Origin of the sequence: Paenibacillus lutimineralis, assembly GCF_003991425.1 — a bacterium.
In the GTDB taxonomy this organism is placed as follows: Bacteria; Bacillota; Bacilli; order Paenibacillales; family Paenibacillaceae; genus Fontibacillus; species Fontibacillus lutimineralis.
In genome coordinates, this window is record NZ_CP034346.1 from 3402376 (window position 1) to 3517718 (window position 115343).

General features: G+C 44.6%; 107 protein-coding genes and 3 pseudogenes (2 of these 110 only partly in view). 27 read left to right on the forward strand and 83 right to left on the reverse strand.

The window, feature by feature from the left end; translation table 11 throughout:
* Window positions 1–227: pseudogene (locus EI981_RS14915) on the reverse strand (erythromycin esterase family protein) (its annotated part extends 1080 nt beyond the left edge of the window); the annotation flags it as partial.
* Window positions 228–544: 317 nt separating this feature from the next.
* Between EI981_RS14915 and EI981_RS14920 the strand changes: the two are divergent.
* The gene (locus EI981_RS14920) at window positions 545–1435 is read left to right on the forward strand and encodes a M15 family metallopeptidase (RefSeq protein ID WP_227011440.1); all 891 of its coding nucleotides are present in this window, start codon (window positions 545–547) and stop codon (window positions 1433–1435) included.
* 242 nt (window positions 1436–1677) lie between these two features.
* Here EI981_RS14920 and EI981_RS14925 read toward each other — a convergent pair whose 3' ends face one another.
* The 3 genes from EI981_RS14925 to EI981_RS14935 all read right to left on the reverse strand — a co-directional run bounded on the left by EI981_RS14925 (window position 1678) and on the right by EI981_RS14935 (window position 3454).
* Entirely contained in the window at window positions 1678–1986 is a 309-nt protein-coding gene (locus EI981_RS14925) for a hypothetical protein (protein WP_126999415.1), read from the reverse strand.
* 83 nt (window positions 1987–2069) lie between these two features.
* Window positions 2070–3266, reverse strand: a complete 1197-nt coding sequence (locus EI981_RS14930) for a DUF4832 domain-containing protein (protein WP_126999417.1) — start codon at window positions 3264–3266, stop codon at window positions 2070–2072.
* Entirely contained in the window at window positions 3263–3454 is a 192-nt protein-coding gene (locus EI981_RS14935) for a hypothetical protein (RefSeq protein WP_126999419.1), read from the reverse strand. Before EI981_RS14935 ends, EI981_RS14930 begins: the two co-directional genes overlap by 4 nt.
* A gap of 270 nt (window positions 3455–3724) precedes the next feature.
* Between EI981_RS14935 and EI981_RS14940 the strand changes: the two genes are divergently transcribed.
* Window positions 3725–4537, forward strand: coding sequence for a class I SAM-dependent methyltransferase (locus EI981_RS14940; protein WP_126999421.1), 813 nt, complete (start codon window positions 3725–3727; stop codon window positions 4535–4537).
* Between the two features lie 179 nt (window positions 4538–4716).
* Here EI981_RS14940 and EI981_RS14945 read toward each other — a convergent pair whose 3' ends face one another.
* Complete coding sequence (locus EI981_RS14945; RefSeq protein ID WP_126999423.1) at window positions 4717–5571, reverse strand: helix-turn-helix domain-containing protein; 855 nt, start codon at window positions 5569–5571, stop codon at window positions 4717–4719.
* A gap of 107 nt (window positions 5572–5678) precedes the next feature.
* Between EI981_RS14945 and EI981_RS14950 the strand changes: the two genes are divergently transcribed.
* Together EI981_RS14950 and EI981_RS14955 are read left to right on the forward strand one after the other, a co-directional pair.
* The gene (locus tag EI981_RS14950; RefSeq protein WP_126999425.1) at window positions 5679–6842 is read left to right on the forward strand and encodes an epoxide hydrolase family protein; all 1164 of its coding nucleotides are present in this window, start codon (window positions 5679–5681) and stop codon (window positions 6840–6842) included.
* Window positions 6843–6976: 134 nt separating this feature from the next.
* Window positions 6977–7603, forward strand: coding sequence for a hypothetical protein (locus EI981_RS14955; RefSeq protein ID WP_126999427.1), 627 nt, complete (start codon window positions 6977–6979; stop codon window positions 7601–7603).
* A 21-nt stretch (window positions 7604–7624) separates the two neighbouring features.
* Here EI981_RS14955 and EI981_RS14960 read toward each other — a convergent pair whose 3' ends face one another.
* Together EI981_RS14960 and EI981_RS14965 are read right to left on the reverse strand one after the other, a co-directional pair.
* Complete coding sequence (locus EI981_RS14960; protein ID WP_126999429.1) at window positions 7625–8590, reverse strand: arsenic resistance protein; 966 nt, start codon at window positions 8588–8590, stop codon at window positions 7625–7627.
* A gap of 74 nt (window positions 8591–8664) precedes the next feature.
* Window positions 8665–8832: pseudogene (locus EI981_RS14965) on the reverse strand (RCC1-like domain-containing protein); the annotation flags it as partial.
* A gap of 213 nt (window positions 8833–9045) precedes the next feature.
* Here EI981_RS14965 and EI981_RS14970 point away from each other — a divergent pair.
* The gene (locus EI981_RS14970; RefSeq protein WP_193556494.1) at window positions 9046–9579 is read left to right on the forward strand and encodes a CueP family metal-binding protein; all 534 of its coding nucleotides are present in this window, start codon (window positions 9046–9048) and stop codon (window positions 9577–9579) included.
* Between the two features lie 145 nt (window positions 9580–9724).
* On the opposite strand, the gene EI981_RS14975 is transcribed toward EI981_RS14970, so the two are convergent.
* The 6 genes from EI981_RS14975 to EI981_RS15000 form a co-directional block, all read right to left on the reverse strand.
* On the reverse strand, window positions 9725–10933 hold the full coding sequence (locus EI981_RS14975; RefSeq protein ID WP_227011908.1) for a GDSL-type esterase/lipase family protein: 1209 nt from the start codon (window positions 10931–10933) through the stop codon (window positions 9725–9727).
* A 117-nt stretch (window positions 10934–11050) separates the two neighbouring features.
* Window positions 11051–11920, reverse strand: a complete 870-nt coding sequence (locus tag EI981_RS14980; RefSeq protein WP_126999437.1) for a pentapeptide repeat-containing protein — start codon at window positions 11918–11920, stop codon at window positions 11051–11053.
* A gap of 14 nt (window positions 11921–11934) precedes the next feature.
* Window positions 11935–12264, reverse strand: coding sequence for a PadR family transcriptional regulator (locus EI981_RS14985; protein ID WP_126999439.1), 330 nt, complete (start codon window positions 12262–12264; stop codon window positions 11935–11937).
* Window positions 12265–12456: 192 nt separating this feature from the next.
* The gene (locus tag EI981_RS14990; protein WP_127004698.1) at window positions 12457–13491 is read right to left on the reverse strand and encodes an NADH:flavin oxidoreductase/NADH oxidase; all 1035 of its coding nucleotides are present in this window, start codon (window positions 13489–13491) and stop codon (window positions 12457–12459) included.
* A 104-nt stretch (window positions 13492–13595) separates the two neighbouring features.
* Window positions 13596–14468 carry a LysR family transcriptional regulator gene (locus EI981_RS14995; protein WP_126999441.1) on the reverse strand — a complete coding sequence of 291 codons (873 nt, stop codon included), beginning with the start codon at window positions 14466–14468 and terminating at the stop codon, window positions 13596–13598.
* A 141-nt stretch (window positions 14469–14609) separates the two neighbouring features.
* Window positions 14610–15395: a YheC/YheD family protein gene (locus EI981_RS15000; RefSeq protein ID WP_227011441.1), complete on the reverse strand. Its 786-nt coding sequence runs from the start codon at window positions 15393–15395 to the stop codon at window positions 14610–14612.
* Window positions 15396–15582: 187 nt separating this feature from the next.
* On the opposite strand from EI981_RS15000, the gene EI981_RS15005 reads away from it, so the two are divergent.
* Entirely contained in the window at window positions 15583–16707 is a 1125-nt protein-coding gene (locus EI981_RS15005; RefSeq protein WP_227011442.1) for a glycosyltransferase family 4 protein, read from the forward strand.
* Between the two features lie 221 nt (window positions 16708–16928).
* On the opposite strand, the gene EI981_RS15010 is transcribed toward EI981_RS15005, so the two are convergent.
* The 11 genes and pseudogenes from EI981_RS15010 to EI981_RS15060 form a co-directional block, all read right to left on the reverse strand.
* Entirely contained in the window at window positions 16929–17690 is a 762-nt protein-coding gene (locus tag EI981_RS15010) for a DUF2935 domain-containing protein (RefSeq protein ID WP_237172667.1), read from the reverse strand.
* Between the two features lie 179 nt (window positions 17691–17869).
* On the reverse strand, window positions 17870–18751 hold the full coding sequence (locus EI981_RS15015) for a cation diffusion facilitator family transporter (protein WP_472793374.1): 882 nt from the start codon (window positions 18749–18751) through the stop codon (window positions 17870–17872).
* Window positions 18752–19053: 302 nt separating this feature from the next.
* Window positions 19054–19680: a nitroreductase family protein gene (locus EI981_RS15020; protein WP_126999445.1), complete on the reverse strand. Its 627-nt coding sequence runs from the start codon at window positions 19678–19680 to the stop codon at window positions 19054–19056.
* 45 nt (window positions 19681–19725) lie between these two features.
* Window positions 19726–20160: a MarR family winged helix-turn-helix transcriptional regulator gene (locus EI981_RS15025; RefSeq protein WP_126999447.1), complete on the reverse strand. Its 435-nt coding sequence runs from the start codon at window positions 20158–20160 to the stop codon at window positions 19726–19728.
* 139 nt (window positions 20161–20299) lie between these two features.
* The gene (locus tag EI981_RS15030) at window positions 20300–21778 is read right to left on the reverse strand and encodes an Lsa family ABC-F type ribosomal protection protein (RefSeq protein WP_126999449.1); all 1479 of its coding nucleotides are present in this window, start codon (window positions 21776–21778) and stop codon (window positions 20300–20302) included.
* A gap of 412 nt (window positions 21779–22190) precedes the next feature.
* Window positions 22191–23246 (reverse strand): Cfr family 23S rRNA (adenine(2503)-C(8))-methyltransferase, encoded by a 1056-nt coding sequence (locus tag EI981_RS15035; RefSeq protein WP_126999451.1) that lies wholly within the window; start codon window positions 23244–23246, stop codon window positions 22191–22193.
* A 565-nt stretch (window positions 23247–23811) separates the two neighbouring features.
* Window positions 23812–24561: a YwiC-like family protein gene (locus tag EI981_RS15040; protein ID WP_126999453.1), complete on the reverse strand. Its 750-nt coding sequence runs from the start codon at window positions 24559–24561 to the stop codon at window positions 23812–23814.
* Window positions 24558–25241, reverse strand: coding sequence for a molybdate ABC transporter permease subunit (modB, locus tag EI981_RS15045; protein WP_193556372.1), 684 nt, complete (start codon window positions 25239–25241; stop codon window positions 24558–24560). Before modB ends, EI981_RS15040 begins: the two co-directional genes overlap by 4 nt.
* Window positions 25238–26059 carry a molybdate ABC transporter substrate-binding protein gene (modA, locus tag EI981_RS15050; protein ID WP_227011444.1) on the reverse strand — a complete coding sequence of 274 codons (822 nt, stop codon included), beginning with the start codon at window positions 26057–26059 and terminating at the stop codon, window positions 25238–25240. Before modA ends, modB begins: the two co-directional genes overlap by 4 nt.
* 140 nt (window positions 26060–26199) lie before the next feature.
* Window positions 26200–26461: pseudogene (locus EI981_RS15055) on the reverse strand (radical SAM protein); the annotation flags it as partial.
* A gap of 99 nt (window positions 26462–26560) precedes the next feature.
* Entirely contained in the window at window positions 26561–26752 is a 192-nt protein-coding gene (locus EI981_RS15060) for a MoaD/ThiS family protein (protein WP_126999455.1), read from the reverse strand.
* Window positions 26753–27147: 395 nt separating this feature from the next.
* Between EI981_RS15060 and EI981_RS15065 the strand changes: the two genes are divergently transcribed.
* The 5 genes from EI981_RS15065 to EI981_RS15085 all read left to right on the forward strand — a co-directional run bounded on the left by EI981_RS15065 (window position 27148) and on the right by EI981_RS15085 (window position 32827).
* Window positions 27148–28854, forward strand: a complete 1707-nt coding sequence (locus tag EI981_RS15065) for a peptide ABC transporter substrate-binding protein (RefSeq protein ID WP_126999457.1) — start codon at window positions 27148–27150, stop codon at window positions 28852–28854.
* Window positions 28855–28976: 122 nt separating this feature from the next.
* On the forward strand, window positions 28977–29915 hold the full coding sequence (locus tag EI981_RS15070; protein ID WP_126999459.1) for an ABC transporter permease: 939 nt from the start codon (window positions 28977–28979) through the stop codon (window positions 29913–29915).
* Entirely contained in the window at window positions 29912–30859 is a 948-nt protein-coding gene (locus tag EI981_RS15075) for an ABC transporter permease (protein WP_126999461.1), read from the forward strand. Before EI981_RS15070 ends, EI981_RS15075 begins: the two co-directional genes overlap by 4 nt.
* A 19-nt stretch (window positions 30860–30878) precedes the next feature.
* Window positions 30879–31871, forward strand: a complete 993-nt coding sequence (locus EI981_RS15080) for an ABC transporter ATP-binding protein (protein WP_126999463.1) — start codon at window positions 30879–30881, stop codon at window positions 31869–31871.
* Window positions 31868–32827: an ABC transporter ATP-binding protein gene (locus EI981_RS15085; protein WP_126999465.1), complete on the forward strand. Its 960-nt coding sequence runs from the start codon at window positions 31868–31870 to the stop codon at window positions 32825–32827. Before EI981_RS15080 ends, EI981_RS15085 begins: the two co-directional genes overlap by 4 nt.
* Before the next feature lie 296 nt (window positions 32828–33123).
* Here EI981_RS15085 and EI981_RS15090 read toward each other — a convergent pair whose 3' ends face one another.
* The 9 genes from EI981_RS15090 to EI981_RS15135 all read right to left on the reverse strand — a co-directional run bounded on the left by EI981_RS15090 (window position 33124) and on the right by EI981_RS15135 (window position 44209).
* The gene (locus EI981_RS15090) at window positions 33124–33777 is read right to left on the reverse strand and encodes a glycosyltransferase (RefSeq protein WP_193556373.1); all 654 of its coding nucleotides are present in this window, start codon (window positions 33775–33777) and stop codon (window positions 33124–33126) included.
* 354 nt (window positions 33778–34131) lie between these two features.
* Entirely contained in the window at window positions 34132–34548 is a 417-nt protein-coding gene (locus tag EI981_RS15100; protein ID WP_193556374.1) for a hypothetical protein, read from the reverse strand.
* A 163-nt stretch (window positions 34549–34711) separates the two neighbouring features.
* Window positions 34712–35005, reverse strand: a complete 294-nt coding sequence (locus EI981_RS29675; protein ID WP_227011445.1) for a MerR family transcriptional regulator — start codon at window positions 35003–35005, stop codon at window positions 34712–34714.
* A 137-nt stretch (window positions 35006–35142) separates the two neighbouring features.
* A complete protein-coding gene (locus EI981_RS15110; protein WP_126999469.1) occupies window positions 35143–36693 on the reverse strand; it encodes a carbohydrate-binding protein in 1551 nt (516 codons plus the stop codon).
* A 235-nt stretch (window positions 36694–36928) separates the two neighbouring features.
* Complete coding sequence (locus tag EI981_RS15115) at window positions 36929–37585, reverse strand: DUF1266 domain-containing protein (protein WP_126999471.1); 657 nt, start codon at window positions 37583–37585, stop codon at window positions 36929–36931.
* A complete protein-coding gene (locus EI981_RS15120) occupies window positions 37578–40211 on the reverse strand; it encodes a tetratricopeptide repeat protein (RefSeq protein ID WP_126999473.1) in 2634 nt (877 codons plus the stop codon). Before EI981_RS15120 ends, EI981_RS15115 begins: the two co-directional genes overlap by 8 nt.
* Window positions 40211–41914 carry a molecular chaperone HscC gene (locus EI981_RS15125; protein ID WP_126999475.1) on the reverse strand — a complete coding sequence of 568 codons (1704 nt, stop codon included), beginning with the start codon at window positions 41912–41914 and terminating at the stop codon, window positions 40211–40213. Before EI981_RS15125 ends, EI981_RS15120 begins: the two co-directional genes overlap by 1 nt.
* 241 nt (window positions 41915–42155) lie before the next feature.
* A complete protein-coding gene (locus EI981_RS15130; RefSeq protein ID WP_126999477.1) occupies window positions 42156–42773 on the reverse strand; it encodes a sugar O-acetyltransferase in 618 nt (205 codons plus the stop codon).
* An 86-nt stretch (window positions 42774–42859) separates the two neighbouring features.
* Window positions 42860–44209 carry an aminotransferase-like domain-containing protein gene (locus EI981_RS15135; RefSeq protein WP_127004714.1) on the reverse strand — a complete coding sequence of 450 codons (1350 nt, stop codon included), beginning with the start codon at window positions 44207–44209 and terminating at the stop codon, window positions 42860–42862.
* Between the two features lie 142 nt (window positions 44210–44351).
* Between EI981_RS15135 and EI981_RS15140 the strand changes: the two genes are divergently transcribed.
* Window positions 44352–45308 (forward strand): DMT family transporter, encoded by a 957-nt coding sequence (locus EI981_RS15140; protein ID WP_126999479.1) that lies wholly within the window; start codon window positions 44352–44354, stop codon window positions 45306–45308.
* A 135-nt stretch (window positions 45309–45443) separates the two neighbouring features.
* The gene (locus tag EI981_RS15145; protein ID WP_126999481.1) at window positions 45444–45710 is read left to right on the forward strand and encodes a hypothetical protein; all 267 of its coding nucleotides are present in this window, start codon (window positions 45444–45446) and stop codon (window positions 45708–45710) included.
* Between the two features lie 75 nt (window positions 45711–45785).
* On the opposite strand, the gene EI981_RS15150 is transcribed toward EI981_RS15145, so the two are convergent.
* Window positions 45786–46109, reverse strand: a complete 324-nt coding sequence (locus EI981_RS15150) for an iron-sulfur cluster biosynthesis family protein (RefSeq protein ID WP_126999483.1) — start codon at window positions 46107–46109, stop codon at window positions 45786–45788.
* A gap of 200 nt (window positions 46110–46309) precedes the next feature.
* On the opposite strand from EI981_RS15150, the gene EI981_RS15155 reads away from it, so the two are divergent.
* Window positions 46310–46636 (forward strand): AMP-dependent synthetase and ligase, encoded by a 327-nt coding sequence (locus tag EI981_RS15155; RefSeq protein ID WP_126999485.1) that lies wholly within the window; start codon window positions 46310–46312, stop codon window positions 46634–46636.
* Window positions 46637–46745: 109 nt separating this feature from the next.
* Here EI981_RS15155 and EI981_RS15160 read toward each other — a convergent pair whose 3' ends face one another.
* Together EI981_RS15160 and EI981_RS15165 are read right to left on the reverse strand one after the other, a co-directional pair.
* The gene (locus tag EI981_RS15160; protein ID WP_126999487.1) at window positions 46746–47687 is read right to left on the reverse strand and encodes a ring-cleaving dioxygenase; all 942 of its coding nucleotides are present in this window, start codon (window positions 47685–47687) and stop codon (window positions 46746–46748) included.
* 52 nt (window positions 47688–47739) lie between these two features.
* A complete protein-coding gene (locus EI981_RS15165) occupies window positions 47740–48183 on the reverse strand; it encodes a MarR family winged helix-turn-helix transcriptional regulator (protein ID WP_126999489.1) in 444 nt (147 codons plus the stop codon).
* Window positions 48184–48424: 241 nt separating this feature from the next.
* Here EI981_RS15165 and EI981_RS15170 point away from each other — a divergent pair, with 241 nt between their 5' ends.
* From EI981_RS15170 to EI981_RS15180, 3 genes are all read left to right on the forward strand, one after another.
* Window positions 48425–49774 (forward strand): ABC transporter substrate-binding protein, encoded by a 1350-nt coding sequence (locus EI981_RS15170; RefSeq protein WP_126999491.1) that lies wholly within the window; start codon window positions 48425–48427, stop codon window positions 49772–49774.
* 125 nt (window positions 49775–49899) lie between these two features.
* Complete coding sequence (locus tag EI981_RS15175) at window positions 49900–50757, forward strand: carbohydrate ABC transporter permease (RefSeq protein ID WP_126999493.1); 858 nt, start codon at window positions 49900–49902, stop codon at window positions 50755–50757.
* Between the two features lie 21 nt (window positions 50758–50778).
* Window positions 50779–51651, forward strand: a complete 873-nt coding sequence (locus EI981_RS15180) for a carbohydrate ABC transporter permease (protein WP_126999495.1) — start codon at window positions 50779–50781, stop codon at window positions 51649–51651.
* A 152-nt stretch (window positions 51652–51803) separates the two neighbouring features.
* Here the strand turns inward: EI981_RS15180 and EI981_RS15185 are convergent, their stop codons facing one another.
* Window positions 51804–52985, reverse strand: a complete 1182-nt coding sequence (locus EI981_RS15185; protein WP_126999497.1) for an aminotransferase-like domain-containing protein — start codon at window positions 52983–52985, stop codon at window positions 51804–51806.
* 56 nt (window positions 52986–53041) lie between these two features.
* A complete protein-coding gene (locus tag EI981_RS15190) occupies window positions 53042–53587 on the reverse strand; it encodes a GNAT family N-acetyltransferase (RefSeq protein WP_227011447.1) in 546 nt (181 codons plus the stop codon).
* Window positions 53588–53831: 244 nt separating this feature from the next.
* Here EI981_RS15190 and fabV point away from each other — a divergent pair, with 244 nt between their 5' ends.
* Complete coding sequence (fabV, locus tag EI981_RS15195; RefSeq protein WP_126999499.1) at window positions 53832–55016, forward strand: enoyl-ACP reductase FabV; 1185 nt, start codon at window positions 53832–53834, stop codon at window positions 55014–55016.
* A gap of 46 nt (window positions 55017–55062) precedes the next feature.
* Here fabV and EI981_RS15200 read toward each other — a convergent pair whose 3' ends face one another.
* The 3 genes from EI981_RS15200 to EI981_RS15210 all read right to left on the reverse strand — a co-directional run bounded on the left by EI981_RS15200 (window position 55063) and on the right by EI981_RS15210 (window position 58495).
* Window positions 55063–56229: an AI-2E family transporter gene (locus tag EI981_RS15200; RefSeq protein WP_126999501.1), complete on the reverse strand. Its 1167-nt coding sequence runs from the start codon at window positions 56227–56229 to the stop codon at window positions 55063–55065.
* 191 nt (window positions 56230–56420) lie between these two features.
* The gene (locus EI981_RS15205) at window positions 56421–58037 is read right to left on the reverse strand and encodes an MDR family MFS transporter (protein ID WP_126999503.1); all 1617 of its coding nucleotides are present in this window, start codon (window positions 58035–58037) and stop codon (window positions 56421–56423) included.
* A 26-nt stretch (window positions 58038–58063) separates the two neighbouring features.
* Window positions 58064–58495 carry a MarR family winged helix-turn-helix transcriptional regulator gene (locus EI981_RS15210; RefSeq protein ID WP_126999505.1) on the reverse strand — a complete coding sequence of 144 codons (432 nt, stop codon included), beginning with the start codon at window positions 58493–58495 and terminating at the stop codon, window positions 58064–58066.
* Between the two features lie 437 nt (window positions 58496–58932).
* Here EI981_RS15210 and EI981_RS15215 point away from each other — a divergent pair, with 437 nt between their 5' ends.
* The gene (locus EI981_RS15215; protein ID WP_126999507.1) at window positions 58933–59874 is read left to right on the forward strand and encodes a tyrosine-type recombinase/integrase; all 942 of its coding nucleotides are present in this window, start codon (window positions 58933–58935) and stop codon (window positions 59872–59874) included.
* A 12-nt stretch (window positions 59875–59886) separates the two neighbouring features.
* Here EI981_RS15215 and EI981_RS15220 read toward each other — a convergent pair whose 3' ends face one another.
* Window positions 59887–60441 carry a helix-turn-helix domain-containing protein gene (locus EI981_RS15220; RefSeq protein WP_126999509.1) on the reverse strand — a complete coding sequence of 185 codons (555 nt, stop codon included), beginning with the start codon at window positions 60439–60441 and terminating at the stop codon, window positions 59887–59889.
* Between the two features lie 126 nt (window positions 60442–60567).
* Between EI981_RS15220 and EI981_RS15225 the strand changes: the two genes are divergently transcribed.
* Window positions 60568–61047, forward strand: coding sequence for a YbaK/EbsC family protein (locus EI981_RS15225; RefSeq protein WP_126999511.1), 480 nt, complete (start codon window positions 60568–60570; stop codon window positions 61045–61047).
* A 235-nt stretch (window positions 61048–61282) separates the two neighbouring features.
* Here the strand turns inward: EI981_RS15225 and EI981_RS15230 are convergent, their stop codons facing one another.
* The 13 genes from EI981_RS15230 to EI981_RS15290 form a co-directional block, all read right to left on the reverse strand.
* Window positions 61283–62290, reverse strand: a complete 1008-nt coding sequence (locus tag EI981_RS15230; protein WP_126999513.1) for a phosphotransferase family protein — start codon at window positions 62288–62290, stop codon at window positions 61283–61285.
* A 140-nt stretch (window positions 62291–62430) separates the two neighbouring features.
* On the reverse strand, window positions 62431–62862 hold the full coding sequence (locus EI981_RS15235; protein WP_126999515.1) for a CBS domain-containing protein: 432 nt from the start codon (window positions 62860–62862) through the stop codon (window positions 62431–62433).
* A gap of 52 nt (window positions 62863–62914) precedes the next feature.
* Window positions 62915–64363 carry a sensor histidine kinase gene (locus EI981_RS15240; RefSeq protein ID WP_126999518.1) on the reverse strand — a complete coding sequence of 483 codons (1449 nt, stop codon included), beginning with the start codon at window positions 64361–64363 and terminating at the stop codon, window positions 62915–62917.
* A gap of 3 nt (window positions 64364–64366) precedes the next feature.
* Window positions 64367–65074: a response regulator transcription factor gene (locus EI981_RS15245; protein ID WP_126999520.1), complete on the reverse strand. Its 708-nt coding sequence runs from the start codon at window positions 65072–65074 to the stop codon at window positions 64367–64369.
* Window positions 65075–65212: 138 nt separating this feature from the next.
* The gene (locus EI981_RS15250; RefSeq protein WP_126999522.1) at window positions 65213–67408 is read right to left on the reverse strand and encodes a M1 family metallopeptidase; all 2196 of its coding nucleotides are present in this window, start codon (window positions 67406–67408) and stop codon (window positions 65213–65215) included.
* Window positions 67409–67536: 128 nt separating this feature from the next.
* Window positions 67537–67908 carry a YxeA family protein gene (locus tag EI981_RS15255; RefSeq protein ID WP_126999524.1) on the reverse strand — a complete coding sequence of 124 codons (372 nt, stop codon included), beginning with the start codon at window positions 67906–67908 and terminating at the stop codon, window positions 67537–67539.
* Between the two features lie 33 nt (window positions 67909–67941).
* Window positions 67942–69873, reverse strand: coding sequence for an ABC transporter permease (locus EI981_RS15260; protein WP_126999526.1), 1932 nt, complete (start codon window positions 69871–69873; stop codon window positions 67942–67944).
* On the reverse strand, window positions 69860–70627 hold the full coding sequence (locus EI981_RS15265; RefSeq protein ID WP_126999528.1) for an ABC transporter ATP-binding protein: 768 nt from the start codon (window positions 70625–70627) through the stop codon (window positions 69860–69862). Before EI981_RS15265 ends, EI981_RS15260 begins: the two co-directional genes overlap by 14 nt.
* A 351-nt stretch (window positions 70628–70978) precedes the next feature.
* Window positions 70979–72316 (reverse strand): magnesium transporter, encoded by a 1338-nt coding sequence (gene mgtE, locus EI981_RS15270; RefSeq protein WP_126999530.1) that lies wholly within the window; start codon window positions 72314–72316, stop codon window positions 70979–70981.
* A gap of 19 nt (window positions 72317–72335) precedes the next feature.
* Window positions 72336–73703, reverse strand: a complete 1368-nt coding sequence (mgtE, locus tag EI981_RS15275; RefSeq protein WP_162616186.1) for a magnesium transporter — start codon at window positions 73701–73703, stop codon at window positions 72336–72338.
* Window positions 73704–73920: 217 nt separating this feature from the next.
* Window positions 73921–75036, reverse strand: a complete 1116-nt coding sequence (gene ftsW, locus EI981_RS15280) for a putative lipid II flippase FtsW (protein ID WP_126999534.1) — start codon at window positions 75034–75036, stop codon at window positions 73921–73923.
* A gap of 31 nt (window positions 75037–75067) precedes the next feature.
* A complete protein-coding gene (locus EI981_RS15285; protein ID WP_126999536.1) occupies window positions 75068–75601 on the reverse strand; it encodes an FG-GAP repeat domain-containing protein in 534 nt (177 codons plus the stop codon).
* 129 nt (window positions 75602–75730) lie between these two features.
* Window positions 75731–76549, reverse strand: coding sequence for a helix-turn-helix domain-containing protein (locus EI981_RS15290; RefSeq protein WP_126999539.1), 819 nt, complete (start codon window positions 76547–76549; stop codon window positions 75731–75733).
* Between the two features lie 165 nt (window positions 76550–76714).
* On the opposite strand from EI981_RS15290, the gene EI981_RS15295 reads away from it, so the two are divergent.
* On the forward strand, window positions 76715–77167 hold the full coding sequence (locus EI981_RS15295) for an SRPBCC domain-containing protein (protein ID WP_126999541.1): 453 nt from the start codon (window positions 76715–76717) through the stop codon (window positions 77165–77167).
* 99 nt (window positions 77168–77266) lie between these two features.
* Here EI981_RS15295 and EI981_RS15300 read toward each other — a convergent pair whose 3' ends face one another.
* From EI981_RS15300 to EI981_RS15340, 9 genes are all read right to left on the reverse strand, one after another.
* The gene (locus tag EI981_RS15300) at window positions 77267–78259 is read right to left on the reverse strand and encodes an LCP family protein (protein WP_162616187.1); all 993 of its coding nucleotides are present in this window, start codon (window positions 78257–78259) and stop codon (window positions 77267–77269) included.
* A 73-nt stretch (window positions 78260–78332) separates the two neighbouring features.
* The gene (locus tag EI981_RS15305) at window positions 78333–78938 is read right to left on the reverse strand and encodes an undecaprenyl-diphosphatase (RefSeq protein ID WP_126999545.1); all 606 of its coding nucleotides are present in this window, start codon (window positions 78936–78938) and stop codon (window positions 78333–78335) included.
* Window positions 78939–78994: 56 nt separating this feature from the next.
* A complete protein-coding gene (locus EI981_RS15310; protein WP_126999547.1) occupies window positions 78995–80119 on the reverse strand; it encodes an FtsW/RodA/SpoVE family cell cycle protein in 1125 nt (374 codons plus the stop codon).
* Window positions 80120–80300: 181 nt separating this feature from the next.
* Window positions 80301–80840 (reverse strand): hypothetical protein, encoded by a 540-nt coding sequence (locus EI981_RS15315; RefSeq protein WP_227011448.1) that lies wholly within the window; start codon window positions 80838–80840, stop codon window positions 80301–80303.
* An 83-nt stretch (window positions 80841–80923) separates the two neighbouring features.
* A complete protein-coding gene (locus EI981_RS15320; RefSeq protein ID WP_126999549.1) occupies window positions 80924–82351 on the reverse strand; it encodes a sensor histidine kinase in 1428 nt (475 codons plus the stop codon).
* 5 nt (window positions 82352–82356) lie between these two features.
* Window positions 82357–83061 (reverse strand): response regulator transcription factor, encoded by a 705-nt coding sequence (locus EI981_RS15325; protein WP_126999551.1) that lies wholly within the window; start codon window positions 83059–83061, stop codon window positions 82357–82359.
* 137 nt (window positions 83062–83198) lie between these two features.
* A complete protein-coding gene (locus tag EI981_RS15330) occupies window positions 83199–83798 on the reverse strand; it encodes an acyl-CoA-like ligand-binding transcription factor (RefSeq protein ID WP_126999553.1) in 600 nt (199 codons plus the stop codon).
* A 122-nt stretch (window positions 83799–83920) separates the two neighbouring features.
* Window positions 83921–84661 (reverse strand): ABC transporter permease subunit, encoded by a 741-nt coding sequence (locus EI981_RS15335; RefSeq protein ID WP_227011909.1) that lies wholly within the window; start codon window positions 84659–84661, stop codon window positions 83921–83923.
* A 5-nt stretch (window positions 84662–84666) separates the two neighbouring features.
* Entirely contained in the window at window positions 84667–85593 is a 927-nt protein-coding gene (locus EI981_RS15340) for an ABC transporter ATP-binding protein (protein WP_126999557.1), read from the reverse strand.
* A gap of 338 nt (window positions 85594–85931) precedes the next feature.
* Here EI981_RS15340 and EI981_RS15345 point away from each other — a divergent pair, with 338 nt between their 5' ends.
* A complete protein-coding gene (locus EI981_RS15345; protein WP_126999559.1) occupies window positions 85932–86492 on the forward strand; it encodes an RNA polymerase sigma factor in 561 nt (186 codons plus the stop codon).
* On the opposite strand, the gene EI981_RS15350 is transcribed toward EI981_RS15345, so the two are convergent.
* The 9 genes from EI981_RS15350 to EI981_RS15390 form a co-directional block, all read right to left on the reverse strand.
* Window positions 86486–88381, reverse strand: a complete 1896-nt coding sequence (locus EI981_RS15350; protein WP_126999561.1) for an ABC transporter permease — start codon at window positions 88379–88381, stop codon at window positions 86486–86488. The genes EI981_RS15345 and EI981_RS15350 overlap by 7 nt on opposite strands.
* 1 nt (window position 88382) lies before the next feature.
* Window positions 88383–89633: a hypothetical protein gene (locus tag EI981_RS15355; RefSeq protein ID WP_126999563.1), complete on the reverse strand. Its 1251-nt coding sequence runs from the start codon at window positions 89631–89633 to the stop codon at window positions 88383–88385.
* 18 nt (window positions 89634–89651) lie between these two features.
* On the reverse strand, window positions 89652–90512 hold the full coding sequence (locus tag EI981_RS15360; RefSeq protein ID WP_126999565.1) for an ABC transporter ATP-binding protein: 861 nt from the start codon (window positions 90510–90512) through the stop codon (window positions 89652–89654).
* Between the two features lie 4 nt (window positions 90513–90516).
* Complete coding sequence (locus EI981_RS15365) at window positions 90517–91683, reverse strand: TolB-like translocation protein (protein WP_126999567.1); 1167 nt, start codon at window positions 91681–91683, stop codon at window positions 90517–90519.
* A 14-nt stretch (window positions 91684–91697) separates the two neighbouring features.
* Window positions 91698–92744, reverse strand: a complete 1047-nt coding sequence (locus EI981_RS15370; protein WP_126999569.1) for a hypothetical protein — start codon at window positions 92742–92744, stop codon at window positions 91698–91700.
* 241 nt (window positions 92745–92985) lie between these two features.
* Entirely contained in the window at window positions 92986–93363 is a 378-nt protein-coding gene (locus EI981_RS15375; protein WP_126999571.1) for a hypothetical protein, read from the reverse strand.
* A 274-nt stretch (window positions 93364–93637) separates the two neighbouring features.
* Entirely contained in the window at window positions 93638–94414 is a 777-nt protein-coding gene (locus EI981_RS15380; RefSeq protein WP_126999573.1) for an HAD family hydrolase, read from the reverse strand.
* Complete coding sequence (locus tag EI981_RS15385) at window positions 94411–94893, reverse strand: GNAT family N-acetyltransferase (RefSeq protein WP_126999575.1); 483 nt, start codon at window positions 94891–94893, stop codon at window positions 94411–94413. The genes EI981_RS15380 and EI981_RS15385 overlap by 4 nt, the downstream gene beginning before the upstream one ends.
* A gap of 111 nt (window positions 94894–95004) precedes the next feature.
* Window positions 95005–96033, reverse strand: a complete 1029-nt coding sequence (locus EI981_RS15390; RefSeq protein ID WP_126999577.1) for a UDP-N-acetylmuramate dehydrogenase — start codon at window positions 96031–96033, stop codon at window positions 95005–95007.
* Between the two features lie 246 nt (window positions 96034–96279).
* On the opposite strand from EI981_RS15390, the gene EI981_RS15395 reads away from it, so the two are divergent.
* Entirely contained in the window at window positions 96280–97188 is a 909-nt protein-coding gene (locus EI981_RS15395; RefSeq protein WP_126999579.1) for a cation diffusion facilitator family transporter, read from the forward strand.
* A 40-nt stretch (window positions 97189–97228) separates the two neighbouring features.
* Here the strand turns inward: EI981_RS15395 and fabF are convergent, their stop codons facing one another.
* The gene (gene fabF, locus EI981_RS15400) at window positions 97229–98464 is read right to left on the reverse strand and encodes a beta-ketoacyl-ACP synthase II (RefSeq protein WP_126999581.1); all 1236 of its coding nucleotides are present in this window, start codon (window positions 98462–98464) and stop codon (window positions 97229–97231) included.
* Between the two features lie 153 nt (window positions 98465–98617).
* Between fabF and EI981_RS15405 the strand changes: the two genes are divergently transcribed.
* Window positions 98618–99457 carry a helix-turn-helix transcriptional regulator gene (locus EI981_RS15405; RefSeq protein WP_127004720.1) on the forward strand — a complete coding sequence of 280 codons (840 nt, stop codon included), beginning with the start codon at window positions 98618–98620 and terminating at the stop codon, window positions 99455–99457.
* A gap of 79 nt (window positions 99458–99536) precedes the next feature.
* Here the strand turns inward: EI981_RS15405 and EI981_RS15410 are convergent, their stop codons facing one another.
* The 3 genes from EI981_RS15410 to rsgA all read right to left on the reverse strand — a co-directional run bounded on the left by EI981_RS15410 (window position 99537) and on the right by rsgA (window position 101940).
* Complete coding sequence (locus EI981_RS15410) at window positions 99537–100274, reverse strand: tyrosine-protein phosphatase (protein ID WP_162616189.1); 738 nt, start codon at window positions 100272–100274, stop codon at window positions 99537–99539.
* Window positions 100275–100453: 179 nt separating this feature from the next.
* A complete protein-coding gene (locus EI981_RS15415) occupies window positions 100454–100726 on the reverse strand; it encodes a hypothetical protein (protein WP_126999585.1) in 273 nt (90 codons plus the stop codon).
* A gap of 107 nt (window positions 100727–100833) precedes the next feature.
* Entirely contained in the window at window positions 100834–101940 is a 1107-nt protein-coding gene (rsgA, locus tag EI981_RS15420; protein WP_193556375.1) for a ribosome small subunit-dependent GTPase A, read from the reverse strand.
* 617 nt (window positions 101941–102557) lie between these two features.
* Between rsgA and cls the strand changes: the two genes are divergently transcribed.
* The gene (gene cls / locus EI981_RS15425) at window positions 102558–104015 is read left to right on the forward strand and encodes a cardiolipin synthase (protein WP_126999587.1); all 1458 of its coding nucleotides are present in this window, start codon (window positions 102558–102560) and stop codon (window positions 104013–104015) included.
* A gap of 117 nt (window positions 104016–104132) precedes the next feature.
* On the opposite strand, the gene EI981_RS15430 is transcribed toward cls, so the two are convergent.
* A complete protein-coding gene (locus EI981_RS15430) occupies window positions 104133–104837 on the reverse strand; it encodes a DsbA family oxidoreductase (RefSeq protein ID WP_126999589.1) in 705 nt (234 codons plus the stop codon).
* A gap of 235 nt (window positions 104838–105072) precedes the next feature.
* Here EI981_RS15430 and EI981_RS15435 point away from each other — a divergent pair, with 235 nt between their 5' ends.
* Together EI981_RS15435 and EI981_RS15440 are read left to right on the forward strand one after the other, a co-directional pair.
* Window positions 105073–109305: a 2-hydroxyacyl-CoA dehydratase gene (locus EI981_RS15435; protein ID WP_126999591.1), complete on the forward strand. Its 4233-nt coding sequence runs from the start codon at window positions 105073–105075 to the stop codon at window positions 109303–109305.
* Window positions 109302–109889, forward strand: coding sequence for a TetR/AcrR family transcriptional regulator (locus EI981_RS15440; RefSeq protein ID WP_126999593.1), 588 nt, complete (start codon window positions 109302–109304; stop codon window positions 109887–109889). The genes EI981_RS15435 and EI981_RS15440 overlap by 4 nt, the downstream gene beginning before the upstream one ends.
* A 116-nt stretch (window positions 109890–110005) precedes the next feature.
* On the opposite strand, the gene EI981_RS15445 is transcribed toward EI981_RS15440, so the two are convergent.
* The 5 genes from EI981_RS15445 to EI981_RS15465 form a co-directional block, all read right to left on the reverse strand.
* Window positions 110006–111199, reverse strand: coding sequence for a response regulator (locus EI981_RS15445; RefSeq protein ID WP_126999595.1), 1194 nt, complete (start codon window positions 111197–111199; stop codon window positions 110006–110008).
* Window positions 111196–113028, reverse strand: coding sequence for a sensor histidine kinase (locus tag EI981_RS15450; RefSeq protein WP_126999597.1), 1833 nt, complete (start codon window positions 113026–113028; stop codon window positions 111196–111198). Before EI981_RS15450 ends, EI981_RS15445 begins: the two co-directional genes overlap by 4 nt.
* Window positions 113029–113040: 12 nt before the next feature.
* The gene (locus EI981_RS15455; protein WP_126999599.1) at window positions 113041–113922 is read right to left on the reverse strand and encodes a carbohydrate ABC transporter permease; all 882 of its coding nucleotides are present in this window, start codon (window positions 113920–113922) and stop codon (window positions 113041–113043) included.
* Between the two features lie 20 nt (window positions 113923–113942).
* Window positions 113943–114836 carry a carbohydrate ABC transporter permease gene (locus tag EI981_RS15460; RefSeq protein ID WP_126999601.1) on the reverse strand — a complete coding sequence of 298 codons (894 nt, stop codon included), beginning with the start codon at window positions 114834–114836 and terminating at the stop codon, window positions 113943–113945.
* 97 nt (window positions 114837–114933) lie between these two features.
* Window positions 114934–115343, reverse strand: partial view of an extracellular solute-binding protein gene (locus EI981_RS15465; RefSeq protein WP_126999603.1) — the end only. Its footprint extends 961 nt past the window's final position; only the last 410 of its 1371 coding nucleotides appear in the window; its start codon lies beyond the right edge, outside the window; the stop codon is at window positions 114934–114936.

Below are 115343 nucleotides of genomic sequence, written 5' to 3' on the forward strand. Positions count from 1 at the left end.
ATAATTGGCGTTCCCAATCATTTCTTGAGCGGCATCATATCATCGAACGGCTGCATCGGATCAATCGTGTTCAGCGCCTTTGCCTGTGATTGAATAGACTCGACGACACTCATTTCGACAGGTTGAGCAGCTACAGTAGGTTCCACTTGTATATCCTCCTTCTTCTCTCCACATCCTGCAATAAGTATTGATGCTCCAATCATCATAGACACCCCTACACACATCATTTTCAGTTTCATTTAATTCCACCTTTTCTCGTGTTAGAATTTTTCTCTCTGACACGTTTTCTATTTTATTTTTCGAATCTCTCATATTTCTAACTTGATTCTTACTAAATCATTAAGTTATTTCTGTATGTACGTACCCTAGTAATATCGATGAATGACCAGAGTATGACGTCCACCGATAGTTTACATTTTGGATACAAGTCGGTAGCATTACGGATACATCTCGAGAAAACTCGGAAACATCCATCCTTTATACTTCTGTTATGACCAGCGAGGGATCCAGTTCCCCGACTTTCTTTAGAAGGAGATTGAACATATTGAAAAAAGCAATACTGATCTTTGCCGTTGCGGCATGCCTTCTGAGCGCCTGCGACAAACCTACGAATACGGCTGCCATGAATCAAAACGTACAGAAGGAAAAACAAAATGTACTGAAGGAAGAGGAGAACGTACAGAAGGAAAAGGAGAACAGTGTGGGCAGCAGCGAAGCACCCGTTCAGAACAGCGGGGAAATCACCGCCTCTGCTTCGAGTAAAGGCAAAAAAAGCGACTCGAGTACCACGGACAACGGGACAAGTCTTTCAGGGAAAGGTGGAACCGACGATATTCAAACCATCGCCAATCCCGCCTCCATAGACGTGCTCGTAAACAAGCAGCATAAGTTGCCAGAGAACTATGCGCCAGATGATCTGGTATACCCGAACGTACGCTTTACATTTAAAGAGAAGATCAAAAAGCGCATGATGCGGGAAGAGGCTGCGCAGGCCCTCGAGAAATTGTTCAAGGCTGCAGACAAGGACGGCTTGCCGCTCGCAGGAGTATCCGCTTACCGTTCCCACAAGAGACAAAAAACGTTGTTTGAAGCATATGTCAAAAAGGACGGCGAAGAAAAGGCACGTACTTATAGTGCTTATCCGGGCACCAGCGAGCATGAAACCGGACTCGCCATCGACGTGACCAAATCGGACGGCAGTTGCGCCGCAACAGGCTGTTTCGCCGGCACACCGGAAGCGGAATGGCTTGCGGAGCATGCACATGAATTCGGCTTTATCATTCGATACCCGGAAGGAAAAGAAAACATTACAGGCTACACTTACGAGCCTTGGCATCTTCGTTACGTGGGTCAGTCTGAGGCAGATAACATGTTCAAAAATGATCTTACATTCGAGGAATATGCAGACCAGGCACTTGTGGCAACCGGTTCATGATACTGACTGCACTTTAAGCCAAAAAACACCATCATCTCCTGTATAAGAGAGATCATGGTGTTTAAAATAATATATGTTCTTGTCCTCCGGCTACACGCTAGAGTTTATAATATTTTCTTCTTCCACCTGGTCCCTGCTCGTCCCTAGGACGATATAAGCGCGTGAAAAAGGCAATCCCATGTCATGACCGAAGACTACAGGATTGCCTTTATTCTATTCAACATTACTTTCGCTTTGCGTCATTACCCTTCTACGATATCTGCATGAAGATCAGATGCAATTTCCATCATGAGAGGCACGACATCTTGATGTGAAACGGCAACATACAAATCTCCCATATAGTGTCTGAATGGAATAAAGGCTTCTCCATGTTTCCACATAAAGAAATCTCCCGGAATAGACATGGTGCTCTCCTCCCCTTTTACAGTCAGCACCGTCTGATAAGTAAAATCAGCTTTGGATGAAAAATAAACTTGGCATTCTTCCAATGTAATCTCTTTATCGCTAGAGTTTGGTTGCATAGATCTCGTAATTTGAAAACGTTGATTCATAAAATCCTCCAATAATATATGACCTTGTATCCCTCATAACCTTAATCGTTATGCTGGCCTCTGTCAACGGAGGTTTATAGTAGCTATTCGATTACATCAGGCGATTCAAGTTCAAGCTGCACTTCCACATTGCCAAGTACATACCACCCGTCCGGTTGTCTTCCGGTATTGGCCAGTTGTATGGCAGGCTGATGAGTATGCCCATGTAAAATGGCAATCTCAAGCTGGTAATTCCCCAATGGCATATCTGCCGGAATCCATACGGCGCTGTCGAAAAGGCTGTCTCCGGGGAGCCAATCGCAGATATTGGCATCCGTGATGAAAACTTGGGTGGATTGGTCGCCTTTAAGTCTCAGAGCCAAAGGGAATTTCTTGTAGCACGGAGCGACACCTAAATTCTCCCACCAAGAAGCAAACGCAAGCTTACCACCCGGTTTTACCGTCTCAGGGAACGAAAATTTGCGTAATGCCAAGCGATAACCCATTTTATTAAGCCAACGGTTCACGTTCGGCTCCCATTCCTTGGGGATTGGTGAAGACTTTGCGTTAAAGGACGAAATATGCCATTTCAACGATTGATCAATAATATAATCGATATCCCATCCCTTGTCTTTCCAATGTTGGACCACCCAGCATACCTCCAGCGAAACGGGAGCCTTCTTCCACGCTTCCTGCATCCCTGAGCGTATAAGTTGCTGCGGATAATAATCGTTCATATGCGACCAGTCATCAGAAAAGTCCCACGCTTTGCCACACACATCTCCTAGACAATCAACACGCCAGCCCACATCGGCTTGGGACAAACCATAGCTGTTCGTCTTCTTATCGGTCAGTAGCATCACTAGTGGTGTTTCTTTGAAGGAATCCGTATACGCATCCACCAGCGCCTCTCTAGTTGTACGGGTTAATAAATTTGAACCGATACCTTCACCCCAGGAGCCTACAATGGACAGATCGACACTTTCCATATCCGGGTGACCGTCGTATCTTCTTCCCAAAGCGCGGATAAAACCTCCGAAATATTCGGCATAAGTAGGGTCTTCCGCATCCACCATCCAACCGGGACCATCAAACTTTTCGGGCGGTTTCCCTAGTAATTCTCGGTACCAGGCGGGAACGTCTTCTTCATCGTTTGCACCATATGGGGCAATTCGAAGCATTAGCGTTTGTTTGCGCACACGGGCCGTCTCGAGCGCTTTGTCAATGAGCTCCCAATTGTAGTTGCCTTTTTCCTGCTCTATGTATTTCCAGTAGATTCTGAAATAAGCGATTGAAGTCATTGGATGATTTTCATTCTCCAGGTTTCCATCGAAGTCTTGATATACATAGGAAACCCCTCTGTCCAACCTTTCCCTTCGTTCAACTTATCTCCATTGAAACGTTGAAAAGTCATAAATCCGATTCCGGGGTTAATTAGAACATCGTCGATAACTTTCGGTCTTGTGACAATGACTTTGCAAGTACTCATTTTATCCACTCCTTCTGGGGTCGTTAGCTTAATCATAAATGAACCCCGCTGTAGCTCAATATCAATATTTTGATTTTACTTTAGTTCTTTTTACTCCTTTCGATTGGAGGATTTATGGAATATTTTACGTGGATTTGTAAATAGGAAAATGGTACATTATTACGGAGTCAATAGCACATGTGTTCGTGTTTGATATGTGTTATTCGGTTAACGAGCAAGTTGGGAGATACGTCTAGGCTCATATTATTTATTTTCGAGGAGAGTGTCTGCATGGACAAGGATTCTGTTAATAGACCAAACATTATTGGCGGTAGCGAGGTTGGCGTCGCCATCTCGGTCGACATGGACAAGAATGTTGTTCACCAAACAAACAGCTTATTTTGGGACACAAAAGGAAGTGACATCTTAGGAGCAACCTCGCTTCCGCTCTATGGAGCATTTGTCTCAGAAGAAAGCTGTCAATTATTTGGTGATGTCTCAGGGAAAAAGATGCTGGAGATCGGCTGTGGTAGTGGTCAATCCTTGCAATATCTGGGGGAACGCAATGCATCTGAACTATGGGGTACGGATATATCAGAGAACCAAATCGAAAAGACAAGGCAGCATTTGACCGCGTGCGGTCTTTCCGCGCAATTGATCTGTTCTCCTATGGAAGATAAATGTGGCATACCAGAGGATTATTTTGATTTTGTTTATTCGGTTTATGCCATAGGCTGGACCACAGACCTGGAGGGTACTTTTTGCCGGATTGCTTCTTACCTTAAAAAAGACGGCGTATTTATTTTCAGTTGGTCTCACCCTATACACAAATGTGTTGCTGCAGAAGATAATATGCTTGTTTTTAAAAAAAGTTATTTCGATGAATCTTGGTATTCAGTATCTCTTGGCGAAAGTACGCTAACCTTATCGGACCGTAAACTATCAACTTATATAAATGCGCTATCAAAAGCGGGATTTGTTATTGAGCAAATGCTTGAGCAATCTGATGTTGAAATATTACAATCATGCGACGATAACAACGATTTTGCAAACAAAGCAAAGATGCTTCCTGTAACTTTTGTAATCAAAGCAAGAAAACTATAGTCGGCGCTGAACGTAATAAACCAAGGATCTAAGCAAGAACAGTTTGCCTAGATCCTTGGTTTTGTTGTTGAGAGCGATAATGAAGAGTTGATATATTCATTCAAAGCGTATCATCGCCATTTTACCATGAGCATCTTCGTTGGATAGCGCTCCTCCACATATAGATCAGTTCCCATCTTCTATTGGACAGTAGAAAATTTACGACTGATGTTCCTATACTTTGTAGGTGAGATGCCCTTTTTAGCCGTAAATTGCTTGATAAAGTAAGTATCATACTCAAATCCAGTAGCGCGTGCAATTTCATCAAGCTTCATACCTGTATGAGTTAAAAGTTCACAAGCCACTTTCAAACGATGTGAAAGCAAGTAGCCCATTGCCGTATTTCCGCATCTGTCCTGAAACAATTTATTAAGAGTCACACGGTTTAAATGAGCGCAATTCGTCAGATCTTCCAAAGAAATCTTATTGGAATAGTTCGTGTGTATATATTCTAATACCGAATCTACAGGTGATTGTTCACTATTTCGATTTAAATCCTCCAGCAAGCCTAAAATTTGAATGAGGTATTTTTTTACTCTGCACACCCAGCGTGCATCACTTTGCGCCTGCACTTCCATACCTAGAATAAAGAACCATTCAAATAAAAGCGGATATGCTATCTCAGTGATATGGGGTGCTGCTGTATATGGATCATCTCTTTGAAATAGCGAAAGACCGGTTTGTATTCTCGGAACCGTTGAAAAGTAGCCCTGCATTTCGGAAAGAGTTATGGTGTTAAGAAATTCGGAATGAAAACGAAAGGATTGTGCGGCAATGTTGTGTTTCTCCATTACTTTTATATCATCATCTTCGGCCAAACAAAGGACACCGGGAGCGGAGATGGATATCGGTCGTTCGTTTAATGTCCCACTCATACTTCCTGAGGTAATGAGGATCAGAGTAAGACGTTCAGGATAAGGAAGAATGCTAAGATTCTCCACTGCGGCAAATTCAATATATACGGTTCGGTTTTTGTATCGATCTATTTGTGGCATAGCAATCACCTATCAAATATTATAGTTAGATACTTCATTTATGCCAGTGTACCACACAGGTGAGAGGGATATAATAGCGATGCAACAACAAAAGGAGGAAAACCAAGATGGCTATTGAACGTTTTCATATTCATGTCTCAGACGAGATCCTGGATGATCTAAAATACAGACTGCATCATATTCGTTGGCCGGATCAAGTGGAAAATGCAGGCTGGGAACATGGTACAGAATTAAGTTATTTAAAGTCGCTCGTCTCGTACTGGAAGGACCATTATGATTGGCGTGCCCAAGAATCCAAATTGAACCTCTTATCCCAGTTTTTCTGCAATATTGACGGCATAGATGTGCACTTCGTACATGAGCGTGGTAAAGGGCCCAACCCCTTGCCCATTATTCTTACCCACGGATGGCCCGACAGTTACCTTCGTTACCAGAAGATCATCCCTCTTCTTACCGATCCTACCAGCTACGGCGGTAATCCTGAGGACTCTTTTGATGTGATTGTCCCTTCCCTACCCGGATTTGGGTTCTCTGGCCGCCCCAAACATTCTGGCGTCAACAATTTTCGCGTCTCGGAAATGTGGGCAAAGCTCATGACAAAAGAATTAGGCTACAAAAAATTTGCCGCTGCAGGTGGGGATATTGGCTCCGGTGTTACAAGATATCTGGCAGCAAACCATCCAGAACTATTATTCGGAATCCACCTTACCGATGTCGGCATAATAAGAAATCTCATAGCTTCATCAGATCAGGTAAAGCTTTCGGAAGAAGAATTGCGATACAAGAAAAATGCTTCGGAATGGATTGCTCAGGAAGGAGGCTACATGTCCCTTCAATCGACACGCCCTCAAACTCTTGCTTATGGACTTTCCGATTCACCGGCAGGTTTGGCTGGATGGATCATTGAGAAATACCGTGCATGGAGCGATTGTAATGGTAATCTCCAGCATAAATTCAGTGAGGATGAGCTAATCACTTATATTATGATTTATTGGGTTACGAACACGAGTGGATCGTCAGCAAGGATGTATTACGAAAATTCTCATTCTTTACCCCCATTAGGTTATATAGAGGTACCGACAGGCATCGCATTATTCCCGGCAGACATCTTGTTGCCGCCTAAAGAATGGGTTACGCGTAACCTTAATGTTACTCGATGGACTTCGTTACCCCGCGGTGGACATTTTACCGCTCTGGAAGAACCCGAGCTTTTGGCTGAGGACATTCGTGCCTTCTACAAGCCGTTTAGAGCGAAAATCAATACTAAATGACTTCGATAAACAACAAACAACGGTAGCCGACCATGTGGTCGGTGCCGTTGCTATTTTCCACTAGAGTATCGCTTCCTCCTTCAATTCTTGTATAATGATTTTATAATAAAATATGGAAAAAGGAGGTGCTTTTATTGAGAATGAATAATGTGTTTCTCACCAAAACATTTTGGGAGCGATACTTTTGGAAGCTTCAGGACGATTTCTCCTACGAATTTTTTGAAGATAACCCTCTTCGCTTTCAATTGACAGCACGTGATGCTTTGCTTCTTGACCCAGGAGAAGATCTAGTCTATATTTCGCTCGGTTATCAATATAAAGATGAAGAAGGGATAGAAATCGCTTGGGATGACGAAGCCTATTTCCATCCATTTGTGATGAGGTTTAATGAATTTCTAGCGATTGTAGATCAAATAGCTGCGGTGCATCATATTGAAGCTTGGATTCCTGCACTGCTGCTAAGAAGATTTATTGGGATTGAAAGCTTTGCGGAGTATCATAAGGTTTCAGCTTGGGAACTTGATATGCGAAAAACATCGGGGCTGTTCACCGAAGATGAATTAGATGAATGGCTGGAAGAAAGCAAACCGTTGGATGAAGCTTATTGGCATGAACTAAACAAAGAGTGGAAGTTTAAAGAGCCTTATGGATGGGTCTTTGAGGGTGAAGATGCCAATTCCTTACGAAACTCGGCTAACTCTTCTTTCCCATTTCAGAAATGGAACCGCATGTTGGCTGAACTCGGCTGCGCCAGTTTCTAATGACCTTTTATTAATATTTACTTATACGTCTCGGTAGATAATATTAGGCACGATATAAATATATAAAAGCTCTGCGATCAGTTCAATAATTGTTTGAGTTACTACCACAGACGCTGCTATTGTGGCCATCTCCCTTGGTAAGGTAAGGGCCAAAGGAAGTACAACAAGCGAATTGCGAGTTCCTCCACTAAAAATAAGTGCCCTACCATCTGACGGACCTAGGCTAAAAACAGATGAGATAATTCGTGAAATTAATGGTGAGACTATATGGAATAATATATAGATCGGTATCACAGCAATAATTACATTGAATTCCTTCACAACTCTATTCATTTGAGAGCCGATCACCATGAAAAGCACAAGTGCCATAAGTGGGACAGGTAGCCATGCTGTGAAGTTCAGTATATTAACACCGCTAGCGTTTTTCCTTGCTAGAAATTGGATAGCCAATGCAAAAAACAAAGGGACAATAATTAAGTAAACAAAAGCTTCAACGAATGGACCAATTCTTACAATTTCAGATGCCTCAGCACCAATAAACAGCCAAAGGTAAAAAGGCAGCATAATCATTTGGACTACAAAAAGAACTGGAGTAGACGCTAGAATTAACTTTTCATTCCCTTTGCCCAATTGAGTAAAAACAATGACATAATCTATACATGGAGTTAGAAGTACCAAGAAAACCCCGATCAGGACTGGGCTAGGCTGAGGAAAAAGCTTAGTTAATGCGAATACAAGCAAAGGAACTAAGATAAAATTCACAAGCAGTAAAGCTCCTATAAAGCGTCTATTAGAAAGTGCTTCCCTTAATTTCAAAAAAGGAATTTGACAAAACATACTGAATAAGAGAACCGCAATTATAAATGAAACCAAGGGTTCCAGGAAGCTACCTATTCGCGGACTTAACAATCCCACGGTTCCTCCAACAATTAATGCCACTGCATATACGCCGATTTGGTTCTTTTCTAAACTTTCCCTTGAAAACACTCTATATACTCTCCCCTTTTTATTCGGATTACACCGAAAATTTTAAAAACTGTGAACTAATTGCTGGGTAGTTGGATACCATACCAGCCACCTACATCGCATTGGCCAAATTCATTACTTCCTACAGCCACCACCGTGCCGTCCGATTTAAGACCGATGGTATGACGACGCCCCGCTGCTATGGTATCTTTAGGCCACCGTTTTACCATTAACGCCGCTTCTTTCGGTGAAAAGTAATCCATATCTTACCCCCTGAAAACTTAAACGTACATATAAGTATCTACTATTTCCATACGAGATTCCATATCCACATCCAATTTCTCAATTGGCAATCAGAAAAAGTTCAGCAGATTGTAGAAGTCTGAGTCATTTACTTCATGCCATTTATGGTGTATATACAAATTATGGCATCTATACAAATGATGAAAACTATGAAAGATGAGGTAAATAGTTCAATGAGAAAACAATGGTTCTTTATTTGTGCTGCTTCAATTATCGCCTTAAGTGGATGTGGAAGCCAACAGTCAGAAAACAAAGGGATTATAAAAAGTGAATCAGTGAATATAAAACAATTAGTTAGTAATTATAGTACCGGTAATATAGAAGACCCATCCGCCTCAATTAATTCAACACAACTAATCGTTACTAAGCAGGATAATAGTCAGTTGACTTATGCATTGCCGAAAGACGAGTTCTTTGTTTCAATTGCACCATACATTGAACAAACACATCCTTGTGCCACCCATAGCTTGACTCGTTGCCGAGGTGAACTGATGAATGAAGAGTTTGAGGTATACATCGAAGATCGCGAAGGAAACATGATACGCGATGAAAAATTAACGTCAAATTCCCATGGTTTTATTGATTTATGGCTTCCGAGAGATAATGAATTTAGTATCTCCATTACCCAAAATGGGAAAACCGTGAAATCCAATTTTTCAACTTTTGAAAGTGACGATACATGCATCACGACCATGCAATTGGCATAAAAAAGGCCAACCTCTTCATCCCCCATTCTCTTTTCAACATCTAAATCCTTGTCTTCTCGCTAATTCATATGCATTTCCTTTGATCAAATTAAACGACCGTTCCCCTGTGAGTTTTGGGAAACGGTCGTAGTTTTAAGTACGCTCTCTACTTTACAAGCTCCTTCAAGTAGTCCAGGAAAGGCGGATAGAAATCCGGCTTGAAGTGCACGCCGTCGGCTGCGTAATGGATTTTGTTGGTGGCGAAGATGGGTGACAAGTCCACAAAATCCACTTTGACTTCATCGGTCAATTGTTCAAGCGCTTGGTTGAAGTCCGTAATGTCCGCATATCGTGGCTCTTGCTTGAGGGCTTCCTCAGCGACTGGCGGGATCGAAAGGATGTGGAGCTTGGCCTTTGGCAGTTTGTTCCGAATACTGTCGATTAGCTGGCGATAACGCTCGACGAATTCCTGCTTGTCTGACAACCGAATATCATTACTGCCGAGCAGAATGAACACATGCTCAGGCACCAGACTGGCAAGTTTCTCGACGTTTGGGAGGGTGAAATCGAGCGTTGCGCCTCTCGGGGCAATGACATTTGCTTGATCCAGTTTGTTCAGATAGGACAAGGCCCCAAGGAGGGAATCTCCCAGAAAAACACTGTCACTGAACGCTGCTTTGTAGGCTTCGTTCGGATCGGTGACCGCCGGACCACGTGACTGGTTGGCCATATCCGTCCACTCCTTCAAATAGTCCAGCAGGATTGGGTAGAACGCGTTCGTGAAATGAGAGCCGTCTTCATCGTATTGAATCTTGTGCTGCCGGAAAATAGGAGCAAGGTCTATGTATTCTACTCCCTTCTCCTTCGCCATCTTCTGCAGGACTTCGTTGAATGTCTCAATCTGCGGATTCATGAGCGCACTAACCGGCGATGCTTCTTCTATCGGTGTAATCGATAGTACATAGACGCGTGCCGCCGGCAGCAGTTCCTTTATACAATCGACCAGCATGGTGTATTCCTGTTCGAACGTATTCTTCGCTTCCTCCAGCGGTTCCCCCAGATCATTCTGCCCCATGGACAGGAACACATGCGACGGCCCACGGCTCACGATCTCTTCGACGTTGTCCAGTGTAGTTTGGACCGTTGCACCCAATCCCCCCATAACGTTCGCTTCAGGCAGCAAGTCATCGTTCGTCAGTCCTCCGATAATAGAGTCGCCTACGAACAAGCTGCTGCCGAACAATTCTTGAACGGTGCCCACAGGTACCTGCGTCGCCGCGAGCTGAGTATTACCTTTGTCGTCGGCTGCACCACAGGCGACTAGGGTCGATAGTATCACCGTTGACAGAACAATACTCACCCATCGTTTTACCATTTTCACACGCAATAGCTCCTTCTTACAAGATACCCATATCATAGAATAGAGAAATCAATATCAGGTGCAGACGAGATCAATATTGGGTGATAATGTAACAAGCTCATTTCCCCCTCCTTATATGACCGTGACTTTGGACAAATCGACGACCCATAAGCCTTTGAGCGCAGCATAGGTCAGCTTATCCATCGTCGCACCGTCAAAGCAAACGGTTTTGAAAGTAAGATAAGACTTATTTGTCATGGAGAAAGGTAGACGGAATGACACGTTCTTGAGTGTCGCTCCTCGAAACGAAACGTCGTTCAGTGCAGACTTGTCAAACTTGACGCCGATGAAGGTCTGCCCGTCAAAACGAATCCCTCGTAAATCGGAAGATTTGAAATCAACGCCACTAAATATACAATTCTCAAAAGTTGCTTCCCTTAGGTCCGTCTTGGTCAGCTTGACATCGGTCAGCCTTACATCATTGAACTTCGCGCCTTTCAGGCTCGAGGTGATCATGTTGGTGCGTACAAGGACGGATTTGCGGAAGCTCGCATCCGTAAGGTCAGTAATGGAGAAGTTGCAGTCTGTCAGATTTGCATCGTCAAAATTGGCTTTTTGTGCATTGCTGGTTGCGAACGAAGTACCGGTCAAGTCGGCACCGGCAAAGTTGGCTCCGTGCAAATCGGTCACTTTGAATTCGCCTTTGTGTAAAACAGCGCCCGTGAAGTCGCTCTCTTGCAAACTGATCGCTCGGAGGTTAATCTGCACCTGCCGTTCCAGCGAACGGGACAGATTTGCAACCTCCAGTACGGTTTCCTCAATGTCGCCGATGCTATCAAGAGTCATCTCAAAAGCGGTTTCATCATCCTTACCCTCGGCTTTAAGTTCACTGAACCGCTCCTGCAAATCGGAGAGCAAGTCAGACTTTAGTTCTTCCACGCTTTTTAATCCATCGTAGGGTGCAAAAACACCGTTTAAATAGTTATTCAATTTCTCATACATCACAGCAAACCTCCCTATAATAAGTTTTCAAGCACGCGCTTTGCATACTCCCAATTGCTTTTGTTGCGGGCGTAAGTCGCCTTGCCCTTCTCGGTAATCCTAAAATATTTACGACGTCCGCCCTGAGATTCATCTCCCCAATACCACTCGATATCACCGTCAGCCTCAAGTCGCCGCACGCTGGAGTACATCGTGGCTTCCTTTAATTCATACTCGCCGTCAGAGCGCTGGGCAATCAGCTTGACAATCTCATAGCCGTAGCGGTCAGCTTCGGATAGGAGTCGTAAAATCATCGTGTCGGTATGGCCGCGTAGCAGGTCTGATGTGATTTTGTTATCGCTCATATAAATAACCTCCATATTTTCACTTTACGACAAAGTACTATGACAGTCAAGGTAGTATATTGGTTAAAGTACTTTGTTGGATTCTATTCTGCATGATCACCTAGGTTGGTGGGGATAAGGACTTTGCCGCTAAAACACAAAAAAAGCCGCAATTATGCGGCTTTAATAATATCTCAACTGCAAATTTACAAGTTACTTTTTCAAGCTAAACCCAGCACCATATACCCCTGGAATTTCCGTCTCTTTTCCTAGTGCTGTAGCGGCCTCAAGAGCCCAGTAAGGATTTCTAAGCATTCCACGGCCTACGGCAACAAGATCAGCTTCTTCGTTCCCGATTACGGAATTAGCCAATACCGGTTCGTCCAACCGACCAACGGCAATTACGGGCACTTTCAATGCCTGTTTAATATCTCTTGCCAATGGTACCTGATACGCTGCATGTGTACCGGGTTTTCCATGTGCAAGAATTGGCCCTTCACCCCCCGAACTTACATGGATTAGGTCTACACCCGCATCCTTGTATTCTTTGGAGAAGGCAATACTCTCGTCAATACCATAACCGCCATCGACATACTCTCTTGCAGATATCCGAACAATAAGTGGCATCTGCGCTGGCATTACTCCTTTTACAGCTCGAATGACTTGCTTCCCAAACAGTGCCAAATCTCTTCCGTACTCGTCCGTACGTTTATTCGTAAAAGCAGACTGGAATTGGTGGATCAGATAGCCATGTGCCGCGTGAAGTTCAATTGTATCCACACCAGCCTTGATTGCCCGCTCCGCAGCTAAGCGGAACTTCTCTACCATTTCCTTTGTTTCTTCTGTTGTCAAAGCATGTGGCATCTTGGAATTTTCGTCGTATGGAATCGCGGATGGTGCTACAGGTATATCGGCATCTTCTGCTTTACGACCCGCATGGGCAATCTGAATCCCCACTTTGGCGCCGTATTGATGACAAGCATCAATAATGCGCTTCAAAGGTGCAATCTGATCGTCCGACCACAGACCAAGGTCGAAATCCGTAGTGCGACCATTTGGCTCAACATCTGTCATTTCTATAATGATCAAGCCAGCACCGCCGATTGCACGGCTGACATAGTGGTTATAATGCCAATCGTTGACGATTCCATCCTTACTGCTGACGGCGTATTGGCACATTGGTGGCATAACAACGCGGTTTTTCAATTCCAAGCTTTTTAGGGTATATGGTGTAAATAAATGCTTCATTATCTCAACGCTCCTTATATTTAGCATGTTGCTGCAATTCGTATTATATGCTTATCACTATCCATCAATCAAATTATGAAATGTGAGTTTATACATAAAAAAATTTATACTAATTTGATCGTTTTCATAAATTCGGTTATTTCTAGTGAGTGCTTATTTTTTGACTTGTATCCAATCAGCAGTTCATTATGTATTAACATGTCTGGAAAGACAATTTCCCACCGTTGCTCATTTTGTTTGAAATGTTCAAGAATATAGGTTGGTAATAAACTAAGTCCAGCTCCCTCCTCAATCGCACATAAGATTAAGTGTAAGCTTGGGATAATATGGACTGGATTAATGAGGGGCCGCTTTTTGAAATGTTCCCTCCAATACCTACGAATAATCGGAAGTTCAAGACCATAGCTAATCCACCGCTGCTCAGATAACCATTGTTCCCTTTCCTTTAATTTGACGGTATTCGGAACCTCTGTCCCTGCCGGGGCGACAACAACAAAGCTTTCGTCGATAAAGCGAACATATTCAATGCCCGGAGAAAGAAACTTTTTCGAAGTTAAAATGAGATCCACTCGATCTTCCTTCAGTAGCTCCAACAATTCATCTGCTGTTCCTAAATGAGAGATTATACTTAAGTCTGGCCGCGATAGTTGCTTCAGGATTCTTTCGATAAACATCGCAGGAGATGCTCCGACTCTCATTACTTTTAGTGTTGGAGGCAACGGAGATTTCAACTCCATCGTAGCTTCCTCCAAAGACTCGATAAGCGGAGCAAGTTGTGAATATAACTGCTTACCTCTCTCGGTCGGGGTTAACCTACGCTTGGCTCGCGAAAACAATTGCTCTCCTACTTCAGCCTCGAGGGAAGCAAGATGTTGACTCATTGCAGGCTGGGTCATAATGCGGGATTTTGCAGCTTCAGAAACGGAATTATGTTTATAAATGGCGATAAAACTTCTGTACCATTCAAAATCAACCATATGGGGTTCCTCACTTTCAGGCTTTCTCACTTATTAGTATACGTTAATTGTCTGCCTCTATTGCTGTTCAAAGTTCAGATAAAATTGTCGCAGCGGAAAAAGGCAGCCAATCTCAAGAGTCGGCTGCGTTTCAATGTTTTTTTATTGAGTCACCGTTCCCCTTACATGCTTAAATGCAGCCCTTTTATATCTCATAACTTTCCTGTACATAGATTTATCTGACAATTTGTTAAAAATATAAGGATCCGGATTGGTGTTAACTTCAATAATCCAAGGGATCCAGGAATGATCGAATCCAATGTCAAGCCCGATTTGTCGTATTCCGGGATATTTTTTATGAAGATGTCTTGCCGTAGCTACGCCCAATTTATCTAATTTGTGCATGACATTTTTCATTTTACTTTCTGAGAGATGCGCACTGAGCAGACTTTTAACATCCATAAGCTTACCACCACTATGATAATTAGTCACAATCCTTTTAGGAGGGGCAACTCTTCCTATTAGGGCAGTCGTTTCCCAAACTCCTTTGGGACTCAACTGAACCATAACCCTTATATCAAAACGCCTTTTTTTATATTTCACCAAATGAATACCTTTTTGTATCAGGTAGCTTTTCTTTTTGGTTTCACGTACAAGGGATTGGTAGAATGTTTCGTAATCCCGGAAGCCCTTTTCTCTGGTACCGAGCTGATATGCATACTCCGCTCCCCCCCTTTTCTCTACGCGAATAACTCCCTTCCCATGAGTTCCAATCTCCGGTTTAACGTAAACCATACCGTATAATTTAAGCATCGTTGTGAGTGTAGATTTTGAGAATTTCCGGGTATCCGGAATATGAGAGCGAGCATCACCATTCCCAAGGAGCACCTTAGTTTTAATCCACTTACTCAATACATACTTGCGACGCTTCTTAAGTACCATCGCCATGTTTGTTCTCCCTTCACTCATCTGCTTTTTTAACAAGAGAAAATCAGAATATACTATGCATCTTCTAATGAATGAAGACAGGCCATTTCATCAATTATCGAAAAATAGGTACTCCTCTAAGACGTCAGACTATGCAAAGCTCATTGTATTTGAATACATCATAGGGAAACGCGGGAGGTCTAGCGAAATGCCGGCCAAATTGTCCGGCCAGATCGGAGGAATGAGATTGAAATTATTAATTGTGGCACCTGAACAATTCCCTGTTCCTGGGACGGGTTCTGTAGAGATTTGCATTCTAGCCATCGCAATAAAACTCGCCAAGCATCATCAGATAACAGTAGTAAGTAGAGCAATAGGAAGTTTGGCTTCTCATAGTAAAGTTAATGGAGTAAACATAGTCAGAGTAGCTTCAGGAAGCTCCAAGGTGTATTTGGCTTCAGTGTTACGTTATCTACGGAATAAATCTTATGATGTGATTCAAGTGGATAATCGCCCCCATTATATGGCTGCCATTAAGAAAGCTCATCCGAGAACCAAAGTAGCTCTTTTTCTGCATTCACTTACATTCGTTCCTAGAACCCAACATGTAAAAAATAGTTTGAACCATGCTAATGTTATTATTGCTAATAGCGAATCATTAAAGAGCAAACTAACCGACCGCTTCCCTGCTCAGAAACATAAAATCCATACAGTTGAGCTTGGGGTTGAAGCCGATAGGTTCCACCCGCCAGGTGAATCAGAGCGTAATACTCTTCGGGCTAAATATGGTCTTGGTAAAACATTTACTGTCCTGTTCGTAGGGCGAGTAATACCGCGTAAGGGAGTGCCTGTATTGCTGAAGGCAGTCCATCTTGCTAATCAACAGGTTCCTGTTCATTTAGTTATTGCAGGCAAGGGAAGGGATTCATATATGAAGAGACTTCGAGGGTACGCATCAAAACTTGGTATTTCTGTATCCTGGATTGGGAAAAAGAAACATTCGGAAATCCATAGAGTTTTTCAAGCATCTGATTGTTTTGTATGTCCCTCTCAGAAACATGAGGCCTTTGGGCTAGTGAATGTAGAGGCAATGGCTACCGGTTTACCGGTTATTGCGTCACGTATCGGTGGAATCCCCGAGATTGTAAACCACGACAACAATGGTTATCTAATAGATAACTATCACGATCCTGCAAAATTTGCAGAATATATAGTTCGATTAGGAAAGAACAAAGAGCTTGTTCGTACATTGGGCAATAATGCAAGAACCAATGTACTTAGTCGGTTTACATGGCGCCAAACATCATCAAGACTTGAAGCCATATATTTATAAATATTTAGGACACTTAGAAGTTTGTTAATCGTTTCTATGTTCAATCTATAATAGTTCAAAAAAATAGCGGAAAACTAAGATATTAATCGAAATCTTAGTTTTCCGTTTTTGTTCAACTCTAACCTAAAGAAAAGCTCCTGTTTATTTACAGGAGCTTTATATCTTACAGTAGTTTTTCAATAACAATGAATTTACCATCTCATTAAGCAGGTGGAAAATAGCTAAAAAAGTATTTCCTTCTTGTTTACTTTGACTCCCGATAAAGATTTTTCAAACATATCCAGAATAAACAGAAAACGTTCTGCTTCCCGGAATACATGATCGGCCAATAAGGGATGAATGATGCTTTTGATTCGGCATTCTGCAATTAAATCGCGAGCTGTTTTCTTGAAATCCCGAAGGGATTTAACGGAGACTCGATTTTCATCAACAAATTGACTTAATAAAGGAACGGTTTGGGATTGAGGACGCATAGAGCTCAGGTCTATTGCTTGATACAAGAGTGTATCAAATTCCTGACTAAACTCTCTTGCTTGTTCTACAAGCTTCCGTTCTGATGGATCAAGCAGGTGCCCAATAAATTTCGCGTGGTCTGCCATGATTTTAAGAAAGAAAACATTCTCATCAATGATTGCATCGTGTACAGGTTCGAGTCTCCCGTTATTTAGTTCTTCTAAACGATTTCTAAAGTAGTTGGCCTCTCTGCTTATGTGATCAACGAGTAAGGGGAAATTATTTTGACCTGGGAGTTTACATTGAAGAATAAGACCTAACACTTTCCTTTTGAATGCCCAAATATGTGTTGCGGCACTATGTACTTCTGTATTGAATTCCCTAATCGTTTGTGGATCGGTATCGTTTGAAAATGCGTGGGCTCTTTTTTCTATATCATCAAACACAGCTTGATAATGATTTGCTTCATTAATTAATTGTGTATCCTCACACCTAAAGCCTAATCGAAGGAAAAAAGAATGTTCTTTCATTATCCGTGACCAAAACCGAATTTCGTCTAAAGATCGGACCACAAACGGATCAGACAAATTGACTCCCTCCATTTTGTTCGAATTAAGACCAACAATTCCGGCCCAAAAATCTACCCTAAGAAAATATATGGCGCTGGCTTGTTCCAATATGCAAAAGATTGCATTTCTTTACCTATTTTTTATGGTGACAGTAGATTTGTCAGCCGCTCGTGATCCGGTTCAACGTGAATCAATACCTGAGCACGTTCAAATACGGCCTTAATGGCTTGTTCAATTTCGTCACATAGTTGATGCGCAGTAAAAACATCCATCGTGGATGGAGTCACAAGGTGGAAGTCAACATATTCTTCTGGACCGGATCGTCGGGTGCGAAAATCATGAATTTCAATATATTCCTCTTTGAACAATTCAATAACTCGCAGAATTTCGCTCTCCTCTTCTTCTGTCAATCGTGCGTCTAGCAGAGGAGGAAATGATTCTTTCATAAGTTTATAGGCTTCTCTCATGATATAAAGGGCCAAAACGATTCCAATAATAGGGTCTAATATCGTCCATCCGGTAAGGGTGACCAATAATAAACTGACCGCAACACCCAAAGATGTGAAAACATCGGTAAGCAGATGTAGGGCATTAGATTTCATTGCAACAGAATGAAATTCGTCCGCCGCCTTTTTAACCTTCCTTGAGACAATAAAATTAATCCCTGCTCCGACAAACATCACGATGATCCCCAGAAAGGGAAGTTTGATGTTAGTTGGATTCAATAACTTATGGACACACTCAAAAATAATCCAGATTCCGGCAACAAAGATAAGTAAGGTTTCAATCGTTCCTGAAATATTCTCGACTTTGCCGTGGCCATATGGATGGTTTTTGTCCGCAGAACGATTAGACAGTCGGACCGAGAAGAAGGCAATCAACGAAGCGATTAAATCTAAAGCTGAGTGGATTGCTTCCGAAATAACAGCTACAGATCCCGTTACTATTCCTATAACAAGTTTTAGCGAAACGACAAATGTGTTGCTGAGTACAGATAAGAAGGCACTCTTTGAATTATTCAACCACATCACAACCTTTTATATGGGTGTAAAATTAAACATTAGCAGACGAATATCGTGTGGGTCTACAGAAACCTTTTTGCAATATTACAATGAAGTAGACCCTAATTTAAAGTGTTTCCACTCGGCAAAAACAGATATTACTTTGCTCGCAAATTCCGTGTTTCTCAACTTTTGGGCATTAGATCAGGCCAGATATACTGGAAAACATGTTCTGAAAAGACTAAAATAAGCACATGAAAAAGCTCCTGTTTTTTTACAGGAGCTTTTATCTTCTCGAATAAATTGCATCAGTAACCTTTGTTTTAAATAAAACGTGTTATTTGAGTTAATGGAAGACGTGATGACCCATATGCAGAAGCAGAAGCTTCACCAATTGCAATTAGTAAAATAGGTATTTCATTCTGAGGAAGGTTGAATTTTTCCGCAAACTTAACTTTGTCAAAACCACCCATCGGTACCGTGTCATACCCCATATCTTTTGCTAACAGCATAATTTGCATCGATACTAGCCCTGCATCGAAGTGTACGATGTTTTTTAAAATAGCTTCTGGTAAATTGCCGTATAAAGAGCGGGAATTTTTGATCATAAAATCAGCTACTTCTCGAGTCATGAAACCTTGTTCAAAATTGGCATCATATATTTGTTCTGCATTTTCATACATACTAAGATCACCAAGCACAGCAATAATTGCTGATGAAGTCTCCACTTGTTCCTGATTATTGGCTATCGCACGTAATTCTTTTTTAACTTGTTGATCCTGAATCACAAGGAAGCGCCAAGGTTGCATATTACTTGAAGAGGGGGCAGTAATCGCTTGTTGAAGTAGGTATTGTATCTTTTCTTCTGGGATAACGACTCCTTCTTTATATTTACGAACTGATTTACGGTCATGCATTATTTGTTCCATTGTTGTTTGTGTGGTTGGCATCAAAGATACCCCTTTCTAGTTGAATTCAAGATGGATCATTTCCTCTTAACTTTTCAGTTTTTCTGCTTCGCTTTCAAACTTCTTGACTAAGATTTGAAGTTGCTTCAACTCGTGTTCTGTAAAGCTACCAAACATTTCATTCATACAACATTTCTTATCTAACTCGCAGTTGTCTAAAATATCCTTCCCTGCCTCTGTAATTTGCACAATCACTTCTCGATTATTTTGCTCATTTCGATGACGAGTGACATAGCTTTCTTCCTCAAGTATTTTTAAATGTCTCGTAATAGCAGCTTGATCTATCTTCAACTCATGTCGTAACTTCATTTGAGAAAGCTGGCCTTTTTCTAATAATTTGTACAGTATTTCATATCTGGTTAAGCTAATGCCTGTTCGCTTTTCAAAATATTGGGTTACATGTCTATCAATATTTTTGATCATGAGAAAAATTTGTTTCATTTCCTGCAGAGACATCTGCATGCATTTTCCACCTCCACATATGACGAATCAATCATTGACTCGTCAATTATAATGCAAGTAAATTTATTTATCAAGAATTAGCTCAAACTATATCAAAACCCAAAAAAGCTCCTGTGTTTTACAGGAGCTTTTTACTTAACTACATAGATATCGTTTTTGTTGCAATTGTTTGTTGGAACGCCTGATCATGCTCTACAAACACCATTGTTGGATTAAATGTTTGAATAAGCTCCTCAATTTGCATGCGCGAATAGATATCAATAAAATTTAATGGTTCATCCCAAATATATAGATGAGCCTTTTCACATAAACTTTTGGCTATAAGCAGCTTTTTCTTCTGTCCACCAGAATAATGAGATATATCTTTCTCGAATTGAATCCGATCAAAATCCATCTTGCGTAAGATAGATTTAAATAATGGTTCATTAATCTCATGTTCTTCAATGAAGTCTGATAATAATCCCTTCAAATGAGAAGTATCCTGTTGAACATAGGAAATAATAAGTCCAGAACCTACATTCATTGAACCTGTATGTTGGATCGGATCTCCTAAGATTAGTTTCAGGATACTACTTTTTCCGCTTCCATTTTTACCATCAAGTACAATTCTGTCACCGGGTTCAACCTTAAAGCTAATTGGCTTATTGACGATTTGATCATCGTACTTAACAGACAAGTTAGACAAAACAATCAATTCTTTCGACTGGGATTCCAGCGGTTCTAACCTTAAAGACTCGGTTTTTTCCACATTTTTAAGCAGTTTTGATTTTTCTTCAATCGCTTTTTGTTGCCTTGACTCAATGTTCTTTGCTCTCTTCATCATTTTTGCTGCTTTATGTCCAACAAACCCCTTGTCCAACTTAGAACCCGAATTCGTAGTCCCATTCTTTGAAGCTTCCACTTGATTAGACCAACCTGCAGAACGCTTTGAGGAGTCTTTTAATCTCCCTATATCTTTTTGTAGACGTTCATTCGTTGCCTCTTCATGTTCCTGCTGTCTATCAAAGTTTAACTTCCATGAAGAATAGTTACCACTTTGAACTTCAATATTCGCTCTATTGATAGACAGGATGTGGTCAACGCATCCATCTAAAAAGATTCTGTCGTGTGAAATTAAAATAAACCCTTTTTTCTTCTTTAAATAATTGGAGACAATCCTACGTGCATCCGTGTCTAAATGATTGGTTGGTTCATCGATTAATAGAAATTGCCCTTCATTCAAGAATAATGCGGCAAGCAATACCTTGGTTTGTTCTCCATTTGATAATGTTATAAATGGCCGGTACATGACCTCGGCATCAACATCTAGATAGGATATTTCACGAAGAAATTCCCAATCTTCTGCTTGGGGGCAAATTTCTTCAAGGATTTCATAGGTATACTTATTTTTATCGGAAACGGGATAAGGGAAATAATTAAATTCCACCGAAGATGTGATTTTCCCACTGTACTCATAGTTCCCTAATAACAGATTAAAGAATGTTGTCTTACCTCGCCCATTTCTACCGATAAATCCAAGTTTCCAATCCGTATCGATCTGAAAGTTTACGTCTTCAAAAATATTGTCAAAGCTGCTTGGATAAGAAAAAGTTAAATCTTGCACTTGTATCATTGACATGTTAATTCCTCCGTATAAGTTTGATAGATATTAGCGACTTATACGGAGCATTACATGTGTAACGATGCTATCTGAGTTACTCATTTCTTTCTCCCCTTTATTTTACAGATATATAATAACATTCTTGCCATGAGAGAATAAAAAAATCCCCCCAATTTGTAATTGGAAGGATTAGTCTTTCACTTAACGTCAAATAAGTTCGTTGTTACCACCAGAATCATGGTATTTAAGTGTTAACTGATTTATAAAAATGATAGACTAACCCTATATTTTGTAGTTTGAAGTTATTCATTTCAAAAATAAAAATATAGATTAGTTAATCATTGTTCATCCATCAGTCCTCTCATCATTGTATTTTCATATTAACAATTTTTTTAGTAGAATACAACATCAACATCAATCTAACCTCAAATTACGGGTTGTTGCTCTTTTGATAATTCCCATACAATTGACCGCAGGCAGCATCTATATCGATTCCAAATTGACTTCTGATGGTCGCATTGATACCTGATGATTTTAATTTTTTGTAAAAGTTAGCAACATGGCTTTCATCTACTTCACCGAAACTTAAAGGAGAACTAACAGTTGGGTTATATCTGATTAAATTCACATGGTATAAGCGTCCCTCTTTATATCGACCTTTTAATAGTCTTACAACTTCTTCAGCATGGTCCATAGAATCATTCACACCAGGTAACATAATATAAGCAATATATACTTTTCTGGATGTTACTCGTATATGCTCATCTAATGTGTCCAATACATCTAATAATGGATACCGATCATTAATTGGCATTAGCTTACTTCGTTGCTCATTAAATGGTGAATGTAATGAAAACGTCAAATTGACTTGCGGATAATTCAGCGTCATTTTTTTAATACTCGGAATAATCCCAATCGTTGAAATAGATAACCTACGTTGGCTTAAAGCAAACAGCGTAGGATCAGTAAGTACATCTAAGGCATCAAAAACTTGTACATTGGATAACGCTTCCCCCATTCCCATAAATGAAATACTGTCAATGGAATGGCCTTGTAAATAAAAATGGAGGATCTGATCGGTTATTTCATCTGACGACAAATTTCTTTTTAAACCAATGTCACCTGTTGCACAAAATTTACACCCAAAATTACATCCGCACTGCGAAGAAATACAAAATGATTCCCAACCAGCTTTGTATTTCATATTTACCGTTTCTATTTTTTCATTTCCTGGAATTTCAAATAGAACCTTAGTGACTTGCTCTGAATGTTGTTCCTTTAAAGGGGCAATATCTAAAATAGACTCTCCAAATTCTTTAACTAAATGCTCTCTTAGCGATTTTGGGAGTACACTCATTTCGTTGAATTTATCGATTCTTTCCTTAAAAATGGCATTCAATATTTGTTTCATTCTAAAATTAGGGTAATTATGTTCCTTTAGAAATTCTTTAATTCTTCTATACTTATTACTTTGATTTAATTGCATTTGTCCTCATCCTTCCATAAGACTCTCTAGTTTTTAGGAGTATATAGAAAGGAGTTGTCTATCCCATGGTTAAAAATAAACACAAAAAAAGCACAGATAAGATTATCGGTGCTTAAGCTTAAATGGAAAATATGGACAAATAAACAAGAACTCTAAGTTATTGCTTTATCATTTATTTGCCATAGAGGTTAAGCGCCGATAACTGTTTTGTATGGTTGAATAGCTTGAAAAAGGATAGACTACTCCCTTTGTATGCTAATTCATTACCAATTTTTGCGTCTTTACCATACAGAATTCTAAAAACAGTTACCATTGCTTGCACCTCCTTTTGCCAAAATTTATTATTGAGTAATCTATCATAAAAGCGAATATATGTAAAGCTATATTCGAGAATACATTATCCTACTTCATTCCCGGTCTTACCGTTATATCTATGTGAGTGCGGTATACTACCGTCTACTGTTCCAGTATGCCTATGATCTCACCATATTTGTAACTTCCCCATCTACAACCAGGACCCGCTTCCAAACAAATTAGTCTACTTTAACGACTGCGATATGCTCAACTAAAATACGATCCATGAAATAACGATAAACTGCACAGAGCCGATAATTTCAATGATGCCTGCCCTCATCGGTTTGACTTGCTTTCCTGCAAAGAGGAGCGTTCGAATAAGCGGAATGATGAAAGGCAGGGTCATCCAGGGATAACCGCACGCCCATGGAATGAAGAGCAAGAGTATGTGGTAAATACGTGCGGCTGCCTCCCATCTTTTATTACCGCGCTCGCGGAAGATCGTCTTTACAAAGAAGGCTGTCCCCATAAAATATAGAAAATTAAACAGAACGACAAACAGCATCGTTAGATCCCAATCGCCATCTCCGTACAGATAGGCCGCAGCGCCTCCGATGGAGAAGATCAGAATGGCACAGAGATCGTTCACGAGCGCTCGTTCTGCCCTCTGCTTCACGTGCCATATATTTACGATTAATAACAAGACGAATGGAATGCCAAAATAGAATAGCGCCGGCGTTTGGAAGAGCGGATACACGAGAGCTGCCAGTGCGATGGCTCCATAAATGGCGGACCACTTCAACAGATGATCGCGCTGCTTCCTTCGTTTCAAAGCTTGCAGTGTGGGATACGATGCCAAATATAAGAACAACCAGGCGATGAACAATAATATATGATCCCACTTAGCCGTCCCAGCCATCATCCCGAATAGAAACGGCGCGCTAACCATTGCCCAGCCACCATGCTCATGTGGAATCACGATGCCCTTATTAGCAGCCTTCAATTGTACCACCAACCTCATGATGATGATGTTTCCTGCCGTCCAGTTAAGAGCAGCAATAGAAATGAAATAATTACCATAGAAATCGTCCATAACCATGCCATCGTCATATTGCCGGAATCGACGGCTACGAATATAGCTGTAGGGACGGTTTGTGTCTTCCCAGGGATGTTGCCCGCGATCATCAGTGTCGCGCCGAATTCGCCCAAACTGCGAGCGAAGCTCAGAATATAGGCGGTGATCACCGATGGAAATGCAAGCGGCAGCGTAATATAGCGAAAAACCTGCCATTCATTCGCGCCGATCGAACGTGCGGCATCCGTTAATTGATGGTCAATGGTACGAAAGCCAGTCTTCATTGTCTGATAGACGAGCGGAAACGATACGACAACCGAAGCAATTACCGCAGCACCCCACGAGAAAATAATCGGCGCGGAGAACAGCCATTCCGCGAACTGCCCGATCCAGCTTCGTCGTCCAAGCAGGATGAGGAGCAGGAAGCCGACGACCGTTGGCGGTAGCACAAGGGGTAACAAAAATGCGGTCTCGAGCAAAATCTTCCCCTTCACCTTACTTCTTGACATCCTCCATGCCAAAGCAACTCCCAGGATCGTACTGAAAATACTTGCGATCAGCGCAACCTGGAGAGATAACCGAATAGGCGTCCATAGCTGCGCCCAGTCGATTTGCAGCATACTCATTTCGAGTTCGGTACGGAGAATCCGTATTTCATGAAGACGTCCATCGCTTCTTTCGACTGCAGATAATTGTACAATTGCTCAGCTTCTTTGGCATGGGTTGTCGATTGGACGATTCCGATCGGATACGTAATCGGCGTATAAAATGTAGGATCGACGGTGTAGGCAATTTTCACTTGATCTGTTGATAATGCATCGGTTTTATACACGAACCCCGCGTCTGCATTTCCTGTCTCAACATATTGCAGTACTTGGCGGACATCTTTTGCTTGAACCAATTTGGACTGTATATCGTCCCAAACTCCTGCGTTCGTAAGAGCCTCTTGCGCGTATCTCCCTGCGGGAACCGACTCCGGTATCCCGATAGCGATTTTCTGGATATCCGTATTCAGGAGATCTTTCGCTTCTTGAACGGTTATCGATGGTTCGGTAGCGGTAATTACAATAAGTTCATTAGCGAGCAAATCCTTCTGTTGATCCGGCGTAATAAGCTTCTTATCAACGAGTGCATTCATATTTTTAGAAGCTGCAGAGAGGAACAGATCAACAGGTGCCCCTTGCTCAATCTGCTGCTGCAACGCGCCAGAAGCGCCGAAGTTGAAATGAAGCTTCACACCGCTCGTCTTCGCCTCATAATTTTCCTGAATTTCTTGCAACGCATCAGTTAAGCTGGCTGCAGCGGAGACCGTCAGTTCAACAGTGTCTCCTTTCGAGCCTGAGTTCTTACTGGTTTGCTGAGTACCGCATGCCGAGATGAGAAGGGCCGTGATCAATAGCAAGGTGAGCAATCCCCATCTTCTTTTTACTAAAACATGTCTCAAACAAATCTCTCCTATCCACCAATTTGTGACATTCTACGCGCAGTAGGCATGTGCGAAATCGCTAAATCCTCGTTCAACCCTCTCATAAGCACCACATTCAATTTGATAGGGCTTAAACCCTGTCTTCATGCTAGCATCGACATGCCGTTCGTCGTCAGTGAGATATCCTCGATCTCGGGGATCCCCGCAATCATTGCTACAAGCTGTTCAATGTTCTTCCGAACCAAAGGTTCGCCGCCCGTTAACCGGATTTTCCGAATTCCCATGTCTGCAACGACACGTACGACTTCGGTGAATTTCTTCGAACGTCAGGATCCTCTCCGAGGGCTCGAATTCTATTCCTTCTTCAGGCATACAGTAGATGCAGCGCAAATTACAACGATCGGTCACTGATATCCGCAAATAATGATGCTATCGTCCATATTTATCGATTAGGCTGGGTACGTTCATCATACTACATTCCTTTCCGAAGTTCCTTCTAATCTTTCTTCAGTATCTCTGTTAGTAATGGGCGTTCCTCGGAATAGACCTGCCTATGGGCACAGTCTGCTTGATCCGCAGCAATGCCACCGTATCATTCGGCGCTATGACATATGTCGGTTCGACAAAATGTTCGTTGACCGCAATCATGACATGATCGAGCAGCAGAGCCGGATAGCGAATCTTCAGTTCTGAAAGTGTGATATTCATCATGTTTTTCGCATTGGAGCATTCTCTTCGAGTTGCTCAAATAGCATCAACTTACCGACTTCCGGAACATATGTTCTGCTACGTTGAAATGAGCATACTCATGCGATATTCGGAGAAAAAAGGAGAATTCAAGAGTTGTGATCCTTCCTATTGAATAAGTATATATCACATAGTCCCTCACCTTTGTTAATTCCATGTTTTCTTCTACCGCCGATGATAGGGCTTTTCAAAAGTCCAGATTTTTGGAAAGTCAGACAAGTCATGCTTTTTTTATTAAGTTACCACGTGTCGCAATCCCCTATTTTTTATTAAAAATTTATAGTAATTGAGAATAAATGTAGACGAGTTAGCATGTTTATAAAATAAGCAACCACTAAATATCAAGAGAGGGGTACGCTATGCAAAAGAAACGTAAATCCATACTAGCCTTGCTTATCATTATGGCTATAAGCGCTACGATGAGCGCCTGCGGAGGCAGTGGCAAAGACACCAACTCTTCCGCGCCTCCGAAGACGAACAATGAAAAACCTGCTAATCAGACATCTGGGGACAAAACCGAAGCAGTGAAGGAGCAGGTCTTCCGCTTCAATCTGCATTCGAATCCGCCAACGCTTGACCCCGGTATAGCGCAAGACAACGTGGGGTTCGCCGTGCTCACCGGACTGTACGAAGGGCTGGCTAGAAGCGATGAGAACGGTAAAGCCATTCCAGGCATCGCAGAGAAATGGGATATCTCTCCGGATGGACTCAAGTACACCTTCTATTTGCGGAAGGACGCCAAATGGTCGAACGGAGATCCCGTAACTGCGGCTGACTTCGAGTTCGCTTGGAAGCGGGTGCTCGATCCGAAGACTGAGCCAGCGCCACCATACGCCTATCAGATGTACTATATCAAGGGCGCGGAAGCGTATAACACCGGAAAAAGCACAGACCCGAATTCAGTCTCCGTCAAGGCCGTCGATGCCAATACACTTGAGGTCGAGTTAGAGCACTCCACTCCGTATTTTTTAGGACTTCTTTCATTCTCAACCTATTTCCCAGTACATTCCTCCGTGAAAGACAATCCAAAATGGGCATCCGACGCAAGCACCATCATTTCGAACGGTCCATTCAAAATAAGCGAATGGAAGCAGCAAAGCTCGCTTGAGATGGTTAAAAACGAGAATTACTACGCTAAGGACGAGATCAAATTTACCAAAGTGCAGATGACCATGGTAGACGATGCCGGCTCGGAATTGAACATGTACGAGACCGACCAGCTCGATTTTGCCGGCATGCCGACCGGACGCATTCCCAACGAGCAAATTCCGATCATGAAGCAGACGAAGCCGGACGAACTGAATATTAAGGGCATCGCCTCCACCTATTACTATTTGTTCAACAATCAACAGAAGCCATTTGATAACGTCAACATCCGCAAAGCGCTAGCGATGGTGATCGATCGCCAGTTGATCGTCGATAAGGTGACCCTTGGCGGGCAACTGCCCGCGTTTGGCATTGTTGCTCCGGGAATCGCGGGTGAGAATGGAGAATTCCGCTCCGAGCACAAGGACGATTATTTCAAGGAAAATGTAGAGGAAGCAAAGGCACTGCTGCAAAAGGGGCTCAGCGAAGCAGGTCTGTCCGCCATGCCTGAATTTACACTTATCTACAATACCGATGAAAGCCATAAAAAGGTGGCCGAGGCCATCGTCGACATGTGGAGCAAAAATCTCGGTCTCAAAGTAAAAATTGAGAATCAGGAATTTGGCGTCTTCCTGAAGAACCGCACCGCGCTCAATTATCAAATGTCCCGAGCCGGATGGCAAACCGATTATAACGACCCGATGTCCTTCCTCGATCTTTACATGACTGGAAGCGGCAACAATGATATCGGTTACAGCAATCCGGAATACGACAAGCTCGTTAATGAGGCGAAGCAATCGCAAGATAACAAGCAACGAATGGAATTGATGGCACAAGCGGAAAAAATATTGATCGAGCAGGATCAGGCCATCCTTCCGCTGTACTACTACACGAACATTGCGTTGCAGAAACCGAATCTCAAAGGCGTGTATATCGACTACCAAGGAAACATCATCTACAACCGGGGTTACTACGAATAACGGCGTTCCCCTAGGCTGTCCAGCAGGAATTTTAACCGGGATGCACTTGGCCTCATTGCCGGTGCGTCCCGCTTCTTCATATCCACTGCAGTAACCATTTGAACAGAAAGGAGGATGCATCTATGATTCGATACACCCTGATCAAGTTGTTCTATCTCGTCCTGTCGCTGTGGGTGCTTGCTTCCGTCACTTTTCTGCTCATGAAAGCCATTCCCGGCGATCCATTCATGTCTGAAAAAGCAGTTCCACCGGAAATTCGTGCCCGTCTGATGGCCCAATACGGACTGGATAAACCGCTGTATGAGCAATACTTCGTATACCTGGGCAATCTGGCCAAAGGCGATCTGGGCATTTCAATGAAAATGCAGGACCGTGAAGTCGGCCAAACGATTCGCGATGCCTTCCCCTTCTCCTTGAAGCTCGGTATTGTCTCAATTATCGTCTCCGTTGTTATCGGGGTCAGCCTGGGCATGATTGCCGCACTGCGGCATCGTAAGCTGCTCGACTCCGTCTCAATGGTCATAGCGGTTCTAGGCGTATCGGTTCCCAGCTTCGTACTCGCCTCCTTCTTCCAGTATATTTTCGGCGTAAAGCTGAGATGGCTGCATGTTGTCGGCCTAAGCGGTCCGCTTGATTACATTATGCCAACCCTTGCGCTCTCCGCCCTGCCGATCGCCTTTATCGCACGCCTGACGCGTTCGAATATGCTGGAAGTGTTAACGGCCGATTATATTAAGACCGCCAAGGCCAAAGGCTTGTCCCGCGGTGCCATCATACGCCGTCATGTACTGCGCAACGGCATTCTGCCCGTTGTCACCTATCTCGGTCCGCTCACGGCCAACGTCGTGACAGGCTCCTTCATCATTGAGCAAATATTTGGAATCGGGGGGCTCGGCAAAATATTCGTCATAAGCATCAGCAACCGAGACTATTCGCTTATTATGGGCATTACCCTATTTTATGGGCTTATTCTAATGTGTGCCCGCTTCATCACCGACATCGCATATGGACTCATTGATCCCCGCATCACGCTCGTCTCGAGAAAGGAGAAGACCGCATGACAATGTTCCATTCCTCCCCTGCCGACAGGCGTGCACCGGCCCCGGAAGATTTCCGAAAGGCAGATGTTAGCGAACATGCGGCGGAAGCGATCGAACAGGAAGGCGTATCTACATGGCGCGACACCTGGCTTCATCTGAGCAGCAACCGAGTTGCCATGACAGCCCTTGTCTTCTTGCTGCTCATCATCGTCATGTCTATAATCGGCCCGATACTGACGCCTTACGATTACTATTCCAATAATCTGGAGATGACGAACCTGCCACCTTCCGCCGAGCATTGGTTCGGTACGGACGATCTCGGCCGCGACATGTTCGCTAGAACGTGGATGGGTGCTCGCATTTCTCTTATCGTCGGCTTCTCCGCTGCAGCCATCAATCTCGTCATCGGCGTTATCTACGGTGGACTCATGGGTTATATTGGTGGACGTCTCGACGAGGTAATGAACAAAATCTCTGAAATCATTTATTCAATTCCGGATCTTCTGGTGGCAATTCTGCTTGTCGTCGTCTTCGAACCAAGCCTAGGCACGATTATTTTGGCGCTATGTGTGACCGGCTGGATCAATATGTCCTGGATCGTACGTGGACAGATGATGCAGCTCAAAAATCAGGAATATGCCCTCGCCTCACGTTCCCTGGGTTCGCCTCATTTACGCATTCTATTTCGACATCTCCTACCGAACTCGATGGGTCCGATTATCGTCACCTTAACTTTGGCAGTGCCGGTAGCCATCTTCAGCGAAGCAGTGCTGAGCTTCCTTGGACTAGGTGTTCAATCGCCGGCCGCATCATGGGGGACTATGATTAACGACGCGCTTAAAACCATGATCATTTATCCATGGCGTCTTGCCTTCCCGGCGCTGTTTATAAGTTTGTTGATGCTGTGCTTCAACCTGTTCGGGGACGGGCTGCGTGATGCGCTCGATCCGAAGATGAAAAAATAAGGACAAGGAGGATTCGCCCTTGCAAAAATTGCTAGAAGTCCAAGATCTCAAGGTCTCCTTCCATGTCCGCGGCGGCGAGGTGCAAGCCGTGCGCGGCATCGGATTCCATGTTCAGCCAGGCGAGGCCGTTGCTATAGTCGGCGAATCTGGCTGCGGCAAGAGCGTTACCGCCCAAGCAATCATGCGTCTTCTGCCGCAGCCCCCCACCCGTATTCATCAAGGAACAATCCGGTTTCAAGGTAAAGATCTGCTGCGTTTGAAGGAGCGGGAAATGCAGTCCATCCGAGGCAAGGATATCGGGATGGTGTTTCAGGATCCGATGACATCGCTGAATCCGACGATGACGATCGGACGCCAGATTACCGAGGTGCTGACTAAACATCAGAACATGACAGCACAGGAAGCCAAGCGTCGGGCAATAGAGATGCTTGGGATGGTCGGCATCCCCCATCCGGCATCGCGCTTCTCGCAATACCCGCATGAGTTCTCCGGCGGCATGAGGCAGCGGGTCATGATCGCCATTGCCTTGGCCTGCCGCCCGGCGCTGCTCATCGCGGACGAGCCAACGACGGCGCTCGATGTGACCATCCAGGCCCAGATTCTGCGTGTGCTAAAATCTCTGCAGAGCGAATTTGGGACATCAATCATTTTGATTACGCATGATCTTGGCATTGTGGCGGATTTGTGTGATCGCGTCATCGTCATGTATGCGGGTCAAATCGTCGAAACCGGCACGAAGCGTGAAATACTCAAGCAGCCGCAGCATCCATATACCCAAGGCCTGCTACGTTCCCTGCCGCGGATTGATCAAAGCAAAGATGAGCCGCTCGTGCCGATTTACGGTACGCCCCCAGATCTGGCCAAGCCACCGGAAGGCTGCCCGTTCTGGGCCCGGTGCAGTGATGCGATGCACATCTGCCAACAGCGGCAACCTGAATCAACCGTCATCAGTGAAACCCACAGCACGAGCTGCTGGCTGCAGCATCCGCTTGCACAGGAGGTGGCCAGATGAGCACAGAGCCATTGCTTCAGATTAACCAGCTGAGCAAACATTTTTATCTTGGACGGGGCCAGACGCTAAAGGCCGTCAATAACATTAGCTTCAGCGTCGACAGAGGTGAGACGCTTGGAATGGTGGGCGAATCGGGATGCGGTAAATCGACGGCAGGACGAACCATCCTCCGTCTGTACGAACCGACCGCAGGGGAAGCCTGGTACGGAGGAACGAATATTTATCGGCTCAAGCCGGGACAGCTAAAAGCTTTCCGTCGCGAGATGCAGATGATCTTCCAGGACCCGTACGCTTCGCTGAATCCGCGCATGACGGTTATGGATATTGTAGGGGAAGCACTAGACATTCACCATCTTGCCGACAACCGTTCGGCACGCAGGAAGCGGGTTGAGGAGCTGCTTCATCTGGTCGGACTTAATCCAGATCATTCTACCCGTTACCCTCATGAGTTTTCGGGCGGCCAGCGCCAGCGCATCGGAATCGCTCGCGCGCTCGCAGTCGATCCGAAGTTCATCATTTGCGACGAACCCATCTCGGCGCTGGACGTATCGATACAGGCCCAGGTCGTCAATCTGCTGAAAGATTTGCAGAAGCGTCTTGGACTGACTTATCTATTCATCGCCCATGATCTGTCCATGGTCAAGCATATCAGCGATCGGGTTGCTGTCATGTATTTAGGTCAGATCGTGGAGCTGGCCGACAGCGGGACGCTGTACACGGAGCCGCTTCACCCTTATACACGTGCTCTTATGTCCGCTATTCCCGTCCCCGATCCGGACATCGAGGCAGACAAGGAAAGGATTGTACTGAGCGGCGAGCTCCCTAGTCCGCTGAATCCGCCGAGCGGCTGTTCCTTCAGGACACGATGTCCATACGCAACTTCGATCTGCGCTGAGCATGAGCCTGAATTCAGGGAAGCGAAGCCAGGACATCAAGTCGCTTGCCATCTGGTCTAAGCCGGATCGATCCAAGCCGTCGCAGATAGCGGTACAATAATTGAAGATATGGGAAACCCCCTGATGTCAGTCTTGATAAGCTTGACATCAGAGGGGTATTTCATAATTTATATACTGTTGTGAATTACGTTTGATGCGAAGCGTTAGTCAGCTTCTTCTTGCGACCGATCGGAAACAAATTAGGAGACTTTTCAGCGGAAGAATTGAGCAGGGATGCCTTTTTATCAGATGGAGGAATTTAGACACAAAAAGCCGCATCTACGCGGCTTTTATAAGTATATATTCTTATAATCTCTTTAAAATTTATCAGGAAATTGTTTGACAATTCCTTCTGTAAGAATGTCGGCTAAATGAATCATGTGAATTTCGTTCTTGTCGGTTGCTGCAATATCCGCTTTCCAATCTCCCTTGAGACAGCTAATGACAATATCCGTAATATACTGAAGGTGCGTATACAGCATATCTTGCAGCTCTTTAAACTGCCAGTTCGGATTCGCTGAGCTTAAAAACTTGGCGATATCGTCGGCGTTCTTATGCCAATCCGCCTCTAGCTTCTTCACATCCGCCTGATTGCCCGCTTTGGCAGCCGCTACAATTTTACTTGCGATCAGAATATGCTCTCTCAGAAGATCGGCCAGCTTATTGCCAGCGGCTTCTCCATAATAAGGCTTGATTACATTACCAATATCCTGCTGATTCCGCAATAGCCGATCCAATACATCCTTCTGATCTGGACGATCAGATATGGCGCTAACGATATAGCTTCTTGTCCAAATCGTATGGTCAATCCAAACCTTCTGCATATCGGTTTTCAACTTCACCATCTGAGGACTTATGCAAATCGAATCCTTCTCCTTGCCAGCTTTCGCTTGCACAGATCCTATTGGCGTCATGATAGAACCAAACACCAAGGGTAACAACAACAATGCCAGCAACCATCTATTTTTCACATTCATCTACTCCTCTGTATACATGGAATAAAACAGGCTTTCATATTATGCTGTTGGACATCCAATTATATACAGAGGGATATTTATCGTTCAGCCATTTTGATTTTATTGTGTCCACCCACGTTGATACCTCTTAAGAACTCCTGAACCCTGTTGGAATCGCTGAAAAAGAATGGCTGAGTATTAAAGTAATGTGCTTTTACCCCTCTTGCTCCGAAGCGTTCAGAACCTCTAGCCCTCCTGTCTCTGCGCTTAGGTTCGTGCTCTGCACGCTTTCTATAAAGTCAAGTGGTGGGTGATCCTATTGGTCCGAAGTTCAGAAATGGTTCAGTAAATCTACCTTTTCATAAAAAATTAAGAGAACTTCTCTCTACTCATTCTGATGCCTAGTATAATCAATACCACATAGATTACGATCCCAATCGAATCGATTAACGTATTAGTCAGTGCCGCCACGTCATAGAATGCCGTTATCCCGAGAATGACCATCATTCGAACGATTAGAAGCGACACTATCGTCCATGCGACACTCTGAATTTTCAATCGATCGTTCTGTAGTGACATGAGAATGAATGCGATGGCAAAGACTAGATTTTCCGCCGTGATAATGTGCCACACATAGCTGAATACGATCCGGTTATCCATAGAGATCGAACTTACGAGGAGCGTTGGCAACACAGCGGATTGCCCATTCCATGCATGTGTAAATGCAAACAGCATTGCAAGAACGCCAGCGATCAGAAAATATACATTCCTAACCTTTATGTTCATGATTTTCCTCCTCACATAATCTGAGTTCCTTCTTTTGTAAAGACTGATAAATTTCTTGGACAATCCTTGCCAGTCGCTGGTCGCTTTCATGATTTAGGTCCCTTAGTGTTTCGGCTGCTACGTCTAGCAATTGACTAACCTTTTCTAGATGTGCAATCTTCTTTCAAGTTTCTGCGTTCTTGGCATCGAGGAATTCAGCAACTTCCTGACAATAAGCAGGGTCTACATTCTCCTTTCTGTGGAATCCGAACTTTCCCCTCATTTCCTCAAGAGAAAAGTCCGCATACTGCATGATTTGAATATTCATCAAGTCGATCAGGTCGTTCTTTGAATACCTGCGGTACCGATTGTCTTCCCGGGACGGCGATACGATTCCAATCCGGTCATAGTAACGAAGCGTATCCTTCGGAATTCCAAGCATCCGCGAAACTTCTTGTATAGAGTAGAGTTTTTCCATAAATAAAAAAAACATTGGAGTAAACTCCAATGTCAAGTTGTTTTTATGAAGGTATAGGTGGTGTTATTTAATTTACCGGCACTAACAATATAACCCATATACTAGCCGGACAGATCGCAGCTCAATATCATAACGGATTATTTCAGGCTCCAGAGTGCTGGTACATTAGATGGCTCCCAGCCGAGGAGCGAGGTGTGTGGTTGACGGCAAACATAGGTCTTCCCGCCATAGGTGACCTCATCATTCACTTTATAGCTGATATTGGGCGCCCAAGCGTTAGAGCTCCCCTGCGCATCCGTCGTTGCGCTGATGGATATGCCCGGCGAGACATTTCCCGCTGCATCCTTAGCTGTCACTGTGAATTGGTAGCTTGTATTGGGGAGTAAATTAGCGATAATAGCAGTTGTTCCGCTTACTTGAATGACGTTCGTTCCGTAGGTCACGGTATAACCGGTAACGCCAATATTGTCCGTTGACGCTGTCCAGCTTAAGGAGACACTCGTCGATGATTTTCCAGTTACGATAAGATTCGTAGGAGCCGTAGGGGGCTGATTATCCGGAACCGAAGGACTCAATGCATCGAGGTAGGCGCGATGACTATTGGAGAACTCAAAGTTGTTGTATTTGTCCCAGTTAATTGACCAGGTCATCAAACCACGGAAATTCTGAAATCCGCTGGTACTGCTTCGCATCTGGTAACTAGGAAGTTGTATTCCTTTGATTATGGCATCAAGCGCTTTTTGAACCTCTGCAGTTGAGGTGAATCCACCTCCGGCATTGGCATTCGCCGGCAAGGCCAGCAGCACCTGATCCGGCCGCAGACCCGTGAAGAATTGATTGGAATTGCCTGCGATCGGGAAGCCTGCGAGCAGCATGTCAACCATAGCTACATGGAAATCCGCGCTGCCCATATTATGATACTGATTATCTAGTCCGGTAATCGGCCCCGAATTATAATTTTGCACCTGCAGCCAATCGAGTATATCCCTTGTTGCTTCGATAACAGGCAAATATGCACCAGCTCGGTTGTCACAACTAATGCAGCTTCCGCCATAGAAGGTATATCCAAGCTGAACGAAGAAGGTCTCCGGTGCCATCGTTAAGTAGAAATTATCTGTTCCAAAGTGATTATTAATCGTCCGGAGCGCCGAGATCAGATTTACTATAACCGGGGTCGTTGGGTTCTTGAAGTCGTTATCCCCGGAATTCAAATAAAGTGAATGCCCTTCAAAATCAACGTCCAGACCATCGAAGCCATATTTCTCAATGATGGCGGTAACCGAGTTAACAAAGTTATCGCGGGCGCTTGTTGTGCTTAGCTGAACCTGGCCGTTAGCTCCGCCAATCGAGATGATGACTTTCTTGCCCAGACTCTGCAAATAAGCGACATCCGCTTTAAAATCCGTATCTGTGTAATTATATGGTGTGAATCCGATCGTTCCGTTCGTTACACCGGATATAGGCTCTGCGAACGAGACGTTAATGACATCGAACTTCGTTGATACATCACGCAGCTTAATAAATCCTGAGCCGTTATCAAAATTATGCCAGTAGCCAACGATCGTCTTACTGCTTACAGCCGCTTGGGCATAGGGAATACCGACGGGAACGAGTTGAAACAGGGTAACTATCAACGCAATAATCAAGGTACCAATTGAGATTTGACGAGTTAAATAACGATGGTTCACTTTGGATCTTCCTCCTTATTTTCATACCATTTGGCCGCTGACAGCGGTTACAGTCTCACTGAAGGTTGATCGCCTCCCCCCTCTCCAGAACAGAAAACCGAAAGCTTTCCCATTTCATAAATATGAATGGGCTTTCAAGGTATAAGGGGAAAATATATAGTTCATAGGGATAAAATTGTCTAATGCTTTGAATTTAGAAAAGCCACCCTCCCGTAGGAAAGTGGCTGTACATGCTTCAATTTTTCAGTTTCGAATTCCAAGGTAAGAAGCTCCATGGACAATTCGTATCGGTCAACTGCCTTTGAATCAATTCAAGATGTATTGAAGTGCTGGAATCATCCAGTTCTTTCTGCCAAAATTGTCGGCCGATAATATAAGCGAGTCCATATTCAGTCCAACTTCTATAGGACTGCTGGATCTGATTTGCATTGTTCAATAGATAGGACCAGGCATATTCTCGCGGTATATAACCGACTTCTGCGCAAAAGTAACATATTGTGGCCGCGCGCCCCAGATCCCAGGCGAGGATACCGGATTCAGGGAGCAACTTGTCATATCTTTGCACGATCCGAGCATTTATCGCCTTATATTCGTCCTGTAATGATGCGATATACAGGTCCTGCTGCTTCGTGGTCATGACACGAAGAATTCCTCGGAGTTGGTTAAAATCTATACGGTGGCCTTCTTCAGTTAGCCAATTCAGGGTACTATAAGCACTCTCTTCATCTACAATACTCCACCATTCACGTAAGAGTACATCCTTAAGATCGTCGATACTACAGCTTCCTTCATCAGGAGCGTATTCATTGGCATACGTAAAACCGTTCGCATGCAGCAATATATCGCCTGCAGCCAGCGCCCAGAGTTGACTCGAGCTAAGCAAGTTATTCATTTACGATCACTTCCCCCGGGAATTCAATACGTAGTGCTTCATCATCAAGAACATCAGGAAAATCAAAATGCATAGTCGTCTCTTTTAAATAACTATAAGGATTCATGCCCAGTCTATTTAAGAGTTTGCCTCGTTTGCTATAATGCTCCTCCATATACTTAAGCCTTCTTACATAATCCGGATGGTTGGGATATGCCTTTACAGCGCTTCGCGCTACTTCCAATCCAGTCTCTTGATCGCCAAGCCCATAGAGAACAAGACTATAATAACTGCTTGTATCTCCGCGCAGCCCTGAGTTGTATGCGGCCTGAAGGAAAATTTTTGCTTTGTCATACATATTGGTGTAATACATGAATATCCCGCAATAGAACCAGACATATGGATTCCGGTCATCCTCAGCGATATGATTAATATACTTATCGGCTGAATTGTCGATCATCTTCTGAAGAGAGTTATCGATATTGTTCCAATTCTGCAATTCTACGAATACTCTCACGAGCTGTAATAAGGCCCATTCATTGTTCTCTTCCAGCTTAAGTATTCTCTCCAGGGGATCAATCGCCTCATCGAATCGGCGGGATGCTAATAGAGAAGCTGCATAGAACTTCACAAAGGCACATGAATCCTCTACGCCTTCAAGATGCTTAAGAAGCTCTCTATATGCGGCGACTGCCGTCTCCCACTCTCTAAGATACATACTGCTATTGCCTATAAACAGATTCGCATAGAGTTGCAAGTCTTCCGATTCATAGCTCAGGAACTCACGCATATTCGCTCGGCATAACTCATATTCCTCCAGGCGGTAATGGGCTGTCCCTTTAAAATAATAAGCGTAGTAGAAATTTCTCTTCTCCAACGCGATATCAAGCATATCTATACATTCGCGGTGCTTGCCGGTGTTCAACAACACTTCACCATATTCAAGGAAATATACCGGATCATTCGTATCATCCAATTCAGCACTGTTAAAATGGAAAGAACTCTCGGTATATCGTCTCAGATTATAATAACAGTCGGCGATCCCGGCATGATATAGACGGTGATCCAGCTGCTCCAGGGCATTCTTGTAGATATCAATCGCTTCTTCATATCTCTCTGATTTTCTGAGTGCCTCTGCTTTGTAATATAATGCCTCGTCATGAGTAGGCTCCAACTCCAGCACCTGTTCGAATAAGATTAGGCTAAACTCATAATCACCTAGAAAATATGCGTTACGCGCAGTCGCCAACAGAAGCTCAAGCCTGAAGCCATTATCCAACCCTTGTTCCTGAACAGCTGCCTTATAATAGTGAGCTGCCTCATCATAGCGCTCAGCCTGATGGAGAATATGGCCGTACAGATAGTTTTGCCTTACATTCAGTGTCCCCTGCTTCTCCAGATAACTTAATATTTCAATTGCTGCATCCTGGAACAGGTCCATCCCTTGATAAGCTTCAACGATTTCAGACAATAGTTCGAAGAGTTCGGGACTCGGTTTTATCTGCGTTAAAATAGACTCCAGCTGACTGCTCAACACAATCATTTCATGTAGTGCATGCATATCCCATGGACAATGCTTCATGATGTGAAGATATGTATTTATCGCTTCAATATCTTGCTTTAGCTCAGTAAGACACTGAGCCAATCCTGTAAGCGCCTGAGAATGATCCGGTTCATGATTTAGAATAATATTATATGCATGTCGGGCTTCTTCATAGTTGCCTGTCTTGTAGAGCGCGTATGCCAGTTCATTATAATAATCGGTATCCTCGGCAGAAGCATCCATTCCCCGTAAGATCCGCAGTACCTCATCCCACTGTCCCTGCTGCATCCAGTATTGTCCCAACAATCGGCATAGATCAGGCTCATTCGGGATAAGCTTAGCAGCTTCAAGCAAATAATGCTCTGACCGTTCATAATCATTATGAATTAAGGTGATTTGTGCTCTTCCTCTTAGCGATAGGAAGTTCTCCACGGTCTCATCGTCTAGTTCGCATTTGGCAATAAAGTCATAGTTCAAATCCCAATAAGCTTTCAGCTGTCGATAGAAATGATAGAGATAGGCTTCCGGGAAATGCTTCTCCAGCCAGGTTGTCATACTGGACCACTGAAAAGATTCATCAAGTAATCTCCAGACGGCGCCGGGAGCCCAGGATCTCTCCGTGAGCATCCTAAGCAACTCATATTCTAGAATTTGACGCGTCTCGATCCCAATAAACCGATCATCATCCAGCAGCGAACTCCAACGACTTACATCCACCCGAGAGTGAATGTTATCGTAGAGCGCAGCAGCTTCATGCAGGAACTCTATGGCCAAGGCTGTAGGGATATCTAACTCCTGAGTCGGTTCCGGTTCGTGATTCTCTACGGAAGAAGTCGTACATATTTCAGTATGAGCATCGGCAGGAAACTCTTCATGAGTAACGGCATAGCCGTCTTGTTCAATGTCCCTTGCTTCATCCTCACGCCGACGGAGCTGATTATATTTGACTTCTTCTACCACTGCTTCATAGGCCGCGCGCAGGCGTTGGAAGCCTTCAGGATCATCCTCCGGATGCGTCACTTTAAGCTTGGTTACATAAGCCCGCTTGATCGCTACAAGATCGTCCGTCGGCTCGATACCTAAGAGGCTCCAGAATTCTGTCATCAGAATTCTATCCCCCTCTCGATCGTATCCAGGTAAGCTTTGTAATCCACAACGGCCTGTCTTATTTCCCGGTCATCCTGACGATTCAGAATATCCTCGAACTGGCGCAGCAGCATCGCCACTTGGTCACGTGTTCTACCCAATGATTCTTCATACAGCCTCTCTCCGCGGGCCAAGAGCAGCTTAATGTCCATGCGATCACGAGGATGAATCTTGATCTTAGAGAGTTCCTTGAACCTCTGTTCGATCTGCTCTTTAGAGAATTGTCCAGGATGCTCTTCGAAGATCACCTGCTTCTTCTCACCTGTGCTGACAATGGTAGTCTCCACCTCAAGAATGCCATTAATATCATAGGTGAAGCGAATATCAACGGCTTGATCTCCCTTCTTGCCTGATGGGAGATCGACCAGAAATTCGCCAAGTGCAATATTGTTCTGTGTCAGTCTACTCTCTCCCTGATAGACGTCAATTCGCATTGAGGTCTGCCCGTCATTGATCGTATAATAGCGCCCAATTTTGCTAACAGGAACGACCGAGTTTCGCTCAATGATCGGACTAAAATGGCCGGATTCATATTGTCCTGCAGAAATTTCCACAGCCATACCTACGCCTAAAGTATACGGACAGACATCGGTAAGCACGATATCATTCACCGCTTCATCTCGGGCCTTCATTCCTGCTTGAATAGCAGCTCCGATCGCTACCGTCTCATCCGGATCGATATGGGCAGAGGCTAATCTATTGAACATTCTGGCGACAAACGAAGAGATGATTGGCATTCTAGTAGCCCCGCCGACGAGAATAATCGCATCGAGGTCGGACGGACGGACCGCCGCATCTCGGACTGCCCGTTCAATGGGTTGTCTGAGCCGCATCAAAAGTGGCTTGGCCAGATTTTCGAAGTACTCTCCACTAATCTTGCATGACTTCATTGTCTCCGGCTGGCTGAGCTCCATCACTGCTGCTTTGCCTTGGGACAAGGCAACTTTAACTGCTTCGGCTTGTTTGCGAATTGCTCCAGTCAGCTTGTGATCCTCGAGATCCATGCTCCCGATCTCCTGGCGCGAGATGAATTCCTGGAACAGCAGCTCCGTGAAGTCTTCCCCACCCAGATAGTTGTCACCAGCGACAGCCTGGACCTCCATCAGATCCTCGAACCGTTCGAGGATTGAGACATCAAAGGTACCTCCGCCCAGATCAAATACGAGAAAGCGAGTGTTCGGGTCCTCTAAATGCAATCCATAAGCGACTGCCGCTGCCGTAGGCTCGTTAATGAGACGTTCTACCTTCAACCCGGCGAGCAGTCCCGCCCTTCTCGTCGCTTGCCGCTGGGCATCATTGAAATAGGCGGGAACGCTGATTACTGCCTCGGTAACCGTCGTACCTAGATAAGCTTCCGCGTCCTCCTTCAGAGAACGCAGCACAAATGAGGATAGATCCTCAGGGGTGAATTGATAGTCTCCAAGCTGATAGATTTTGTTCGTGCCCATATATCTTTTGAACACGGAAGCCGTCAAATGCGGGTGTGTAATTAGTCGTTGTCTTGCGACCTCCCCGACGATCACTTCCCCGTCCTCTTCCACACTGATAATAGAAGGCGTTAAATGCTGACCGAGCGAATTAGGAATAATCTTCGGTCCTTCAGGCGTAAAAGCGGCGACAACGCTGTTCGTTGTCCCCAAGTCAATTCCAATAATCGTCAAAGTCTATACCTCCCATAGCTATCAAAGCTTAGATCAATTATCATGATGTGAATCTATGTAGTAGTACTGGAATAAGACGAACCTACTCCTTAAGTCTAGTGAATATGTCTTATCTATGTTATCGGTCTAAAAATACCAGTTCTTAAGACCTATTAACACTTTTAATATTAGTTCTTGAACAGTATATTGAACAAATCCCCCTCCTAATCATGCCTAAGGAGGGGGATTAAGCGGAGTAAGCTTAATCTTCTACATCCGCGTAGTATTCTTCTTTCATCTTTTCCCAATGCTTCTTGTCTTCTTCGGTTATAGGTCTTAGCACTCGGCAAGGGTTACCTACAGCAATGACGCCATCCGGGATATCCTTGGTTACGACGGAGCCGGAGCCGATAATGACGTTACTACCTATCGTTACCCCAGGATTAATGACGGTATTCCCCCCGACCCATACATTGTCGCCGATTGTAATCGGCGTTCCGAATTCTAGCAGTGTATTTCGCACGTCTGCGTCAACCGGATGTCCGGCCGTAAATACGCTAACTCTTGGTCCGAACAGAACATTGCTACCGATCTTCACCTTGGCTACGTCCAGAATAATGCAATCAAAGTTAGCATAGAAATTGTCACCGACTGAAATATTGCAACCGTAGTCACAACGGAAAGGAGGCTCGATGTATACCGACTCTCCGACCGATTCGAATAAATCTCGCAGAAGCTTCCCTCTATAATCCTTCTGTTCCTCTGTCGTGTTATTGAACAAGCGCGTAAGCATCCGGGACTTTTTGCTGTCTTGGGCCAATTCTCCTGTACCTGCCATATAGAGCTTTCCCGCCAGCATTTTCTCTTTATTCGTTGCCATATCTCTCTACTCTCCTACCTGAATGTAATATGGGGCTTAAGCATAAATCCAATCGGTTTGATCGTAACAGAATCTTGCCCTGATATTCAAGCTTTCTGCTTGCGAAGTATTTCAGCCAACTGTGTGATTCCTGTATCAATTCGTTCTTCGGGTACGTGACTTGCGTTCAGCTTGATGAGATTTCTCTGTAAATAACCAGGCAAATAATGCTTATCCATTGGTTCGAGGATAATGGAACTCTTCTTCGATTGCTTCATAATCTGCGGCACAGATAAATGTTCCTCCAGCACTAGATGGGTATAAATCCGTGGATGTTTCGGTGGATAGTAAATGAACACCCCGTCGCTACGCTCATTCTCACGCCTCAGCGCAGCATCAAGCCGCTTCGCTCGTGAGAAATACAGACTGCGCAGTTGCTCTTTATGGCGGGCGAACATTCCACTCTGAATATATATTTCGAGTGCTCCCTGGGAGAGCATGGAGCTGTCAATATCGATGGATCGCTTATACCTGATGAACAGTTCCGTGAGGCTGTCAGGCAGAACGACAATGCCGATCCGCAATCCCGGAAAAATAATCTTGGAAAGGCTCTTCAAGTAAATCACTCGTGAATCCATATCGTATGCAAATAAGGGATCGGATTTGCTATCCTGCTCTAGATCGACCATATGATCATCTTCTACCACATAGACGTCGTATTTATGGGCCAGCTCTACAATCTCTTTTTTCTGCTGAGGGGTGTAGGATGCTCCTAGAGGAGAATGCATACGAGGTATTGTATAGAAGAATTTAATGTCCCCTGTCTTGAACAGCTCTTCCAACCGATTCATATCTATACCCTGAGCTGTGCGATAGATCCCTTGCACTGGCAATCCATGTGTCAGTAGATGATCAATGTATAGGTGGTAGCCCGGCTGTTCGATCAGAATTGTCTTCTTCCCATTAGGAAAAGGAAGTGTAGTCAGCACGGCTAGAGCCAGCTGCACTCCAGAAGTGATGACGATGTTGCGCTCCTGTGCGAATACTTGTGAATCAGCTAGCTGCCGGTGAATCACCTTGATCAATGAAGGCAACCCCTGCGGCGTTCCATATAAGAATAAGTCATTCTTGTACATATCAATCGCTTTATTAATACAATGCTGGAAATCAAGATATGGGAAAAGATCTGGGTCCGGCGCGGAGGTTGCGAAGTCGATCATGACACACTCTTTTCCTTCTCCCCTGCTGTTCCTCTGTACGACATAATAACCACTTCTCGGTACCGAATAGATCATATGACGCCGAACCAGATCATTTAGGGCAGCCAGTACCGTGCTTTTGCTATAGCCGTATCGCTTGGCCAATGTCTGAATCGAAGGCAATTTGCTGCCTTGCTGGAACATTCCGTTTCGAATGCCGGCTTCTAGCTCATCGGTCAGATGTATATATTTAAGCAGACGAATCGCCTCCTGTTGCAATCTATACCGGTACAGATGGACTTTTTGGTTATTGTAGCACAATCACTCCCCCTTTACTATAGAAGTAAGTCATCGATGATTAATACATCTATTTGAAGCAAGTTATTGAGGAGGAGTATCTGTGCAAAGTCGGCAAACTAAGCTCGCCTATACAGCAGCTATATTAAATGCTTTGATCATTGGTTTTTCATTTCTTTTTGTTAAATTGGCTCTCCAGGTCTCGCAGCCATTGGATACGCTTGCCCATCGGTTTACAATAGCGTTCATAGCTACTGCTATTCTAATGGTTATCAAAAGACGTCGCATTCAACTGGACTTTAGAAGCCTGCTTACCTTAATTCCGCTAGCCCTGTTCTATCCATTTCTCTTCTTTGTATTCCAGACCTTCGGGTTGGTATATACGACGTCATCCGAGGCAGGGATCGTGAATGCGCTTGTCCCCATTTTTACGATGCTGCTTGCATCGGTATTTCTCAAGGAGCGTTCCAGTCTACTACAGAAGCTATTCACTGTGTTAACTGTTGCCGGAGTGGTGTTTATTTTCGTCATGAAAGGTGTGCAAGTAGATTCATCTAGCAGTTTAGGAATTGTGCTCATTTTGCTATCCGCGCTGTCCTTTTCGTCATACAGCGTGCTTGCTCGCAAAATTACGCAGAAGATTCATCTGCTAGATATTACTTTCGTCATGTCCTTGATCGGAGCATTATCCTTTAATGGGATCTCCGTGATTCGCCATGGTCTTCAGGGAAGCATGAACCATTATTTTGACGCTTTTACAGCACCGTCATTTGTAATGGCGATTCTCTACTTAGGTGTATTATCATCGCTCATAACCTCACTGCTGGCCAACTACGCTCTAAAGTACATGGAAGCATCTAAAATGAGTATATTCAGCAATGTGGGGACAATATTTACGATTATCGGAGGGGCAATCTTTCTTAAAGAGCAGCTCGCATACTACCATATCATCGGAGCTGTCTTGGTCTTGATCGGAGTAGTAGGCGTCAGTCTGACCAAGCCAGGCGGGAGCTTCTCCAAGGCTAGAAAAGCGCAGCAGAATTCTATATCCGCCAAATAACTCCACATATAAGTTCATTAATAGACGAACTCATGTATAATTGTAATTGATTTACATTATAAGTGCATGATGGAAGGTTCTACTCTACCCTAATAAGATTTGGACTTACAAACTAATAATGATTGGAGGATTGAAATGGCATTATTGAAGGAAAGCTCGAATTGGACAGCATATAAAGAACGTTATGATCAGGTTTGGCTGGAACTACAAGGTTGTGATGAAGAGAAAGCGAGTAAGCTTCTGGATCGAATGGATTATGAAGTGTTATCCGTAAATCAGAAGATTCGTCACAGACTTCGGCCCCTCAATACAAAACTGCTCTGGATCATACCCGTATGCGTCATTTCATCCATGTCATTATTGTATCTGCTGGTCGTATGGGTAGCTTTAATTGTTGAGTAGTTAACGTAATGATAGTTATGTAAACTTATAAGGTATAGTGTAAGACCACCTCCCGGTGGTCTTATTTGTATTCCATCAATTTTGGCGCAGGTCTCTTATTCTAACGTTGCTGCTGAACAATGAAGAATCGCTGCGAACAGTGAACGAAGGATAGTTAGGATCTGCGATAATCTTCATCGTATGATCGAACAAGCTCTGTTGCTGACGGTCAACAAACAGTTCGAACGCATCAACTTTTACTTTAACATCCGTATCAAGCGGTTGATCAATAATCTGAAGGGTTAAGACGCCATTGCAGCCGCAATCTTCCGTGTCATAGAACAGTTTGATGTAACCGGGACGTGCTCCCATATATTCATTTAGCTTCTTTTCTGTAGATGGATCCATATGAACGTTCAATGCCAAGCGCTCCTTTAACTTTATTGTATAGACTATTATAACATCGGCGGATAACTTCGTGCTCTTAATCCTACTCTCGACATTTCATATGATAAAATATTAATGACATACATTTATTTTGTAAACTTACTTTCTGTATAAACAACTTTGAAACCTGCCATAATATCTCAGAACCTAAATACAACCTTGGAGGTTATGAAGTGAATAATTATCAAACACAACAAATCTCACAGCTTATTCATCAATTGACTCAACAGACTAACCAGGCAACTATGGCTTATCAGCAATTACTTAAGCAAGAAGAAAACAATGCGATGCAGCTCGATCAATTGGCTCAGCGCGAGCGCCACGCTGCTCAGGTTATTCAAACCGCGCTTCAAGGCCATCAAACGGCAATTCACCAACTACAACAAATCTCTAACTTGGCCCAGCAAATGAACAACTCGATGTCTTATTCAACGAGCAATACGGAGCAACAATATAACCCGATCAATCCAATGGGATTCTCCAATCAGCATCGTCAATAGCAAAATCTTGCCTAAATAAAGTGACTTCGCTCAACGTGTTAACACAACAGTTTGAACGAAGTCACTTTTTTGGGATTAATGCGATATATTCCTACGCTAGTTCCCCTCTTTAATCGATGGGTAATAGGTTCTTCTCAATCTCACTGCGTCGTCCTTCCAAGAATGGCGGCAAGCTTAAATCTTTACCCAGCTCGTCAATGCTTGAGTCAGTAGTGAACCCAGGTCCATCCGTAGCAATTTCAAATAAAATCCCGTTTGATTCGCGAAAATACAGACTCTTGAAATAAAAGCGATCTACGATCCCCGAAGTATAAAATCCGCGTTCTTTTACCGCTTCTTCCCAATATCGTAGTTCCTCTTCATTCTTAGCCCGTATCGCTAAATGATGAATGCTTCCTTTCCCCGGCTTCTCTCTAGGTCCGAGATCCTGTTTAATAAGAATTTCCCCGAAGGATTGCCCGTCTACGGATTGGTAGATCGCTTCGTTGTCAGAATGATAAGCTTCAACGTAACCGAACAGTTCTGTTAAAGTGTTGGCTAGCCGATTCAAATGACGCACAGTGATCTCAATCGTACCCATTCCTAAGATAAGATGCCGTGGGTCAACATCGGAACCCGTCCATGCTTGCCACGTGTCAGGAACCTTCTCGCCGTTGTTATTCTGCAGTACCATTCGCAGGCCTTCCTGGTCCTCAAAATGTAACGCATCTCGTCCTGCATAGGTCGTTATTTCACCGTGCTTTACTGCTAAGCGTTCGAACCGTTCTTTCCAGTAAACAAGGCTCTCATAGGATGGGACCAACAGTCCAATCTGCGTTATGGCATTGCTTCCACGGACCGTACTACCTATGTTAGGCATTTCAAAAAAAGTGAGCTCCGTTCCCGCGTTTCCACTCATATCTCCAAAGAACAAGTGATACATGGAAGGATCGTCCTGATTCACGGTCTTCTTCACTCTGCGTAGCCCTAATACTTGTTGGTAGAAATGGTTATTCAATTTTGCGTCCTTGCTAAGCATTGAAATATGATGATGTCCAGAAATGATGTGCATTTTGTATTCCTCCTAGTTATTAATTGATTAGTCAAGTGATAGTTTAAAAAAATTACCCCTTTGGCAACTCTTTTTTCTGGCTATTTTTATGAACTTTCGTCATTAGTTTATAAAGTGTTTTTTGTTCGTCTTCCGTTAATGCCTCATCAAAGAAAGACGATTGAAATTCAAGTTGTTCCGGCATAGCCTGATCCAGGATCCGTTCACCCTTCTCTGTCAGACTGATGGTCTTCGTCTTCCAGTCACATTTGCGTTCGATGTAACCTTCATTCTCAAGACGAACCAGCATGCGCGAAATACCGCCTTGTGTCACCGTCACTCGTTCAGCTAACTCCATTTGCGTAAGCGGCTGATAGGTACGGATCTGCATCAGCACATCGAATTGGGCCGTCGTCAAGTTAAAACGTTTCAGAAAATCATTCGACATTTGGTTGCTTTGATTGGTGAATTTCACTAAACGCAGCCAAATTAACGAACCTAAAGTATTATTCTGCATCTAGCGTCCTCCTCACCACTGATTATATTATCACTTTACTACTCAATTGATAATAATGCAAGAGCGGAATCTAATCTATTTTGAGTTTTATTCATCAATAAAAAGTAAATTTAACATTTCGTTAGAAAAAATTACCCCTATTTTATAGAAATATCCCCCTGTCTTGAATATAGAACATAAGTTAATATTTTCCTTAGCAGCTAAAGAAACCGCATACATTATACTTTTAGGGGGAATTGTGTTGAAAAAGTATTCATTTATGCTTCTGAGCCTGCTTTTGCTCCTCTCTATGTTCTTAGCAGCATGCGGAAGCAGCAAGAACGGAAGCAACACATCTGCGGATGGAAATACGAACAAGAACAATGCGACGAATACAAAACAGGAGGAAACGAAGAAAGAAGCCGATCCTGTTAAGTTGCGTGTATTCTCAACATTTGGTGGAACTGACGTCGCTCGCGAAGCTTTCCAACAAGCGATTGACGAATTTACTGCCGCCAACCCTAATGTAACTGTTGAAAATGACACCATGTCGGCCAATGACGACGGCTTCCGTACGAAGGTAAATACAGATATGACTAGCGGCAACGAGCCGGATCTCCTCTTCTACTTCATTGGAGCCGATGCTGATGGCTTTGTTGATGCAGGCAAGGTAGTTCCGCTGAATGAGATTCTGGACGCTGATGCGGATTGGAAGAACGGATTTGCCCCAAGTGCACTTGGTTTTGCAAAGCAGCCTGACGGAAATATCTATGCTGCACCGTTGACCGGGTTCTACGAAGGTCTCTTCGTAAATAAGAAGATCTTTGCAGATAATGGTCTGGAACTGCCAACGGATTGGGATAAACTTACCACTGCGGTGAAGACGCTATCGGCAAAAGGAATTATCCCGTTGTCAGTACCATTTGACCAATCTCACTACATGATTGAATATACAGTTCTGTCGGCTCTCGGCCCTGAAAGTCAGAATAAAGGCTTGAAGGATGACGTCGATCCAAACTGGGAAAAGGCATACTCCGCAATGAAAGAACTGTATGACCTTGGTGCATTCCCTAAAGATGCGGCCACGATTGATCTGAGCATGTCCGGCAACTACTTCAGCGAAGGGCTTGCAGCCATGACAATCGAAGGTTCATGGGCAATTGGCGGTTGGAGTGAGGAAACTAGAAATAACGCGACCGTTATCCCATTCCCACAAGTTCCTGGCGGTGCTGGTAGCGGCAACAATGTTGTCGGCGGATTTGGCTCCGGCTTCTATATCTCCAAGGCAGCGTATGATAATGCTGCGAAGAAAGACTCTGTAGTTGCATTGATGAAACATCTGACATCTCCGGCTAGCATTCAGAAAATTGCAAGTGCTAACGGAGGAACACCGGCTGCTGACGTACAGCTTGATGGCCTTCCACAAGTAGCCCTCGACGGATTTGCGATGGCTGCCAAAGCGGATTCCATCAACTCACCGGTAGACAGTAAGGTTGCCCCTGAAACTTTCTCTGAACTTCGTGCTAACGTACAGCAGGTTGTAACTGGTAAGAAGACCCCTGCTCAAGCGATCGAAAGTGCTAAGAAAGTGGAAGATGCAAATAAAAAGTAAACTTTACCTCCCCTCCACCCAAACTGAATAAACGGATGTGCGCCGCCCAATCGATTTATCCTCGGGCGGCGCAGCCGTTTCAATGAGTAGAATGATCAAAATACACTACAACAAAGGTGATGATTATGAAGGGCGATCGTAAATATATCTTCATGTTTCTCCTTCCGTCGGCAGTACTTATGGGGCTATTTCTGTATTATCCATTCTTTAAGAGCTTCTATCTCAGCTTCTATCGTACCAAGGGCTTCTTCGACAAGAAATTTGTCGGTTGGGACAACTTTGAGCGGTTATTCACGGATAAATTACTTGGTGCAGCTACCTTGCATACGCTGGAACTGATGCTGTATGTGCTTCTGTTCCAGGTCGGAATTGCACTTGTACTAGCTGTTCTTGTTGAAGCGATAAGCAGGTTGAAAACTTTCTATCGCACGGTCTTCTTCTTCCCGGTCGTTATTTCCGGTACAGCGATCTCGCTGTTATTCGTACTTTTCTACAATTACAATTTCGGTTTGCTCAACAACTTGCTGGCGAATTTCGGAATAGAAAAGATTTTCTGGCTGGAGGAAGGAAATGCGCTCAGAGCGGTAGCGATTCCTACCGTATGGCATTATGTGGGCTTCTATTTCATTCTGTTCCTAACAGCGATGTCGAAGATTCCATCGGATTACTATGAAGCTGCCCGTCTTGAAGGCATTAGTGCCTTTAAACGCACGACCAAGCTGACGATTCCGCTAATTATGAGCGACATTAAAGTTGTTATTACTTTGGCCATTACAGGGACGCTTAAAGTGTTCGAATTTGTATGGGTAATTACGAGCGGGCAGAACGGCTCTGAAGTGCTGGGAACATATATGTACAAGAAGGCTATGGTCGACCAGAACTTCGGCTATGGCTCAGCCGTAGCGATTTATATGGTGATTTTCGGTGTATTGCTGGCCTTATTAGCCAATCGTTTGTTAAAAAGAGACGAGATTACATACTAAGCCATATAGGGGTGTACAGTTATGGAACCAACAATTTCAGTAAAACCTAATGTCCAGCGTGGAGAATTCAGGCGGTTCAAGTTAAGTACCGTCTTGATATATGTCGTCCTATCTGCATGGGCGATGACTACGATTTACCCGTTATTCTGGATCGTGAACAATTCCTTCAAAGTATCCAGAGATGTCATGAACAACTCATTCAGCGTGGCTTGGCAGCCTACTTTCGTGAACTATACTACGGCATTCGACCGGATTAATATCGGCAAGAGCTATATCAACAGTCTAGTCATGTCCGGTTCGACGGTACTCCTAGTGCTGATCTTTGGCGGGCTAGCTGCTTACGTGCTGTCCAGATTTAATTTTGCAGGCAAAAGAGCGATATACTCCCTTCTCTATGCAACACTCTTAATTCCGGCATTTGCAACCGTCGTTCCTGTGTACGAGCTGCTAATTAAGACCGGAACGGTTAATACGTACTGGGGGCTGATTCTCCCCCATACTGCAGGCAACCTGACCTTTGCCATTCTAGTTATAGCCGGCTATATGTCTACGATTCCTAAGGAATTAGAGGAAGCAGCTTTTATTGATGGATCGAATCGCTGGCAAATGTTCTACAAAGTGTTTGTACCGATCTCTCAACCTGTCTTTGCTTCAGCAAGCATTTTCGTATTCCTATGGTCCTATAACGATTTGTTCTCGGCATTGATATTCGTGAGTCATAAGGATGTCCGTCCGATTGTGGCCCTGCTCAGTGAAATTAGCTCACAATATGGCACGGACTTCGGTTTGATGGCAACAGCGGTGACACTGACGGTTATTCCAGTTCTCATTGTATATCTCTTCGTCTCCAAATATATTCAAAAAGGTCTGACCGAAGGTGCTATTAAAGGATAATAGGTCCCATAGTGGTATCAGCTCTGACATGGGACAAAAGAAAGGTCGAGTTTGGCTAATATGCCTTTTAACTCGACCTTTTACTTTATATTGTTAATGGTTTCTAATTTAGTTTACATAATAATTATTACGTAAACCAGATGGAGTGTTACTTATAATTTGCTTCGCAACACATCGGCCAAGCGTCTAATTCCTTCGGCAATATTCTCATTGGACATATTGGAGAAATTCAAGCGCAGTGTATTATGTCCCCCGCCGTTCGGAAAGAAGGAAGCACCGGAGACGAAGGCGACATGATTACGCAGGCAATCCTGAAGAAGCTCAGCGGAATCGATAGACTCGGGCAGCTCCAGCCATATAAATAGGCCCCCCTGTGGTGTACTGTAAGATACACTTGGCGGGAGATATTCCTTAATGCAGGATGCCATAGCACTGTATCTTTCTTTATAAATCGCTCTTATCTTCTCAATATGCGACTCTAGATCGTACATCTCTATATATTTAGCTGCTACTCTCTGTGCGAAGCTGTCGGTGTGCAGGTCAGCGGATTCCTTCAATGATACGTATCTGGCCATAAATGCTTCGTCGGCACAAATCCAGCCGAGTCTGAGTCCCGGGGAGAATATTTTGGAGAAGGTGCTTAGATAAATAACCCTGCCTTCTGTATCGAAATGCTTCAGTGGTGGCAGAGGCTCTCCTGCAAACCTTATTGCTCCGTAAGGATTATCCTCAAGGATGACAACATCATACTGATTAGCCAGCTGCACCATTCTTTGTCTTCTCTCCAGCTTCATCGTCCTGCCCGTTGGATTCTGGAAGTCCGGAATCGTATAGATGAACTTCACATCGGGATGAGCCTGCAGCTTCTTCTCCAGCTCTTCCATGATCATACCGTCTTCATCCATATCGACTTCAACAAATCTTGGATTGTACACCTTGAAGGCGTTAATGGCGGCCAGATATGTAGGGCTCTCGCAAATAATGACATCTCCCTCATCGATGAATAGCTTGCCGGTCAGATCAATGGCTTGCTGTGAACCTGAGGTGATCATCACATTCTCATAATTGGACTCAATGCCGATGTCCTTCATTCTCCCGCAGATCGCTTGCCTTAGCGGTATATATCCTTCAGTCGTACTATATTGAAGCGAAGCTGGGCCTTGTTCATTCAATACAGCTTCACATACTGCCTTCAGCTCCTCAACCGGAAACAGCTCTGGAGCAGGAAACCCGCCTGCGAAGGATATCACTTCCGGTCTCTCTGACATTTGCAGCAATTGATGCGTCCCGGAAGGCTTAAATTCACGAATTCTTTTGGAAAATTTATTGTTCATTCTGCTACCCCTTTGTGTTTAACATGCTAGTCTTAAGATGAATATTTAGTGAGATTTCATGGATGCAAGTCTTTCTCATATATACAAAATCCGGAATTTTCCCCCAAGTGGGCGTATCCGTTCTTGCTATAGAAGGTGTTAAGTGCGGCATTGTCCGCAATGCAATCCAGGCGAATTTTATCTTTGCCTTCGAAGCGAATGCCGTCTTTACACCATTTTAAGATTGAATTGCCTAACCCAGTGCTTGCATACTTACGACTGATCGCGAGCCGATGTAAGTACAGCGCACCGTCTCCATCGTATGCTTTCGACTCCCAAAGACGGCGATCCCACGCGCTTGGCTGCCGCAGGAGAATGACCATTCCTGCGATATCTGTTCCTGATTTGCAGACGAATACATCTCCGTTCAGGATTGCACCGGCAGTATTGTGGGAATCCTCCCCAGTCAGCAGACCGTTCCATTGCGAAGAACCTCTGCTAAGCAGCCATTCAGCTGTATGGACCAGGAGTGCGGCAACTGCTTCTGTGTCTTCGGGCTTCGCTTGTACCATTGTAAGCCCAGCGCCGATATGGTCGTCTCTAATTCTGAATGATCCGTTCAAAATAAGCTCCCTCTCCCAAACCGAAATAATATTTTTCTAATCGTTCCTCGTCGTTGCTCTTCATTACTCTTCATAGCTGCGCTAATCAAATAATTATAACTTAAAATGAGTTCGTCAGTCGAGTCTAGTGTTATTTAAGCTAAATATAATCTTTGTATTCATATTGTGAATTTTGCTATAATTCTCTAGAGATCGTGATGGTTGGTATTTAATATTAATTACATAGTAAAGGGGAAATCTCTTAATGATCATTAAGCCGAAGACTCGTGGTTTTATTTGTACTACGGCCCATCCAGAAGGATGTGCAAAGCAAATTGAACAACAGATCGAATATGTGAAAGCACAGAAGAAAATTCAAGGCCCTGCCAATGTCCTCGTCGTAGGTGCTTCAACAGGTTACGGACTTGCTTCCCGGATTGCTGCTGCATTTGGCGCTGGCGCGAATACGATCGGCGTATTCTTCGATAGAGCCGCTGAGGGCGCACGTACAGCAACTGCAGGTTGGTATAACTCAGCAGCCTTTGAACAGGCCGCCCAAAGCCAAGGCTTGAGGTCCTTCAGTATCGTTGGCGACGCCTTCTCGAATGAGATCAAAGCGAAGACAATTGATCTGATCAAGTCCGAGTTCGGACAAGTTGATCTGGTCGTATACAGTGTGGCATCGCCGCGTCGTACTCATCCTGATACTGGCGAGACCTTCACGTCCGTGATCAAGCCGGTCGGAGAAGCCTATTCCAACAAGACGATGAATTTCCACACGGGCGAAGTATCGATGACAAGCATCGAACCAGCTACAGAAGACGAAGTTAGACAGACGATCGCCGTTATGGGCGGCGAAGACTGGAAGATGTGGATCGATCAGCTTCTGAAGGCAGGTGTACTAGCTGATGGAGCAACTACAGTAGCTTACTCCTATATCGGTCCAGAGATTACTCATCCGATTTATCGTGAAGGTACGATCGGCAAGGCCAAGAACGATCTGGAGCAGTCTGCGCATCAATTGCAGGCTCTTCTGTCGGACAAGGGTGGACGGGCCTTTGTATCGGTGAACAAAGCGTTGGTCACCCAATCCAGTTCGGCAATTCCAGTAGTGCCTTTGTACATCTCTGCTTTGTACAGAGTCATGAAGGAGAATGGATTGCATGAGAACTGCATCCAGCAGATGTATCGCCTATTCTCGGAGCATCTATATAACGAGAATGCCAAGGATGCGAATTGCTTGATCCGTATTGACGATTGGGAAATGCGTGAAGATATCCAGGCTGAAGTCATGAAGCGCTGGGCGCAGGTTGAGACGGATAATGTGGATGAATTGACGGACCTGGTCGGTTATCGTCAGGACTTCTTCCAATTGTTCGGATTCGAATCAGAAGGTGTCGATTATGAAGCGGACACAGATGCAAACGTAGATATTCCTAATCTGGTCTAAGCACAAAGAAATCCCGTTCTCTCTTAGAGAGAACGGGATTTTTGTATTAATCTGCTTCAGTTGTTTCAACGGAAGGATCCACCGTCTCATCGGGCTCATCAACGGAGTCGTCGGTCTGCCCAGCTTCAGGCTCGTCCTCCGCTTCCCACTGGCTCTTGAAGAAGATCTCATATATTCTAATGATGATAATCTTAAAGAACATATATAGTGGAATGATGATCAACATACCGATAATTCCGAACAAATCGCCACCAGCGAGAACGAGAATAATCGTCGTAATCGGATGGATATCCAGCTTCTTGCCGAAGATCAATGGCGAGATCAGGTTATCCTGAATTTGTTGAGCTACGAGTATAATGATCAGCGACCAGATCGCCATCGACGGTGATTCAATCCAACCGATAATGACGATCGGAATGGAGGACAGAATCGCACCGAAGAATGGAATGAAGTTAAGAATAACTGCGATCACCGTAAGCAGAAGAGCATATGGCAGTCCAAGGAACAGGAAGCCAATATACATTAATACGCCCAAGGCCACATTGACTAGCACCCGGCTAATAATATAGCCGCTAAGCGCGCTATCGATTTCTGCGGTTACCTCTTTGACATCCTTGTAATAGCGTCTCGGGAAGAAGCGAGCTATACCGCTACTGAACTTGTTCCCTTCCTTCAACATATAGAATAACAGAAGCGGCGTCGTGAACAGGATGATGGCAAAATTAGAGAAGAACGAGAACAGTCCGGCGACATAGTTGCTTAATAAGAAGAAGCCCTTATTTAAGTATTCAGACATATTGGATAACAGACTAAAATCTTCAGGAATGAAGTTCGACAGTAATCCTGTCTGCTCCAACTCCGTAAGTTGATGGCTGAATTTATTCAAATAATCCGGGGCACTAAGCAGCAGATTCGTGATCTGAGTACTGAGCGCCGGCCATACACCGAGAATAAAGCCAGTAATGAGAATGGCCAAGACCAGGTAAATCAGCAATATGGATATAATCCGTTTGATCTTATGCCGCTCCATATAGTCCACCAGTGGACGCAGCATATAATAGAAGAATCCGGATAGCAATAAAGGAATCAGAATCACTTTCGTTAATGATCTGATCGGTGTAAAGAGAAAATCTACTTTGGAGCATAGAAAAACAATTAAGAGCACTAGCGCTGCAGCTAGGCAAACTTTAATGAACTTATTAAGTCTACTCACACGACTCCCCCATTATTTATTAATAATATTTCTACAGTATTTTCTAATTATATCCTTAATCTATCATTCTATTCAAATTTAATTGAAAACTATTGACCTACCATTTTTGATTCCTGAATTCATAGAATTACATAGTAAAAAAATCCCCTCTACATAACTATAGAAGGGATTTTTGCAACTTGTAGATCGTATTAAGCTTGAACCGCAGCTTCTTCTCCTTGCTGAGCTTGCGCGTTCACTGTATGACTTTGGTTCGAAGTACGCAGCGGCAGCTCCTTCAGGAAGAAGGCAAGCAGGAGTGCCGCGCACAGAACAAGTGCGCCCGTGAAAAACACAGTGGACAGCGTGCTGCTCAGCGCATCACGGATCGTATCGATCATTTGCATGAACAGCGGCTGTACTTCCTTAGGAAGTTCCTGCATTGTCTTTTCAATCAGCGGTTTATTCATCAAGGTCGTTGGATTCGCAAATCCTTGCAGCTGTTGAGCCAGCTGCGGATCGACCTTACTGAAATCCGGTGCTGAAGAAGATGTGAAGGCACTCTTCAAATTCTTGGTCAGACTGTTCGACATCACCGTTCCCATTACTGCAATCCCAATCGTACCGCCAAGATTCCGGAACAATTGGCTCGAAGCAGTTACGACGCCCAGTTCCTTGTGAGACACAGCGTTCTGTGTCGCCAATGAGAATACCGGCATACCGAGACCAAGACCGATACCGAAGACAATCGTCGTAGCGATCGTAAATGCGATGTTATGCATAAAGATCATTCCGGTCATCCCGATAACCATCACCGGGATCCCAATCAATGCGAAACGCTTGTATTTACCGGTTTTAGCAATGAGCTGTCCAGTAACAGCACTTGTGATAACCATTGACAGCGACATCGGGATGGTTACATACCCGGCATAAGTCGGTGAAATACCAAGTACACCTTGCACGAAGAACGAAATATAGATCATCGCGCCCATCAAACCGAAGTTCATGATGAAACCGATGAGATTGGATACTGTAACGACACTATTCTTGAACAAATGCAACGGAAGTACAGGCTCTTTCACCTTTGATTCTATAAAAATGAATATAGCTGCTGCTATAACCGTTACAGCCAGTAATCCGAGAATTTGAACCGAACCCCATGCATATTCTGTACCTGCCCAAGAGAAGGCTAATAGCAGTGGTACAATCGCTATCGTCAGGAACAATGAACCCATGTAATCGATATGCTGACCAGGCTTGCGATCCACCTTCGGGAACAGGACCATGATCATAATAAATGCTACGACACCAAGTGGAAGGAAAATCCAGAACAACCAGTGCCAATCGATATGGTCAACCAGGTAACCGCCAAGTGTTGGTCCAAGTACACTGGAGAAACCGAATACCGCTGTCATCAGGCCCATCCATTTACCGCGCTCTCTCGGGGCGAATAAGTCACCAACCGCCGTAAAGGCTGTTGATTGAATAATACCTGCGCCAACCCCTTGAATACCACGATAAGTGATGAATTGGAATACATCATGGGATGTACCGGTCAGAAAAGCCCCTATCATGAATAATAATATCCCGATAAGAATGAACGGCTTACGTCCGTACATGTCGGACAGTTTCCCGACGAGAATCGTGGCGATTGTTGAAGTTAACAAATAAATGTTGATTGTCCAGGTATAGTAATCCATCCCGTCCAATATAGCAATGATTCTAGGCATTGCTGTACTCGTGATCGTCTGGTTAATGGCTGCAAAGAACATGGCGGCCATTACAGCAATCATGATCGTAATTTTACGTTTAAGCGTTAAATGCTCCATATGACTTTCTTTTCCACCTCGGTTTATTAGTTATCTATATTAACCAGCATCTGGGCGAAAATTCGCATTAAATGCTGAATATCCTCTTTGGATAGTTGATTGAACATTTTTTCCATCATTTCTCGATAGATCTCTTTGACCGAATCGATGGCATGAATACCTTCTTTCGTTATTTTTACATAGACTACCCTCCTATCATCCGTAGCTCTCTCCCTCTCAACATAATTCAAACTGCACAGCTTGTCGGTCAAGCCGGTAATCGCCGCGGAAGTCAAATTCAGGGCATCGGCCAATTCAGATACCTTAAGAGATCCGCGATTGTTCAAGCTGTACAATATTTGAACTTGAGGAAAAGTGAGATTCATTTTGCAGGCTCCCCGGTTCCAATCCTGTGAAGCTTTCTTCATAAGCAGTCTAAACATGCTGGAAACTTCCAATATTTCTTGATCGATGGCCAACCCTGTTCCTCCTTATCCAACAGAATCATTTATCATTTCATCTTTGGAATGTTAATTGCTAAATTAATAAACAATTAATAATTAAACTGTATAACTAATTTGCATAGACCAATATACAGCTTTTTATAAAAAAGTTCAAGAGAAAATTTAAATTTTTTTACAGAAAATAAAAAACAATGTCTGCACAGATTGCTGCGCGAACATTGCTTCTATATATATATGAAGATTTAAAATATATATCTCCATCATGCTAATAACTTTACAGACCCGACCGGCGGGATGCTTACTATTGGTATAAAAGATAGCTTATCGAGAAAATAGAGACCATCATTAGCTTTCTATGCCCTTTTCTAGCGTATTTCTGCTATAATATTAATTGCATTAAATGTAGATTTAATGCAATTTCTCTTTTAAACGACGAAATGGATGCGATTCTGATGAACAACACAGCTATTGCCGAGCAATATGAACGCGAATTACAGCTATTTTCGATTTATATGAAAGACCGGGAGTATTCGAAGGAGACGCAAAAGGCTTACCTCTTCGATGTGATGCATTTTCTTCATAACCTGGAGGGGAAAAATGTTGCCGAGGTGTCGGACTTCGATGTCATGAATCATCTGACCCTCGTCCGTGAGGCAGGTGCTGGAGCAAGATATCGGAATCGATGCCAATCGGCGATCCGTCTCTTCTATAAAGTACTGGTGAAATTCCAAATGACGAACTATAATCCGGCTTTGAATATTGAAAGAGCCAAAGTAGATAAAAATCGGAAACCTACCTATTTAGAGAAACCGTTCCTCGATGCTTGTCTTCAGCTGATTGATGGCAAATATGTTGTCCGCGATATTACGATTGTGGCACTCATGGCCTATGCAGGCTTGCGGGTCAGTGAGATCGTGCGACTCAACATCCATGATTTCAACAAAGAGCGCTCTGAGCTCGGCGTACTCGGTAAAGGTGAGAAATGGCGTTATATCCCCCTCCCTACCGAAATGAACGAGCTTCTACAGCATTACTTGAGTGAACGAATCGAGCCGAAAAATAAAAAAGACCAGTATGCGATGTTCATATCACAGTTCGGACGGCGGATTAGTAAACGGATGGTGCAGACGGTGGCGGAGAAGACCTTCGAAGCTCTTCAAGCTGAATTTCCGGAGCTTCAAGGGATGAAGCTGTCAGCTCACAAGCTGAGGCATTCCTTTGCTACGGACTTACTGCGCAGCGGAGCCGATCTGCGTACCGTGCAGGAACTGCTCGGACATGAGGATATCTCGACCACTCAAATTTATACCCACGTCTTAGATGAGACGAAGAAGAAAGCGATGAACAACATTCAGCCCGATCTTAGCAGATTGAAACTGAGACAGGAGCAATAGGGCTGTTCCTGCTCATTTAAAGTAGAAGATAATATGCTGGAAGCGAACCATAACTTCGGTGACGTTCCTGTAGCAATGGGGCTTGTCGGCCAAATATCTTATGGCGTCTCCAGCAGATAGCTTATAGGCCGAATCCCCAATGCTCACTTCCATCTCCCCTTCGGTCACAATGATATACTCCTCTGTTCCTTCGTTGTGTGGCTCTGAGATGTGATTCCAGCCCGCCTCCAGATCAATGGTGAACACCTCAAATCTTCGACTCTGGTCATAGGGAAAGAGCGGATACACTTGCATTTTTCCGTCACTTTCTATAATTGGTTTAATATCCTTCAGAGCGATATGCTCGATCTCCTTCTCCTCTTCTTCCATAAAATAAGAAAAAGACACATTCAGCCCTGTTGCGATTTTCCAAAGCGTTGATACCGTTGGATTGGATGCTCCCTTCTCGATTTGCGCCAGCATCCCCTTACTTACCCCGGTAAGCTCAGCCGCTCTGTCGAGGCTCATATTTTTTTGTTTTCTTATATGCTGCAGATTATTGCCGATAATTTGATTAAAATCCTTCATACCCATATCCCCCGAATTTATGTTCAATATATTGAACTTATATATAATATATTATACAATCTATTTCATAAGATTTCCACCAAGCGATTTATGTCGCAATTAAGATCCCAGAGAGGAGCGAATAAGATGTCATCCCCATTGAAGAAAAGTGCGGAAAAGGTACAAAACATTCTACGAGACTTCGGGCACGAGCTACAAGTTATTGAGCTACAGGACTCCACCCGCACCTCGGATGAGGCTGCCCGTACCATCGGCTGCAGTGTCAGCCAAATCGCCAAGTCATTGATATTTAAAGGTAAAGCATCGCAACAGCCGGTCCTTGTTATCGCCAGCGGAACTAATCGGGTTAATGAGAAAACGATTAAGGCTTATCTTGGTGAGAAGCTGGAGAAGGCAGATGCGGATTTCGTACTTGAGCATACCGGCTACGTAATCGGTGGAATTCCCCCTGTTGGGCATCATTCCCTGATCAAGACCTTTATAGATGAAGATTTACTACAATATGAAGAGATCTGGGCGGCAGCCGGAACGCCTAATGCCGTATTCAAGCTGACACCGCAAATTTTAATCGAAATCGTGGATGGAACTGTCGTCCCCATAACATAGAATAAGACTGCAAATAAAGGAGCTTTCGCATATTGTCGGAAGCTCCTTCTTTTTGACCAAATAGGCTGTCATAAAACCAAAAACGCTGTAAAAACAAAAGGATTAATGTCATTAATTAATAGGCTATCGTCTGGATGGGGATATGATTAATGCTATTAACTATTCATCGCATGAATACGACAAAAACCCCTTTGTATCAACATTCTTCCGTCTTTTCATCTGCATATTCTCCCTACTAATCGCTCATTTCCGGCAATTCAATAAACTGCGAGGCCCAGGCTGAGAATGATAGTTCTCTGTCCCAGGTAACCTCGTTGATTGCATAGGCACAGCCCCAATCTAAGACCCGCTGATGCAGCATATGTACCCGATATCGTTCGGCAAATCCGGATTTGGATGTGGTATGAAGATAATATTCTCGTATAAACCGGCCCGCCATCTCCCCTTCCCCACGGTCCAGATACATATTCATATTTCGACATACATCGGCTAAGCCATCACCGAAATAGCCAGTAGTGAAGTCGAATATCCCGCTTAATCCCCACGCATCGCCTTGACGCTGGAAGAGCAAATTATCCAATTTATAGTCACCCATTACAAAAGTCGGGATAGAAAGCTCGTTAAATGCCTGCTCGGAATCTCTCAGTAAGCTCTCCATCCACTCTATGTCCTGATCAGTAACCATGGAATAATTTCCGGCATCACTAAGCCAATACCTGATCCGATTATAGAGCCAGGAAGTATACCCTTCCGGAAATTCGACTATTCTTCCCTCCAACGGCTTGTATTCTCCGAAACGATCAGCCTTCCAACGCTGCATTTGTGCTAGTGTATCAGCCAGCAAAGACGCAACTTGTTCCCGTTCGGTATCACTTAAGTCTACATAAGCTGCGGGATCGCTTAAATGTACGCCAGAAAGCCTGGACATGATGGCATATGACCAGCCGAATATGTCCTCTGCTTCATCCACGATATAGAGCCTCGGAACCGGCAGTGTTGTCGTGTTACGCAAATGATCAATGTAATATTTCTCCTCAATAAATTGGCCTGGATAGAGCGGATTTCCCTTTAACACATAATTGCCTGTGGAAGATTGCAGGAACAGGGTCTGTTGTCCAACTCCCTTCGAGGTAGGCGTGAACGAGATTAGTTCACCCAGATTGAAGCGATACAGCGCCCGTTGTAGCTGCTCGTCAGATATATCCCCTAGCTTCGGAGAGGAGAAGAATATTTCTGTAGTCATATGGTTCAACTCCTATACAATAGATTGGACTTTCTCGCACTTGTTCTTCTAGTATACAAAAAGGTACCCAAAGTCTAAACACCTTTTTCCTAAGTGTCCAGTCTTTGGGTACCCGTGAAAATCCTGATAATTTTCAATGATTAGTGATGCATAACATCCGTATGTTGGGAAATCTCACTCAGCGCTTCCGCAGCGATGCTATCGAATTGACCTGACGTTGCCAGGTCTCCAATCGCTACGACGCCGGCTAATTCCCCCTGATCAACAACAGCCAGACGACGAATCATTTCCTTCGACATCAGTTCGGCAGCTTCATCAACGGTTGTATCCGGCGAGGCCGTGACAATGTTCTGCGTCATTACTTCCCTCGCAGGAGCTGAGCCAGGTCTCTTAGCGGCATATCCGCGCACGACTAGATCGCGGTCGGTTACCACTCCGAGTAACTTTTTATTGTCTACAACAGGAATAAAGCCGATATTATTTTTCTCCATCTTAATGGCGATTTGGTAAATATCGTCTTCTGGTGATACGGTTTCACAGTTTGTAGTCATAATCTCACGTAATGTTTTCATGAGAATCCCCCCTTCTTCAAAAGGTAGATTTTCCGCAATTCGTGAATACTATTCATCCTTTTTTAACCGGTTCATCTCTGAGGAGTATAGGTAGTCGAATTTCAATTCGTGTACCATGATGAAGTTCGCTTGCAACATTAACTTCTCCTCCGTGCACCTTCACAATATCATGGGTGATGGCCATGCCAAGCCCCGAGCCCTTGTGAAGCTCACCTGTGTTAGTTCCCCGATAATATCTGTCAAAGATCCGCTGCAGTTCTTCCTCCCGGATGCCTTTGCCATTGTCTTCGACACAGATCCAGACGTCAAGGCCGCTTTTCTTAACCTCAACCTGAATCGCCACCTGTTCATCGTTATGGACAATCGCATTGTAGATCAGATTGCCAACAGCCCTACGGATCAGAATTTCATCGACATCGATATTGATCACCTCGTTGCTACAGTGGAAATCAATGTTCCGGTTGGCATACCGGGCATCATTCAGCGTATCTATAACGACGTTCCGGACCAAGCCCACAATGTTGACATTCTTTTTGTGAAGCATCATTTTTTTATTTTTCAATCGGGTGGATAGATTCAAATCTTCGATCAAGTCCCGTAGATACAACGACTTGCTTTCAATGATCTCCGCGTAATCTCTCATCTCTTCGATTGAAAATTGATAATCCTTGTCCTTCATCATTTCTGCATAACCTTGAATGGAAGCAAGAGGTGTCTTAATATCATGCGAAATATTTCCGATCCACTCTTCCTTCATCTGATCCAGCTTCTTTCTTTCCTGCTCGCTGGCTTGCAAATTCTGGGATAATACATTGATGTTATGAAACACGTCTTTGTATATCCCTTTTGACTCATAATACACATGATAGTTTTTATGAGCCAACTGTTTGATCCCGTTAATCAAGGCGTGGAGCGGACGAGTCAGCCCTTTACTAAAAATATAAGCGATACAGAGCGCAACGAATCCGTCGACCGCTATCAGGATAAGGGTGCCGGTTTTAAGTGTCTGACCGACTACTCTGTAATCGTAAGTTAACACATACCGTTGTAAATAACGGTCCTTGAAGCCGATCAGATAGCTGTAACGGTAATTAGGCTCCGTTTTTTCCCCAACAAAAACGGTGGATAAGGTCTCTTTTTCAACATATTTATAGGTCTGAATGATATCCATAGGCGTATATTTCGTCTTGGCTTCTTCAGGAACACGGTAGCCATACAGAAGCTTGCCATCCTCGTCCAGTACTTGAATCCATGCTTGCTTGTTCTGTAATTCAGCTTTTCCGTTGTCGGAAATAGAAATTCCGGATGGAGAGACATTGATTTCGCTCGCAAAGGAACGAGTAAAGGACTCCGCCGAATTATCTTGGTCATATAGTAAATGGCCTTTAGTCACCATTTGCTGAATATTTAATCCGATCACCACGATAATATTCATGATGATAACGATAACAACGATCAGAACAACGGATAACAAATATCGCCCTGTCAGCTTCCATTTCATCGGCTATTCATCCTCTATCGCCAACTTGTAACCGAGTCCCTTCACTGTAACTAAATACCGCGGGTTGGAAGGATCCTCTTCGATCTTCTCTCGAAGCCGCCGAATATGTACCATAACGGTATTGTCGAATCCGAAAAATTCCTCACCCCATACCCTCTCAACCAGACTTTCCTTACTAATGATCTGGTTGGGATGCTTAAGCAAATGAGTTAGCAACCCAAGCTCCTTAGGCTTGAGCTCGACCACTTCACCGTTTTTCCTGATCTCGATCTTTTCTTCATTTAACTCGAAAGGTCCTGCCTTAATGATACGCGGCTGTGATTCCTGCACCTGAGTAACTTCCGGTCTTCTGAACCGTGCCTTGATCCGGTAAGCCACTTCCTTCGGGCTGAAAGGTTTGGTGATGTAATCATCGCCACCAATGGCGAATCCTAAAATCTTGTCAATCTCCTCGGTTTTCGCGGATAAGAAGAAAATCGGGACATTGGAAACATTGCGAATTTGTTTGCAGACATCATAGCCTTCCCCATCCGGAAGCATAATATCTAGAATCACAAGGTCGGGCTGTGTATCCTGAAATTGTGACCAACCGTCTGCAGCGGTCGATGCAGTATAGACCTGATCGATCCCCTCCTTTACCAGGACGGTCTTCAGTAGCCGCAAAATATCAACCTCATCATCTACGATTAGCACCTTTTGATCCCATGACAAAGCGATTCCAACCTCCTTTCAAATGGTTGGGGATACGGGTTATGCAGCCGAACCCCAAAAACCGCACAACCCAGTACTCTTCTCCCCACCCTGCGATTTACTATAACAAGCGAAGGTAAGCTACGGAAACTATTTTTTTTACTCCTGAGCAAAAAATTTGGCCATTGGATTTGCCGTCTTCTTGTCCAACGTGACTTTTCCTGTCCGGTTCATCTCGTAATATTGATAATAATCGGAAGTGAAATTAAGAGCTGTCAATGCTTGCTCCCCGAACGGATCGACCACTTTATCGGTTAATGCATCCCCGTTCCAATAGAAATGAAGCAGCAAACGGTTCTTGTTGTATGGATGTTTGATAATATAAGCACCAGCACCATCTTTTTTATTCATCATCTTTTTCCAGTCCCAACCGATATCTTTGGATTTTTGAATGATGCTTGGCTTCAAAGCTTGAATGAGACCATTCGTTTTGGCGCTGCCGATGACAATAATGTTGCTCACCGCCAATTCCTTGGTCATTTTCTGCTTCAACACCTGACGTTCTGCAATTACAGTAGGTTTTATACCTGTGAACGATAATGTAGCTTCAATCTGATTCTTGATCGCTTCCTGCTGCTTTTTCGCCTTAGCTCCAACCTGATCGCTCAGTACGATGGTTAGTGGTTCACCTGCATACACCTTATCCATAATTCTGCTCATCGTTTCGTATGGAAGCCCAGGAATCTGGCTCATGGAAGCATGATACATCTCTTTGAACTGCTCTCGCATGTAATCCGCTTTTTCAGTTTCGGTCAGTTGGTATTCCGACTTCAGCACGAAATTTGGCTCATGCAGCGCTTTATCCATCTCATCCCGGGCTTGTATACCAAGTGTATCCTCTATCGTCTGCAGTAGACCGGCAATCGTTGCATTTTTATATTCATAGCGCTTGAAGTATTCCTGCATAAATGCATCGAATTTCTCCTCGCCGACCAACCGGTATAGCTGGTAGATTGCCTGCCGCCCCTTGCCATAGTACACCGGATTCGCATTGTCCCCGACCTCCTTGTTGGTAGAAGCGATCGGTTCGTCGAAGGAGGAATCATCATATTGGAGCGCCTTGAAGCCATTCAACGAATCGCCCTGTTTTTCCGTAAAATAGATCATCGAGAAATCAGCGAAGCCTTCATCCAAGAACGATTCTGTCTCCGAATTGTTCCCGATCAGGGCATGGAACCATTGATGGGCAATTTCATGTACAAACACACTGTCATGGGCAGCGTCGGCATTGTTTCCTTTCAAGCCCATTTGGATAACTCGAGAAAATTCTACCGCTACCCCCTCAACATAAGACTCGGCAATCCGGAATTCAGGGTAAGGATATTTTCCGTATTTATCATTAAAGAACTGGATTGCTTTGAATGCTTGGTCAATATACTGATGAATGACTTTTTTCTTGTCTGGCACATTGTCAAAATAATAATATTCAACCGTCAATCCGTCACGCGTTACACTCTCCACCTTATAATTAGGGCTTGCAAAAAAGACGAATTCCCGCGTGTTGTTTGCCACTGTGGATACAATTTTGCGTCCTGCTTCCTTGTCTTGCTGAGTAGTGATCGTTCCCGGCATCAATACCTGATACTTGTCCGGTACGTTGAGATGAACTTCAAAATCCGAGGACGTGTAATAATCAGTTTCAAATATTGTGCTGTAAGGCGTTTTATTCCATTGGTGCTTGGCTTCATCATAAACGGCTAGAACCGGGAACGCATGCGCGCCATTTATAATGTCTTTATAATATGACAAGCGTTCAGAGCCATACGGAATCTTGACATCGAATTCAAGCTGCAAGGTGATCGATTCGCCGGGTTTAAGTCCTTGCGCGAGTGAGACGATCAAAGCCTGATTTTTATTCTCATAGGTTAAGGATTGCCCGTTTGCTGTCACTTTTTTCATATCAATGCCGCCCAGAAAATCATTCGGAGTTAGTTTAGGATTATCTTTTAGGATTTCTTCATTCGTCCGTTTGAACATGCCTGGCTGGGTCTCTTTCGAGCGATTGGCATCGGCAAAAGTATGGAACACAAGTTCATGCAGCGTATCCTTGGTAGTATTGCGGAACATCACGGTTTCACTGCCCAGGATATGCATGTTTTTCTCATCCAGTCGACCATTAATCTGGTATTGAATTGGCGTTTGCACCTCTGAGGCGTTCACCGACTGTCCAGCAATGGATATCGGCGCTGCCAGTGCGTGAACACCACTAACAACTGGGCTCGCTATCAACGTAACTGCCACCGAACAGGCGATTGCTTTCTGGGTAATGGATTTAAAAGTTGTATTTTGGTTCATCGAATTCTCTCCTTTTTTCTATGTAACGCTTCGGTTACGGATCGAGCTTCCGAATCTTCGAAAGAATCGATTCCGTCCCCTTCGCTACTTTTCCTTTTTAATTTCTACGGGTTAATTTCTACTGCGGCTTAATTTTCCCTACCTTCCAGTTTCTGTTTCGCTTTCTCCGGCAGCTCGTTTGCCTGCACTTCCTGGTAGGACTTTACTTCATCTCCCTTCAGGTATACCTGCAGATAGGCTTGCTTGCGCAGATCCTTCTGCGCTGTAAAGGTGAAGGTTTTTTCTTTCCCGTCTTCATTGAAACCTTTCATCGTGTATTCATAATCAGTGTAAATTTTCCCGTTATCTGATTTACTCTCTATCTTTTTGCCGCTATCCTGGATTTGCACGTAATAACTATCAGCACCAATACGGTTGATGTTGACATTTTGAATAAAAACAATAAATCCGATCAGAAGAACTAAAATGATACCTGATCCAATAAAAAATCCTTTTTTCATCGTTTCTTTCTCCATTCCCATATAAATTAAAATTCACTTCACATTCGTGACGATTCTATAGTACGCATTGACGGTTAACGCATAATAGATCAGATAGATACAAGTGTAAACCCCCATGCAAATTACTACAGGTATTGCCAGATTAGTGTGCATCAAGTTGGACAATGCTGATAAGGCAACTGCGCAGTGAGCAATTCCGGCAATCAGCGGCAGGGCGAAAATAAAACCAACCTGTTTGGCGACCGTTTTGCGGATCTCCCCCTTGTTGACACCGATTTTATGCAATATCAAATACCGCCCTTTATCGGCACTCGCTTCCGTCAACTGCTTAAAATAAATGATGCTGCCGGTTGCGGCTAGAAAGACAAGCCCCAAAAATCCACCCATAAACATCATCAGTCCGAAGGCTTCCATACCCTTGGAATAAGTGTCATAGAAGCTTGAAAATTTAGCTTCGTCCGGTAAAATTTTATTCATGTCTGCAGTTAATGTTTTAGCTTTGTCTTGACCCGTAATACTGTAGACCTCAAGGGTGTTGGTTATAGCCTTCGGCTGCAGCTTATCGAATATTTCGTCACTGACGACAATCGTGATATAGACGGCACGCTGGTTCAAAACGTTGTATTTATGCATTGCCTTGAAGGTTACCTGCTGCTGCTGCTGTTTGTCCGTTAAAGTAATGGACTTGCCGACATATTCAGGCGACATCCCTTCCATATAAGACGGATCCAGCACAACAACTTCATTTCCCTGAAGTGAGAGCTTCTCGTCCCTACTCTGAGCATCGGCCAGTTGATTGAAATCATGCTCTGACAAAATGGTAAAAGCAATTTCCCCCTCATAAAATACAGATTCTAGACCGCTTATGTCCGCATTCATTTCAAGCACCGGAACAGATTGATGGTAACGAAGCTTATGATCAGCTGAGTTTGCGATCAGATCCTCTACCTTCTTAACTGAGCCGTCATCTGTAACGATAAACATCATGCTGTTAGGATTAGCCAGCTCGGTATTGCTGCGATTGTTGTAGTAGAAGCTGTAAGCTGTCCCGACAGCCGTTAATGTAGTTGCACTAAGCACTGCAATAATCGTCAACGTGCGGGCATTCCCTTTGATCCGGTAGAGCAACTGGGAGGTGCCGATGATGTTCATCCCTTTCCAATAACTCTTTTTACGAGCTCGGGATAATTTCAACATTACGACGGTCAGCGTGCTGAAGAGAAAATAGGTGCCCAGGATGACCGTAAGCAAAATTACAAGCGGTGTCATCATATATCCTAACGTCGCCCATGCCTTGGACTGGAGCAGATTCTGCAGGGCAAGCCAGTAACCGATTCCGATCAGAATCAGAGAGATTAACGCGGTGATCCAAGATACCTTCGGCTCCCGCTCATGCTCCTGGTCTGCACGAAACAGCTCGATTAATTTAAAACGGTAAATCAAGCGGTAACCCTGGAAGGATGTGATCAGGGTGATGATCATAAATACGATCACTGTATTTGTCACAGCCGATAAAGAAATTGAGAATTGATTGAGCAATTCATACCCCATCGCCTTCATCAGGATCATGACGAAAAATTGACTGAGTGCCGAACCAAGGACAATCCCGATGATCAGCGCTAATATCCCCATCAGGAAATTTTCATAAAACAGCATGCGACCGATCTGCTTTTTACGTACCCCGAGTAAGGAGTATAATCCAACTTCCTTTTTACGTTTTCTAGTGAAAAAGGAGTTTGAATACCAAATAAAAATGGCTACAAATATCATAAGTACAACGGACGCCCCGCTGAAGGCGGAACTGATTTTGGGCGAACCGTCGGAAGCCGACTGGATCGTTGTATCGTATTTCAAAGAAACAAACGTAAAGTAAATTACGATACTGAAAATCATGGATGCAAAATATAAGAAATAATTCATAAAGTTTTTTCTGATGTTTTTGCGGGCGATGCTAAACAATGTCATGATGCTCACCTCCGAGCTCTGCCAGAACCTCCATAATCTTTTGGAAAAATGTTTTTCGCTCAAAGTTCAGATTGCGTATTTCCGTAAACAACTTACCGTCATTGATAAAGATGACACGACTGCAGTAGCTAGCTGCATAGGCATCATGCGTTACCATCATAATAGTGGATTGATTGGTCTCATTTAGACGACTCAGACTCTCCAACAGGCTGGTCGCCGATTTGGAATCCAGAGCTCCGGTCGGCTCGTCCGCCAGAATCAGGCTTGGATGGGTCACAATGGCGCGAGACGCCGCTGTGCGCTGCTTCTGTCCCCCGGAAATATGGTAGGGATATTTGTCCAAAATATCTCGAATGCCGAAAGTGTCAGCAATTTCGTTTACACGTTTCTCAATCTCAGCTCCAGGCACTTTAGATAAAGCAAGAGGAAGTAGAATATTCTCTTTGACTGTCAGCGTATCGAGCAGGTTATAATCCTGAAAAATAAATCCGAGCTTATTGCGACGAAAATCCGATAGCTTTTCCTCATTCGCCCATGCGATCAATTCGCCGTCGATGATCACTTCTCCCGAGGTCGGCGTGTCGATGGTGGAGAAAATGTTAAGCAGCGTCGATTTCCCCGCTCCGGATGGACCCATAATACCGACAAACTCGCCTTCTTGAATAGTCAGATTAATCTCTTGCAGCGCTGTATATATATTTCCTTTCGTACCAAACGATTTAGTAACATCTGCAGCTTGCAAAATAGTTTTCATTAGGTCAATCTCCTTACATGCATAAGTTAACGAACACAAATGTTATGATAACTGGCGTACCTTACAGCATTTTAATCCGAACCTTACATAAACCTTAAAACATCATCACCTGGCGAAAGACCGCTGGAAAGATGAAGTGGCGTAAAGTGATACCCAAGCGTCAAAAACCCCCAGAGTTCGCAAATGAGGCGAACCCTGAGGGTTGATTGATTGATTCAATGATTAGTACACTAAAAGTCCATGATGAATGAAAAATTGAAAAATATAACCATGACGAGAAACCATCATTTTAGCATAAAACTCCTATGGCAAGTCTAGAATACAAACTTTAAATCGGGCGTAGTAGTTTGGCTATAGATGAAGTATTAATTTGGCAAATGTGAAGTAAATGACTAGTCCGGTGCCATCCACTAGCGTTGTAATAAAAGGACTCGATACAACGGCCGGGTCGGCCTTTAGCTTATGTAAAATTAATGGCAAAATGGCGGCTACGAAGGATGCCCAAAGGACGATCGTCATGGCTGCCAATGCGACCACTAGTCCAACATCCCAGTGAACCCCAAGGATATAAGCACGGCCGAAAGCAATTAATGAGATTGTAGCGCCTGTCATTAAACCTGTAATTACTTCCTTCCTGATAACCTTAAAGATGTCCTTGAAATGCACCTCGCCTACAGCTAGTGCCCGAACCAAAGTTGAGACCGTTTGGGTTCCAGTATTCCCCCCTGTTCCAATCAATAGCGGGATAAAAAATGCTAGTGCAATTACTTCAGATAATGTATCTTCATAATGTCTCAATACAGTTCCTGTATAAGCTTCCGCAACAAATAAGATTAGTAACCAAATAATACGTTTTCGATATAAACGAAACACAGATGATTTAAAATAGGGTTCATCAAGAGGCTGGCTTCCGCCCAGCTTCTGAATATCCTCGGTCGCTTCTTCATGGATGACATCAATTAAATCATCGACTGTAATGACGCCTATTAGTCGGTCTTGTTGATCAACTACGGGCAAAGCGACCAGATCATAACGAGATAACAGCTCAGCCGCTTCTTCTTGTTCCATTGAAGCCGGTACTGAGACCACATCTCCCGTTATAAGTTCCGAAAGTAATGTTTGAGGATCGTTTAAGATGATATTCTTTAATGAAACTACGCCAAGTAGCTCCCCCTTGTTTCCAATCACATATACATAGGAAGTAATCTCTGCTTTATGACCGATATTTCGAATGTGACGCAGAGTTCTCTCTAATGTCCATGCATTTCGTGCAGCAATATAGTCTACCGTTGCCAGACTGCCTGCAGTTTGTTCAGGAAAGGTCATCAATGTCCGAACCTTCTGGCTATAGCCCTCCGGAAGAAGAATGAGCAGCTTCTCTGCTTGATAACGATGGATGGCAAGCATCATGTCGGCTACGACATCACTTGACATATTGTTTAGTATTTTAGAGGTCATAGCCTCATCCAAATGATCCAGAATTCTATATTGTATTACTGGCTCTAAATATTCCAATATTTCTGCAGACATAGCAGGATCCAATATGTTGAACAGTTCGTACTGTTCCCTGCTCTTAAGCTGCTCAATGCACTCAGCCAAATCAAAAGGCCTGAACGTTTCAATATATTCTGTAATGGATTCGGTATCTTGATGATTCAGCAACTGTTTTAAGTGATCGATCTGGATCATGAATGTATACTCCTTACTGTTAAGTTGTCGCAAGAGGAATAAGAAGCGTAGCAACACTGTAATAAATGAATAAAGCTACGATGTCAGTTAATGTTGTTAATACCGGTCCAGAAGCAATCGCAGGGTCAATACTCAGCCGCTTTACAATCAACGGAAGTATAGCTCCGGTTATTGTACCGAAGAAAATAGCGATGAATAGCGCCAAGCCAATGATCGTACTAAACATCAGTGAAGAATTCAACAATAGGTTGGCTAGTACGAATGCGAACAATCCGCATACGAATCCTGTTAGTGCACCAATGCCAGCCTCTTTCCCAAGTAAATGCCAGCTGTCCTTACCAGTAACGGAGCTCATGCTTATTCGTCTAAGGGCAACAGACAATGATTGAATGCCACTATTACCTGACATTCCTAATATAACGGGGATAAAAAGCGCAAGCGTTGTGAACTGTTCCAACGAGGCTAGAAAAGGAGCCATGATTTTCGTTATCAGGAAGCCAAGCACGGTTAGTCCGACAAGCCAAGGTAGTCTTTGGCTGACAAGTCGAATTATGCCCGACGTTAGTGATAATCCACTTCTTAGTGCGGCAAAACTTCCAATACTTAGAGATATTTGTTCTTCCATCAGATCGATTACTTCATCTACCTTAATGATACCGATCATGACCCCCTCTTGATCCGTAACAGGTAGCTCCAGAAGATTGTATTTCTTGATCAAGTCAGCCGCCTGGGTCTGATCAGCTTGATCGAGGACAGAAATAATATTGGAGTTCATGAGCGTCTCCATCGCAGCATTTGATTCTGCTCGTAGTAGCTGATGTATTGTGACCCCTCCAATTAGACAACTCTCCCCATCGATAACATAGAGATGATGGTAATTATCATTCCCGCTTGATAGACTTAACTTGTTCAAGACTACTTCTACGGTATCTTTAATATTCGCAGTAAGAAATTCCGTATGCATAAGAGCACCTGTTGAGTTGACAGGATATTTCATGATCCTTTCTATATGAGCTTTAGCTTCCGGGTTCATAGCATTTAATAGTGAGAGTGATTTTGACCGGGTTATAGATTTTAAGAATGCTGCCGCTTCTACTGGAACCATTATATTAAGCATTTCAACCACATAGGCAGAATCAAGATACGTCACGGCTAACCTTCGATCTTCCCAGCCAAATTCCTGGAATGCTCCTACAAACTCATGCGGATACAGAGAATTCAGCACTTTCCCGCGATTTTTCTCACTCAGTCCTAGAAAGAATGTCGCTTGATCAGAAGCGTGTAAGCTTAAAAAAGTAGAAATAAACGGCTCCATTTCGTTGGATGCTAAATACAATCGAAGTTTATTCATCATATCGTCTGTCTGTTTCATATTTAGGTCCTTCATCCGCATTCCTTCTTTCAATAATCATAACGTACAATTGCTTCAAATTATTTTGGCATATTGCAGTGCATCATATTCAATATTTATCAGAACATGAAGGGGTTATGAAAAAGTTAATTCTCTCCGATTACGACGTAGATCGAATCCGAATACACATACGGAATATTAGAACTCGATAATTACTGATATGTACATGTAGTACCTCTATTTTGTTGAATTTTTAGTCTTTTTCCTGGCGTCGGTAAGAGTTATATCTTGATATATTAAGAAGAATTCCGGTGCTTGCTAAGCATAAGATAAGTGAAGAACCCCCATAACTAACTAACGGCAGCGGTAAGCCGGTGATCGGCAAGCAGCCAGTAACACCTCCAATATTCAGAACGATCTGAATAAAGATCATCATAACGATGCCTACCCCTAACAAGAGGCCGAAAGAATCATCGCAGCGAATCGCTGTGGTATAACCCCTCCATATAAAAATAAAGAAAACAAACATAAGCAGGGACGTTCCAATAAATCCCAATTCTTCGCCGATCACAGCAAAAATAAAATCGGTGTGTGCTTCCGGCAAATAAAAAAGCTTCTGGATACTTCCACCTAGACCAGTTCCCGAGAGACCGCCATGCCCTAATGCATAGAGCGATTGAATAAGTTGGTAGTCCGAGCTCTGGGGATTGCTCATCGGATTCAGGAATGTAGTGATCCGCTGCAGTCGATAACTTTGGCTTACAGCCAGATAGACAAATATCGGGATAAGTATCAAGCTAAGCAGAAATAAATGACGAAGATCAACCCCACCGACGACAAGGATCGTTAAGGCAATAAAGAACAATATTAATACCGTACCAAAGTCTGGCTGTTTCATAACAAGCAACAAGACCAGTCCAACAACCGCCAGAATCGGTAGCAATCCTCTCCTGAAGTTGCGGATATTTTCACCTTTTCTGCTTACTAAGTTTGCCATGTACAAAATAATGCTTAACTTGGCGAACTCAGCAGGTTGTAAATTAATGCCGCCCAGTACAAACCAACGCCTCGCGCCGTTGATATCGTTTCCTGCAAATAATACAAGCACAAGTGTAATAATGGATAAGATCAACAGAACTGGAGTTGCCTTTTTCCACCAAGTATATGGAATACACATAAAAATGAGCATCACAAATAGTCCAATGAGCGCAAATACGCCTTGTTTCATGACGTAATGCCACGGACTGTTGTGTTTGATTATAGCTATTGATGAACTTGCACTAAAAATCATGATCAAGCCAAATCCTACTAAAAAAACGGTTACGAACAGAAGTAAGAAATCTGGGCGGCCTCGAGTTTTGCTGCTCAACTATAATGACCTCCATCCGCCGCATATTTTGTTATTCAAGATCGAGCTTGCCGTGATACTCTTTCTTGGTAACTAGCTCTAATTTATCGTTTTGCAATTCATAGATATCCAGTCCACTCCCTGCTGCCCCAAGTGACCAGCCAAGAGCAAGCTCGGGTATACCATCATGATTGAGGTCGGCAAACGCTGCATACTCCAATCCATAACCATAGCCGTTAACTTCAGATACAATTCGCCACTTATTGTCTTGCTGCTTGAACAACGCCGCCTTCAATACTTTCCCGGAAGCTTTACTTTCTTCGTACACGATCACGGCTTCATCAATACCGTCACCGTCCATGTCTCCGAAAGTAACGTCCTGCCCCTCTTTACTCTGCATAGGTACTATTAGTTTTACTTGATCGGGGAGCAATTTAATTAGCTCATGACTGACAGTACCACTTTCCAAGCTGTTAGAGGATACAGGGGGCTTAATCATATCTATAGGCGTAGCCGGAATTCCGCATCCACCGAGGACCAATAATATCGTTAGCATAATTCCTGTTCGTCCCAGTTTATTAAGCATATGGCGATCATCTCCCCCGCATGTCCAATATATTAAAGGCTATGCAGCTTGAAGTGGTTATGAAATAGTTAATATTTCTATATCAGCGAAGCTAATGCTCTGTCCCAGGTAATCTGATTGATCGCTCCCTTATAATATTTCACTATTGCACACGATTCGCCGGTATTCATCCGGAGTATAACCTACGACTGCTTTAAAATCTCTTATAAAATGGGATTGGTCGTGGTAGCCTAGCTCCATCCCAAGCTGTGACAGATCAATCAACGTCCGGCGGTCTATCATCTCAGCAGCATTCTGCAAGCGATACAGTCGAATCACCCACTTTGGGCTGATGCCAACGTATTGATCAAATAGACGCTGAAGCTTGCGGATATGGATTTGAAAATGCTCGCATACCGCATCTACCTTAGATAAATCCTTCTCCTCTGCGATATAATCAATGATCCGGTTGATCTGAAGCACCTGCTCGTCCTGCAGCGGAAGCTTGGACAAGAGTAGCTTATCCATGACTGCGGCCATAGCCTGTTCATCGCTTAGAGAGAGGATCTTCTCTTCCAGTTTCAAGCCGCTCGTATCGAGAATGCCACTAACTTCAAGCGGACGATTTATCAAACTGGAGATAGGATGCTTCAGGAATGGATAGAAACCTCCAGGCTTGAATTTGACCCCAAAGACGAGACCTTGCCCATAGATAGGATACGTGAATTTCTGAGTCGAAGGAGCATAGATCAGCGTCTTTCCTGGCTCTACAACCAAGTTAACGCAAGGATTCGGGACGACATGCTGCAAGAATGGTTCTTCGTCCCGGCTTTCCCAGCTGACAATCCAGTAATGTTTAACAAAATAACTTAGCGCTTCCGCGGCGGGATAACGAGACAAGTTAAACCTCTTCTCTCCCCTCTGCAGGTTTAGAACTCCCATACTCGGCTTTTGGGTATTGGCGGGCATGATCAATCAACTCCTGTCTCCTATCAAGAACATTTGTTCTTGTCGTGTTTTTACAATACACTCGTGCCACTTGCGAGGTATCATAATTTTAGCATGAAATTCCTGAATACAGGAGTTTGGCAAACTTCCCCAAACGGGATATCTACCAATAAGGAGTGTGGCAATATGACAAGCTTAAAATATGAATTTTATATCGGAGCGGAGCCGGAGAATGTATGGAAAGTGCTAGTAGAACCAGAGGGAACACGGAAAACTTTTTTCAACTGCGTACTTCAATCCAGTTTTAAGGCCGGAGAGCCCTTCTCCTACATCGGACCTGGGGCTGACGGTGATGAGACGGTGCATGTATACGGAGATATCCTAGCCTATGAACCGAGCAAGACGTTAAGCTATATTGAGCATCCGGGCCCTTCTTATCGAGAAAATCACCAGGAACTGACCTCGCGTGTGACCTTCAGCTTGGATACAGTAGGCAAATGTACGAAGCTTACACTTATCAATGACCAATGGTCGGACAACCATCCCTCCTTGCAGAATGCCGAGTCTCATTGGTGGATGATACTGAGTAATATCAAGACCGTCGCTGAAAGTGGAAATCCACTCGATTTCGGCTGGTAAGAGCAAAAGCGCTTGGGCTTTATTGTAGAATTAAATAGAGGATGTCCGATCCCGAAGGGAATAGGGCATCCTCCTTTCTTTTGTTAAGAATACGAATTACTAATCTATCGTTCCGATCGATTTAAAGTGGGGCTCGCTGTCGGTACTAAGACCTGCTTCCTCCCGCAATGCGATCAGCGCCTCCTTTAAGTCCTCCTGCTTCACATAGACGAAGGGACTCTTCCAGAGACTATCCATATTCAAGGTTTGTATTTGATTCGGCTTCAAGCTGCTGAAATTCAAGATCCCTTGGCGGATTAGCGATTCGGGAATATCTGAGGTAACATGATCACCGATAATATCCAATATCGTCCCCCATTGGCTTATTCCACTGAGTTCCCCCAATTTCTCCAGAATCTGCTTGATCACCTTTTGCTGCCGCTCATTTCGGGCAAAATCGGAAGATTCCTGCGTGCCTTGATTGGACTTCCGATACCTGACATAGTCAAGAACCTGTGAGCCATCGAGCTTCTGTAGTCCTTTTCGTAAATCAATATTCGTTCCGTCCGCGGTGTCCCTGTACTTCATATCCATTTCGACATCGATCTGCAATCCCCCTAACGCATCCACCGTCTTACGCAGGGCATCAAAATCCACCACCACCATATAATCAATCGGCAGATCCAACAGTTCACTGTAAAATTGCTTCGTATTCGGTATAGCTGTGGATTTGTCCTTGTTATAGTAATAGGCGTAATAATAATTTGCTTTGCGGGAGCGGGCGAACTCGGACTTGATCAATAGATCGCGCGGCAGAGATAAGAGCTTTGCAGAGCGCGTATCCGGGTTGTAGCTAACGAACATTAGCACATCCGTATTCACCGTCCCTCCACTGCCATCCCTACTATCGACTCCTGCCAGCAAGATGATCATCGGTTTAAGATGCGGAGCGGGGACTTGTTGCTCGGCATTATTTTCTTCACCTGGCGGGGATGATTGATACGTCTGAGTTGAAATTTCTGGGGAAGCAATGCGATGAATAGTGGCCTCCGCCTTATAATATAAATACCCCACGCAAATGCAGATGCCAAGTATGAGGATAGCTGACACCATACCTACTATTTTTAGAACTTTATGCTTACTCTTGTTTTTGTTTGTGCTTTTGGTTTTGCTTCTACTATTATTGTTACTGACCGCCATATCTCGCTCCCCTCACCTTCCTTACCATACCCTCGTACAGATCAAGGCCAGCGTTCAAGGATCTACGGGCCAGGGACCAACGCTGGAACAACTGTTTCACTAGAATTGCGCTCAATACACCCAGGAGAGCCCCGGTGATAACATCGAATGGGAAATGGACGCCGTTCCATATACGGGAAAATGAGATCAACCCGGCAAGCAGCAGCCAAGCGGTTCCGTCCTTCCTACGATACAAGAAAATAGCGGTAGCAATAACAAAGGAACCTATTGAATGATCACTTGGAAATGAGGCATTCGCAGCATGCTCAATTAATGGCTGGAAGGCATATTGAATAAACGGTCTATCCCGATAGAAGAAATGAGAAATAACATTTCCTATTCCAAATGCTGCACAGGCGGCGGAGAGTGCGACAAGGACCATTTTCTTGTTCTCTCGTCCGCGGCTGAACCAATAGATGATGATTCCTAGGTAAAAGAGATATTCTGCTTTTTCCGACAATACGCGCATTGCTGGATTCAATGCCGGCAGGGATAACGCGAATTGATGAATGGCTTCAAAAATGGAATGATCGAATTGAGAAAAGTTCAACATAAAAACCTTCTTCCTGATGTGCGATATAGTCTATTACGATCTTGCCTATAAAAAGTTCAGTTAGAAATGGGTTCTTCCTCTCCGTGAATGTGGACGCTTAGCACCAAGCCGATGGCAATCATATTGCTAAGTAGCGAACTGCCGCCATAACTGATAAATGGCAACGAAATTCCCGTAAGCGGAACCAAACCGATTAGCATCCCAATATTGACAAAAATCTGGAATACGAGCATACCGATAATGCCGACGACAATATAAGCTCCAGCGAGGTCTCTGCTATCCATCACAATTTGAACCATGCGATAGATCAGCATGAAATAGAGAATTAGGAGTACGGCTGAGCCAATAAATCCGTAATTCTCCCCGATGACGACGTAGATGGAATCGGAATAGGCATAAGGAATATAACCCATCTGCAAATAATAGCCGTCACCGCCGGTTAATCCTCCTGAGCCGATCGCCCGCATTGCATTTTTGACATGCCATGATTTGTCTGGATCGCTTGCAGGATCAAGAAAGGTCTGAATTCTGGCCATTTGATGCGGTTCTACGAATTTGGCGAGCAAGTCATGGTTCGCATAATAGAGCCACAGGACTGTACCGATCATCGTGATTACGATACCAAGGAATACAATCATATAGACCAGACGGATATTACCCATCCACAGCATGCTGAGCAGTACCCCGACGAATACCAGTGCAGTGCCCAGATCCGGCTGCTGCATAATGAGCATAATAGGAACCATAAAGACCAGGCAAATCGGAAGCAGATCACGGATTGGACGAAGTGCTTCCCCCTCACGCCTGCCAAGCATTTGGGCAACGAGCAGGATGGTAAATATCTTGACGATCTCCGAGGGCTGCAGCTGAAAACTACCGATATTCAACCATCGTACAGCACCATTGATATTCTCGCCGGTGAACTTGACCAGAATTAGCAATCCGATGCCCAGGCCATAGAAGAGATAGAGCCATTTGCCGAGCAGAATCTTATAATCAAACCAAGCAAGAGCCAGCATCGGGATGCAGAAGGCAATGAACAGATATATGTTACTGATATGAAGCCCTTCTAGCTTCGTCTCGTGGGTCGCCCCGTAGATCGAGATTGTTCCACAGGCAACCAGGCATAACAGAATGAACAGTGTGTATTTATCCAGCTTCATAATTTTGCGTTTAAACATGTATAGTACGACCTCAATCCTCTAACATACGAAAAATGCTAAAAATAGGCATCACAAATAGTCCAATGAGCGCTCATACGCCTTGTGCAGACGCAGTGCCCCGGACTATCTGATGGATCATAACAATCGGAGATATATTGTCCGATACTAGACCCTTATATGAAATTTGCGTCCCAATCAATTACTCAAGATCAAGCTTGCCGTGATACTCCTTCTTCTTTACGAGTTCTAATTGCTCATTTTTCAATTCATAAATATCCAGCCCATTGCCAGCCGCTCCTAATGACCAGCCGAGCGCAAGCTCCAGTCTACCATCGTGATTAATATCCGGGAACCCAGCATATTCAAGCCCATACCCAAAGCCCTTAATCTCGGATACGATTCGCCACGTATTATCTTGCTGCTTGAATAATGCAGCCTTCAATGCTTTTCCCGATGCCCTGTTCTCTTCGTATACGACGACAGCTTCATTTATTCCATCGCCATCCATATCTCCGAAGGAGATATCCTGTCCCTGTTCACCCTGCATAGGTACTATTAATTTCGCCTGGTCGGGCAGCAGCTTCATTAGCTCTTGACTGATATTGTCCCGCTGGAGACTGCTAACAGATGCAGGTGGCTTAATCATATCGATAGGCGTTGCCGGAATGCCGCAACCTCCGAGCAGCAATAACATCGTAACCAGGATTCCTATCCGATTCAGTCTCTGAAGCATGTTCATGATCATCCCCCTGACTGTTCAAGGTTAGTATCTATTTTAATCGCAGATGACCTGCAAGTGGTTATGAAAAAGTTAAATTTTATTCATTCAACCTTCTGAGCGCTGAAAACCGACCTGTATGAACCTATAGGCAGGAAAATATGAACCTTCGTTCCCTTTCCTACCGTACTGCTGATTCGTAATTCTCCGTGATGCAATTGAATGATTTGTTCGGATATTGCCAGGCCAAGTCCGCTGCCTGCGGCATGCTGATCCGCTTTATAGAATTTGTGAAGGACATTCGCCAACTTATCCTCAGCGATCCCTGCCCCTGTATCCTCAACACATATAACAGCATTACCTTGATTCCGATATGCCCGGATTACGATTCTACCGCGAGGATCGGTATATTTAAGTGAATTATCAAGCAGATTGATCAAGACCTGCTTAAGCCGGTTCACATCAGCTTGAACATGGGGAAGTTTTTCTATCACTTCTACATCTAGCGCCACCCCTTGCCTAACTGCTCTTGGGCTGAGTTGGCTGGCGATCTGCCGAATCAATTGCTCGAGATCAACAGAGGCAAATTGGAGAGTGATTCTTCCGTTATCCAATTTTGAGAAGTCAAGCAATTCATCCACCAAATGAGTTAATCGGTCGCTCTCCGCCTCAATGATATCGAGTCCTTCGTGAACAAGCTGCTGGTTGTCCCGCCCATTTGCTTTGAGAGTAATAACCCAGCCTTTGATAGAGGTAAGCGGTGTTCTTAATTCATGAGAGATGGAAGAGATAAAATCATTCTTCAGCTCTTCACTCTTTAAAATTCTCGAGGCCATCATATTCAGCGTCTCCGCCAAGGAACCGAGCTCATCCCGGTATCGCTTGCGTACGCGGATGCTGAAATCCCCTTCAGTCATCAGGTCCGCTGCATGCTTGAGATCCTTGATCGATCTTGTAATCGTCCAGGACAGCAGCAATCCGAGCGCAGTGACAATGGAAATGACAAGTAGGCCGACAGTGATCAGAATAACAGTGATCTGGTGGATCGTATGCAGCGTTGCAGTCAAGGAAGTAACGAATCTGACCTCGCCCAGCGTGACGCCGTCTTCAAGCGCTTGTAAAGGATAGGATACCGCTAATACCGGCTCATTCGTTACCGGGTCCTTTCCCTTCCATATTCCAGGTACGCCAGAGATAGCGGTCTGTACATCCGGATATTCCTTCATAGAGAGGCCCCCCTGAACACCGTTGGAATCTTGCAATAGCTGGCCAGATGGGGTAATAATCTGTACCTGGGCTTCGGAATTGTGCGCGAACCCACTTAATAGACGCTCCGACTGCGTCGCCAGATCCTCTCCCGCGAAATACTGCTGATAAAAAGAAGCTGATAGTTCAGCCTGATTCATCAAGATCCGCTCGACATTATGAAAATAATAAAACCTCACCGAAGCGATCAAGAAGATTTCAAGAATCAGCACGGTGAGGCAGATCACGACCATATAGCTTCCCACGAGCCTTTTTTGTATGCTCATGCTTCTTATCCGTCCTTCCTCCAGCGGTATCCGAGTCCCCACACCGTCTCAATCCACTGTGGATTGGAGCAGTCATCCTCAACCTTCTCACGGAGCTTGCGCACATGCACATCCACCGTCTTCGGATCACCGACGAAATCCTCACCCCAGACGAGATTCAACAATTCATTACGGGATAGTGCCGTGTCGGGATGATCCAAAAAGGTTCGAAGCATCTGGAATTCCTTCGGTGTCAGCTCAATAACTTGATCATTCTTGAACGCTTTATTGGAATTCATATCGATGCGGATCGGACCGGACTCCAGAATATGCCGCAACGAAGTCTGACGGTTGTCCGTACGCCTTAGTATGGCATGAATACGAGCGACAAGCTCGAGCGGGTTAAATGGCTTGACGATATAATCATCGGCCCCGATCTCCAGTCCTTTGATCTTGTCCAGATCTTGCCCGCGCGCGGTTAAGAATACAATAATGACAGAGGGATCCTTCTCCCTAATTCGTCTGCAGATCTCAAATCCATCGGTATCCGGCAGCATGATATCCAGAATGATCACATTCGGTTGATGCGAAGAATAACACTCTATGGCCGACTCGCCATCCGCAGCTTCATATACGGTAAATCCATTATGAGATAAATTAATTGAAATAAAGCGTCTGATATGATCATCATCTTCACAGACCAATACTTGATTACGCGCTATAGTATCCAAGATTTTGCACCTCCCAACCGTGGATGCGTTAACGATAAAGTGGATATTACTCGAAATTGCAGATGTTGTCAAAAATCGTAGAACTCAAATAGTCCAAACCCAGACAAGGCTTGGACTTGATCACTTAGCATTATATCTTATAACGACAACCCATCTTCTAGTAGGGTTAAAGATTCATCCAGGAGCTTTGCGAAATCTGCTTCAGGGTGCTCAGCACAATATAGCATCACTGAAAAATTAACTCCCATAATAGCACCGGCTAGCGTTCGGATTGCTAAATCGTCCTGCTTGCGTCCCATTCTTCTGGCAATAATTTCAGTAAACATCTGCATCGTTTGATTCCAATTTTTTAATGATGCTGCCCGTAGAGGCGGCACACTCATGATTAGCTGGTTGCGTTCATATACAGTCTTTAATTCATCTTGAGACAAACGGGCCATTATTGATGTCATTGCTCTACGCAAAGCTTGAAGCGGGCTAAGTTCAGGAGGCTGCTTATCAAAGGCAGAGATAAGAAGGGGATCATAATTATCAGAAATAACCACATCCTCTTTGGTTGCAAAATACCGAAAAAAAGTACTCGGTGATATCTCTGCCGCCTCGGAAATTTGCTCCACCGTAGTTTCTTGGTAGCCAAGTTCTTTAAAAAGTCGAAACGCATGCATCTGAACTGTGGCCATCGTTTTGGCCTTTTTGCGCTCTCGCAATCCAATGGTTTTCTGGTTACTTACTGGCATCTTGCTCACTCTCCAAAGGTTTTTTGCTCGAAGCATATTGAAGACCATCCGCAATGGACTTGTTCAATCGTCAGTATAGATAAGTTTAGCATGTTTCTAGAAAAGTAGGCAAGCTAGCAAACTTACAGGTCCCTTCGAACAATACCAGCCCATCCCGCGCAGCTTCCTGCTACGAATAGCCCCAATGCACCGGATACAGATATTACAGGTAGCCCCTCTCCTACACTTAGGGTGGCTGCATCAAACAATTGAAACAAGTTAGCCTTGGCCATCCACATGAAGCTTTTATTCATACCAGAGAGTATGTTGAATAAGAACATAATGGCTACGATACCAATCCCAATCGACAAGGCTCCTCGTTCTGAGTTCAGCCATGGCGATATTGCAAATCCAACTCCCATAAAAGCGAGTGAGGTCAATAGTCCTGCCAACATTATATTTATTACTGCCCAGGGTGTATTGAGCATACCGAGAGATTTCCCGATCAGTAAGACGATTCCTGTAGATACTGCAGCAATAATGATCACTTGAGAAATGTGTGCTAGCCATTTAGCCCAATAAATAGATGTTCGGCTATAAGGGAGTGTAAATAAGAACTCCACGCTATGACGATCCCGTTCTTTAACAATGGAGCCGATAGCCCAGCTCATAGAGAAAAATCCTAGGAGAAGCAAGAAAAACGTAAACGGTTGTCCGGATACCCATCCTTCAAAAGTGGAAAGATTCTCGGCGAAGCTCGCCAATCGCCCGTCACTTTCCAAATATGACTTGGAGGCTGCCGCCGGGATGGCCTGAAGAAGCCCTACGAAAAGTAAAGCAATCCAGAAACTTCTTCTATTCTGGGCCAACTCGTAACGGATCATTTTAGTCAAATTAGAGCCCTCCTGTCTGGTACATTAGCTTCCGAAGCATACTCGCACATAAATTTTTCCTCTAGTGACATTCTGCGTACGCTCAAATTCTTAACAGGCATACGAGACAGCATGGCAAGCACGGAACAAAGCTCTTTATCTTGAACACGGAATCGGTACACTCCGTCTTCGTACTTCGCCCTCGGATCCATTTGATATAGTTCTCGCAGCTGAAGGCCATCATCTTTGGGAAAGCAAGAAACCTCAATGAAATGATCACTAATATCGGATATTTCTGATACCGTTGATACTTGTCTTAAGCGGCCATCTCGAATAATAGCAACATGGTCGCATAATTTTTCAACCTCAGTCAGAATATGTGTTGAGAAGAACACCGTTGTTCCTTTTAACTCATTCCATTCACGGAGAATCTGAAAAAATTGTTGCTGCACAAGTGGATCCAGCCCCGAAGTTGGTTCATCTAAAATGAGCAATTCAGGATTATGGATAAGGGAAAGCAAAATACCCAGCTTCTTCCGATTTCCTAATGAATAGGATTTGATTTTCTGTTTTCCATTCCACTGAAGTCGTTCGGCATAATCATGTATCCGGGACTTTTTCAAATCTGCTCCGTGCACACTTGCAGCGAAGCTTAGAACTTGATGACCGCTCATATCCGGATAAAGCCGAATCTCAGAGGGAAGATAGCCTATTTTTCTGCGCAGGGACGGGTCGTCACCATGGATGCGGTGTCCCAAAACAAAGATCTCACCTGAAGTTGGAGCAATCAACTGCAAGAGCAGCCGTATCGTAGTCGATTTCCCCGCCCCGTTAGGCCCGATAAATCCGAAGATCTCTCCTCGCTCGACCTTGAGATTCAAATCTATAACACCACGTTTGCCGTTATATGTTTTAGTCAGATTGCGGAGAAGAATGGCTGACATTGTACACCACCTTATTCATAGTTTTGCTTAAGGTCTGGAGCGTATTGGAGTTTGTCTTCTTTTGTATACAGATCACGGATAACAGCATACCTAAAACGGCTGCTCTACCGCTTCCCCATAGCATCGGCCCATTAGTGACATTAACACCCCTTTGACATTGATATTATAATGGGACTTTATATCATTTGATAGTTTTTGTCAAAATATTAATTGTTAAATTATGTTGTTTTAGAGAAGTGCAAAAAAATAGGAAATCTATATAGATCACCTATTTTTTATATTTATGGTATAATAAGTATATTATACAAAATATACATATATTTGGAGAGGAGAATTCTTTGTATACAGTAAACCTGAATGATGAAGTCTATAGCGAGGAATTATACAATAAATATTACGATCGAATTTATGCTTATTGCAAAAAACGTGTAAAATGGCAGCAAAAATTCAATGATATTGCTGAAGATTGTACTCAGAGTACCTTTCTTGAAGCTCACAGGCAGCTTTCCAGTTTAAGATCGCACCCTAATATCGAAGGCTGGTTATACACGACGGCCCGTAACATGATCAACAACGCTTATAGGAGCTTGTATACCAAGAAGCAGCGCGAGGTTATTCTCGATGAGACAATCTCCAATTCTCTGATGCAATTGGATCAGGAATTAGAGCATCTGTTCCAAGAAGCCATCAATTTGGACCAGTTGTGCATCGAAATTTTGGGAAGACTAACCAGACAAGAAAATGAGTTGTATACCGATTATTATCAGAACAAACTGACTATAGCGAGTCTATCCAAGAAGTACGGTATTTCCGCCACCGCAATCACTACCAGAATCCATCGGCTGAAGAAGAAGATTAAGATGATTATTAACAAACATTATAGTGAACATCTTTATTGAGCAATTTTATAGGTTAGAATCTGCTTATCTTCAAGTAAGCTTCTATAATGCAGCGATCCATTCTCGATTCGGAAGTTATCGGTATAGAGTGAATCCAGCGCGTGTACGTTATCCTCCTGTTCCTTATATACACTAAGCCGATACTGGTGATCTATATAGTAAATATCGCCATTATAATAGACTAGAGACATCCCTCCCTTTACATCTCGAGCTATGATTGTCTCTCGGCCGGTATTCCGGTTGATCTTCACCAGCTCCGAATTCACAACAAAATAAATGTAGTTCTCATTTAGAACCAAGCAGTAGATTAAAGAGGTGTTTCTGGACATCTCTTCCAAGTCTTGTTGACCTGAAGCTATCCCGAAGAAGTCTTCCGTATTCTCAGGTACACTGTTATAAATTAGCTTCTGACGGAAGTCCTTCAGGTCAATGCCATATATTCGTATCCCTTCCGTCCCTAGAGTTTGAGTAACGTAATAGCACCACCCATCTCGGACGAATATAGCGGAAATATCCCCTTTCTGGATGAACGGTTCGCGCGTTAGCAGAAATTCCTCTCCTGTATCGATACTTTTGGCAGTAATTATATTATTCTCCTCGTCCAGCTTGATGGCGTATCCGGCTGTCTCTCCATAATTTCTTGCATCACGGGCGTCAAAAGTGAAAATATCCTTAGCCTTCCCCGCATGTTCACACCCGCTTATGATCAAGCAGCAGATGATAAGTAGGCTAAGAGACAATGGGGATTTATTCCTCTTTCTATGCATTAAGCGCCTCTTCAGCATATATTTTGAATATTTTTTGAGACTGTATAAATAGAACAGAGCCATTTCAATAGCATACCCGGCTATCAGGAATAAGAAGGTCTTCCTTCCAATAGCCTGGAATTGAACGATCTTCTCAACACTACCCTGGTCATTATAGGCGCTCTCATAAACCGTTCCCCATAGATACCCTGTCCCGGCGAGCAGTCCTGAAGGCAGCGGAAGATAATAGAGCCAAGGTTTGCTCGGAAAAAGAATGTATGGCAGAAATATTAGAACACTGCTTATAAATAAGGTAATAACCGTATTTTTAGTAATAATACCTGTCAGAGAGATGCAACCGGCAAACAAAGCCGCCCCCAGCATTCGAACCAGCAGGAGAATAAGGAAGGCTTGATTCAACGTGATAGGGTAGTCACTATTGGCAAAGAACTTCAGACTTTGCAGCGGGAAGCTTCCATTCTTTAAGCCTACCATTCCATCTAGGCAGAAATATTCGATCACAGTGAATAAAACAGTGATGGTCATAACCAGCATCGCTCCGATTGCAAGCTTGACTACACCTGTCTGATATTTGCCTCTGGAGCTTGATAGCAGCAAAGAGTCCATCCCAGACTCATACTCATAACAAAACAAAGGCGTTAGCACAATAATCAGGCAGAGAAGCAGCACAAAATCGGGCCTGCTGTGGGCAAGCAATGTACTCCATCCTCTCTCGTCCATTAAATACCGCTCTTCAGGTGCTTCTTTGGCATAATAATATTGATTATAGACTACATTGAATACGGCGTTGTTCTTTATCCGCTCGTAGTATTGTTTACTCGTCTGTTCATAGACATCCTGTCCAATGATCCCATCCTTCCACTGACGCGCCAGCCCATCCAATTCGGCAGTAGCATGCACAACAGCATAATACTCATCTTGTAATTGCTGTTCTTTAGCTTTCGTGAGCTTGCCTTCATATAGTTTGATATAGGCGCTGTAGCCTTCCGGGTTCCGATTGATGATTAGATCAGAGTCGTATCCCTGCTGCAGGGTCAAAGCGATTTTTAATATAATCATCATCGCGATGACCAGCAGTCCTTTTTGCTTAATTAGAATTTTTCGCCATTCTTGGTACAACATATCAAACCCCTTCCTTTACAGGAAACATGGTTCGTCTGCTTAACTTGCTTGAGGTGCTGAACCAGCGAATCATAAAATACAGCAAGACTGAAAGGATGAACTGCATCACTAAGCAAACCGTCAATCTGAGCACGAACGTATTTCCGATATTCATTCCCGCCAATTCCATGAGCAGTTCATTTCCTTTAAGTAAAGTGAATGGACTTACTAACGCCCAGAACGTCTTCGCAGTTTCCACCGAGGCTAAATAGCCGCTGGCATAAATGCCGCCGACCATTAGCAGGGTGCCCAGCATATACGGATAAAGCGCACGCTGGAACCATGCAGACAATAGACAGAGCCATAGCCCGATAGCGACAAAGCCAGCCATTTTAACCAGAAGTAATAACATGTAAAAAGATCCGATAGATATCGAGAAAGGCGTATATTGATAGGCTTCAATCGCATAAACCGGCATGCCGGAACCGGTGAGCCTGTAGAGAGTTGCAAATGTCAGCAGGTTCAAGCCTGAAAAAACCAGCAGCAGGAACGCTATATATATAAATATTGATAGCACCTTCGCCAGGCCCATATTTCCTTTGCCTTTCCTGCTAGACAGAATCAGATCATCCATCCTCGTTTCTCTCTCATTTGCATAGATCGGAACAAGCCCCAACAGCAGGAGCAGCAGGATGAGCAAGTCCGAGAAACGGTATTTGAACAGCAACTCCCAAGGCTTCCCATCATAGAGGACGGCAATCTTCCTTCCACTGTAATGATCCTGAATATACTTGTTTTTAGCGAGCTCGTAGGTGTTATTGTATTTACTATAGAAGACGATGTTCTCATTGGCTTTTTCAAGCGTCTGGTTTATTTCCTTCTCGTAATTGGCCGCATATTTCATTGGTTCATAAAAGTATTTGGTGATCATTACATAATCATTCCATACGTGTCCTGTATAAGTATCATCCTGCTGATCCCTGCTATACGTTCTGTCCGCTGTCTGTGAACCCAGCCGCTCATGTTCATCATTGACGAAGCGGGCTTTGTTCGCCGTTAACGGCCCATCCAACTGCTTATGCATACGATGATAGAAGTCCCATTCCACCTTCGTCTCGCTGGAATGCGGCATGAAGTATCCCATCAATCCGTCTCCGCTTAAGTAACCCCGATATATAATGCAAGCGTTTAGTATTAAGAACAGGACAATGGCGGCCAGAACATAGCCTCTTAAATAATTTTTACGGATTTCATAATAAACAAGCCTTAGCATATATGCTGTACCTCTAGTTTATTTTTCAAATATGGACAGGAACACATCCTCAAGTGAAGGTTGAGCTGGCATGCTCCTTCCTGGCGGTGCCTCATCACTGACAATCCGTAGAGAGTACTCCTTTTCTAGGCGCTTAACATTTCTGACCTGGTATCTCTCGACTGATTCTTCCATTTCTTCTTCGTCGACGATAATATCCCATACCTTCCCCTCGACGCTCTTCTCCAGTTGTTCCGGGGAACCCTGCATAACCAGCTGACCTTTGTTCAAAATTAGAATTTCCTTGGCGATATACTCCACATCGGGAACGATATGAGTTGCCAGTAGCACGAGCTTATCCTTGGATAATCTGGAGATAATGTTGCGAAATCGGATTCTCTCCCCCGGGTCAAGCCCGGCTGTCGGTTCATCGAGGACGAGAATATCCGGCTTATTCAGTATCGCTTGGGCAATCCCGAGCCGCTGCCTCATTCCTCCTGACAAAGCGCCAACCTTCTTCTTGTAAGCATCTGTGAGATTAACCAGCTCTAGCACTTCCTCCAATCTGCTGTTAACCTGACTTTTGGGAATCCCTTTGAGTGCACACATATATTTAAGAAATTCATCAGTACGAAAGTTTTTATAGAATAGAGGGTATTGAGGTAAATAGCCGATTCGGTCCAAATACTGGGATCCCATTTGCTTAACATCGATCCCATCGAGTAGGATGCTGCCTTCAGTTGCCTCCAGAATCCCGATCAGAATGCTAATCAGCGTAGTTTTGCCCGCGCCGTTATGGCCTAATAGTCCATATACACCTTCTGATAGAGTGGCGCTAAAGTTATCCAGGGCTGTTTGCCTGCCATATATTTTCTTAATATGATCAAATTTAAGTTCCATCTCGTCATTCCTCACTAACAAATGAAAGGAAGTAATATTCACTTCCCGCAAACACGATGAGATTATAAACAGCCGGGTTGATCGACGGATCGATCCTTAAAGCCTTGCTCTCCTGTTTCACAGGTTTAAACTTCTCTTCTTTCACCATATCCCCGGTTTTCAGCTTATACTGACGGATTCGGTAGTTGATTTCGTCCTCTTGATTAACAGCAATCAAGTACTTTCCGTCTTCCGTTACTCTGGCCATCGTGCTTTCCGTCCCATCTACCTTCATTAAAGAAGCTTCTCCCGTCTGCACATCAACGATCAAGACCTTGCCGCTTGAGGTGTTGTTCACTGGATTAATGACATCGGTAATGCTGGCATACCGATCCGAAATTTGAATATCGCTGCCTTGATACTGCTTCTCGGTATGGACCGTTATTTTCTTGGCGCCAAGCTCAATAATCCCGTAGCTTAATTCGCCTTCAGCATGATCTGCCTGACTGCCGAAGAACACCACTTTGTTGTTATCCTGAGTAAACACGATCTTCTCAAAAATCACTTGATTATTCGTATCGTCAAAAACAGTACTAAGTTCACCGCTATCGATATCATATAAATACAGATTCATAATATTGGCCCATACGATTTTACTTCCGTCGTTCGAGATAGCCGTAAACGGTTCATTCTCAATAAGCTCTTTCGGCAGGGCTTGGGTTAAGTCAATTTCCTTCTGTAGCTTCAATTTTTCGTTATATATTCGAACCAGTTTGCCGTTTACTTTTTGCGGAGTTGAGATAATTTCGAGCCCTGATGATTGCTTAACTTGAACCGGTTTGTCGGCCAACAGCACTTCGACGGCATACCCTTGATCCCACTTCATGATGTTCTTGGCGAAACTGTTCTTATCCAGCGTAATAGACTCCAACTCGGCATTTGTCTTAAGATCAGACAGAACCAGACGATTCGTCTTATAGTCAAAATTTAAGTCATGGAATATATCTTCTACCCTATTGGCGTCGTTCGTATTATTTGGCTGTTTCTGTCCGAATCCGTTCTCCTTCACGGTATTATTCTCCGCCTGGGCTATCTTCTTGCCAGCATCGATGGATTCTCCGTTTTTAAAACAAGCTGTAAGCAGTAATGCGGTGCACATCAAGACAAGTATCGTAAAAAGCTGTTTTCTCATATATCGCCTCTCCATTATGATTCATCCACTAATAACAGGGATTTTGTCTTAAGCGGTGAATTACTGTTCGTCAAATAGTCTTTACCTGACACGACAGAAACGGCGTAGATGGTATTCAGCCTCCCATAAGCGCTGGTATCCAGCTCAAGCTCTACCGTATTCATCTTACCCTTCTGCAGCGTCGTCTCTATGAAATCGGAGCCCATGATTTGAACCGGAATATGATTTACAAAAATGGTAGTACGATATGTCGTCTCTAAGCCGCCATAAATATGAAACTCCAGCTTCGCCTTGCCATTCTTGGCCGAGATCACATTGCTGCCCGTGTCCTCTGGAAGTAATTCGATCGTCGTCGTTTCATCCAGGTAGTCGGAGCTTCCATCGGTGATGATCGTTTCTGCCTGGTTCCTGATCTCTTCCGGGATATCTTGGACGGCAGCTTCGGAATAGGAATGTAAGTTGCTTGTACTGGCAATGTCACTCTTGAAATAAATTTCTTGCGGTAAAGTAGCGTTTAAACTGTGATATATACCATAGTTCGTTTTACTCTCGTCCTCGGGTTCATAATCAGGCTGAAGAATCGTTGCGAAGACAACGCCCGCTTTGTCCCCTTTTTGTCCGATGACCGGCGTAAACACGATATCGAATTCTTTGGACTCTTCATTTTTCAAATAGAATTTGTGCATCACCTGTTCCTTGCTCGATGAGCCGTTACTCTCCTCCATCCTGTAAGGCTGCGATACCCCGTCTAAGAAAACAAGCAATCCGAAATCCGAGCTTACATCCTTGTCCATTCCCGTCACTTTAAAAGGAATACGAATTTCCTCCCCACTGTATTCAAATACCTGCTGTTCATCATTAGCAGTGACGGGACCAAAAGAAAAAGCGCCCATTCCCCTTTGGGAGGAATCACTGGAGAATATGTCGGCAGGCGATTCATCCCCTATACTCCCGTTCACATTGCTGCTATTTACCGCAGGTTCCGATTTTACATTAAAACATCCTGCTAGCAAGAAACATAGACTCACTATCATCATTATGCTAATAATAGATTTCCTCACATTTACACTCCTCGTCATAGTAATTTCCCTGATCATCGTCTTTTCATTATTAACGTTAGTTTTATTACTTTGTTGCTTATTTTTAGAAAAAAATTTATTTTTTTCCTTCGCATCAAAATTTGACTCATTAGTAAAACTAGCATGACTTTGTAAGCTAAGCTTCGCTCACAACGTCATGCTATATGGTACATTATTAAGTAATACGGTTTTCATCTATGGAATTTGTTGATTAGTTAAAAGATTAGAATGTGCTCGCTAAGTATTTTGCGACGCTGCCATTTCCTCTTGCTTCATGCGTACTGAATGCAGCAAGTTTCGTGGCCGTAAGATTGGTAGCGCTGATCGATGACGAGCTGCCGCCGGTCACTGTTCTTTCCACATTGGCCAGCATCGTGCCTGTTGCATTATCCTGAACTTCCAACTTTGTAATTACTCTTGTAGAGGAAGTATATTTTGTAATAGATGTATTAGCAGTCACCGTTGTTCCGCTCTTTGACAGAGTATAAGTAAATGTCCCAAATTCACTTGTACTCACCGAAGCAGCACTTGCGCTTCCGGCAAAGGCCATTACCATAATTGCAGTTGCAGCACCTAGAACTTTAACTTTAAAATTTTTCATACATCTACCATCCCTCTCATTTTAAATTGGATTCTCTATATTACTTAATAATTGCACCCATCATTAATCTGTCTGAAATGCGAGTATCTTGTTTCTCTTTCTCTTAAAATGTCACATTCACTAGCATTTATAACATATTATTCCTTTCATACTATTACATTACATTAGATTGGTGAAATCACATTTTTTTGCAAAATTATTTTTTTATTCTATTTTTGATAAATAAAAAAAGCCTCAATCCTAATTGTTTAGGCTGAGGCGCTGAATATTTATGCTAATCTATTCTATCTAAAACGATAGCTACTCCGTCATTATCATTAGTATCGGTAATCTCGTCGGACAGCCGCTTTAACTCTTCAACCCCGTTTCCCATTGCGATAGACCGACCGCAAACGTTAAACAGTCCGATATCATTCATGTCGTCTCCAAAGACGATCACTTGGTCCAGCGTGATGTCCATTCGATGACATAGGGTGACGAGCGCATTTTCTTTCGACGCTCTACTAGATGAAATCTGAACGAGTTGCCCCTGATCTGTAACCAGTATGTTCAGTTCTGCTCCGAACTTCGCCTGAAAAGGGTTGATGTCCATATCTCCTGAGAACAAAATTTTCGTTGCGGCAAACTTACGGAGTTCTTCCAACGGTCTTACGATTGGGTAGCCTTTTACCCTCATCAAGGTCGCATAATCATATTCCTTCAAGCTGAACCACTGATCCTCCACCTCCAGACTGATATCAAGCCCGGGATTGCGGCTCAGGCAATAATCTAATACTTCAGTGGTGAGATATGCTTCAATCGGTTCGTGGTGGGAAATACCGGTATGCCTACAGCTGATCATGGCCCCGTTATAGTATATAAACGAACTAACACCCAACAGCTCTTCCGGCAGAAAACGCTTCACCGCCCGTGGTGGGCGTCCGGTAGCGATAATCACCTTCATCCCTATTCGGTGACAACGAAGAAGCGCGCTTAAGTTCCTATCCGATACCTGCTTGTCTGAATTCAGAAGAGTTCCGTCCAGATCCAGCACGACAGCGGCATATCTCATAGCTTGCTCCTTAGCACAACAGATGTCTCAATCTGCCTTTCCGGAATGTCCCAGTATTTCTTGAGCAACCTTTGCTTTTCCTCTGAGGTGACCAGTTCAAATCCGCTCTTCTTGTAGAAACGGATGGCCCATTCCGCAGCTTCCCAAGTGCCGATCAGGATCGGTTTGTCGGTTAATTCATTCAAATGTGCGAGCAGTTGGCTGCCTATTCCCTTCTGACGAAGCTTAGTCAACACATAGGCGTGCCTAATCAAGCTAACATCCCCTTTATCCTGAATGCCCATCACACCGATTAATTCACCTTGATCTTCATAGCCCCAGAACACGACTCCAGCCTGGATCTCGGACCTCAGCTCATTCAGTTCCATGTAAGGTTCATGGTACCGATCATCAGGGATGATCCCCTGGTAAGCGCTCGCCGCATCATTAATAATTTGGTACATTTGTTCGATATCTTCGTCCCTGCACAATCTAATCATTATTTTCCTCCTCTAAACTTTAAATAAAAAAAACGCCTCGGCCTGGATGCTCTAATCCGGGTCGAGACGTGTTTGTATACGAGCTTTTTTCCATAATACACTGCATCTATTTTACTTTACAATGACCAGTTCCGGTTCGGGAACGAAATTGAAGCTTTTATGGAGAGCTTCCTGGACGATTTTGATGAGTTCAATCACATCAACTGCCTTTGCTCCACCGCGGTTCTGAATGACATTGCCATGCACCGGAGAGATCATCGCATTACCGCGAGCAGTTCCCTTAAGCCCGACGCTCTCTACTAACTTACCGACCGGTGTTCCGATCGTATAATCGTTCTTGAACACGGAACCGCAGGAAGGATAATCGAAATGATTCTTACCAGTCCGGTCAAGAACAACATTCATCATCGCCTCAGGAACCGGCTTGTTACCCTGCTCTAAAGAAGACAAATAACTGCGATAAAAACGATAGAAGCTTGCCAAGCTGGAATTATCGATGCTCTCCTTGACCAAAGGCTGATTCAAATAATCGTTGATCCGTTCGAAATCAAAGGCTGCTCCTGTCGTTTTCAGCTTCAAATCAGCTCCAGTGATGAACCAAGGCTGATGCTGGAAGATAGATTGCTTGTAAGCAAATTGACAATCGTCTACATGGATGCTTTGGATTCCTCTTCCCGGTGCATCCAGATCGATATAGTATACCGTATCTAAATAATCGCACATCACATTGTCAAAATATTTAGCATTCATGTAGACCCCACCACCCAGCGTACCCGGCAGCAGGAAGGTGAAGTGAAAATCTGTGAAGCCGCTGAGATCACCGAATAGCGATAACATCGATAAAGGAGTTCCTGCCGACACATATAGGAGGTCTCCTCTTGGCATAACTTCGATATGGTCACGCATCGATATATATATAGTCTCAGGATCGGGATGATCGGGCAGCAGCAAGTTTGATCCCATCCCGAACATGACCGTTTGCATTCCGCTGGATTGAGCTTGATCTAATAATAGGACAATATCCTCTGTGCGTCTGGGCTTGGCGACAAACCGGGCCAACCCTCCGATTTCATAAGTTGAATATTTCGATAAATTCTCATTTTCTTTGCATATCTGAGTTAGTCTGTGATCCCAAAACATGGGTAAGTCTCCTTTCAACAATAAGAAAACCTCTAACGAGGCCATTCAAAGAAAAACCGCTAATGAAGCGGACTCTATAAGTATATATAGTTATAGGTCTCTATACAAGATATGTGCTTGATTTCCGATTTGCGCTATGGAATAAGAACGCAAGGTTTGAATAAGGCGGCTAATTTCGACGGAGACTACATGAGTAGTATAATGAGGTTGTACAATAAAAGAAAGAACTTTAAGGTTGTGATCTGAATGAACGGTTCCAGAACAGCCAGTCTGTCTGTGTTCAGCAACACTTTTATCGTCATATTGAAGCTCATTGTTGGCTTCCTGACCGGCTCCGTTGCCGTCATCTCAGAAGCGATTCATTCTGCTCTGGACTTGGTAGCCTCGTTGATCGCCTTTATATCCGTTCGTATCTCAAGCCGTGCCGCAGATCGCGGTCATCCGTATGGGCATGGAAAAGTAGAGAACATCTCGGGGACGATCGAGACGCTGCTCATCTTCGTAGCCGGCTTATGGATCATTTATGAATGTGTGCAGAAGCTGGCTCATCCTTCCCCGGTCGAGCTTCCCCATCTCGGAATTATCGTCATGTTTATCGGCGCAGCGATCAACTTCGTCGTATCGATGAAGGTAAAGCGTGCCGCAGCCGAGACTCATTCCGTAGCGATGAAATCCAACGCACTGCATCTCCTTACCGATGTATATACTTCGCTCGGCGTTGGAATCAGCCTGTTTCTGGCCGCACTCACGGGCTGGACCATTCTTGATCCTCTGATCGGAATCGTGCTCGCCTGCTATATCATGTGGGAAGCCTACAAGCTTATGAAAGAGTCCTTCCCCCCATTGATCGATGCTCAACTATCTGAGGCGGAAGAAGAGCAGATTTTGCAGGCGATTGCTCTCTACGAAACCAAGTACATTGAAATCCATGATTTCCGTACCCGGCGCTCCGGCCCTGAGGAATATATCGACTTTCACCTCGTGCTTCCCTCTAAAATGGACATAGAAACTGCGCACCAGCTTTGCGATAACATTGAGACAGCCATAAAACGCATCTTTAACCGAGCCCAGATACTCATACATGTCGAACCCGAACATGAGCAGAAGCATGCCGGAATCCATATAGCTTCCAAAATAAATAAAGAGAGACCCTAAGCCTCCCGGCTTCATATTACGGTCTCTCTTCTTCTTTGTATTAATTAAATCTTCTTAACACAATGACTGCATTGTGTCCGCCGAATCCAAAAGAATTGGACAAGCCGATCTGTAGGTCCTTCTTTCTCGCTTTATGAGGAACATAATCCAAATCGCAGATTGGATCCGGGTCGTTCAGGTTGATCGTCGGCGGGATGATGCCCTCCTGCAGACTCTTAACGAGAGCGATCGCTTCGACAGCACTGGATGCGCCAAGCAAATGGCCTGTCATCGATTTATTGGCTGTTACGGGAACATCATACGCCGCAGCTCCAAATAGCTTCTTAATCGCCTTCGTCTCCGAGATATCCCCTATCTCCGTACTCGTCGCATGGGCGCTAATTACATCAATCTGCCCTGGCTCAATTCCAGCATCCTTCAGCGCCAGTTCCATCGCATGGAACGCTCCGATTCCATCCGGATGAGTCGCCACCATATGATAGGCGTCGGAAGTTGCTCCATAGCCGATAACTTCGGCATAAATCCTGGCGTTTCTCCGCTGAGCATGGGCTAGCGATTCCAGCACGACGATCCCCGCACCCTCCGACATCACGAAGCCATCGCGGTCCCGATCGAACGGTCTGCTCGCCTGTTCAGGTGCATCGTTACGGCTGGATAATGCCCCAGCGTTGCCGAAGCTGGCCAGTGATATTTCCGTAATCGCTGCTTCCGTACCACCGCAAATAATGACATCGGCACCGCCCGAGCGAATCAGCCGTGCAGCCTCACCTATCGCGGTATTGCCTATCGAGCAGGCTGTTACTGGAGAGAGGGTCGGCCCGGTTGCTCCATATTTAATGCTTATCATTGCCGCAGCCATATTAGAGATCATCATCGGCACCAGTGTCGGGCTGACTCGCTGAGCTCCTCTGTTCTTCAGCTGATCATGTTGGTCGATCAGTGTCTGTATCCCGCCTACGCCCGAACCGACATAGACACCCAGGCGCAGCGGATCAAGCTCATCCAGATTCAGCCCAGAATCCTTAACGGCCTGATCCGCAGCAACCATAGCCAATTGGCAGAAGCGGTCCATACGTCTCGCTTCTTTGCGCCCAAACTCCGCTTCGGCGTCGAACTCTTTTACAAGCCCGGCAATCCGGGCTTTATGCGTTGAAGTATCAAATGTATCAATAGGTGATATTCCTGATTTACCCTGTATAAGACTGTTCCAGAAGCTGTCCACTTCATTTCCGACAGGCGATATGACGCCCATTCCTGTAATCACTACTCGTTCCATAGTTCATTCTTCCTTTCTATCTGATCCAGCTTGGTCAGAACCTTGCTCACCATCCATCTTGTCACTTTCATTATGCTATTACAAGTTGTGTGTTATCATAGTATAAGGACTACTAGTCTAGCGAGTTCGATCTTCTTGAAGGGTGGATGAATGATGAAAGATCAAGGAAGGCTTCAGGCCTTATCGGAATTTCTCAAGGCGAGCCGGGCCAAGATTTCGCCGGAATCCGTAGGATTTTCGCACGGTACGCGTCGGCGTACGCCTGGATTACGCAGAGAAGAAGTGGCCCAGCTAGCTGGGGTGAGCCCGACCTGGTACACCTGGCTAGAGCAAGGTAGAGATATTCAGGTATCCACCTCTGTATTGGATTGTGTCGCTACAGCACTGCAATTAACCGTTGACGAACGGAAATACCTGTTTGCGCTGGCCATGGGTCCTGTCTCTCTTGCCGCCCGCTCCAAAGACGAGCTTGCAGAGATTAGCCCTGCTTTGATCAAGATTATTCAGGAGCTGCGCTACTGTCCGGCGATTATTACGGACCGCCATTATAATATCGTGGCCTGGAATGCGGCTGCTTCTCAGGTATTCATCAATTTCGACAGCATTCCCTTTGAGCAGAGAAATATGATCTCACTCCTGTTTACGAGGAAGGAATTACGGCGGCTCGCCGTGAATTGGGAAGATTTCGTCAGCGGCTTCCTGGCGATCTTCCGCGCTTATTATGGCCAGTACGTAGAGGATGAATGGTACGAGCAATTCATTGCTGAAATGAACGAGGCCGCGCCGGAGTTCAACGCCTTGTGGCTGCAGAGCAAAGTAAGTACCGCGCCAGAGGTGCTGATTGAATTCAGACACGCCAAGGCCGGCAAGATGTTATTCCATCTCACCTCTTTCCAGGTACAGGGTGACGCCGATTTGCGCTGCAGCATTTACACCCCAGCCCCTGAATCGAATACAGAAAATAAGCTGAGAAGACTGCTGGAGAGACAGTGAGTAGATCGTTGATAAGCTATGTGAACAACAAAAAACCTGCAAAAATGCAGGTTTTTGACTGTACCGTATATTCTGTGACCTAGTCCTGTAACAGTTTATGTCTTAACGTCTCGATCTCATCCGTACGAAGACCGTTCGTGGTTAGATATTGTTCTGCCCCGCCATAAACCGAATAGAGGTGATCAAGCATGATCTCCATATTTTCAGGTGCGCTGCCCATGAACGCACGGTACTCCTCCAGCGACATTTCTGCCGGGTGATCCTTCAGTAGCTCATCCATAATTGGGGCCAGGTTCGTCTCTGTCTCAGCATAATCGCTAACAATGGTCTCCCGGGGTACTCCTACCAAATCCAATAGAAGCGCAGCAACAACACCTGTCCGATCTTTGCCAGCAGAGCAGTGGAACAACAACCCGTCCTTCGTCTCTGCAATACGGCTGAATACTTCGGCGATTAGCGGACCGGAGGTATCTAGCAGAATTTTATACATATCACCCAGATTGCGAATATCTCTTAACTTCGTGGTCGCTGGATTTACCAACGAGATGTTATAGTAATTGACCTCTTGATGTTCTGCAAAAACATCCTTCTTAGCTGCCGTCTCATCACTGAAACGTAAATCAATTACTGCCCTTACTCCCAGCTCCAGAATCAACTCTTGGTCACGTAAGGAGAGCTGGTGCAAACCATCTGCACGGAACAAGCGTCCGCGCTGTACAATTCCACCCGTTATTGTCTCATACCCGCCAATATCACGCACATTATAAGCTCCGTCTAATTTAAGCAGACGTTCCAAGCCGTTCGTTGACGTTCTCAATAGAATAACCGCCTTTCAAATGATCCATATCTTGTCGGATACCTATCAGCAAGTCAACAGGCAAATCCGCAGCTTCCTACTACAGATTATAGGAAATCCGCATCTCTTCCGTCAATTTTATGCCTGCATCGGAGCTGGAGCATAATCCAAACATTTGTTTAATTCTAACTTTCTTAAATCTATTCAAAATCTTCTTTGGAAATCGCGATCGATGGGTAGTGCCCAATCTGAGTTAAATCCGTATCGAAAGGAACACTATATACCATATAGTAAATGTCCTCGTTTGCTGCTGAAGTTAACTCTTCGAAACGATTTCTAGCATGGTTAGAATCTGTGGTTGCATAAACGACAGCGACAATGCCTACTCCTTCTTCCACCCAGCCTTTTAGAATCAATTTTAATGGCTGCTTATCGGTTAAAGCTGCTTCTACCATTTTCATGTATTCTGTCATGTTAAGACCCCGCCTTGTTTAGTCGAATTGAGTTTTTCTTGTACTTGTGAAAGTGAATGTCTAACCTCGCTAGTATTATCTTCGGCTAAAATAAGGAAATCGAGGAATTATTCCTCGATCTCTTTACGCCATTCCTGACGACTTCTTTTCCCCGATTTGGAGGAGCTTGTGCTTGAACGTCCAGCGTTTCTCTTCGCTGCGATCCTTTCTTTTCTCATCTGGAATCGAATCTCACGCTGCATCTTATGGTAGTTCTCAAGTCTCTTCCGGTCAAGCGATCCTTCGTCTATTGCCTGTAGTACCGCACAGCCTGTCTCGTGCTTATGCTGGCAATCACTGAACTGGCACTGTTCCTTCAATCGCTCGATATCCTCGAAGGTACGCTCTAGGCCGCCATCATCATCCCAGATCGATAGCTCCCTCATCCCTGGCGTATCGATAAGCACACCGCCCTGCGGCAGCAAGAACAGCTCCCGATGCGTCGTCGTATGGCGTCCACGGCTATCGTCTTCGCGAACGTCCTGTGTAAGCTGCAGCTCAGCTCCAGTCAACCAGTTGATCATCGTGGATTTTCCGCTTCCGGATGAACCCGCCAGAGCTATCGTTGTACCTGGGTAGACGTAAGTCTCGAGCTGCTCCCTTCCGATGCCGAGATGAGCCGATACGCTAATTATAGGCACTCCAGGGGCGATCAGTTCTGTCTCGGCGATGTAGGACGAAATATCATCACAGAGGTCGCTCTTGCTTAGAACAATCACCGGATTGACCCCGCTATTCCAGGCCATGATTAAATATCGTTCTAAGCGGCGGACATTAAAGTCATGGTTAAGCGCACAGACGATAAACAGGGTGTCTACATTAGCCGCTATAATCTGCTCCTTCGTCTCAAACCCCGCCGCTTGCCTAGCAATCAGGCTCTTACGATCCACAATCTCATGGATAATCGCATCATCGCCCTCATTCATCATTTTCACCGCGACCCAGTCCCCGACGCCGGGATAGCTTCTCAGCTCACTGGCTTTTAGGCGGGCTTTGCCGGATAAGGTAGCCCAACTCGTCCCCCGCTCACTTCTAATCTCATACTTCTGGCCATGATCTGCTACAATCCTCGCAGGCTCCATTTGGCCTTTTACAATGGATTGCTCAGTAATATTTTTCCATTTAGGCTGCCATTCCGCAGTCCATCCGAATGCTTCTAATTGATGATTCTCCAAATAATGTTCTCCCTTTCGTGTTCTCCCGACAGATCAAGAGATCCGCAAGCGTATCCCTGCGCTGCAGCTTCCCGGGGGGCACATATTTACTCATCAATTACGATAAACAGTAGAGAAATGACCCATTCCCTAGTCACCTTAACTCCATTTCGAAGCATTTCGCAACTGTCGATCACCGTAACGCTGAATCGATATAAGCACATACCAAAAAGAGCATCCGCAGAAATCCCTCTACGGATGCTCAAGCTTTATGCCTATCTGATAAAATCAAAACTTGCCTGCGTTTTAAGTAATGAGACAAAACGGGCAAGCACTGCGATCAGAGGACAAATATCCGTTCGGGAGACGTAATTTTATAAGCAACATATACAGCATTTATCCGGTTACTCATATAACATCGCCTCCTTCAACAATTTCCCATAGTTTATCGGAAAGTCCTATGAGAAGTCAATGGACAAAATAATTATAGTCATCTATTGGTATTACTCTCGTGATCTGAGGTGAACTTTAAGAAAAGCTCTTGGAGGTTGTCTTTTGGAGAGAGGCTCAAGTATAATGATGTGGCATAATCATCACAATATTACAAACTAGTTGCAGGAGGACTTATTGGAATTGTTATGAGCATTTCTTCCATGATTACTGTCGTCGCCGGTATTATCTTTGTACTGAACATTCTGTTCGGTCTCGTCATTGTCTTTAAGGAGAGGAAAGATATCGGCTCGACATGGGCCTGGCTCCTCGTCCTCTCCTTCATCCCTGTCCTCGGATTCATTCTGTACCTGTTATTTGCACAGGATTTTCGCAAGATCCGACTTTTTCATTGGGATGATTTCAAAAAGCTGCACTATGAGCAAATCTTACTCACACAGATGGGGAGCATCCAATCAAGCCGTTTTCAGTTCAAGAATGAGGTTTCCAAGAAATATGACGATCTCATTTACATGCATTTGAACGAGAATCACGCATTGCTGACTGAAGATAATGAGATCGATATTTTTACAGATGGAAGGGAAAAATTCGACCGGCTCTTCCAGGACATTAGAGAGGCGCAGGAATCGGTGCATGTCCAGTATTATATTTTCCGTCGAGATCATCTGGGCAAGGAATTTCTTGATCTGCTAACAGAAAAAGCAAGACAAGGCGTCAAGGTTCGTCTGCTGTATGATGAGCTTGGCTCTAGGCAGTTAACCAAGGGCTTCTTCAAGGAATTCTTCGCAGCTGGTGGCGAGGCAGAAGCATTCTTTCCTTCCAAGCTACATCTTATCAACCTGAGAATTAACTACCGTAATCACCGCAAGCTCGTCATTATTGACGGCCAGATTGGATACGTCGGTGGCTTCAACGTCGGGGATGAATACCTCGGAATGAAGAAGAAATTCGGCTACTGGCGCGATACTCATCTGCGAGTCCAAGGCAGCGCGGTATATGCGATGCAAATTCGCTTCATTCTCGACTGGAGTCAAGCATCGCAGCATAACGAGATTACATACGAACCTAGTCTGTTCCCGGAGATAGAGACAAAAGATCAGGTAGGTATGCAGATTGTTACCAGTGGTCCCGATTCCAGACTAGAGCATATCAAGAACGGTTACATTAAAATGATCATGTCCGCCAAGCACTCCATCTACATCCAGACTCCTTACTTCGTTCCGGACCCTAGTGTCTTTGATGCGCTGCGAATCGCCTCGCTATCCGGCGTGGATGTCAATATCATGATCCCGGATAAGCCGGATCATCCGTTTATTTACTGGGCTACTTTGTCTCATATCGGGGAAATGCTGCAGCTTGGCGTCAAGGTCTATCTCTACAAAAAAGGCTTTATCCATGCCAAGACGATTGTCGTAGATAATGAGATTTCATCGGTCGGAACCGCAAATATGGATTATCGCAGCTTCCGCTTGAACTTTGAAGTGAATGCATTTATTTATCATGAAGCTACCGCTAAGAAGCTAAGAGATATATTCATGGAGGACGTCAAAGACTCCATCTTGCTGACTGAAGAAGATTACGAGCATCGTCCAAGATTGGTACGTATGAAGGAATCTATTTCTCGCTTGATATCCCCAATTCTGTAGCGAAGAGGACCTAACATACTTAGCCTCATAGCAAATGAGCACAAACAAAAAGCCAACCTAATGATCAGCTTCTGCTAATCATCGGTTGGCTTTTGTATTAACACTATCCTATCTTACTTACAACGAGCAGGAGTCATCTGTGCAAGCTGCACCGTCAGGACCGAGGACGTCGAGTTTCGTCTTAGGATTCTCCTCTTCCCATACTTGATTCAGAGCGCCCAGAAAGGCTTCCACAGGCTGTGCTCCGCGTACCGCATACTTGCGGTTCAGTACGAAGAATGGCACCGCTTGAACACCAAGGTTTGCCCCTTCCTGCTGATCGCCGATTACTTGCTCTTCGTATTCGTCTCCAGCCAGCATTTGCTTAACTTCATCGGCATCCAGCCCAACCTCAGCAGCTAAGCTGGCCAATACATCGTGATCCCCGACATGCTTCGATTCGGTGAAATACGCAGACAGAAGACGCTCCATCATCTCCTTGCTCTTGCCCTTCGTATCGGCATAATGACTGACGCGGTGCGCATCAAGCGTGTTCGTCATAACCGCCGTATCAAGATGATAATCCAATCCGACTTCATGCGCCTGCGCGGAAACCTGTTCATTCATTCCTCTAGCTTGTTCAACGGAAATGCCATATTTATGTGCAAGCATCTCGTCCATCGATTCGTCATATTGCTTCGGCGCATTTGGATCGAGCTGGAAGCTCTTGAAGACGAGCTCCACCTGATCTTTATGAGGGAACTGCTCTAGCGCCTGTTCAAACTTGCGTTTTCCTATATAGCAAAAAGGACAAGCAATATCTGACCACACTTCAACTTTCATCCTAAATCCTCCTTATTTATTCCCGACCTTATGCCGAGACACCATTGTCTATGACATACGCGTCATAGCTGTAACTATGACAATTACATTATAAAGCATAAACTTACAAAACTACAGTACCTTAAATTAATTAATACAAAATGATTGTGCCTTTTTTTACAGACGTGACCAAAGTCCCGATGCTATATTCGCGTTAAACAACGTTTAAATCACAGTTTGAAGGAGACCCTATTGTATGCTACTTCACATTGGACTGGATATTGGTTCAACTACAACTAAACTGGTTGCCATTACAGCGAATGGCGAGATCATACATCAGAGATACAGCAGACATTATTCGGATGTTAAAGGTACGACATTACAAATGCTAAATGAACTGAAGTCGGAATTTCCGGACGCTTCCGTATCGATGAACATAGCTGGTTCTGCAGGACTATCATTGGCAGAACATGTGAGACTGCCCTTCGTTCAGGAGGTTATCGCCTGCACTGAGGCCGTCGAGCAATACATACCCAAGACAGATGTTGTCATTGAGCTTGGTGGCGAGGATGCGAAAATCATTTACTTCACTGGTGGCCTGGAGCAGCGAATGAATTCCGCCTGCGCCGGAGGCACCGGTGCTTTCATTGACCAGATCGCCGCGTTGCTGAAGACGGATGCGGAGGGAATGAACGAGCTGGCTAAAGGCTGCAAGACGATCTATCCGATCGCTTCCCGCTGCGGCGTATTCGCCAAGACCGATGTGCAGCCACTGCTCAATGAAGGTGCTCGCAAGGAGGATATCGCCGCCTCCGTATTCCAGAGTGTCGTTACACAGACGATCAGCGGTCTGGCCTGCGGCCGTCCAATCCGCGGCAATGTCGCCTTTCTCGGTGGCCCACTGACTTATTTATCTGAGCTGCGTCAGCGCTTCGCTGAGACGCTAAAGATCGCCGATGAAGCGGTCATTTTCCCCGAGAACAGTCTGTATTTCGTGGCATTAGGTGCAGCCATCAAGAGCCGCGGGAATGAGCCGATTGCAATCAGTGATCTATGCTCGCGCTTTGAGAGCTTCACGATGAAGGGCAGGAGCCGCAGCACCGCCGCCCTTCCCCGCCTATTTCAAGATGAATTGGAACTGCAACAGTTCCGTGAGCGCCATGCGCAAGCCTCGGTCCTCAAGGGGGAACTCTCAAGCTATCGAGGCCCCCTCTTCCTAGGGATCGATGCGGGTTCCACGACGACCAAGATCGTACTGAGCGGAACGGAGGATGAGCTGCTCTATACGTTCTACGACAGCAATCATGGGAATCCACTTGAATCGGTACGCAGCGGTCTGCAAGCTATGTATCGTGAGCTTTCAAGCGATGTCTACATCGCCAATGCCGCGGTAACGGGCTATGGTGAGGGATTGATCAAAGCTGCGTTCAAGATCGATATCGGAGAAATCGAGACGGTCGCCCACTATAAAGCGGCAGCTCGCTTCTCTCCTGACGTGGATTTTATCCTCGATATCGGAGGACAGGACATGAAATGCATCAAGATCAAGAACGGAGCGATCGATGGACTGATGCTGAACGAAGCCTGTTCCGCCGGATGCGGCTCCTTCCTGGAGAGCTTCTCCGGTTCGCTTAACGTTCCTATCAAGCAATTCGCCGAAGCTGCGCTGCTTGCCGATGAGCCGGTTGACCTGGGCTCTCGCTGCACCGTATTTATGAACTCCAAGGTGAAGCAGGTACAGAAAGAAGGTGTCTCCTTGGCTAATCTATCTGCCGGGCTCTCCTATTCCGTCATCAAGAATGCGATCCAGAAAGTGCTGAAGCTGCGTAATACCGAGGAACTCGGTGAGAACATCATCGTTCAAGGCGGGACATTCTACAATGAAGCGGTTCTAAGAGCCTTCGAGCTGCTGATTGGCAAACAGGTTGTTCGTCCGGATATCGCCGGGATGATGGGCGCCTATGGCTGCGCTTTGATCGCCAAGGAACAATACAAGGACGGATCAAGCGCATTGTTAACACTATCCGAGCTTGGGGAATTCACCTGCTCGGTATCACATAGCCGCTGCGGTCTATGCGGCAATAACTGTTCCCTGACGATCAATCGCTTCCAAGACAAGCGATTCTTCATCACCGGTAATCGCTGTGAACGCGGCGCCGGAATGCGCAAAGAGAAAAGCAATCTGCCTAATCTTTATCAATATAAGTATGACCGGATCTTCGGCTATGAATCACTGTCGGTTGAAGAAGCATCACGCGGTACGGTCGGGATTCCAAGAGTTCTCAATATGTATGAGAATTATCCATTCTGGCACACCTTCTTCACAAAGCTGGGTTACCGTGTGATCCTCTCCCCTCGTTCCAGCAAGAAACTGTATGAGCGGGGCATGGAATCGATCCCCTCTGAATCAGTCTGCTATCCTGCGAAATTAACTCATGGCCATGTGGATAGCCTGATAGACCAGAAGGTGGGTATCATCTTCTACCCTTCGGTCGTCTATGAGCACAAAGAAGATGAAGAAGCGAGGAATCATTTCAACTGTCCGGTGGTCACCTCCTATCCCGAAGTGATCCGCGTTAACATGGATCGACTCAAAGAGGCAGGAATTCCATATGTTCAAGCATTCCTGACTTTGGATAACCCGAAGTCACTCAAGAAAGAGCTGGCAAATACTTTTCCACGAATTTCGAGCAAAGAGATTAATGAAGCCGTTGATGCCGCTCTTACAGAAGCAGATACAGTACGGCAGGATATTCGCCGCAAGGGTGAGGAAACGCTGCATTTCCTGGAGGAGACCGGGACGAAGGGGATTGTGCTTGCTGGCAGACCCTATCATGTTGATCCGGAGATCCACCATGGGATCCCTGAGTTGATCAATACGTACGGGTTGGCGGTATTAACAGAAGATTCTATCGCCCATCTTGCCGAGCCCGCCAATGATCTGCGTGTTGTCAATCAGTGGACCTATCATTCCCGTCTCTATCGCGCTGCCAGGGTGGTTGCCAAGCGTGCTGAGGTCGAGCTTGTGCAGTTGAATTCATTCGGATGCGGACTTGATGCGGTGACGGCGGACATGGTTCAGGAGATATTGGAAAGTAACCATAAGATGTATACGATGATCAAGATCGATGAGATAAACAATCTTGGTGCAGCCCGCATTCGAATTCGTTCACTACTGGCCGCAATGAAAGAGCGCGAGAGTAAGACTATAACAGCGGATCGCACAGAGACCATGACAAGCAGTACCCTCCTGTTCACGAAGGAGATGAAGCAGAATTATACTATTCTGATCCCACAAATGTCTCCTATTCATTTTGAATTATATGAGGCGGTGCTGAACAGCGAGGGCTATCGGGCTGAGCTGATACCAGAAGTCACGACCGATACGATCGATGAAGGGCTGCGCTTCGTGAATAATGATGCCTGCTACCCGGCGATCCTGACCATTGGCCAGCTCGTTCATGCGCTGAGAAGCGGCAAATATGATGTCAATCGCACGGCAGTTATTATGTCTCAGACCGGAGGGGCTTGCCGCGCTACGAATTATATCGCCCTGCTGCGCAAAGCGCTAAAGGATGCCGGCCTGGAGCAGATTCCAGTCATCTCACTGAACGCGGTAGGCCTTGAGAAGCATCCGGGCTTTGAATTCTCGCTAGGCCTGATCAAGAAGTTGATTGCGGCTACCGTTTATGGCGATGCCCTAATGAGGGCCAGAAACCGTGTCCGCCCATACGAGCTTCAACCGGGCAGCACCGATGACCTGTTCCGTAAATGGATGGACATTTGCCGGGCTTCGCTATACAATTTCAGCTTCCGAATCTACAGAACCAATCTCGCCCGACTCGTACAGGAATTCGACTCTTTGCCGATTGCGGATAAGCGTAAGCCTCGGATTGGTGTCGTCGGCGAGATACTCGTCAAATTCCATCCCGGAGCTAATAACCATATCGTGGAGCTCATTGAACAGGAAGGTGCAGAAGCAGCGATTCCCGATATTCTCGACTTCTTCCTGTACTGCAGCTACGGGCCAATGTACAAGGGCCAGCATCTCGGCAAGAGCAAGCTGGGGATCGCTGGCGGACGCAGCGCGATTTATTTCCTGGAGCAGTTCCGCAAGCCGCTCAAGGATGCACTGCTGCTCAGCGAGCGCTTTACCGCGCCGCTAACGATCTTCGAGCTGGCCGATAAGGCGAGTCGGCTGCTATCTATCGGCAATCAAGCCGGAGAAGGCTGGTTCCTGACCGCGGAGATGATGGAGCTGATTGAGAGCGGAGTAACGAATATCGCCTGCATTCAGCCATTCGCCTGCTTGCCGAATCATGTTACTGGTCGAGGAATGCTTAAGGGCCTTAAGGAATTGTATCCAGCGGCTAACATTACAGCGATTGACTATGACGCTAGCGAAACTGAGGTCAACCAGATCAACCGTCTGAAGCTGATGCTAGCCACAGCATTTAAAAATATTGAACGAGCCGGGGTGAACCTATGAAGCAGTCATCTAAAGAACAAGAATTATCAACGAAAGAGCATATTTTAAAGGTCACTCATGATTATATTATGCAGACAGGCTTTGAAGCCGTAACGACAAGGAAAATCGCGGCACTGGCGAACGTAAATATTGCGATGGTGAATTACTATTTCGGTTCTAAGGATAAGCTGTTGAACGAGACGATCAAGTTGATTCTGAACTCATATAAGGGCTGCTTCTCCATTCTGGATCAAGCGGACCTGCCCGCTAAGGAGCGCATGGAGATCTTCCTGACCGAATACGCCAGAACCTTTCAGAAATATCCGGAGCTTCTGAGGCAAATTATAAGACATAGCAGCTTCCCGTTCGACTCCCAATTTGAATTTGCTCATTTTGTTAAGACAATGGGATTTCCCAAAGTAACAGATGTCTTGAAAGAAATGACGAATGAGCTGGATACGGACAAGCTGATTCTAACTAGCGTGCAAATTTTTGGAGCTCTACTCTTCCCGATCCTGATGGAGCCGCTGATCGGTCCGATGTATCATTGCCCTATGCCCGATCTTGAACAGCAGGTAGCAGAGATTCTAAGTAAAATGTCATAAGCTCATTAGGCATTCTTAAAGTTAAACCGGGGTATCCCCTATTAAAATAAGGGATACCCCGGTTTTTTGCGGTACTCGTTTATTATTTGTATCTATGAGGCCTACGCCCACTAGCTCTAGGATAGGCGATGTCCCTCCTCGGAGTCGCCTAGCTGCTGGCGATAATCGCTTGGGGTCATGTTATATTTACGACGGAACACCTGGGAGAAATGTCTCATATCCTGATAGCCGACTCTCTCCGCGACATCAGAAATTTTCAAGCCCGGTTGGCGCAGTAAGTGCCGTGCTTCCTCCATTCGCAGATGGATGATATAGTCCTTAAACCCATGTCCCGTCTTCTGTTTAAACAACTGGCTAAAATAGACCGGATTTAGAAAGACGACAGACGACACTTTCTCAAGAGTAAGTTCCTCCTGATAGTGAGCCCGGATATATTTAAGCGCCAGTTCAATGGCCTCATTGTTATGATTATCATGATCAGGCTCGCTGAATTGATCCATTGCCGCTCTACTCAGAAGCGCTACCTGTCTCGGAATGAGTGAGAAATTGTCCAACTCCTCCGATGCAATGATCTGGAACGGAACGTTCAAACAGCGCTTCAGTTGTGTCTTCAGTTCACCAAGCAGCACAGGCAGCTGGTGTGGTAAATTCGGCGTCACCAAACCTACGAGATGACAGAGCGAAGCGCTGGCCACAACGCCATGGCCGAAATTGTCGATCAACTCCGTTAATACGTTTTCCACGATGAAATGCTCCAGATGTCCGGACCGCTTCTGTTCGATTCGTACCATAACCAGATAGAAATAAGATGGCTCCTCCAGCAGCGTGTTCAAATCGATACCGCCGAGATCCAAACCAGTAATCAGCCGGGTTAGTGCTCCTTCCCGCAGCAAGCGCACATTCTGCCTCAGCAGATGTGACTCCTTGGATCGCATCGTGCTCTGCTCAATTTCTGCGCTAAGCTGCTCCACCATATCGATTAGTGCTTCCTTGCCGATCGGCTTAAGCAAGTAATCCCGAGCGCCGAGGCGTACCGCTTCACGGGCATAGGCGAATTCGGAATAAGCCGAGATGACAACCCATTTGACCTGAGGGTGTCTGCTGCGAGAGAGTTCCATCAGTTCGAGCCCTGTCATGCCAGGCATTCGTACATCCGTCAAGACAAGGTCAATGGACTCGGTTCTGAGCAGCCAAGCCGCTTCATCCGCTTTTGCAGCCAAATGAACCGAATGTTCAGGAAAATGATGAGATAGCGTGCGCTGTATCCCTTCGCGGATAATGCTCTCATCATCAACTACCAAAATGTTCATACCTCTGCTCCTCTCGTTTCGGATTTCGGCATCACAACAATAACTTTGGTTCCTTGCCCTGATTCACTATGTAGAATGAGACCATAGGGCTCGCCGAACATCAGCCTCAATCTTTGATCAACGTTAAAGAGACCTATTCCGCGGCGGCTTGCTGCCAATCTCTCATCCTGCTCCATCGCCTTCATTTGCGGCTCCAACTCGTTCTCGCTTCCACTGCGGCCTGGAAGTAATATGGCTGAGAGTCGCTCCAGTGTTGACGCGTCCATGCCCACCCCATCATCCTTAACGATCAACAGCAGGCGGTCGTCGCACTCTTCGCTATAGACATGTAGCGTACCCGGCTGTGCCATCGGTTCAAGCCCATATTTTACAGCATTCTCAATGATCGGCTGCAGCGTCATTTTCGGAATTATTGAATCCAGATGCTGCGGCGGAACAGAAATATTTACATGCAGTCTCTCACCCAGACGAGTCTCGATGATCGTTAAGTAATTACGCATTTGCTCCAACTCATTGCCAAGCGTGGAACTGGCTCCTTCCTCCCATTCGCTGTTATAGCGGAACATTCGGGATAAGGCCAGGATAACCCGGCCCAAACGGTCATTCTCCCGTTCATCCAGCATCCAATAGATCATATCGAGCGTATTGAATAGGAAATGTGGGTTCACCTGGGTCTGAAGCGCCTGAAGCTGGGCATTCTTCTCGCTAATCGAGGCCAGCTTAATCCGCTCGATCAGTTCGTCGATTCGTCCGACCATCCGGTTGAAGGAAGCGACAAGCACATTAATCTCTTCATAGGAGCCGGCCTTCACTTCCCCGTGGAAGTTACCCATCTCTACCTGCTTCATTTGACGGATCAGTCGCTTGAATGGCAGGGAGAAGGTCCGCGAGATGAAGCCGGCCAGGAATGTAGCGGCGATAATAACGCCAATCACGACAGACATTAGATACTGTCTTGTCTTCTTCAATTCAAGCTGCATATCCGACATCGGTGTCTGACTGATCAATGTCCATTCCGGCTTCTGAATCGGCGCTGCCGTAAGCAGAGAGCCGTTCATTTCTTGAATTCGTATACCGTCGATGCGAGCTGTAGAGGGCCAATCCTGTGGAATGCCCGTCTTCTCTCCGCCCTGGGCAGTACTGATGATCTCCATTCCATGCTCATCACGGATTGCCACAATGCTGTCTGCGCCCAGACTGGCATTGGATAACGCGGAGATAATCGCGGAAGCATCCGTCTCGATCAGCACGATGCCGATTTGCTTAAGCTCGGTCAGCTCGAACAGCTGACGACCAAAGGCGAAGACCGGCTTGTCGAATCCTCCGCTCATCAGCGACTGAGGGTACACCCCCAGCCATTTCATCTCCCCGGAAGACTGACGGAGTATTCGGAACCAGGCCGTCTCTGCATATTCGCGAACCATTCCACCCATAGAGCGTTCGTAACTGTATACCCGGCCGGAATAGGTAACGATATGGATACCCACGATATCATCACGCGAATAGAAGATCGCCCCTAATGTATCGGTAATCCGCTGATCATTATTGACTTGTACCACCGGATTATCTTTATTTCCACGATCCTGCAGGAGGCGAATCAACTCCGTATTGCTGTTCAGAGATTTAGTGACGCTGTCATAGCTTTTTAGCAGCAAATCAAATAACCCTGCGGTCTGGGACATGTTCTTCTCTGCAATGTCACTAACCTTGGTTCGAATTTGCTCGGTCGCCCGTTGATAGTATAAATAAGTCGTAATTAACACTAAAGCTAGCATACCTACTAATAATAGTAGAAATAGACGGTTATGGATTGAACGGAAGCTTCTCATAGTAAACCTATTTTACCCCTTGACTGCTCCGGCGACCATCCCTTTCGTAATCTTCTCTGCAAGCAGGAAGTAGATCAGGATGACAGGCAATGCTCCGAGCACGAGGAAGGCCCCAATTCCCCCATAATTGACTGAATACTGGCTGACGAAGCTGTATACGCCAAAAGGTAGTGTTTTTAACCGTTCAGCCGTAACGAAGGTGGCTGCCAGGATGTATTCGTTCCAAATGTTAATGAAGGTAAGTATGCAGACGGTCATGATCGGCGGAACAGATATTGGAAGAGCGATATTCCAATAAATCCGGAATATGCCCGATCCATCAACAATAGCTGATTCTTCGATCTCATGAGGAATCGACCTCATGAACCCGCTAATGATAAAGACGGCAATCGGAGTCTGGAAAGCCATATAAGGTAAGATTAGCGATAAATGCGTATTCAGAATGCCCAGATGCTTGAAAATGATCATCAGCGGAAGCAAAGTTCCCTGCATAGGGATCATCATCCCAACGAGGAACACCATCAATACCGCATTTGCAAATCTCCAACGGAATCTGGCAATGGCGAATCCAGTCAACGAAGCAAGTACAATAACACAGATCATCGTGACAGAAGTAACGAATAGACTATTCAGCAAATAGCGAAAATACTGCCCGCCTCCGAGCGCATCGCTGTAATTCTGCCATTGCAGACTGGCTGGCAAGGCGAAGAAGCTTCCGGAGAGAATCTCCTCATTCGTCTTCAAGGAATAGATCAGCAACCACAGCAAAGGATAGAGCTGAGTAACGATCAGAATCACGAAGACCACATAGACGATGGAAGTCGTGACTGAGAAGCGTCTGCGTCTATAATTCCGCACAGTTGGTTTCCGCAGAACAGGTGCCGTGTGACTCATCTTATCTCCCCCCCTCTCTTCTATGAATACCGTTTGTCCAGCTTACTGAACAAACCGTTGATTATAATCGTTGCTGCCAGACATAGAATGACCAGGAAAGAAGCGATCGCACTTCCGTATCCATACTTCATGGATAAGAACGACATGTTGTACATCAGGCTGGCGACGACCTCTGTCGCATGAGCCGGACCTCCGCCGGTCATAACCATAATCAGGTCAAAAGATTGCAACGAACCGATAAACGATAGCACCACCGAGATTTTGAAAATCGGCACGATCAGCGGCAGCGTAATGTAACGGTCCGCCTTCAGTCCGCTGGCGCCATCGATTTTGGCAGCTTCGTAAATATCGGACGGAACATTCTGAATACCGGTAAATTGAATCAGAATATGATAGCCAAGGTACTGCCATAAAGCGACGACGATCACGGAATAGATCGCAATCTTCGGTTCGGTCAACCAGGAATGCGTCCAGCTATTAAGCCCTAACGACTCCAAGATCTGATTAAGCATCCCGCCCATCGAGGCCGGATTGTAAATGGTCTTCCACAGTTGTCCAATCACGACAACGGATAGAATGACGGGCAGAAAATAGCTGGAGACGAGAAAGTTAGGCTTCTTAACATAGCGGCTGATTAATATGGCTATAAATAAAGCGATCGGCAGCTGCACGCACATGGATACTCCGGCCAGCAGCATTGTTCTTCCTACGGCAGGCCAGAATATAGAGTCGTTCGTCAGCATTTTCTCGAAATTTTTGAGCCCGATAAACTTAGCCGCGCCGATCCCGTTCCAATCCAGCAAGCCGCTGTAGAAGGATACGAGAATCGGCACGAATACTAACAAGCTGTATATTAATAGACAAGGCAGCACGAACGCAGCGATCTTCCATCCGGACACCTTAAGCACATTCATGATGTTCCCTCCTATCTAGACGTTCATGTAGAGCAAGGAGACCGAAGAGAGAGCATGGGAACTCCAGCTTTCTTCCGGTCTCCTTCCTCAGCATCTGTTATTCTTTATTCTCGTCGTAAGCAGTCTGATGCTCTTTCGCAACTACGCCCGCATCCGTCTTCGATACGAATAGATTCTGAATGCTGCTTAGATGAGCCTGCGCTGTACCTGGATTCATCGTGTTGTCGAAGGCAAGGTCTCCGCCTTTAACATCCTTGAACAGGTTCAGAACTTCCATCGCCATATCGGAATATCCGGCGGCTTTGAAATCACCGTCCACGGTCTGGGCCAGACCGATTGCGCCTTTCAGATTGAACATTTCCTTCGGATAGTTGACCAGGAAGTAGTTCAGGAAGTCGAGAGTCTCCTCCAAATGCTTGCTGTCCTTTGAGACGGCGAACGCGCTGCCTGGAGCGAGCATGAATTCATCAGGATTTCCCTTGCCATTAACGGTCGGGAACTTGAACA

What these genes read in the sequence shown, in the direction of transcription:
- EI981_RS14925 (WP_126999415.1), bottom strand. Translation starts at nt 1,986, where the DNA reads ATGAATCAACGTTTTCAAATTACGAGATCTATGCAACCAAACTCTAGC.
- EI981_RS14930 (WP_126999417.1), bottom strand. Translation starts at nt 3,266, where the DNA reads ATGACTTCAATCGCTTATTTCAGAATCTACTGGAAATACATAGAGCAG.
- EI981_RS14935 (WP_126999419.1), bottom strand. Translation starts at nt 3,454, where the DNA reads ATGAGTACTTGCAAAGTCATTGTCACAAGACCGAAAGTTATCGACGAT.
- EI981_RS14940 (WP_126999421.1), top strand. Translation starts at nt 3,725, where the DNA reads ATGGACAAGGATTCTGTTAATAGACCAAACATTATTGGCGGTAGCGAG.
- EI981_RS14945 (WP_126999423.1), bottom strand. Translation starts at nt 5,571, where the DNA reads ATGCCACAAATAGATCGATACAAAAACCGAACCGTATATATTGAATTT.
- EI981_RS14950 (WP_126999425.1), top strand. Translation starts at nt 5,679, where the DNA reads ATGGCTATTGAACGTTTTCATATTCATGTCTCAGACGAGATCCTGGAT.
- EI981_RS14970 (WP_193556494.1), top strand. Translation starts at nt 9,046, where the DNA reads ATGAGAAAACAATGGTTCTTTATTTGTGCTGCTTCAATTATCGCCTTA.
- EI981_RS14975 (WP_227011908.1), bottom strand. Translation starts at nt 10,933, where the DNA reads ATGGTAAAACGATGGGTGAGTATTGTTCTGTCAACGGTGATACTATCG.
- EI981_RS14980 (WP_126999437.1), bottom strand. Translation starts at nt 11,920, where the DNA reads ATGTATGAGAAATTGAATAACTATTTAAACGGTGTTTTTGCACCCTAC.
- EI981_RS14985 (WP_126999439.1), bottom strand. Translation starts at nt 12,264, where the DNA reads ATGAGCGATAACAAAATCACATCAGACCTGCTACGCGGCCATACCGAC.
- EI981_RS14990 (WP_127004698.1), bottom strand. Translation starts at nt 13,491, where the DNA reads ATGAAGCATTTATTTACACCATATACCCTAAAAAGCTTGGAATTGAAA.
- EI981_RS14995 (WP_126999441.1), bottom strand. Translation starts at nt 14,468, where the DNA reads ATGGTTGATTTTGAATGGTACAGAAGTTTTATCGCCATTTATAAACAT.
- EI981_RS15000 (WP_227011441.1), bottom strand. Translation starts at nt 15,395, where the DNA reads ATGGCGATGGTACTTAAGAAGCGTCGCAAGTATGTATTGAGTAAGTGG.
- EI981_RS15005 (WP_227011442.1), top strand. Translation starts at nt 15,583, where the DNA reads ATGCCGGCCAAATTGTCCGGCCAGATCGGAGGAATGAGATTGAAATTA.
- EI981_RS15010 (WP_237172667.1), bottom strand. Translation starts at nt 17,690, where the DNA reads ATGAAAGAACATTCTTTTTTCCTTCGATTAGGCTTTAGGTGTGAGGAT.
- EI981_RS15020 (WP_126999445.1), bottom strand. Translation starts at nt 19,680, where the DNA reads ATGCCAACCACACAAACAACAATGGAACAAATAATGCATGACCGTAAA.
- EI981_RS15025 (WP_126999447.1), bottom strand. Translation starts at nt 20,160, where the DNA reads ATGCAGATGTCTCTGCAGGAAATGAAACAAATTTTTCTCATGATCAAA.
- EI981_RS15030 (WP_126999449.1), bottom strand. Translation starts at nt 21,778, where the DNA reads ATGTCAATGATACAAGTGCAAGATTTAACTTTTTCTTATCCAAGCAGC.
- EI981_RS15035 (WP_126999451.1), bottom strand. Translation starts at nt 23,246, where the DNA reads ATGCAATTAAATCAAAGTAATAAGTATAGAAGAATTAAAGAATTTCTA.
- EI981_RS15040 (WP_126999453.1), bottom strand. Translation starts at nt 24,561, where the DNA reads ATGAGGTTGGTGGTACAATTGAAGGCTGCTAATAAGGGCATCGTGATT.
- modB (WP_193556372.1), bottom strand. Translation starts at nt 25,241, where the DNA reads ATGAGTATGCTGCAAATCGACTGGGCGCAGCTATGGACGCCTATTCGG.
- EI981_RS15060 (WP_126999455.1), bottom strand. Translation starts at nt 26,752, where the DNA reads ATGATGAATATCACACTTTCAGAACTGAAGATTCGCTATCCGGCTCTG.
- EI981_RS15065 (WP_126999457.1), top strand. Translation starts at nt 27,148, where the DNA reads ATGCAAAAGAAACGTAAATCCATACTAGCCTTGCTTATCATTATGGCT.
- EI981_RS15070 (WP_126999459.1), top strand. Translation starts at nt 28,977, where the DNA reads ATGATTCGATACACCCTGATCAAGTTGTTCTATCTCGTCCTGTCGCTG.
- EI981_RS15075 (WP_126999461.1), top strand. Translation starts at nt 29,912, where the DNA reads ATGACAATGTTCCATTCCTCCCCTGCCGACAGGCGTGCACCGGCCCCG.
- EI981_RS15085 (WP_126999465.1), top strand. Translation starts at nt 31,868, where the DNA reads ATGAGCACAGAGCCATTGCTTCAGATTAACCAGCTGAGCAAACATTTT.
- EI981_RS15100 (WP_193556374.1), bottom strand. Translation starts at nt 34,548, where the DNA reads ATGAACATAAAGGTTAGGAATGTATATTTTCTGATCGCTGGCGTTCTT.
- EI981_RS29675 (WP_227011445.1), bottom strand. Translation starts at nt 35,005, where the DNA reads ATGGAAAAACTCTACTCTATACAAGAAGTTTCGCGGATGCTTGGAATT.
- EI981_RS15115 (WP_126999471.1), bottom strand. Translation starts at nt 37,585, where the DNA reads ATGAATAACTTGCTTAGCTCGAGTCAACTCTGGGCGCTGGCTGCAGGC.
- EI981_RS15120 (WP_126999473.1), bottom strand. Translation starts at nt 40,211, where the DNA reads ATGACAGAATTCTGGAGCCTCTTAGGTATCGAGCCGACGGACGATCTT.
- EI981_RS15130 (WP_126999477.1), bottom strand. Translation starts at nt 42,773, where the DNA reads ATGGCAACGAATAAAGAGAAAATGCTGGCGGGAAAGCTCTATATGGCA.
- EI981_RS15145 (WP_126999481.1), top strand. Translation starts at nt 45,444, where the DNA reads ATGGCATTATTGAAGGAAAGCTCGAATTGGACAGCATATAAAGAACGT.
- EI981_RS15160 (WP_126999487.1), bottom strand. Translation starts at nt 47,687, where the DNA reads ATGCACATCATTTCTGGACATCATCATATTTCAATGCTTAGCAAGGAC.
- EI981_RS15165 (WP_126999489.1), bottom strand. Translation starts at nt 48,183, where the DNA reads ATGCAGAATAATACTTTAGGTTCGTTAATTTGGCTGCGTTTAGTGAAA.
- EI981_RS15175 (WP_126999493.1), top strand. Translation starts at nt 49,900, where the DNA reads ATGAAGGGCGATCGTAAATATATCTTCATGTTTCTCCTTCCGTCGGCA.
- EI981_RS15180 (WP_126999495.1), top strand. Translation starts at nt 50,779, where the DNA reads ATGGAACCAACAATTTCAGTAAAACCTAATGTCCAGCGTGGAGAATTC.
- EI981_RS15185 (WP_126999497.1), bottom strand. Translation starts at nt 52,985, where the DNA reads ATGAACAATAAATTTTCCAAAAGAATTCGTGAATTTAAGCCTTCCGGG.
- fabV (WP_126999499.1), top strand. Translation starts at nt 53,832, where the DNA reads ATGATCATTAAGCCGAAGACTCGTGGTTTTATTTGTACTACGGCCCAT.
- EI981_RS15205 (WP_126999503.1), bottom strand. Translation starts at nt 58,037, where the DNA reads ATGGAGCATTTAACGCTTAAACGTAAAATTACGATCATGATTGCTGTA.
- EI981_RS15215 (WP_126999507.1), top strand. Translation starts at nt 58,933, where the DNA reads ATGAACAACACAGCTATTGCCGAGCAATATGAACGCGAATTACAGCTA.
- EI981_RS15220 (WP_126999509.1), bottom strand. Translation starts at nt 60,441, where the DNA reads ATGAAGGATTTTAATCAAATTATCGGCAATAATCTGCAGCATATAAGA.
- EI981_RS15225 (WP_126999511.1), top strand. Translation starts at nt 60,568, where the DNA reads ATGTCATCCCCATTGAAGAAAAGTGCGGAAAAGGTACAAAACATTCTA.
- EI981_RS15230 (WP_126999513.1), bottom strand. Translation starts at nt 62,290, where the DNA reads ATGACTACAGAAATATTCTTCTCCTCTCCGAAGCTAGGGGATATATCT.
- EI981_RS15235 (WP_126999515.1), bottom strand. Translation starts at nt 62,862, where the DNA reads ATGAAAACATTACGTGAGATTATGACTACAAACTGTGAAACCGTATCA.
- EI981_RS15240 (WP_126999518.1), bottom strand. Translation starts at nt 64,363, where the DNA reads ATGAAATGGAAGCTGACAGGGCGATATTTGTTATCCGTTGTTCTGATC.
- EI981_RS15250 (WP_126999522.1), bottom strand. Translation starts at nt 67,408, where the DNA reads ATGAACCAAAATACAACTTTTAAATCCATTACCCAGAAAGCAATCGCC.
- EI981_RS15255 (WP_126999524.1), bottom strand. Translation starts at nt 67,908, where the DNA reads ATGAAAAAAGGATTTTTTATTGGATCAGGTATCATTTTAGTTCTTCTG.
- EI981_RS15260 (WP_126999526.1), bottom strand. Translation starts at nt 69,873, where the DNA reads ATGACATTGTTTAGCATCGCCCGCAAAAACATCAGAAAAAACTTTATG.
- EI981_RS15265 (WP_126999528.1), bottom strand. Translation starts at nt 70,627, where the DNA reads ATGAAAACTATTTTGCAAGCTGCAGATGTTACTAAATCGTTTGGTACG.
- mgtE (WP_126999530.1), bottom strand. Translation starts at nt 72,316, where the DNA reads ATGATCCAGATCGATCACTTAAAACAGTTGCTGAATCATCAAGATACC.
- mgtE (WP_162616186.1), bottom strand. Translation starts at nt 73,703, where the DNA reads ATGAAGGACCTAAATATGAAACAGACAGACGATATGATGAATAAACTT.
- EI981_RS15285 (WP_126999536.1), bottom strand. Translation starts at nt 75,601, where the DNA reads ATGCTTAATAAACTGGGACGAACAGGAATTATGCTAACGATATTATTG.
- EI981_RS15290 (WP_126999539.1), bottom strand. Translation starts at nt 76,549, where the DNA reads ATGCCCGCCAATACCCAAAAGCCGAGTATGGGAGTTCTAAACCTGCAG.
- EI981_RS15295 (WP_126999541.1), top strand. Translation starts at nt 76,715, where the DNA reads ATGACAAGCTTAAAATATGAATTTTATATCGGAGCGGAGCCGGAGAAT.
- EI981_RS15300 (WP_162616187.1), bottom strand. Translation starts at nt 78,259, where the DNA reads ATGGTGTCAGCTATCCTCATACTTGGCATCTGCATTTGCGTGGGGTAT.
- EI981_RS15305 (WP_126999545.1), bottom strand. Translation starts at nt 78,938, where the DNA reads ATGTTGAACTTTTCTCAATTCGATCATTCCATTTTTGAAGCCATTCAT.
- EI981_RS15310 (WP_126999547.1), bottom strand. Translation starts at nt 80,119, where the DNA reads ATGTTTAAACGCAAAATTATGAAGCTGGATAAATACACACTGTTCATT.
- EI981_RS15315 (WP_227011448.1), bottom strand. Translation starts at nt 80,840, where the DNA reads ATGAACATGCTTCAGAGACTGAATCGGATAGGAATCCTGGTTACGATG.
- EI981_RS15320 (WP_126999549.1), bottom strand. Translation starts at nt 82,351, where the DNA reads ATGAGCATACAAAAAAGGCTCGTGGGAAGCTATATGGTCGTGATCTGC.
- EI981_RS15330 (WP_126999553.1), bottom strand. Translation starts at nt 83,798, where the DNA reads ATGCCAGTAAGTAACCAGAAAACCATTGGATTGCGAGAGCGCAAAAAG.
- EI981_RS15335 (WP_227011909.1), bottom strand. Translation starts at nt 84,661, where the DNA reads ATGATCCGTTACGAGTTGGCCCAGAATAGAAGAAGTTTCTGGATTGCT.
- EI981_RS15340 (WP_126999557.1), bottom strand. Translation starts at nt 85,593, where the DNA reads ATGTCAGCCATTCTTCTCCGCAATCTGACTAAAACATATAACGGCAAA.
- EI981_RS15350 (WP_126999561.1), bottom strand. Translation starts at nt 88,381, where the DNA reads ATGTTGTACCAAGAATGGCGAAAAATTCTAATTAAGCAAAAAGGACTG.
- EI981_RS15355 (WP_126999563.1), bottom strand. Translation starts at nt 89,633, where the DNA reads ATGCTAAGGCTTGTTTATTATGAAATCCGTAAAAATTATTTAAGAGGC.
- EI981_RS15360 (WP_126999565.1), bottom strand. Translation starts at nt 90,512, where the DNA reads ATGGAACTTAAATTTGATCATATTAAGAAAATATATGGCAGGCAAACA.
- EI981_RS15365 (WP_126999567.1), bottom strand. Translation starts at nt 91,683, where the DNA reads ATGAGAAAACAGCTTTTTACGATACTTGTCTTGATGTGCACCGCATTA.
- EI981_RS15375 (WP_126999571.1), bottom strand. Translation starts at nt 93,363, where the DNA reads ATGAAAAATTTTAAAGTTAAAGTTCTAGGTGCTGCAACTGCAATTATG.
- EI981_RS15380 (WP_126999573.1), bottom strand. Translation starts at nt 94,414, where the DNA reads ATGAGATATGCCGCTGTCGTGCTGGATCTGGACGGAACTCTTCTGAAT.
- EI981_RS15385 (WP_126999575.1), bottom strand. Translation starts at nt 94,893, where the DNA reads ATGATTAGATTGTGCAGGGACGAAGATATCGAACAAATGTACCAAATT.
- EI981_RS15390 (WP_126999577.1), bottom strand. Translation starts at nt 96,033, where the DNA reads ATGTTTTGGGATCACAGACTAACTCAGATATGCAAAGAAAATGAGAAT.
- EI981_RS15395 (WP_126999579.1), top strand. Translation starts at nt 96,280, where the DNA reads ATGAACGGTTCCAGAACAGCCAGTCTGTCTGTGTTCAGCAACACTTTT.
- fabF (WP_126999581.1), bottom strand. Translation starts at nt 98,464, where the DNA reads ATGGAACGAGTAGTGATTACAGGAATGGGCGTCATATCGCCTGTCGGA.
- EI981_RS15405 (WP_127004720.1), top strand. Translation starts at nt 98,618, where the DNA reads ATGAAAGATCAAGGAAGGCTTCAGGCCTTATCGGAATTTCTCAAGGCG.
- EI981_RS15415 (WP_126999585.1), bottom strand. Translation starts at nt 100,726, where the DNA reads ATGACAGAATACATGAAAATGGTAGAAGCAGCTTTAACCGATAAGCAG.
- cls (WP_126999587.1), top strand. Translation starts at nt 102,558, where the DNA reads ATGAGCATTTCTTCCATGATTACTGTCGTCGCCGGTATTATCTTTGTA.
- EI981_RS15430 (WP_126999589.1), bottom strand. Translation starts at nt 104,837, where the DNA reads ATGAAAGTTGAAGTGTGGTCAGATATTGCTTGTCCTTTTTGCTATATA.
- EI981_RS15435 (WP_126999591.1), top strand. Translation starts at nt 105,073, where the DNA reads ATGCTACTTCACATTGGACTGGATATTGGTTCAACTACAACTAAACTG.
- EI981_RS15440 (WP_126999593.1), top strand. Translation starts at nt 109,302, where the DNA reads ATGAAGCAGTCATCTAAAGAACAAGAATTATCAACGAAAGAGCATATT.
- EI981_RS15445 (WP_126999595.1), bottom strand. Translation starts at nt 111,199, where the DNA reads ATGAACATTTTGGTAGTTGATGATGAGAGCATTATCCGCGAAGGGATA.
- EI981_RS15450 (WP_126999597.1), bottom strand. Translation starts at nt 113,028, where the DNA reads ATGAGAAGCTTCCGTTCAATCCATAACCGTCTATTTCTACTATTATTA.
- EI981_RS15455 (WP_126999599.1), bottom strand. Translation starts at nt 113,922, where the DNA reads ATGAGTCACACGGCACCTGTTCTGCGGAAACCAACTGTGCGGAATTAT.
- EI981_RS15460 (WP_126999601.1), bottom strand. Translation starts at nt 114,836, where the DNA reads ATGAATGTGCTTAAGGTGTCCGGATGGAAGATCGCTGCGTTCGTGCTG.